Origin of the sequence: Demequina sediminis (genome assembly GCF_039545075.1) — a bacterium.
Classification (GTDB): Bacteria; Actinomycetota; Actinomycetes; order Actinomycetales; family Demequinaceae; genus Demequina; species Demequina sediminis.
Genome location: NZ_BAABRR010000003.1, coordinates 112,343 through 225,775 on the forward strand (window position 1 = coordinate 112,343; position 113,433 = coordinate 225,775).

Here is a 113,433-nt window from a genome sequence, read left to right on the forward strand (position 1 = left end):
TGCCATTCCCACCTCCGATTTTGGCTTCACTCTAGCGGGGCGCCGTCTGAGACACTAACGCCCATGCTTCCCACCACTCGGGCGACCATCGGCGCCGCAGCGGCTGCCGTCGTGGCCGTCGCGGGATTCCTGGGACCGCGGTATCTCGCGGTCGCCGTGTTCGCGATGACCATCCTGCTCGGGCTCGGCTGGCCGCTGCTGCTGCGCGCGTCGAGGCGGCGCGCGTCCTCCGCGGTGCTCATGGCGGGCGGGACACTTGCGCTGGTCGCGGTGGTGCTCGGGCGGACCGCTCCGTACCTGCGCCACATGGTGATCGCCGTCGCGCTCATGGCGATCGCCGCGCTGGTCTCCGAGGTGTTCTTTCCCAGCTCGCGTGGCAGGGCGGTGACATCGGTCGCGGCGACCTCGGCCGGGGCGATCGTCGTCGCGTCCGGCGCCGCGTGGGTCGCGGCGAGTCGCACGCACGGCGCCGAGGACCTCGTGGTCGCCGCGGGCGCCTCGCTCGCCGTCGCGGCGATCGCCTCGGTGTCGACGCGCAACGGCCACGTCAACACCATCATCGCGCTCGCGCTCGCGACCGGCGTCGGCATGGCCGCGGGAGCGCTCTTCCCCGAGCTGCCCTGGTATGCGGGTGGCGGCGTGGGCCTCCTGTGCGGCGTGATCGTGACGCTTCTCCAGGAGCTCGTCCGCCGAGAGCCGAAGGTCCGCGACCCCCTCGCGGGAATGGCATCGGCCCTCGCGCCCGTTCTTGCAGCAGGCGCGCTCGTGTACATCGGTGGCCGCCTGCTCGTCGGCTAGTCCCGGTGCGCCGGTCTCCGGCGCCCCCTCACAAAGGTCCCTCATGCTCATCCGAGTCCTCATCGTGGTCGCGGTCCTCGCGATCGCCTCCGTCGCCGCGCTCTGGTGGCAGCGCCGCCAAGGCGTGGTGCACGAGGTCGAGCGGGCCGGCGCGCTGTCCTCGGCGACGCTGGGCGTCCAGCGCGGTTTCCACGCGACGTTCGTGCAGTTCTCGACGCCCATGTGCGCCAAGTGCCCGCCCACCGCGGCTCTGTTGTCGCGCATCGCGGGCGAGGACCCGCGCGTGGTCCACGTCGAGATCGACGCCGCCGAGCGGCTCGACCTCGCGCGCGAGTTCGAGGTGATGCGCACGCCCACGATCCTCATCCTCGATGGCGACGGGGTGGTCGTGTCCCGCATCTCCGGCGCCCCAAGCGAGGCCCAGGCGCGCGAGGCCCTGGCCGCGGTCCCCCGCACCGGCACCGACTACTCCATCTAGCCCTACACTCGCCGCAGGAGGCCACCGTGAAGGACATTCAGATCGACCCGCGAGGCCCGCGCTTTGGCGCGTTCTTCCAGCTCGCGTTCTCCGTGGCAGCGCTGCTCGCCGGCGCCAACGCGGCGGGCATCGCGATCATGGCCGTGCTGCTGGTGCTGTTCCTCCCCGGCGCGATCGTGGGACCGCAGGCGACGCTGCAGGGCTGGGTGTTCCGCACCGTCGTGCGACCCCGGCTGGCCCCTCCCACGGAGACCGAGTCCTTCCGTCCGCCGCGCTTCGCGCAGCAGATGGGGCTCGGCTTCGCGATCCTCGCCGTCGCCTCCGGTCTCGCCGGGCTCGACGTCGCGTTCTACGTCTTCACGGCCTTCGTGACGTTCGCCTCGTTCCTCAACGGCGTCTTCAACCTGTGCCTCGGCTGCGAGATCTACCTCCTCGTCAAGCGCGCCACGACCCGGCCCGCCTGACCCGTCATAGACTCGAATCATGACTGCACTCGAGGTGACCTTCACCGCTCTCGCGGTCGCAGCCTTCGGCGCGACCGCCTGGATCGCGGGCATCGTCGCGTTCCGCCTGCTCAAGGGGCCCAAGCGGTGACCTTCGTCATTCCGACCGACCTCGCACCCGAGGTCTACCCCCTCGCATGGGTCGTGGGCGTCTGGGAGGGCCACGGCGTCCTGGAGTATCCCGGGATCGACACCGCCGACTTCCGCCAGCGCGTGGTCTTCGATCACGACGGCGGCCCCTACCTGAGCTACACCTCGACGCTCACCCTCATGGGTCCCGATGGCGAGGAGGGCCAGGTCTGGTCCACCGAGTCGGGATTCTGGCGCGTCGCGCCGTCGGCCCCCGAGGGTGTCGAGCTCGAGGACTTCCAGCACCCGCTCGAGGTGGTGCTCGCGGACGCCTCGGGCCTGCTCACCGCGTACTTCGGTGCCGTGGGCAACGGCCGCATCGACCTCGCGACCCGCTTCGCGGCGGCCACCGAGTCCGGACCCGACGTGCGCGGCGCAACCCGCATGTACGGCAATGTGGGCGGCGAACTCATGTGGGCGTGGGACCTCGCGGCCTTCGGTCACGAGCTGCAGTCGTACGCAAGCGCTCGCCTGTCGCGCGTCGACGCGCCTGGCACGGGGGACGATGCCGAGGTTCAGGAATCGTGACCGGTCGCCCGCGCGTTCTCCCGGCATGACCGCCTCACCTCTTCTGTCGCGCCACGGCGCGGTTCCCGGCGACGGCGCCGACGCGGGTATCGCGTGGCACTACGGCGATCCCACGGCCGAACAGCGCGCCCTCGAGGCCGGCCGCGCGGTCGCCGACCAGTCCCACCTGGGCGTCGTGACGGTCACGGGACCCGACCGGCTCACGTGGCTCGACTCGCTGTGCACGCAGGCCGTCGGATCGCTCGCTCCCGGCGAGTCGTCCGAGCTCATGATCCTGTCCCCTCAGGGACGCATCGAGCACGTCGCGGGGCTCGTGGACGACGGCTCGACCGCGTGGCTCCTGTCCGAGACCGCGCCCGCGCTCGCCGCCTTCCTCGACCGCATGCGCTTCATGCTGCGCGTCGAGGTGGCGGACGTCACCGCGGACTGGGCGGCGATCGGCGAGGCGGTGTCGCGACCGGCCGCCGACGGCGAGCCCGTCACGTGGGTGGATCCCTGGCCGGGCGTGACGGCGGGAGGCACCACCTATGCGGCGTCCCCGACCGACCACCCCGGAGCGGCCCGCGCATGGCGGCTCGTGCTCGTCCAGCGCGACACTCTCGATCGCGAGATCCAGTCGCGACTCGACGCCGGCTGGACGCTCGTGGGCACCTGGGCGACCGAGGCGATCAGGATCGCCGCGCATCGTCCCCGCGCGGGACGCGAGATCGACGAGACCTCCCTGCCGCACGAGCTCGACTGGCTGCGGACCGCCGTGCACCTCCACAAGGGTTGCTATCGAGGTCAGGAGACGGTCGCGAAGGTCCACAACGTGGGCCGGCCGCCGCGGCGACTCACCATGCTTCACCTCGACGGGTCTGGCCACGAGCTTCCCGAGCCCGGGGCACCCGTGCACGGCACTGCCACGGCAGGGGCTCCGGCCCCGATCGTGGGCCGCGTGACATCCGTGGCGCGCCACCACGAACTGGGCCCGATCGCGCTCGCCGTGCTCAAGCGGGCGGTCGACCCGTCGACCATCCTCACCGTGCCCACCGAGGGCGGGCCCGTGGCCGCCGCGCAGGAGCTGATCGTGAACGCGGACGGCTTCTCGGCCGACCGGCCGCCCAAGCCGGGCCCCACGATGAAGGGCCTGCTGATGGGCAAGGGGTGCGCCGCCGACGGCGGCGACCTGCCGTAGCCGTTCGCGCGCTCCACGGGTTTGCTCCGCCGCCGGGGTACGGTGGCTCTGTGGAAATCCCCGTGAGCGAACTGGCGGGCCGCCTGGATGCGGCGCTGTCCGCCGCCCGCGACGGCGAGGACGTCATCCTCACCGAGGACGGACTGCCCGTCGCGAAGATCGGCCCCGTCGAGTCGATGTCCCTGCTGTCCCGGCTCGCCGAGGAGGGCGTGCTGGCCCTTCCCGCGGACGACCGCGCGGTACCGCGCCTGCCTCAGGCCGAGGCGGCCAAGGACGCGCTGTCCAGCCTGCTCGGACGCCTGCGTAGGTAGGGCATGTCTCTCGTCTATCTGGACACGTCCGCGCTGCTCAAGTTGTGCGTCCTCGAGACGGGCAGCGATCTCGCGGTCGCGCTGTGGAGCGGCGCCGATGCGCTGGTGACCTCGCGCATCGCGGACGCCGAGGTGCGCTCGGTGTTGGCCTCGGCCGAGCGAATCGGCAGGATCGACGCCGCCCCCGCCGCGCAGGCCCGTGAGCGATGGGCCGAGCTCTGGCCCGGCATCGCCAAGCTCGAGGTGACCGCGCGCATCGCCGAGCGCGCCGCGGACCTGTGCGATCGCCGCCCGCTGCGAGCGGGAGACGCGCTCCACCTCGCGAGCGCTCTCGAATTCGCCGACGCCTCGCCGGTGTTCGTCGCATGGGACCGCCGGCTCGCGACCGCCGGTCGTGCCGAGGGGCTCCAGGTGCTTCCCCCTGCGTTAGCGTAGGTTCCGGTTTCCCCCCACACCGGAGGTGCATGACGTGTTCGGCTTTGGATTCCTGCAGGGCATGGTGATCTTCGCGATCTCGGCCGCGGCGCTCGTGGGCGCGATCTGGGGGCTCATCGACGCGCTGCGTCGCCCCGAGGGCGCCTTCACCGCGGCGGGCAAGTGGTCCAAGACCGCATGGGTCGCGATCCTCGCGGTGGCGAGCGCGATCGCCTTCATCTCGATGCCGTGGCCCATTGGCACCGGCGGCGGCATCGTCGGATTCCTCGGGATCGCAGCGGTGGTCGGCGTGGTCGTGTACTTCGTGGACGTGCGCCCCAAGCTGGGCGGCTTCGGACCCACGCGGGGCTCGGGCAACGCGCAGCGCGGCGGCTGGTAGGTGAAGGCGGTCCTGCAGCGCGCGTCGCGCGCCTCCGTGACCGTCGACGGCACGGTGACGGCATCGTTCACCCGTCAGGGAATCGTGGCACTCGTGGGGGTCACGCACGGCGATGGCCCCGAGCAGGTGCAGACGATCGCGCGCAAGATCGCCGAGCTGCGCATCCTCACGGACGAGCGGTCCGTGGCGGACGTGGGGGCACCCGTCATCGTCGTGTCCCAGTTCACGCTCTACGCGGACACCCGCAAGGGACGCAGGCCGTCGTGGAATGGCGCGGCCCCCGGTCCCGTGGCCGAGCCGCTGGTCGAGTCCGTCGTGGCCGCGCTACGAGAGCGCGGCCTCGACGTCGGGACCGGGGTGTTCGGCGCGCACATGGACGTCGAGCTCGTGAACGACGGCCCCATCACGATCCTGCTCGAGGCCTGACGCCCCGCGGAAGGGCCTAGATGTCCCGCGCCCGCAGCGACACGAGCGCGCCGGCCATCGGCACGACCGCCCACGCGAGCAGGACCACGAGGCCCCACCCGGAGTCCAGGCCGATCTGACCCGCGGCGAGGGGCTCGGTCGCGACGGCCGCCGATGCCGCGGCGGACGGGAGCACCGCGCCCACCCAGTTCGCGATCGTGTTGGGCACGATCGCCAGCACGCCGGGAAGGATGAGCTGCATCGCGACGATGGTGAAGATCGCGCCGACGGAACTGCGCAACAGGACACCGAGCGCGACCGCGAGCATCGCGAACACGACGATGCTGAGCTGGTTGACCAGCAGCGCGCGCATCGTGGCGGTGTCGCCCAGGTCGATGGACACCCCGAGGTCGGCCAGGCCGCCCGCATTGACGGCCCACGCGGTCGCAAGGCCGACGATCCCGATCGCGAGCGCGAACAGCCCCGCGATGGTCGCCTTCGCGGCGAGCACCGTGCCGCGGCCGGGCGTCGCCGTGAAGGTGTTGCGCGCCATCCCCGTGGTGAACTCGGAGGTGGTGAGCAGCGCGCCGAGCACCGCGACGAGCAGGAGCACGAAGTCGAGGCCGAAGTACAGCACCCCCATCACCTCCGCGCTCGAGGAGGAGCCCACGTCGGAGGCGTTCGCGACCACGAGGGTGGGAACACCGACGAACGCCGCGAGCGCAAAGGCGACGAGGATCCAGGTCGACCGCAGGCTGCGCGCCTTGATCCACTCGGAACGGACGGCGCGACGGTAGCCGGCGGGGTGTGCGATGACCTCAACCGCCGCGGCGGAAGGCGCGGGTGCGGTCGTGGCGGATGCGGTGGTCACTTCGCTGCCTCCTTGAGTGCGGCGCCGGTCTCCCCCGGGACGCCCGCGCGGTAGTCGGTCTGGTCTGCGGTGAGCCTCATGTACGCGTCCTCGAGGCTCGTGCTCTCGTCGCGCAACTCCGCGAGCCAGAGGCTGTGGTCGCGGGCGATGCGGCCGATGTCACGGGCATCGAGCCCCGTGACGGAGACGCGTTCGCGGTGATCCAGCTGGGTCACAAGGCCGCCCTCGAGAGTGACGAGCTCGGCGAGGCGCGCCGCGTCCGGCGACGTGACGATCACGCCGGTGCGGGCGTATGCGCCCATGAACTCGTGCAGCGAGGCGTCCGCGAGGATCCTGCCGCGGCCGATCACGATCACGTGGTCGGCGGTCTGCTGAACCTCGCTCATGAGGTGGCTCGAGAGGAACACTGTGCGGCCGTTGTCCGCGAGGCGCCGCGCGAGCTGGCGCACCCACAGCACGCCGTCGGGGTCGAGCCCGTTGACCGGCTCGTCGAACATGACGATGCGCGGGTCGCCGAGGAGCGCGCCCGCGATGCCGAGTCGCTGGCCCATGCCGAGCGAGTAGCCACCCGCCTTCTTCTTGGCGACCGCGGTGAGGCCCGTGAGCTCGAGCACCTCATCGACCCGGCGGTCCGAGATGCCGTGCGTCGCGGCCATCGCGCGCAGGTGGGATCGCGCCGACCGGCGCGGGTGGACGCCCTTGGCGTCGATCAGCGCGCCGATCTCCTTGAACGGCGTGACGAGCTTCGCGTAGGGCTGCCCGTTGACGGTGACCTGTCCGCTGGTCGGCCTGTCGAGGCCGAGGATCATGCGCATCGTGGTCGACTTCCCGGCGCCGTTGGGCCCGAGGAAGCCGGTCACCACGCCTGGCTGCACGGCAAACGTGACGTGGTCGACGGCGGTGGTGCTGCCGAACTTCTTGCTGAGGTTGGTCGCCTCGATCATGCGAGCGGTTCCTTTCGTTCGAGTCGACGCGCGCTCGTGCCGGCCCATCTCGACTGTAGGGATGCCCTTCCTGCCCCCTCTATGAGGTACCTCCCTGATTGGTGGGGTCCGGCATCGGCCGGGGGGACGAAGGGGTCACGCCCGGCTACCCCTCACGGGCTCTCATCAGCAGCTCCCCCACCTCGCAGTCCAGCACGTCGCAGATGGCGGCGAGCGTCGAGTAGCGGATCGCCCTCGCGCGGTCGTTCTTCAGCACCGAGAGATTGACCACCGAGACGCCCACGCGCGCGCTGAGTTCGGTCAGCGTCATGCCGCGGTCCGCGAGCAGCTCGTCGAGACGGCAGTGGATGCCGGTGGGCTCCGCGTCGGCCGGGCTCACACGAGCCCCTCGGTGTCCCGCTGGAGCCGCTCCCCGATCTGCAGCGCGGCCGCGAACGCCCCGACGACGAGGTAGACGAAGAAGGGCAGCAGGCTCACCTCGAAACTGACGGAGTCATACGTGTAGTCGCTCACCGCGGAGAGTGCCCCATGCACGGTCATGTTGGTGAGGATCGAGCCCACAAACCAGCCCGCGAGGAGCACGCCCGCGGCGACGTACACCAGCCGCGACGTGCCGCGTTCAAAGGCGAGGCCGCGCGCGAGACGCAGGAAGAACATCGCGGCAAAGACCACTCCTGCGACCACCATGAGCGCGATCCACACCGGCTCGGCGTAGAGGGCAAAGAGCGTGGCCGGGGCAGGGTCGGGCACGATGACCGTCGCGGTCTCGACGGTCGCCTCGAGCGCGGCGCCGTCGGGTCCAAGAGGCAGTGCCGCGGTTTCGCCGGTGAGTGGCACGGTCACCGGCACATTGGTGCCGTCCCCCACCTCGACGAGCCTGCGCACGGCAGTCACGATGGCGAGCACCGCCGCAAGCGTGACCACAGCAATCGAGAGGTACATCCCTGCCCTGTCGGGCCGGTCAAGGTCGCGTGCATCGGTCATGATCTGCTCCTTATCGATAGTCGTTGCTATCGAGAAACGATATGTATCGATCATCGATATGTCAACCCCCTCCTGCGCCTCGGCCCGACCCGCGCCGTGCCCACCGCCCGCATCGTCCCCTCGCAATCGCTTCACGCCTCTGGCGAACACGGGCATGAGCGGTGGGGGCCCGCGGTTAGCCTGGAAACACCCGCGGTGGCGATCCGCCGCGATCCCGGCTCCGGCCGGACGAAACAAGGGAGGCTGACATGTTCGAACGGTTCACCGATCGAGCCCGTCGCGTGGTCGTGCTGGCGCAGGAAGAGGCGCGCATGCTCAACCACAACTACATCGGCACCGAGCACATCCTGCTCGGCCTGGTGCGCGAGGGCGAAGGCGTGGCCGCGAAGGCCCTCGAGGCGATGGACATCTCCCTCAACGGCGTCCGCGAGCAGGTTCAGGAGATCATCGGCGAGGGCTCGCACGCCCCGTCGGGCCACATCCCCTTCACGCCGCGCGCGAAGAAGGTGCTCGAGCTGTCCCTGCGCGAGGCGCTGCAGCTGGGCCACAACTACATCGGCACCGAGCACATCCTGCTGGGCCTCATCCGCGAGGGTGAGGGCGTGGCGGCACAGGTGCTCGGCAAGCTCGGGGCGGACCTGGGCGGAGTGCGCCAGCAGGTCATCCAGCTGCTGTCGGGCTACGAGGGCAAGGAGCCGGTGACGTCCGGCGGCGGCCCTCAGGAGGGTCAGCCCGCTGGCTCGACCGTGCTCGACCAGTTCGGTCGCAACTTCACGCAGGCCGCGCGCGAGGGCAAGCTCGACCCCGTCGTGGGCCGCGAGCTCATCATGGAGCGCGTGATGCAGGTCCTCAGCCGCCGCACCAAGAACAACCCGGTGCTGATCGGCGAGCCCGGCGTCGGCAAGACCGCCGTGGTCGAGGGACTCGCGCAGGCGATCGTGCGCGGCGACGTGCCCGAGACGCTCAAGGACAAGCACCTCTACACGCTCGACCTGGGCTCTCTCGTGGCCGGCTCGCGCTACCGCGGTGACTTCGAGGAGCGCCTCAAGAAGGTGCTCAAGGAGATCCGCACGCGCGGCGACATCATCCTGTTCATCGACGAGATCCACACGCTCGTGGGTGCGGGTGCCGCCGAGGGCGCGATCGATGCCGCCTCGATCCTCAAGCCCATGCTGGCGCGAGGCGAGCTGCAGACCATCGGCGCGACCACGCTCGACGAGTACCGCAAGCACGTCGAGAAGGACCCCGCCCTCGAGCGCCGCTTCCAGCCCATCCAGGTGCCGGAGCCGGAGCTCAGCCACGCGATCGAGATCCTCAAGGGGCTCCGCGACCGCTACGAGGCGTTCCACCGCGTCACGATCACGGACGATGCGATCGTCGCCGCCGCGACGATGGCCGACCGCTACATCTCGGACCGCTTCCTGCCGGACAAGGCGATCGACCTCATCGACGAGGCGGGCGCGCGACTGCGCATCCGCCGCATGACCTCGCCGCCCGAGCTGCGCGATCTCGACGACAAGATCGCGAACGTGCGTCGCGACAAGGAGTCGGCGATCGACGAGCAGGACTTCGAGAAGGCCGCGTCGCTGCGTGACGTCGAGCGCCGCCTCTCGGAGGAGCGCTCGCGCAAGGAGGAGGCCTGGAAGTCGGGCGACCTCGACGTCGCCGCCGTCGTGGACGAGGACCTGATCGCCGAGGTGCTGTCGATGTCCACCGGCGTGCCCGTCACGCGCGTGTCCTCCGACGAGTCCTCGCGACTGCTGTCGATGGAGTCCGACCTTCACAAGCGGATCATCGGCCAGGAGCAGGCCATCAAGGTGCTCGCGCAGTCGATCCGCCGCACGCGTGCGGGCCTCAAGGACCCCAAGCGTCCGGGCGGCTCGTTCATCTTCGCCGGCCCGACCGGTGTGGGAAAGACCGAGCTCGCCAAGGCGCTCGCCGAGTTCCTCTTTGGGGACGAGGACGCGCTCATCTCGCTCGACATGTCCGAGTACGGCGAGAAGCACACGGTCGCGCGACTCTTCGGAGCGCCCCCCGGCTACGTGGGCTTCGAGGAGGGTGGCCAGCTCACCGAGAAGGTGCGCCGCAAGCCGTTCTCCGTGGTGCTCTTCGACGAGGTCGAGAAGGCCCACCCCGACATCTTCAACTCGCTGCTCCAGATCCTCGAGGACGGCAAGCTCACGGATGCTCAGGGCCGCGAGGTCAACTTCAAGAACACCATCATCATCATGACCACCAACCTGGGTGCGGACGCGATCTCGCGCCGCCAGGCCACCGGATTCTCCGCGATCCGCGAGGGCGGCCACACCTACGAGGACATGGTGAAGCTGGTCAACTCGAAGCTCAAGGAGCACTTCAAGCCCGAGTTCCTCAACCGCGTCGACAACGTGGTGGTCTTCCCGCAGCTCACGCAGCTCGAGATCATCCAGATCGTCGACCTCATGGTCGCCCGCCTCGACGAGCGCATGAAGGACAAGGACATGGGCATCGAGCTCACCACCGCCGCGAAGCAGTTGCTCGCGGAGAAGGGCTACGACCCCGTCCTGGGTGCGCGACCGCTGCGCCGCGCACTCCAGCGCGAGATCGAGGACCCGCTGAGCGAGAAGATCCTCTTCGGCGAGGTCGTCGCGGGCCAGATCATCCGCGTCGACGTCCAGGGCGAGGGCGTGCTTGCGGAGTTCACGTTCGAGGGCATCGACCGCGACGCCGTCGTGGGCGAGCCGCTCGGCACGGACCCCGAGGTCGCGACCAACTCCTCGACGCAGGAGTAGCCGGCACCGGCCGCACGGCTCGGCTTCACCGAGGCCCGTCTCTCCCCAGGGAGAGGCGGGCCTCGTGCCGTGCGGGGAGACGGGCGACCGTAGGCTGAACCCCATGACACAGGACCCGTATGTGGCCGCCGATGCCCGCTACGAGACCATGCCGTATCGCCGCTCCGGACGCTCGGGCCTGCGGCTGCCCGCCGTGAGCCTGGGCCTGTGGCACAACTTCGGCGGACTGCACCCGCTCGACACGCAACGCGAGATCCTGCTCGCGGCCTTCGACCTGGGCATCACGCACATCGACCTCGCGAACAACTACGGACCGCCCCCCGGCAGCGCCGAGTCGAACTTTGGCGGCGTCCTCGCGCGCGACCTCAGGCCGTATCGCGACGAGCTCATCCTGAGCACCAAGGCCGGCTATCACATGTGGCCAGGACCCTACGGGGAGTGGGGCTCGCGCAAGAGCCTGCTCGCGAGCCTCGACCAGTCGCTCGCACGCATGGGCGTCGACTACGTGGACGTGTTCTACCACCACCGCCCCGACCCCGACACTCCCATCGAGGAGTCGATGATGGCCCTCGACCAGGCGGTGCGCTCCGGCAAGGCCCTGTACGCCGGCATCTCGAACTACGGCCCCGAGGACACTCGCACCGCCGCGGCGATCCTGCGGGACCTGGGCACGCCGCTGCTCATCCACCAGTTCAAGTACTCGATGTACGAGCGCACCCCCGAGGACGGGCTGCTGGACGCGCTCGACGAGGTCGGCGCCGGCTCGATCGTGTTCTCGCCGCTCGCGCAGGGCATGCTGACCGACCGCTATCTGGGCGGTGTCCCCGAGGGCTCGCGCATCACACACTCGCAGTTCCTCAGCGAGAAGCAGATCTCCGAGACCTACATCGAGCGCACGCGCGCGCTCAACGAGATCGCTCTCGGCCGCGGCCAGACCCTCGCTCAGCTCGCGCTGCAGTGGGTGCTGCGCCAGGGCCGCGTGACCTCGGCCCTCGTGGGCGCGAGCTCGGTGGCGCAGCTGCGAGCCAACGTCGAGGCGCTCTCCTTCCCCGAGCTCACGGATGCCGAGCTCGCCGCCATCGAGCCGCACGCGGTGCACGGCACGCACCACGCGTAGGCCGCGCGGGCGGGGTCACAGCTCGTACGTGCCCCGCTCGCTCGACACGGCTCGCACCAGCCCGTCCGCGACAAGCCCCTCGAGGCAGCGGTCGAGCTGACCCGGTTCGACGTCCTCGAGCGTGGCGTGTCCGGTGACGTTGACGGGGGACGATGCCACCCGCAAGAGGGCGAGGATCCTCCCCCTGACCTGGCGGTCGGTGCCGTGCCACGGCTGGGTGCGGCGAGGCGCCTCGGCGAGTCCGGGGCGGCCCGCGGCGAGCCACGCGCACGACCGCGCGAGCGGGCACTCGTCGCACCGCGCGACGCGCGCCGTGCACACGAGCGCGCCCAGTTCCATGGATGCGGCCGCCCACTCCGCCGCGGCCGCGTCGCCCTCGGGCACGAGCGCCGCCGCATGCGTGCGTTCGGCGGCGGTCTGATGAGCGGGAGGGAGTGCCTCGCCGCGCCACGCCCGCCCGATGACGCGCCGCACGTTGGTGTCGAGCACCAGCGCCCGGCGACCAAAGGCGAATGCCATCACCGCGCCCGCGGTGTAGTCCCCGACCCCTGGCAGGTCGCGCAACGCGACCGGGTCGGACGGCACCTGCCCGCCGTGACGCTCGGCGATCGCGGCCGCGCACTCCCACAGCCGCTTGGCGCGGCGCGGGTATCCCAGCCGCCCCCACGCGCGCACGGCATCGGCCTGTGAGGCCGCCGCGAGGTCGCCGGGAGTGGGCCAGCGGGCCATCCACTCGCGCCATACGGGCTCGACGCGCACCACCGGAGTCTGCTGCAGCATGATCTCGCTGACCAGCACACCCCAGGGCGTGGTGCCCCCGCGCCACGGCAGGTCGCGGCCGGCGTCACGGAACCACTCGCGGACCGCGGCGACCCGGGCAGTGTCCGTCGCGGGATCGGCACTCGCGAGATTCTGAGCGGCGGTCGGCATGCCGTCCATCATCCCAGCGACGGCGCGCCTACCGTGGAGGCGACAAGGAGGCACGATGAACGGGTTCCTCAGGCCGGTGGGCGACCAGCCCGCCGCGGTCTACTGGGGTCGACGTGCCGTGGTGCTCCTCGCGTTCGCTGCCGTCGTGATCGTCGTGTGGCTCATCACGCGCGCACTCGGATCGGCGGGTGACCCGCAGCCCGGCGCGTCCCCGTCGCCCACGGCCTCGCCCACGAACTCCGCCGCCGCGTCGACGGCGACGGTCGCGTGTGCGGAGGACGGCCTCGCCGTCACCGTCGCCGCGAACCCCGCGACGGTCGCCGCCGGCAGCCCCGCGCGCTTCGACGTCACCGTCGAGAACACGGGCACCGCGCCGTGCGTGCTCGACGCGACGGGCGACGCCACCACCCTCCTCATCACGTCGGGAGAGGACCGCATCTGGTCGTCGGGAGACTGTCCCGCCGAGGCCTCGCTCCTCGACGCCGAGTGGCTCCTCCAGCCGGGCGACACTCAGGACGCCACGGTCGCGTGGCCCGGCATCCGGTCCGCGGAGGGATGCGCAACGGTGGATGCCGCTCCGCGCGCCGGCACGTACCGTGCGGAGCTCACGCTCGCGGGGGTGGCGGCCGAGGCGGCACGCTTCGATCTGCAGTAGAACGATGCCCGGGCCGCCCGGGCGCGGCCCGACCGATAGTCGCGCGGCAGCACGAGTTCTCAGTCGCGCGGAAGCACCAGCTATCAGTCGCGCGGAAGCGCGAGGGCGACGGCCTGTGCGACCGAGGTGACCGGATGCACGCGCACGCCGGCGGGCAGGCGGCCGGTCTCCGTCGAGGCGGGCACGATGACATCCGTGAAGCCGAGCCGCGCGGCCTCCGCGACGCGCTGAGCCGTGGCGGAGACGGGTCGCACCGCGCCCGATAGCGCCACCTCGCCGACCGCGGCCCAGTTCGATCGCACGGGCACATCCGCGCGAGCCGAGGCGAGCGCGAGCGCGAGCGCCACGTCCGCCGCGGGCTCGGTGACGCGCGCGCCGCCGACCGTCGAGACGTAGACGTCGTCCGCCGCGACAGCGAGCCCCACGCGGCGGTGAAGGACCGCGAGAAGCATCGCCACCCTGGGGCCGTCGACACCCGAGGTCGCGCGGCGAGGATTCGCGAGGGCGCTGGGCGCGACGAGGGCCTGGATCTCCGCGGGCAACGGGCGCTTGCCGTCGATCGTGATCGTGGGGCACGTGCCCGGCACGGACTCCGCCTCGCGCGACAGGAACAGCCCCGAGGGGTCCGACACGGACTCGATTCCCGTGTCGACCAGCTGGAAGCAGCCGACCTCGTCGACCGAGCCGAATCGGTTCTTGAGCGCGCGCAGCAGCCGCAGCGGGCTGTGCTGATCGCCCTCGAAGTGGCACACGACGTCGACCAGGTGCTCGACGATCCTGGGCCCGGCGACCGAGCCGTCCTTGGTCACGTGTCCCACGAGAACCATGGGCAGACCACGGGTCTTGGCGGCCTGAATGAGCGCGCTCGACACCTCGCGCACCTGGCCCACGCCGCCGGGGGTGCCCTCGATCTGCGCCGAGGCGATGGTCTGGATCGAGTCGATCATGACGAGCGTGGGCTCGGCATGGTCGAGATGAGCGAGGACGGCCCCCAGGTCCGTCTCGGCGGCGAGTAGCACCTCCTGCTCGAGGGCCCCGATCCGCTCGGCCCGCAGGCGCACCTGACCCGCGCTCTCCTCACCGGTCACGTAGAGGACGCGCCCGCCCGCGCGGGCGGTGCGCGCCGCGACGTCGAGGAGGAGCGTGGACTTGCCCACGCCCGGCTCGCCCGCGAGCAGGATCACCGCGCCCGGCACGAGTCCGCCGCCCAGGACACGGTCGAACTCCCCGACCCCCGTGGCGGAGCGCGAGGCCGCGGCCGCCGACACGTCGGGCAGGGGCGTCGCGGGCGTGGTGACCGAGGTCGCCTTGGTCGCGGGACCCGCGGGGGCCGCGCCCGCCTCCATCACGGTCCCCCATGCCTGGCACTCGCCGCACCGACCGACCCACTTCACCGCGGTCCAGCCGCACTCGGTGCAGCGGTATCCGGGCGATGTCTTGCGGGTGGTGGCGGCCATGCGCTCACGCTACCGGCGTGGTCAGACACCGCCGTCGGACGCCGCCCCTAGGCTGACCCCATGACGGCCGAGCAAGCGGGCGACGCGACATCCGAGCACTCTCCCTCCCTGGGCGCGCCCCGCGAGGCGGTGGCGCCCTCCAAGCCGGCGGCGCCGCGCGCACACCGGGCCGAGCCGCGACCCGAGCCCATCGAGATCGACGTGGACGACGACCTCACCGCCCCCAACCCCGGTCCCCCCGCACACGAGGTGCTGCCCGAGCCACGCTCGCCCTTCGAGGCCGCCTCCCACGATGCGGCCCCCGCGACCCCGAGCGCACCCCTGCGCCCGTTCGACCGGCTGGGCGCGGCGGCGGCGACCAACGCGGCGCTGTCGGCGGCAGGCGCCCCCACTCCGCTCGGCGGCGTGCCACGCGTCGCGTCAAGAGACGCGTCAGATCTGGCCACGGCCGCGCATCTTGGTTTCGCTCTCGAGGACGACGCACCCGCCTTTGTGCCCACGTTCGCCACCGCCCGACCGGCCGCCGAGGCCCCGACCATCACGCGCCTGCCGAGCGGGGACGCGCCGCTGTACCGCCCGCGCGTCGTGCCCACCGCGTTCGCCCCGGTGATGGGGGGAACGGACGATGCCCCCGCGGCATCGCCGGCGGCGTCGCCCTCGCGCCGGGCGACCGCGGCATCGTCCCCCCCGCCCGACGAGCCGACGACGCAGGCCGCTGGCGGCGACTCCGGCTCCGGCGGGCGCGGCGAGGGACCCGTCCCCGGACGCAGGCCAGGACGCGCGTGGCCGCTCATCGTCATCGGGCTGCTGATCCTGGGAGGGATCGCGACCGCGCTGTGGTGGGGGGTGCTGCGCCCCGAGGCGATCACGCTGCCGGAACAGCGCGTCATCTCGGCGCCCGCCGGCACGGCGGTCGAGCCCATCACCCCCGAGGACCCGACCGCGTTCCTTGCGGCGCTGCCGACCACGGCCGGCACATGGGCCCTCGTGGCGGTCGTGACCAACGATCCGCTGCTTGACGATGCCCTGCCCGGCCGCGTCGCGGAACACCACACGCTCACGTACAGCGACGGAGCCTCGGAGGTCACGCTCGAGGCGCGCCAGCTCTATCACGCCGCCGACGCTCACGACGCCCTGGTCCGTGAGGCCGGCCCGGACGCCGAGCTCGCCGAGGCGGTCGTCGCGGGCACGGTCGTGGGCGAGCGCGCCGAGCGCACGGGAGACGGCCAGACGCGCGTGATGTGGACGCACGACGCCGCCTACTTCGAGGCGGTCGGCCCGTCCGATGCCGCGCTCGCGCTGGTCGCCGCGCTCGGCCTATGACCCCGCAGGAGAGGGCGCGCAGCCGCGGTCCGCGCGGAGGTGACTCAGACACGCGCGGAGACATCGTGGCCGCCGCCACCCGGGTCTTCGGAGAGAAGGGCTACGCGGCATCGTCCGTGCGCGAGATCGCCCGCACCGCGGGCGTCGACCCCGCCCTCGTGCGCCACTACTTCCCCGCCAAGTCGGACCTCTTCGTCGAGGTGATGAGGCCGCTCGCCGAGAATGACGAGCGCGTGGTCGCGCTCCTCGCGCTTCCCCGAGAACGCCTGGGCGACGGCCTGCTCCGGCTCGCCCTCGACCTGTGGGAGGACCCCGTCACGGGCGCGCGCATGCGCGCGGTCCTCGCGTCGGCGGTGTCGACCCATGAGGTGGGCGCGGCCATGGCGGGGGTCATGATGCGAGACCTGGTCCTGCGGCTCGTGCGCGAGGACCGCGCACCCGAGCGCGCCGCGGCGTGCGCGACACAGCTCACCGGACTCGCACTCGGACGCTACGTGCTCGAGGTGCCGCCGCTGGCCACCGCGAGCCGCGACACGCTCTCCGCCCTGTACGCCCCCACGCTCCAGCGCTACCTCGACGGGGACCTCTCCGGTTGACAGCGCGCCCGGCCGGGCGCATGATTCATCAAATGGAGAATAAGAGCGCCGAGGCGCCCGTCATCGTGGTCGACCGCCTGCGCGTGGTGCGCGGCGGCAGGGAAGTCCTTCACGACCTCAGCCTCGAGATCCCCCGTGGGTCGATCGTCGGCCTGCTGGGGCCCTCGGGCGCCGGCAAGTCCACGCTGATCCGCGCGATCGTGGGCGCGCAGATCACGCAGGGCGGCACCGTGACCGTCGCGGGCCACGCGGCGGGCAGCGCCCCGGTCCGCGCGCTCGTCGGCTACGTGACCCAGGCGCCATCGATCTATCCCGACCTCACGGTGCGCGAGAACGTCGCGTACTTCGCGTCGCTCGTCGACGCGCCGCCTGAGACGGTCACCCACACGATCCACGCGGTGGGCCTCGCGGATCAGACCGACCAACTCGCGGGCACGCTGTCCGGGGGCCAGCTCACACGCGCCTCGCTCGCCGCGGCCCTCGTGGGACGCCCCGAGGTTCTCATCCTCGACGAGCCGACCGTGGGGCTCGATCCCGCGATCCGCAACGAGCTGTGGGCGCTGTTGAGGCGATTCGCGCACGCGGGCACCACCATCCTGGTGTCGAGCCACGTCATGGACGAGGCCGTGCGCTGCGACCGGCTGGTCTTCATCAGGGACGGGAAAATCCTCGCGGACGGCACGCTCGCCCACATCCTCGCGAGCACGGGAACGGACGATGCCGAGGCGGCCTTCCTCGCCCTCGCCACCCGGAGGGCGTCGTGAACCCCCGGCTCACCGCGACCACCGCGCGCCGCATCCTGCAGCAACTGCGCCGCGACCACCGCACCGTCGCGCTGCTGATCGTCGTGCCGATGCTCCTGCTCACGCTGCTGTGGTGGATGTTCGGCGACACTCCGGATCCCGCGACCGGCCAGCCGCTTTTCGACCCGCTCGGCGCGCGCCTCATGGGGCTGTTTCCCATGATCCTCATGTTCATCATCACGTCGGTATCCACGCTGCGGGAGCGCACGTCCGGCACGATGGAGCGTCTCATGGCCTCGCCGCTGCGCCGCAGCGATGTCGTGCTCGGATACGCGAGCGCCTTCGGACTCGTCGCGATCGTCCAGGGCACGCTGTTGGTCGTCTTCACGGTGTACGCGCTCGACCTTGAGATCGCGGGCGCCACGAGCGCGCTCGTGCTCGTCATCGTGCTCGATGCGCTGCTGGGCACCGCGCTCGGCCTCGCGGCCTCGTCGCTCGCGCGCACCGAGTTCCAGGCCGTGCAGATGATGCCAGCGGTGCTGCTGCCCCAGCTCCTCATCCCGGGGCTCTTCATGCCGCGCGAGGAGATGCCGCGCGCGCTCGAGCTCATCTCCAACGCCCTGCCCATGAGCTACTCGATCGACGCGATCAACGACCTGGTCGCAGGAGATACCGCGGGCATCTGGCCCGAGGTGGCCATCCTGGCGGCCTTCATCGCGGGCGCCCTCGCGCTCGGGGTGGTGACGCTGCGGCGCCGGACGGCGTGACGCCCCCACCCGCCGGGCCCGCGTCGGGAGGCCGCGCTAGGTTGGAACCATGAGCACGCCAGCCTCCCCCCTGTCCGAGCACCCTTCCGTCGCCGTGATTGGCGGCGGAGTGATGGGCGAAACCCTCGTCTCCGCGATGCGTGTCGCGGGGTGGCCGGGCTCGTCGATCACGGTCGTCGACCGCAACGCGGAGCGCCTCGCGACCCTCGCGGACGCGCACGAGGTCGCGACCGCGGGCGCCGCCGCCGAGGCGGCGGCCGGCGCGGGAGTGGTGCTCCTGGCCGTCAAGCCACAGCAGATGGCGGAGGTCCTCGACGAGATCTCCGCCGCCGTCACCCCCGGCACGCTCGTCGTGACGGTCGCCGCGGCGCTGCCGTCGTCCTTCTACGAGCGCCACCTGCCCGCGGGCACGCCCGTCGTGCGCGTCATGCCCAATACCCCCGCGGTCGTGGGTCGCGGCGCGACCTCGGTGTCCGCCGGTGCGGCGGCCACCGACGATCACCTCGCGCTCGTCGAGACGATGCTCCAGGCGACCGGCCTCGTGGTGAGGGTTCCCGAGGAGAACATCGACGCGGTGATCGCCGTCGCCGGGTCGGCCCCGGCCTACTTCTTCGCGGTGGTCGAGGCGCTGACCGAGGCAGGCGTGATGCAGGGCCTCGATCGCGAGCTCGCGAGCACGCTTGCACAGCAGACCTTCACGGGGGCGGCGCAGCTGCTCGCCGAGTCGGGAGACACGCCGCAGGAGCTGCGACGTCGGGTGAGTTCGCCCGGAGGCACCACGCTCGCGGCGCTCGACGCGATGACCCACGCGGGCCTGCAGGGCGTGATTTCGGCGGGCGCCAACGCCGCCGTGTCGCGCTCGAAGGAGCTCGGCGCCGAGCTCGCGGGCTAGGGCCCGGCCTCCCTCTCGCCGTGGTGCGGTGACGCCTCACGCCGCCGCACGGGCCTTGGCGCGCACCGCGTGGACGACCAGGTCGACGTCGCGCTCGTCGTTCGCGACGTGGAAGGCGAAGCGCGCGCGACCGCCGCGTGACGAGGCGCGAATCCCGGCTCCCGCCAGGGCGTCCGCGTCGACACCCTCGACCGCGACGATCGGCGAGGCGCCGCGTGGCATCCCGATGCGCTCGCGGAACGCGTTCGCGAGGCCCACGCTATGCGCCCCGATCTCCGCGACCGCCTGGCTCGCGAGGAGCTCGAGGGAGATCGCGCCCGCCTCGACCAGCTGCCACGGCGGCGACGTGTCGAGGCGGCGCGCGGTCGCGCTGAGCTGCATGCGCGGCCCGTACAGCGAGTCCCACGGCCGGTCCGCTCCGTACCAGCCCGCGTTCACGGGACGCACCCAGGCGGCGTCGGGTCGCACCGCCGCGAGCGCGATCCCGCGCGGAGCGGCGAGCCACTTGTAGGCGCTCGCGACCACCACATCGAAGTCCCTGGCAGACAGCTCCATCCATCCCGCGGCGTGACTCGCGTCCACGAGCGTCTTCGCGCCCGACACGCGCGCCGCAGTGGCCAGCGCGTCGAGATTCGCGACCCGGCCGTCGGACGACTGCACGGCGCTCACCGCCACGAGGTCGGCCGTGGCAGCCGCCGCCACGATCCCGTCGAGCGGCACCACGTCGACCCGCAGGCGCGGGTCCGCAAGGAACGGGAAGCACACCGAGGCGAAGTCGCCCTCGGCAATCGCGACGCGCGCGCCGTCGGGAAGCGAGGCAGCCACCATGCCCACGACCTGAGACGTCGAACCGGCGAGCGTCACATCATCCGCGGCCGCGCCGACGAGCGTCCCGAACGCCGCACGCATGCGCTCCACCGCGGGGTCGAACGCGGCGGGGTCGAGCGTTCCGGCCTGCCACGCGCGCACCGCGTCGCGGACCGCGCGGGCCGCCGCGCGGGAAGGCAACCCGTAGGACGCGGTGTCGAGGTAGCCCGGCACGCGGGTGAAGGCGGAGGCGATCGCAAGCATGCCTCCATGCTCGGGCCGCCTCGCACACCTCCACAAGACGGGCCTTTGTGGGTGGAGACCTCGATGCGATGATGGTGTCATGATCGACGTCGAGCGGCTGCTCATCCTTCGCGAGGTCGCGCGCCACGGCTCGAAGGCGGCCGCCGCGCGCTCGCTGACGCTGAGCGAGCCGACCGTCGCCCATCATCTGCGGGCGCTCGAGCGGCGCGCCGGCGTGCCCCTGACCGCCCGCGCGGGACGCGTCACACGCCTGACCCCCGCGGGCGAGGCCCTGCTTCAGCATGCGGACGCGATCGCCGCGAGCCTCGAGGACGCCGAGCGATGCCTCCACCGCCACGCGGACCTGCGCGTGGGTCGCCTTCGCATCGCGGCCTTCACCTCGTACTGCGCCACCACCCTGCCGCGACCGCTCGCACAGTTCGCCGCGACCTATCCGGGCGTCGAGATCGGCCTCGAGGAGACCGAGACCGACGAGGCCCTCGCGCTGCTCAGGGACGGGAGGGCTGACCTCGTGATCGGCTTCGCCGACTCCGCGACACCCACGCCCGACGACCTCCCGCTGACCCCGCTGGGCCAGGACGAGTACTTCGCGATCCTGCCGGATTCTCATCCGCTCGCGGGTCGCACGCGCCTCGACCTGGGCGCCCTCGCCCACGAGCGGTGGATCTCGGGATGCGCCCGATGCCGCACGCACCTCGTCGCGCACGCCGCCGACTCGGGCTTCGTCCCCCACATCGCCTTCGTCACCGAGGACTACATCGCGGCGCAGCGGCTCATCGCGGAGGGGCTGGGCGTGGCGCTGCTCACGCGCCTGGCCCTCGACGCGAGCCCGGCGATCCCCGGCATCGTCGCGATTCCCACGCAGCCACCCACGTATCGGGAGATCTTCCTCGCCCTGCCGCGAGAGCCCGCGCCCGCCGCGGAGGCCTTCGCGGCGCTCCTGCGCGGCGCGTGAGACGCCGCGAGGCCCCCGGTGTTGGCAGACACCGGGGGCCTCGCTCGTGCGGTCGACGTGGCGGCAGGACCACGATCGAACGGAGGAGCGTCGCCCGGCCCGGGGGGCTCGTGGACCGGGCGACGCACCTCATAGTCAACCGACGCTCCCTGAGAACCGGCTGAGACGGGGACGGGAGTTGGCCGGGAACGGCCTCCTCCGCTCAGTCGGCCGCGAGCGAGCCGAGCTCGTCGCCGCCGGTCGCGCTGCCTCCCACGACGAGTCCGCTCACCTCCTCGCCGTCGACGCTTGCGCCCGTGCTGATCGTGTACTCCTCGCCCGACACCAGGCCGGGGACGGACAACACGACCGCCTGAGAGATCTTCGAGGTCGTGAAGGACGCAACGTGGTCGCCATCCGAGTCCGAGACCGTGATCACGGTGCCCTCGGCGATCGCGGAGGCGAAGCTCACGGTGAGCACTCCCTGGTCGCCGGTCGCGGTGGGCGACACCAGCATCCCGGCCGAGCCTGCCGCCACGAGCGAGCCGCCCGTGATCTCGAATGTGCCGTTGACGTCGATTGCGCCGTTGCCGTTGTTGGTCGGACCACTCACCACCACCGTGCCGCCCGTCATGGTCGCGGTGCCGTTCGAGTCGAGCCCGTCGCCGTCGGCGTCGATCACCCACGTGCCGCCGGTGATCTCGAGGTAGCGTCCCTCCGCGGCCTGCTCCATGCCTCCTCCTGGTCCCATCGCGACGGTGGTGGCGTCGGTGGCGCCGTCTGTCGTCGCGACGGTGGCCGCGTCACTCGTGGCCGCACCGTCTGTCGTCGTGCTGTCGGCGGCCGCGTCCCCGGTGGCCGCATCGTCCTGGGTGCGGCCGGGCCGCGTGCCACCGCCGGGCATCGTTCCTCCGCCGGCTCCCGCCGCGGCGTCCGTGCCGCCATTGACGTTGATGCCGTCGTCGCTCGCGACGATGCTCCCCTCACCTCCCGTGAGGCGGATCACTCCTCCCTCGAGGCCCTCGTAGGACGCCGAGATGTCCACCGTGCCGTCCGACACGTGCAGGACACCCTCGGTGGTGATGCCATCGTCCTCGGCGGCGAGAGCGAGCGCGCCGCCCTCGATCGCGACCTGGCGATACGCGTCGATCGCGTCGACCCCGGCGGTCACGTCGATCGTGCCGCCGTCGATCCACACGACGCCCAGCGCCTCGCCATCCTCGTTGGCCACGTCCTCGTTGTCGGAGCGCAGCCCGTCGCCGCCCGCCTCGACGGTGACGGCCCCTGCCGAGATCACCAGGTGGTCCTTGCCTCGAATGCCGTCGTCCGCGGCGGTGACGGTGAGGTCACCTCCGGCGATGACCAGGCCGTCCTTCGACGTGATGCCGTCCGCGGCCACGCCGTTGACCACGAGCGCTCCGTCGCCCGCGATCCAGAGGTTCGCGGTCGAGTACAGCGTCGCGTTCGGGGTGTCCGTCGACGCGGAGTCCTCGGCGTCCTCCGTGGCCACGGTCGCGTCGGCCGCATCGGAGAGCGTGTTCGTCGACCCGGCGGCGAGCCACACGATCGCCTCGTCGGCGCCCTCGATGTCCAGCGCGGCGGTGTCGGGCGACGTGATGTCGACTCCGTCGAGAATCAGCGTGACGTCCTCGTCGGCGGTCGCGACCACCACGCGCCCCTCGGAGAGGGTGCCCGAGAGCCGATAGACGCCGCCCGCGGTGATGGTGACGGTCGACCCGTCGACGGTCACCCCATCGCCGCCCGTGGAGCCCGAGTCCGACAGCGTGATGTCGACGGCGGCGGATTCGTCGACGGCGAGATCGACCTCCTTGACGCCCAGCTCGGCATACGTGACCTCGGTCAGGACGTCGGTCGACGCGGCGACGGTCGTGGCGGTGTCGCCGGAGTCGGTCGTGTCCGTCGAGACCACGGCCTCGTCCGAGCCGGTGGCCGTGACCTCGGTGGGCTCGGCGGAGGTGCAGCCGGCCAAAAACAGCGTGCCGGTGAGGAGGCCGGCGAACAGGAGGGTGGGCTTGCGCATGACAGGGCCTTTCTTAAGCCGCCGGGGCGGGGGTCGGGGAGAGGTGGCGGCGCATCGTGCGCGCCCACCGGTTCGCGGGGAGCTCACGCTGGAGCGCCGCGAGCGACGTGCAGTACTTGGACACCCGCGCGGGTCGCACGCCACGTGCCCACAGGGCGCGGTCGACGTCGCCCGCGCGGCGGGCGGTCTTGGTTTCGACGATGATCGCGTCGCCGAAGTGCAGGTGCGCGCCGTCCGTGTCGATCGCGGTGACGTCACGATCGATGGTCACGCGCGAGCCGTCGAGCACCAGCGTGGAGCGTCGGTAGTGCGTCGCGAGCACCGCCTCGAGGCGGTCGACCGCGGGAGCGACCTGCGGGAAGCCCGCGACAAACTCCCTGGCGGGGCCGTCGAGCCGCCGGTCGCGCGCCGCCCCCTCGGGGAGCCACTCGCGGTGCTTGACGGTCTCGCCCTTGGCCGAGCGCAGCTTGACCTCGATCGAGCGGCCTCCCGTGTCGAGGTACTCGCGGATGCGCACCTTGTAGCGCGAGGGGCGACGGTGGGCCGCGGCGGCATACGACTCGAGCTCGGGGGTGTCGAAGTAGATCGACGAGTAGCCGAAGTCGCGGGCGCCGTCGATCTCGAGCGCGCGCATCGCCGGTATGGCGGCCATGACGTCCGCCCACACCGCGGGGGCGACGATGTACTTGCGGTCCACGCGCGTGAGCAGCGCGGCCTCGGATTCGAGCTGAGCGAGGGCCACCGAGGGAAGGTCGGCGAGGCGCTCCTCCCAGGCGGTCATCGCGAGGCCTCGGCTGCGGGGGCAACGGTCACGGGCGCCGTGGTGCGCATCGGCACGGGGACCGTCTCGACCGTGGGAGCGTGCGCGGTGACGTGCCCGGCATCGTCCCCCGAGCGCGCGGGGGCGACGAGCGAGTAGCGGACGTCCACCAGCGTGGTCTCCTCGACCATGTCGACCTTGCGCAGCGTGACGCGGTGAATCTCCGCGCCGAGCAAGGCCGCGAGGTGGCGGCGCGCCTCCTCCTCGAGGGGAAGGGCGCGGTCGAGCACCATCTGCTGGTGACGCGTGCGGCGGAACAGGGAAGGGTGATCGCCCACGAGGATCACGGCGAGCAGCACGGCCATGAGCGTGAGGCTCACCGACGGGCTGATCGCGGGGAAGCCGCCCAGCAGGCCCAGCGCGATCGCGGTGAAGTAGTACGCGATCTCCGCATGGTCCATCTCGGTCGAGCGCAGGCGGATGATCGACAGCACCGCGAAGATCCCCAGACCGAAGCCGAGCGAGATCTCCGCGTTGGTCATCGCATACGTGACGCCCATGACGCCCACGTTGATCGACAGCAGCGCCACGATCATGTCGCGACGGCGGTGGCGGGGGAAGTAGAGGCCGAACACAAGGATGGCGATCGCGACCAGGTCGGCGGCGATGAAGGCATAGACGGGCATGGGCACCTCTCGATTTCGGGGGCGCCGGGCGAGACCGCCGGGCCGCTTGTTCACCTCGATGTAACCCGCGCCGGCTGTGAGAGGGCTGGGAGCAGAAGTGGAGTCACCTGGGATCGGAGCCTCGTCCCTCGAGGTCAGCTCGCGCCGCCACCGCGCACCTCCCGAAGATGCCGCCCCGAGCGTGCTCTCCGTGCGCTCCCAGCAAATCGTGAGGATGGCCCGCGATACTGGGGTCATGCCCGAACGCCGAATCCTGGTTGTCGATGACGAGGACAACCTCCGCACCATGCTCTGCGCCGCCCTGCGCTACGAGGGGTACTCGGTCTCCGAGGCCACCGACGGCCACGAGGGGCTGCGCGCGGTGCGCGAGACGCGCCCCGACCTCATCGTGCTCGACGTCATGATGCCCGGTCTCGACGGCTTCGCCGTGTGCCGGCGCCTGCGCGAGTCGGGGGATCGCACCCCCATCATCTTCCTCACCGCGCGTGACAGCGCCAAGGACAAGGTCGAGGGGCTCACGATCGGGGGCGACGACTACCTCCAGAAGCCGTTCAACCTCGACGAGCTCGTGGCACGCGTCGAGGCCGTGTCGCGTCGCGTCGAGCGCGCCCCCAGCGCCTCGGACGTCTACCGCGTCGCGGATCTGGAACTCGACGATGTCGCGCACCGTGTCACGCGCGGCGGCGAGGAGATTCAGCTGTCCCCCACCGAATACAACCTCCTGCGCCACCTCATGCAGCACACCGGGCGGGTGCTCTCGCGCGGCCAGCTGCTCGAGGGCGTGTGGGGATACTCGCGCGATGACGACCCCGGCGTGGTCGAGACCTACATCGGCTACGTGCGCCGCAAGGTCGACGCCACCGAGCCGAAGCTCATCCACACCATCCGCGGCGTGGGCTACACGCTGAGGCTGCCGTGACCCGACCCGAGGGACTCAGTCTGCGGGCACGACTCATGGTGGGGCTGGCGGGCATCGCCGCCGCGGTCATCATGGTGGCCGCGTTCGTCACCGCGGTGACGCACTCATACCTGGTCGAACAGCTCGACGAGCGCCTCGCGTCCTCCTCGGGCCCCGTCGACACGACGCGCCACGAGCCCCGGCTCAGCGACGGCGACACGGACCCCGACGTCTCGCGCCCCTCGGACGTGCTGCGCGGGGTCGTCGACTCGTCGGGCTCGCTGCAGGTGTTCTTCTCCCCGAATGTCGACGGCGCGGATGGCACGGTCCCCGTGCTCACGGCCGGCGACCTGCCCACGTCCGGCTCGGTCTTCCTCACGGTGCCGGCGTCGGACGGCGAGGGCCCCGGCTACCGCGTCCTCGCGAAGGCCACGAGTTTCGGTACGGACATCACCGCCCTCTCGCTCGACTCCGTGGAGGCCACGACGCAGCGCCTCATGCTGATCGAGGCCGTCGGGCTCGTGATCGTGATCGGCGGTCTCGCGGCGGTGGGCGGCTGGGTGATCAGGCTGGGCATCACGCCGATGCGCCGCATGGTCGACGCCTCGGCCCGCATCGCGGGCGGCGACCTCGACGTGCGCCTCGAGGGCGCGGGCCGCGGCTCGGAGTCCGCGGCGCTCGCGACCTCGCTCAACACCATGATCTCGACGCTCACGGACGCCCTCGAGGAACGCGAGCGCTCCGAGGCGCGCCTCCGTGAGTTCGTCGCCGATGCCTCGCACGAGCTGCGCACGCCGCTCACCACGGTGCTCGGCTACGCCGAGCTGTATCGGCGCGGCGCGCTCACGCGTGACGAGGACATCGCGGACGCATGGCGTCGTACCGAGGCGGAGGCTGGCCGCATGCGCCGCCTGGTCGAGGACCTGCTCGAGCTCGCGAAGTACGACGCCGAGCCGCAGATGTCGCCGATCGAGGTGGACCTCAGCGCGTTGTGCGCCGAGGTCCTCGGCGACGCGACCGCGGCGCGCGAGGGCGTGAGCTTTGCGCTCGACGCCGCCGCGCCCATCATCGTCATGGGCGACCCCGACCGCCTGCGGCAGGCGGTCATCAACGTCGTGACCAATGCGGCCGTCCACGGCGGCTCGGCCGTCAGGGTCGCCGTCAGCGGGGACGATGCCGTGGCCAGGATCGCGGTGAGCGACGACGGCCCGGGGATGTCGCCCGAGATGGCGGCGCGCGCGACCGAGAGGTTCGTGCGCGGCGACCACTCGCGCACCCGCGCCACGGGTGGGGCGGGGCTCGGACTTGCGATCACCGCGGCGATCGTGTCGGTCCACGGGGGAACGCTCGACGTCGACTCCGCACAGGGCCGGGGCACGACGGTGACGCTGACGTTCCCGCGTCAGCCCTCGGCGCGCGCGTAGAGCCGCTGCAGCTCCTCGAAGTGGGCGTCCGAGTCGACGCGTGCCGGCTCGTCGCCCGCGATGACCTGAGCAAGGCGATCGAGGTGCCAGTGCCACCCGGCGGCGTAGTCCGGATGGTGCGGGTCAGGTGCGAGGTGATCGAAGGTCAGCCGCGTGCCGTCCCCCGCGGGGGCGAGGGTCATCCGTACCCGCCACGGCATCGTCCCCTCTCCCCACTCGTACGCGAGGGCGACGGGTTCCTCCCAGGCCGTCACGACCCCCGTCGCCGTGCCAGCCTCGCCGTAGTCGAACGTCACCGTGCCGCCCGCCCGCCCGCCCCTCGAAGGTCGCGCGGTACGACCACCGCCCGGTGTCCTCCGGCGAGGTGAGCGCGCTCCACACGCGTGTGGGCGGCGCGGTAAGGTCGCGCTCGAATCGCAACACGTCCCGCCCGTCGATCACGAGTACGCGGCCCTCGTGGGCGGGATCGAGCGACGTTGCGGCATCCATGACTCCCAGTGTGCGCCGGTGAGGCGAGCGCGCAACCGCTAGAGACGTTGCTTGACGTAGTGGACCACGGCGTTCGCGTGCCCATGACCCATGCCGTGCTCGTCCTTGAGGTGGGCGACCGCCTGCATGTGGGTGTCTCCCGCGTCGAGACGCGCCGCGGCGAGGTCCAGCCACTCCTGCATCGGGCGGCCGTACGTGCGCTCGATGCTCGGGAAGTAGGACACCGGACCGGCGAGCTTGCGTCCCGGCTCCAGATGCGGAGCCGGGACGCGGTGCTCGCTCACGCGGCCGCCAACACGGACTCGAGGCGCAGGTAGCTGGACTCCATGCCGTCCGTCATGCCGGTGGCCAGGATCATGTCGCGCAGGTCCTTGTCGGGATAGGTGATGACCAGGCTCATCAGCGTCCCGCCCGCGACGGGCGTGAGAGTGAGCTCGTTGGTGGTGCCCGGCCCGGGCATCCCGATCATGCGCTCGGAGGTGACCTCGCGGTACGGCGGGTCGGAGGCGAGGAGCTCGCCCTCGAAGCCGAAGGCCTCGGCGCCATCCGCCGGCCCTCCCGCGACGGGCGCCCAGCGGTTCGTGTACGAGTCGCCCACGGCGGACGCGACATCGGCAGTGGTCATCTCCCAGCCCTCGGGTCCCAGGAGCCAGCGCTGCATGAGCGCGGGCTCGTGGTGGGCGCGCCACACCTGCTCGACCGTGCCGCGGATGACGCGCGAGACGCGCACCTGGGTGTCGGAGAGCAGCTGCGCCTGCGTCGCGCGGCCAGCGGCGAAGGACTCGAGGTCCGCGAGCACCGCGTCCATCTGCGACATCGCCGAGCGCAGCCCCTCCTCCATCCCCATGTCGACCACGGTCTGCAGGGACTCGATCGAGTCGAAGTAGGTGACCGACGTGAAGCGCGAGCCGTCGGGGGTCGGCTCGAACGTGTAGACCATGCGCATGGCGGGGAGGTCGGTGTTGTCCGAGCCGTCCGCGTTGGCGAAGCCGTCCTCGACCTCGAAGGAGCGAGGGGCATCGACGGAGATCCACCGCCAGTAGCCGCGCGACGTCTCGCCGTCGGGCCCGGTCATGGCGTACTCGGAGCGACCGCCAGGGGCGGCGTCGTGCCTGGTGAAGGTGGCCGGCCATTCCTCGGGGCCCCAGAAGCGCTCGAGCTGACGCGGATCGAGATAGGCCTGGAAGAGCCGCTCGACGGGGACGGCGTATTCGCCGACGACGGTGATGGTGAGGGCCTCCGGGTCGGAGGCGACGGTCGTGAGAGGCATGGGCACTCCTTGGGGACTGTCAGGGACGCGGCGGGGGCGGCGGATCGGCGAGGACCTCGTCGAGCCGGCTGAACCGGGCCCTCCACAGGTCCTCGAGTTGAGTGAGCAGGGCGCGGGCACGGGCGATCTGGGCGGCGTTGCCCCTCACCATGCGCTCGCGTCCGCGGGAGTGCTTGGTCACCAGACCGGCTCCCTCCAGGACTGCCACGTGCTTCTGCACCGCGGCGAAGGACATGTCGTAGGCCCTGGCCAGCTCGCTGACAGAGGACTCGACGGAGAGCGTCCGACGGACAATGTCGCGCCGGGTCGCGTCTGCCAGCGCGTGGAAGATGCGATCCACGTCGGCCTGAGCGAGTTCATCTACAACCATGTGGTTGCACGTTACGCCCCCGCGCGCTCTCCCGCAACCCCTCGCGCGACGCGGGTGGCTCCCGGAGCGACAAAGGCGGGCCGCCGCGCGTTGAGACCTCACGGGCATTCGACGAGGGGGCACCATGACGGACATCCGCTGGCAGGTCGACCGCTATGTCGCGCTGGGGTATCCGCGCCTCGCGGGGCTTACCGACGCGCGGTTCCGCGCGCTCGCCGAGCCGTTGACCGACGCCGCTGAGACGCGCGAGGACGTCACCCTGGTAGTGACGCGTGAGCTCATCGATCCGGAGGAGCGAGTGCCGCTGCTGCGCTTGAGCGACGGCACCAAGCAGGGGATTCTCGACAAGAATCACTTCTCCGATGCCCGCGCAGGCCTCGCGCCCTACGACCCTCGGCCCGAACTCGCCGTGCCCTCCGGCCCGCTGTATCTCCTCGAGGGGTTCGACCGGGGCGACCGCTACCGCGGAGTCGCACCCCGCGACACGCGCGAGCCGATCGCCGCCGCCGGGCGCACCCCGCTCACGATCGACGAGGGCCTCTCGGTGCTCGCGCTCGACCCCGCGGTCCTGGCGAAGAATCACTGCTTCATGCTCGACGGCTCGACGCGCGGCGACAAGCGCGTCCCCGCGCTGTGGATCAGCGCCGGCGCGCCGAAGCTGGGCTGGTGCTTCGACGGCGTGCCGCACGACTGGCTAGGGATGGCGAGCGCGAGCGCCCGCCATCCCTGAGCCCTCCGTCGACCTAGCCGGCGAGGCCGGTCAGGCGGAACAGGAAGGCCGCCATCGCGTCACGCGTGGTCGCGGAGCGCGGCCGGAATTCCGCGGCGTCACCCTCGACCCACCCCGTCGAGATACCCGACTCGGCGAGCCACGCGATCTCCGTGTAGAACTCCGTCGAACCCGGCGCGACGTCCACGAACGCGGACTCGGCGGGGGCCTCGTACCCCGCCGGTGCGGCGAACCGGTAGAGGAACGCCGCGATTGCGTCCCGGGTGATGGGCGCGAGCGGCCGATACTCCTGACCCGCCGCAGTCTCCCACCCGAGCGTGATCTGCTGATCCGCGAGCCACGTGATCTCGGCGTAGAACTCGGTGGTCGACGGCGTCACGTCGATGAAGGGAGAGGCCGCGGGAGCCTCCCACTCGGGCGACCCCGCGAGCCGGTAGAGGAACGCGGCCATGGCGTCACGCGTGATCGTGCCCAGCGGACGGAACTCCCGGCCGCCGTCGGTCTCCCACCCACGAGTGATCCCCTGCTCCGCGAGCCACGAGATCTCGGTAAAGAACTCGGTGTGGCGTGCATCGTCGATCACCGGCGAGATGTCGGTGAGGAGCGTCGCGGGCTCATGCGCGGGAACGTCCGCGAAGGCCACGTTCTCGAGGTAGTCGTGGAGCATCGTGCGCCACACCTGGAAGGTGTGTCCGCCGTCCATCGAGTGCTCGTCGACGCGCAGCCCGAGTTGGCGATACGCGAGCGCGCGCTGCGCGGAGCCCTCGCCGATCCCCGCGAGGTAGTCCTGCTCGCCCGCGCCCACGTGAATGCCGAGCGCGCTGTCGAGGTTGGCCAGCTCGTCGGCCGAGATGTCGCCCAGGCCCAGTTGTGCCCCCGACCAGATCCCGAAGTAGCCGAACAGGTCGGCATCATGCTGAAGCAGGTGCGTCGAGATGCCGCCGCCCATCGACAGTCCGCCGAAGGCGCGATCGGCCCGCTCGGTCGACACGTGATACGCGTCCTCGACCATCGGCAATACCACGGTGCGCAGCGCCTCGGCGTAGGCGGCATAGAGGGTAGTGCCCTCCTCCGTCGAGCCGGAGTCGAAGTTGTAGAAGTTGGTGGTCACCACCACGGTGTCCTCGATCGCGCCGGTGTCGATCGCGTGCTCGACGATGTTCGCCGCGCGCCCCTGGCTGAACCACGACGTCTCGTTGTCGTATGCGCCGTGCGAGAGCACGAGCAGCTGATAGGGCTCGGCCCGCTCGGGGTCGTATCCGGGAGGCAGGTACACGCCCAGCTGGTTGTCGCCCGCGGGCGAGATCTCCCCCGCGTCGGTGAACAGCACGTGTTCCAGGGTGCCGTCGACGGGGTGACCCTGGGCGTCGGCGTCGTAGGTCGGGAACGAGGGGTGAGAGGGGACGAAGACCTGGGACAGCGCCTGGGACGATGCCCCGGTCGCGTCAGCGAAGACCGGAGGGTTGGTGGGGTCGGGCGTCGCGGCGCACGAGAAGCCCATCGTGCACGGCTCGTCGGTGTGCGCGAACCCGTAGCTGAAGGCGCCCGCCGGCAGCGCCATCGTGATCTCGAAGAGCCCCTCGGACACCTCCGTGAGCTCGGCGGGCACGTTGGTGAAGAGCGGATGCGAGATGTCGCCCTCGCGCCACTCGTCGCCGGTGCGACCCTCGTGGCTGAAGAAGGTCTCCGCCCCGCCCAGCATGTCGGGCTGAGTGAAGTAGGTGTCGCCGAGCAGGTACACGTGTGCGGAGTCGGACTCCACGCGGAACGTGACCTCGTATCCCGTCGGGGCGGTGTCGGTCTTGGTGACGGTCGCGCCCAGGGGCGAGGGTACGGGCTCGGCCGACGCCGCGCCCGCTCCGACAAGGGCGGAGGCGAGCGACAGGGTCGCAAGCCACGTGGCGCGGCGGGCAAGGGTGCGGCGGTGGGCCGCGGTGGTCTCCATCAGATTGTTCCTTCCACGGCGTGCGCCTCCGTTGGCGCACACTCACGATCGGGGGCGCGACGGCCCTGGCCTGACTCCATTGGCAGGCCGATGCTCGACCTGACCCCAGCCAACCGACACCCCGTGCCTCGGGGGAGCGCGTCCGCACAACCTGTCGGCGCTCCCGCACAACCTGCACCCCCGCGACCACGACCCCTAGGCGCCGCATACCCCCCTGGGGTATCTTCGATCACACCCCGCACGCCGACGTACGAGGGAGGCAACCATGTCCACGTGGCGAGTCCGAGACGCCCACGCCCACGACCTCGAGGGGATCGTGCGGCTCTGGGAGCGCTCGCGCGCCGCCGGCATCGAGCCGGTCTACGCACTCGCGGAGGTCCTCACCTCCGCGTCGGAGGACATCGCGGTGGTCGCCGCCGTGGGAGACCAGATCGTGGGCGCGGCCGTCGGCAGGCGCGCACACAACCAGGCCTGGGTGGTGTTCCACGGGGTGGACGATTCCTGGCACGGCCAGGGCGTGGGCCCTGCCCTGCTCGCCGCCCTCGAGACGCGGGTCGCCCATGCCGGACCCACCACCCTGTCCGCCCTGGTGCCCACCGCGCAGACCCACCTCGAGGCGTTCCGCGACGCGGGCTTCGCGGAGAAGAAGGCGGTGCGCTACCTTGAGCGCCGCCTGCCCGTGCAGCGCGCGGAGATGGCACTGCTCGCCGAACTGGGCGGCCGCGTGCTCCCGCGCGGGCTGTGGGACGGCGTCGCGGGCATGCGTCGCGAGAAGGACCTCATCGAGAAGCGTCTGGTTCTGCCACTCGCGGAGCCCTCCCTCGCCGAGCGCTATGGGGTCGCCCCGCCGCGCGCGGTCGTCATGTTCGGCCCGCCCGGCACCGGCAAGACCACGTTCGCGAAGGCCATCGCGTCGCGCCTCGAGTGGTCCTTCGTCGAGGTCTTCCCGTCGCGGCTCGCGGCGGACCCGGCCGGACTCGCGGGAGCCCTCAGGGACACGTTCCACCGCATCGCGGAGCTCGAGCACGCGGTTGTCCTCATCGACGAGGTCGAGGAGATCGCCTCGCACCGCCGCGGCGACCCGCCGTCTCCGCTGCAGGGCGTCACCAACGAGCTGCTCAAGATCATCCCCGCGTTCCGCGAGCGCCCCGACCGCCTCCTCGTGTGTGCGACCAACTTCATCCGCTCTCTCGACAGCGCATTCCTGCGCCACGGCCGCTTCGACTACGTCATCCCCATCGGCCTCCCCGACGCCGAGGCTCGCCGCGCGATCTGGACGCGCTTCATCCCTCCTGCCGCCGCATCGGCCGTCGACAGCGACGCGCTGGTCCACGCGAGCGAGGGCTTCACCCCCGCGGACATCGAGTTCGCCGCGCGGAGGGCCAGCCAGGCCGCGCTCGAGGCGGCCGTGCGCACGGGGATTGCCGGGCACGGGGACGATGCGGGTGGCGGCGCGGGCACGGGCCCCACCGCGGGCGTAGGCCCCACCACGGGCGACTACCTGGCCGCGATCGCCGCCACCCGCGCGACGGTGTCCGAGGACGTCGCGGCGGAGTTCGCCGAGGACACCGAGGGATTCGGTCGCGTCTGACCGGCACGCCCGACAGCCGCACACGGCGGCCGTAGCCTGGGGCCATGACCGACCCCACCACGCTCTCCCACCTGCGCCGCGCCATCGACGTCGCGCGGTCCGCGCGCGAGCACGGCAACCATCCCTTCGGCGCCGTGCTGGTCGACGCCAGCGGGCGGATCGTGCTCGAGGCGGAGAACACCGTCACCACGCACCGCGACGCGACGGGCCATGCCGAGACCAACCTGGTGCGCCTCGCGAGCAACCAGCTCGACGCCGACGAGCTCGCCGGCGCGACGCTCGTCACGAGCACCGAGCCGTGCGCGATGTGCTCCGGCGCGATCTACTGGGCGGGGATCGGCGCCGTCGTCTTCGGGCTGTCCGAGTCGGGGCTCCTGGCGATCACCGGCGCGCACCCCGAGAACCCCACGCTCGCGCTGCCGTGCCGCGAGGTCTTCGCGGCGGGCGGGCGCGACATTCGGGTCACGGGCCCGCTGCTCGAGGACGAGGCGGCGACCGTGCACGAGGGCTTCTGGGTCTAGCCCAGCTCCGCCAGCAGCGCGAGCTCGCGCTCGCGCGTGAGCCCCGCCACGCCCCCGCGCTCCACGCCCAGGGCGATCTCCTCGGCAAGGACGTCGCGCATCGTCTCCGCGAGGGGGCGCAGCGTCGCCCCGGTCGCCAGCAGCCGCTCGTCGGAGTGATATCCCGTACGTGCCTCCTCGCCGCGATCGGGAACCCACAGCGGCAGGGACGCCTCGCCCTTCCACCGCCGCACCCCGCGCTCCTCGAGCCAGTCGGCTGGCGCCTCGACGAGGGGGCCGGTGGCTCCGGCCGCCTCGCGCGCGGCGGCCACCATGGTCCCGAACGGGATCTGCGGACCCACCGCGTTGACGGCACCCGTCACCCCCGCCTCGACCGCGCCCAGCATCCACGCGACGAGGTCACGCACGTCGATGAGCTGCAGCGGGTGCGCCGGCTCGGCCGGCGCGAGCATGGGCGCGGCACCGGCCTGCGCCGCGCGTCGCGGCCAGTACGGGAACCGCTCCGTGTTGTCGCCCGGTCCCACGATCACGCCGGCGCGCACGAGCAGCGCCGCGGGATGCACCACGAGCGTGTCGAGCTCGCAGCGCACCTTCGCGGCGTCGTAGCGGCTCGCGTCGACGCGCTCGTCAGGGGCGGCGGGCGCGCGCAAGGGGGCGTCCTCCGGGATGAGGCTGCGCGACGGCGCATACGCCGCCACCGAGGACACGTAGGTCCAGTGCGCCGCGCGGCCCGCGAGCGCCTGCGCGGCCTCGCGCACGTGGCGCGGCTGCCAGCTCACCTCGACCACGGCGTCCCAGTCGTGCCCCGCGACCTCGGCGTAGGCGTCGGGGCTGTCGCGGTCGGCGACCACGTGCCGCGCCCCTGCCGCCACCGCTCCGGACTCGCCGCGCGCGAGACACGTGACCTCCCACCCCCGCGCGAGTGCCTCGCGGGCGGTCTCGCGACCCACCCAGGCCGTGCCTCCAAGAATCAGCAATGCGGGCATGCGGCCAGGCTAGCGGGACGATGCCCCGGGCCACGGTCGCGGTCCCGCCCTGTCATGCTCACCCCGCACGGGCCCGTTGTCCACGCCAGAAGGCTGGGGACTCACGCGAGCGGCTCGTCCGTCACCGGGCCTCCCTCGGCCGCGACGGTCCAGCGCCGTGTCGGATGCAGCGCCTCGACGAACGCGGGATCGTGGCTGATGACGAGGAGTGCCCCCTGGAAGTCCGCCAGCGCCTCGAGCAGGCGCGCCTGCGAGTCGAGGTCGAGGCTGTTGGTCGGCTCGTCGAGCACGAGCAGCTGGGGAGCGGGACGCGCAAGCAGGACGCACGCGAGCGCCGCACGAAAGCGCTCGCCTCCCGAAAGGGTGCTCACCGGCGCGCCGGCGGAGGCGCCGCGGAACTGGAAGCGTCCCAGGCTGTCGCGCACGTCCTGCGGGCTGGCCTCGGGCGCACGGCGCCTCACGTTGTCGATCACCGACAGCGACGGGTCGAGGACATCGAGCCGCTGGCGCAGCACGCCCGCCGACACGGCGACACTCGCCCGACCGGAGGCCGGCGCGATCTCTCCGAGCAGCGTCGCGACCAACGTCGTCTTGCCTGCGCCGTTGCCTCCTGCAACGTGAATGCGCTCGGGCCCTCGCACGAGCGCATCGAGCTCCGCGCCGGTGCGGGTGACCAGGCCGGCGGCCTCCGCCACGAGTCGACGCGAGGGCACCGCGGTCGCGGGGAGGTCGATCCGGATGGCGCGGTCACGGGGGAGCGCGGCCCGGGCCTGGTCGAGGCGCTCGCGCTCGGCGGCCAGGCGCTGCTCGTGGATGGCCCGCACCCGCGCGTCCGTGCGCTCGGCGCGGTTCTTCGCGGCATCGGCCGCCAGCCCCACGACCCTCCGCTGCGCCCGCGCCTTCTCCCCCTGCCTCGACCGCCGCCCTGCCGCCGCCACGTGGGCGTCGAGCTCGCGGCCTCGCCGCGCGACGGCGGACTCGGCCGCCGTGACCGCGCGGGCGGCGGCCTCGCCTTCGGTTGCACGCGCGCTTTCGAACTCGCCGAGCGCGCCCCCGTACCAGTGGAGGTCGGCGGTGCGATCGTCGCGCTCGCGCAACTCCCCGATCCTGTCGACCGTCTCGAGCATTCCGCGGTCGTGGGTGACGACCAGCGTCGCGCCGCGTCGGCTCGAGAGGCTGTCCCGCAGCGCGGCGCGGGCCTCGGCGTCGAGGTTATTGGTCGGCTCGTCGAGGATGAGGAGATCCGGGTCCGCGAGCAGCGCGGCACCCACCCCCAGCAGCACGGCCTCGCCGCCGCTGACGTGCCCCACCCTGCGGTCGAGCCCGACCTCGAGGCCCAGGACCCTCAGCACCGCCAGCGCCCTGTCCTCGACGCCCCAGTCGTCGCCGAGCACCTCGTAGTGCGCGGGGTCGCCGGACCCCGACTCGATGGCCCTCAGGGCGTCGACCCGGGGGGCGACCCCGAGCACGTCGATGACCCGGGCGTCGACCCCAAGGATGAGGTCCTGAGGCACGTACGCGAGACGCCCGGCGGTGGAGATGGTTCCGGCCGTGGGAGTGAGCTCGCCGAGCGCAAGGCGCAACAGCGTGGACTTGCCGATTCCGTTGCGACCCACGAGGGCGCTGAGGCCCTCGGGGACCGCGGTCGTGAGGTCGTCAAAGACCCGCCGGCCGTCGGGCCAGGCGAACGAGACGTGAGAAAAGGAGAGGGTGGGCATGGGTGCTCCGAGGGTCTGGAAGGTGCGATGACCGTGGCCAGACGTGACGTCCGGCGACCCTAAAGCTCCACCCTGCCTCCTCGACGCCAACCCTCGTGGCGCGCTCGGACCAGGGTACGCCAGGCATCGTCCCCTCCCAAGCCCCGCCCGTCGCCCCTCGTAGGATGGCGGCCTGCAGACGCGAATTCCCCTTGCCCTGGTCGGCGCCGTGATCGCCGGCGTCGCGATGTCCTGGGGGCAGACGTACGCGCCTGACGTCCTCGCGCCGCTGTTCAACAGCGCCGCACCCGTGGTCGCACTCTCCGCCGCGGTCGCATGGGCGGGCAGGGGAGCGGTCTCGACCATCGCGTTGGGCGCCGCCGCCGGGCCGCTCGCGATGCTCGGTTACTACGTGACGGCGCAGGTGCGCGGATACGGGATGTCGGCGGAGCTGGTCTTCTGGTCGATGGCGGGAATCGTGATCGGCTCGCTCGTGGGCATCGCGATCGTGCTGATGCGCCGCCGGCTCCACCCGCTCGCGACGGCCGCCGCGGTCGCGTGGATGCCCGGACTCGCGCTGGGTGAGGCGACGCACGGCCTCACGCGCATCGCGGACACCACGCCGGTGGCGTACTGGTGGGCCCAGGCGCTCCTCGCCGTCGGAGTGCTCGTGTGGCTCGCAGTCACGCGGCTCACCACGCTCGCGTCGCGAGCCGCGGCCGTGTTCGCCACCGCGGGCGTGGCCGCGGTGACGTGGGTGGTCTTCGGCATCGCCTGATCCCTCCGCGAGGCACCTCGCCGCGAGCGCAGTCACGATTCAGCCAGTGACGATGCGGCCCGGGCGTACCCTAGAGGTGTCGGATTACTTTGCGTCTCGCAAAGTATGGGAAAGGACGCATGTCACACACCTTCGCCTCGCTCTCCATCCCCAACTTCCGCCTGTGGTTCGCGGGAGCGCTCGTGTCGAACGTGGGCACGTGGATGCAGCGCGTGGCGCAGGACTGGCTAGTCCTGACGGTCCTCACGCAGGAGTCGGGCGTGGCGGTGGGCATTACGACCGCGCTGCAGTTCGCTCCCTTCCTGTTCCTGTCGCCGTGGGCCGGCGTGCTCGCCGACCGCGTCGACCACCGCACGCTGCTGATATGGACCCAGGTGGGTCAGGGACTCCTCGGCCTCGGGCTGGGGCTGCTCGTCGTGCTCGGAGAGGTCGAGCTCTGGCACGTGTACGGCTTCGCGCTGGGGCTCGGAGTGGTGTCCGCGATTGACGGTCCCGCGCGCCAGACCTTCGTCTCCGACCTGGTGCCGACTGCCTCCCTGCCGAATGCCGTGGCCCTCAACAGCGCATCGTTCAACGCCGCCAGGCTGATCGGTCCCGGCGTGGCCGGGCTCCTCATCGCCGCGGTGGGCACCGGATGGGTGTTTCTCATCAACGCGGTGACGTACGGCGCGACCATCGCCGCGTTGATGCTGATGCGCACCGCGGACCTTCACCCTCAGGAGCGCGCGAGCAGGCGGCGCGGGCAGGTGCGCGAGGGCGTGCGCTACGTGCGCAGGCGGCCCGACATCCTGGTCATCATGGTCGTGGTGAGCGTGGTCTCCGCGCTGGGCCTCAACTTCCAGCTCACGAGCGCGATGATGGCGGCAACCGAGTTCGGCAAGGGCGCGGGCGAGTACGGCGTGCTGGGCTCGATCCTCGCGATCGGCTCGGTCACCGGCGCGCTGCTCGCGGCGCGGCGGCGGCGCGTCCGGCTGAGGCTCGTGGTGGGCGCCGCGTTCGGGTTTGGGGCGGCGTCCGGACTCATGGCGCTCGCGCCGACCTACGAGCTCTATGCGGTCAGCGGCATCGCGGTGGGCTTCTTCGCGCTCACCATGATTACCTCGGCGAACGCTGCAGTGCAGACCACCACGACCCCGCTCATGCGAGGGCGCGTGATGGCGCTGTACATGATGGTGTTCCTGGGCGCGACGCCGGTGGGCTCACCCCTCGTCGGGTGGATCGGCGAGCACTGGGGTCCGCGGTGGGCGATCGGAGTCGGGGCCATCGCGTCGATGGCGATCGCACTTGGGGCGGCGGCCTGGGTGGTGCGCGATGCTCGACTGACGGTCTCGTATCAACTCGCGCGGCCGTTCGTGCGCGTGCGCTATCCGCGCGTGGCGCAAGAGGAACGCGAGGCTCGCTCGCGCGCCGCCGAGGACATCCTCGCGCAGCAGATCGTCGACCGCTCGGCTCAGCCCTAGCCGCTGCGTCTGGAGTGCTGCGGCTCCGCCACACGGATTCGCGGCTCCGCCACACGGGTCCCGGCGTGTCGTCGGCGTGTCACGCCCGCGGAGGCCGCTGAGGGCCGATGCCGGGGTGGCTTGTGTGGCGGAGCCGCGAGACAGCGCGGCGCGGGCTCTACGCCAGCCCTTGGCCCTCCGTGAGCGGCGCGAGGAGCATCCACTGAATGCCGTAGCGGTCGAAGAAGTCCGTGTAGAGGTCGCCCCAGAACATGGGAGTCGGCTCGGCGGTGACGACACCACCCTCGGAGAGCTTCGCGAAGATCTCGCGCAGCGCATCCTCGTCGTCGAGGGTAAGGGTCACGTACATCGCGTTGCCGCGCGTCAATGTCATCCCCATCGACGGCACGATGTCCGTCCCCATCAGCTGGTGTCCCCCGGGCAGCGTGAGCGCCATGTGCATCACGCGCCCGCCTTCCTCCTCGGGAAGGGGCGGCTGACCGGGTTCGACCGGCATGTCTCGCATGTACATGGGCGGGCCGTCGAACTCCCCACCCAGGACATCGCGATAGAGGGCAAAGGCCTCCTCGCACGTGCCGTCGAAGTTGAAGTAACTCGCGACCGTCGCCATCGTTTCTCCCTCAAGGTGAGTGAGCCGTGCCTGTCCAACGCGGCCAGGCTACGTCCGTCAGCCTCGCGGCGCGCGTCGAGCGGCCGCGAGGCTGTGGGCGCTATACGTCCGTGCGGCGATCGTCGATGCGGTGCTGGTCGACGTGCTCGTCGCGAATCTCGCGGTGAGTCGTGTTGCTGCGCTGCTGGTTCGCGATGAGCGACACGATGATCGCCACCACACCTGCGGCCATGCAGATGTAGCCGATCATCGTGAGGTCCACCGCGTCGACAGAGTCGCGCACCGCGAAGGCCGCAATCGCGCCGATGACAATCAAGAAGATGCCGGAACCGAGTGCCATGATGCTGTCCCTCCCCTGCTCTCCAGCGGGCCCTGTCGCGGCCGCCGGTACCTCCGGCGGCGGGGCGCCTGAGCGCGGACCCGTCGAAGGGTGCAACGCACCTTGGCAAGGGACGATGCCTCGCGGGCCGCGCATCGTCCCCTTGCCTGCGAGTTCTAGCAGGGATGATGAGACTTCGCGGGAGCGGGAATACCGCCGTCGCGCTAGGCACCCGCGCAGGTGTCGACGAGCGCCTCCAGATCGTCGCGCAGGTCACCCGCCGCGCGTACGGCCGCGGGATGAGGCTCGGCCCCCTCGACGGCGAGGCGGGCCGAGAACACGAAGTCGCTCTCCGTGAGCTCACTCGCCGAGCCAGGGCACTGCACGAGTGAGATCGAGACGGGAACCTCGAGGCGTTCACGGCCCACCACGAGCGTGGCCGGCAGCTCGCCCGGTGAGGGGGTCACGGTGAAGACGTCCGACCCCGTGACGCTCAGCAGCGTCGCGGGCAACGGCGAGATGCTGCGCGTCATCACGATGCTGGTGCCGACCGCGTCCTCGCCCGCGCCATGCGACGCACCCAGGGACACCTCGGCGGCCTGCATCGACGCGGCGAGCGCACACCGCTCCTTGTGGACCCCCGCGAGCACGGCATCGTCGAGCATCACCGCCTGGATCAGTTCCGCGCCCTCGGACTCGAGGACCAACTGAGCGCTCGACGATCCGGTCGAGGCCGGGCAGACGGCGTCACCCAGCGGCAGACGGATACCCACGGTGCCGTCGGGCTCGACCACCTCGCCGACCTCGACGGCGTCGAGCCGCTCGAATAAGGGCGAGAACACGGATCCGCCCTGAACCGTCACGGGCTGGCTCGAGGCCGCCTCGATCTCGACGGTGATCCACTGCAGTACCGAGGATTCCGGCGGCGTCACCGTGGCCGACTCGCCCACGACGGGAAACGTGGGGCTCGACGCGCAGCCCGCCAGGGCGCCCGCGAGCGCGACCACTGCGAGTGTTCCGCCGATCCTCATGCCGACATTGTGGCGCGTCGCGGCGCGACTCGGGACCTCTTGGGACCTGCGGCGTCGCCGGAACCTGCGCATTCGGCCATGATGGTGCCATGCCTGAGATCATCACCATCGAGAACCCGCACTGGCGCGTGGGGCTCGTACCCGCCACCGGTGGGTCCGTCGCCTTCGGCCAGGTCCGCATCGGCGACGACTGGGAGGACGTGCTCCGCCCCACCTCCGCCGCCGACCTCGACGTGGCCACCGAGACCGCGTCCTACCCCTTGGTCCCCTGGTCGAACCGGATCCGTGAGGGACGGCTCGCCTGGGACGGCTCCGCGTACGCGTTGCGCGTCAACTGGCCGGACGGCACCGCGATTCACGGCACCGGGTGGGAGTACCCGTGGGCCGTAGTCGAGAGCGGACCCGAGCACGTGGTCCTCGAGTTCGACTCGCGCGACTTCTTTGGCGTCAACTGGCCGTGGAGCTTCATCGCACGCTTCACGTACGCGCTCGAGGACGACCGCTTCGTGTGGACGTACGCGATCGAGAACGTGGACGAGGAGGCCTTCCCGGCCGGGTTCGGCCACCACCCCTACTTCCTGCGCTCGGTCGCGGGCTCCCCCGAGGGCGAGCTCGAGGTCAACTGCACCCAGGCGTACGCACTCGAGAACCAGATGCCCACCGAGGGCGCCGGCCCGATCCCCGAGCACGCGGACTTCTCGGTGCGCAAGCCGATCGGTCAGACCTTCGTCGACGACTGCTTCGCGGGTCGCACGGGCGAGGTGCTCGCCACGGTCGACTACCCCGGCGCGGTGTCGCTCACGATCACGGCGGATGCCCTGCTCGAGCACGCGGTGCTGTACATCCCGCCGGGCAAGGACTTCTTCGCCTTCGAGCCCGTCTCGAACGCCAACGACGCCTTCACCCTGAAGGCGAACGGCGTCGAGGGCACGGGCCTGTTCGTGATCGAGCCCGGACAGACCGTGTCCGCATCGTTCGCGATTGCCGCAGCTCCGCAACGCTGACGCGTCGCTCACGGCGACGGCCTCGGCGGCGCGCTTCCGCGCGTGCTGTCGAGGCCCTCGCCGTCACCCTCTAGAATGGGTGACGCGCCGCCTCCGAGCGGCGCACGCGGGTGTAGTTCAATGGCAGAACTTCAGCTTCCCAAGTTGACAGTGCGGGTTCGATTCCCGTCACCCGCTCCACTAAAACCCCTGGTAAACAGGCAAATTACGACTCCAAAGCCCCTGATGCATACTCCGGCTCGGGAGTTGTTCTGGGAGTTTAGGGCTTTACCCTATTTTGCGGACTCTTGAGAGTTCCCCGTTCATCACGCGCTCAAGTTGAAGGTCGGGGACCAGAATCTCGCCCCACTAGCGCCCCCGTGGTCCCCCTCTGTCAGGGCGTATTCGCACCTCAAATGTCGCTGTACCCTGCGCGCGTTCTCGGAGGTACCGAGGGCAGAAAGGCAGATATGTACGTCAACACTGGCGACTTGAACTCACTTGACCGCCCCGAAGCGCTCACCGATGACGTGGGCATGTACCTGAACAACGCCGACCTCTACCAGGGTGCGCCGCCCGAACTCACCCACGGCACCACGCACTTCCCGGATGAGTTCTGGATGTGGGCAGAGTGGAACTCCCACCACATGCACGACTGGACCACGGCAGTGTGGGAAGCGTGGACCATGTGCCGCGACCGAACAACTGACGCGGACACCGTGACGGTCAACGGGCGGCTCAAGTTCACGTACCGCGTCACGTTCGAGGGGTACTGGGAAGGCGGAGTCCGAGCGACACGCGTGCACGTGGAGCGCATCTAAGCCGTAAGGGCACGACCACCCACCGCTAGCGTGAACTCATGAGGGCACTCAAGGCGTGGGCGCGCACGTTCGGGCGGACGTTGAAACGGACCTGGGGCTATGTGCTTCTCGTCCTGGTCGAGGCGGCGGTCATCGCCTTCACATTTGCGTACTTCGATGACCCCGCTGACGCCGCGAGTGTGTCAGTTTCAGCGGGCTTCCTCTTGGTCACGGTTCTCTACGTCATTTCCACTCAGCGCATGGCGAAGGCGTCAGAGGAAACCCTGAGGCTTGAGCGGAGTCGGGATGACCGCGTGCGGCTGGCGGCGCTACAAGAGAACCTCAAAGCCGCGAGTACCGGCGCGTTGCGAGCCTGGATTTACTTCGCTGAGGACTTCAGAGTGCTGATTGCGGATGACATCGAAGTCGATGACGACGGAATTTCCAAGGAGGAAGGCTTCTTCCTTGCGGCAGATGGAGTGTCCGTCGTGAGGCGCGCTCACAGCGAGATACTCCGCAACGTTGCCATGCTCAGGAGGTGCGGGCTTGGAAACGAAGCCGCTGATTTTGTTGAGAGTGTGCCACCCTTCTCGGACGCAATCGGCATGTACGCCGCCATGAACCAGCGAAGCGCTCGACCGAACGATAAGGACGAACGGCGCGCGTGGGAGCGGGAATGCTGGCTTCACGAGCGGGAGATGAAGGGGTTGCCGCCTTGGGAGGATGTCGTTGACGGGAAAGTTCACCACTCAGTCCAGCAAGCACTGACCGGGCTTAACTCTGGCATCGACCACTATTGGGCGCGCCAGTAATCCCCGAAGCGGTGATGGCGCATTCACCTCGCTGACACGCCAACGGCAGGCACCTCCCTAGGGGTAGCCCGCCGTTGAAGGCAGTGTCGCTTACTGGCGCTTGGCATCGAGTGGTCGAGTTGTTTTCCAGGCATCCGGCACCACGTCGATGTTCACACCGCTGATGGCATAGATGGGCTTCCCCCACACATACTCAGCGGCTTTCACCAGGCGGTTGTAGATGTTCTCGATTTCCTCGCGTGAGTTGCTTCCCGGGAGGGTCGTGTTGTGCACCAGATAGCGGATATCCACCCCCTTCGCCTTATAAGCGCGGAAGAGGTTCACGTACTCCTGCTCACTCTTGATGCTCGTTTCAATCTCGATGTACTCGTACACGGGGTGCGTCACACCGCCGTTGCCGTCGTCCTCGATACCGAGCATCACCAGGTCCGGCTCGTGAGGCTTTACCGAGCCGTCAACGAGGACCGCTAGTTCGTGTGCTTCTGCCCACGGGTGCATCTCCGGGGACCAGTTAGGGATGAAGTCACTGTCGGGTTGAGCCTTGATGGCGCGCTTGATACTCGACTCATGAATGAAGAGGGCTTCACGTGCGTCGAATCCCGCGATGTAGGACGCGGTGATGAGTAGCCCGCCCATCGAGGTGCCCGTTTTCGATGCGTTGATGGGGAACGGCGTGAGATGCGGTGCGGCGGCAGGGTCCGCAATCTTCTGACCGAGTTTCGTTACCGAGTACACCATCGGAAGCATCTGGGCACCTTGGCTCATGTACCGCGCGTTCACGTAGGGCGTTTTGCCGCGTGAGAGTTCACCGAGGCGACGGCGAATCTTCTCCGGCTCAAGCGGGATGTAGTGCTCGTGGTCCTCCGGCAGGTTCGCGTAACCACTGTTAGAGAGCATCTGGACCACGTGCTGTACGGAGGCGATACGCATACGGCTCAACGCGTGGAGTACTGCGATGTCCGCCTTCGTGGGACTCTTCCGACCGGCTTCCTTCGGGGCGGCAGGCTTCTTTATCGTCGCCTTCTTTGCTGACGTAGTGCGTGCATCTGCGGGCTTCGTAGGCTTCGTAGTAGGCGCGAGGGCGTGGTCCTCACGGCGTGACTGCACGGGCTTCTGCACTGCTTTCGCAGGCTTCACAGGTGTGACTACGACCGGCGCGCTATTCACCTCGGGTGTGGATACAGGGGCAGGTGAGGCGTCCCAGTCGTCCACCTCTTCAGAGATATCGAAGGCGCTCGTGGGTGCACTCTGCTCCTCGCTGTTACCCCCAAGGGTGACATCGGAGGTGTTCACAGAGTCCCAGTCATCCACCTCGTCAGTGAGGTCGAAGTGAGAGGGAGAGGACGCACTCACAGGGGTGACAACACTCACAGGTGAGGCGGGCGAGGACACACCTAGTTCACCGTCAACATCACCCCACTCGTCACCGGGTGAGGTGACCTCACTCACGGGGGTGTGAACCTCACTCTCACCCTGCTCGCGGGTAGGGGTGTACACCTCACTCTCCACCTCCCCTCTCACCTCCATCTCCCCAGTGAGAGGGGAAGAGGGTGAGGTGGGGGTGTCATCTTCAGCGATGAGTCGCCCCGTGAACTCACGGCGAGGTGAGGGTGTCCACGGGGTAGGTGAGCGCTTCGTGACAGGGGTGATGCCAGGACTTCGTTCAGGGGTAAATGCTTGGTTCATAATGCCGTTCCTTCGAGTTGCGGCGCGCCGATTTACGTGCCGATTTACATGAACTATCGGCATTCCGAGCGCGGTCGCCCGACTCAGGCGGTGCTACGCACGGCACTACACCCCCCACCAGTCCGATTTACAGTGCCAGCGCACAACAAAACCCCTGGTAAACATGCATATTGGAACTCTCATTTTTGCAGTCGCGTGGCTCCGGGTTACTCCGTATCCCCTCTCCCGCATTGGTAGGTCGAGCGCCTGTTCGTAGTGGCTTGTACGCATGCCGATGGCGCGACGACTGCGCCACGTGTGTTGTGAGCGTGTTTGCTTCCACGGAGTCGCATGCGAGGTGAGGCGTGCACGTGGACTCTCCCCCTCCTGTTGTGTGCGTGCCCCCAGTGGACTCTCTCCCCGGTGAGGTGCACCCCGCGAGGTGACTGTGAGGTGAGGGCTACGCGGATGTGTACATGTGTGGACGGTGTGAGTGTGTACATATGTGGACAGAGTGAGGTGAGGAGGGTGACGACTGTGAGGTGTACCTCTCCCCGTTGTGAGGTGTGTATCCCGGTGAGGCTCTCCCGGTGAAGTGACATCTCCCCGTGAGGTGTGTACCCGGCGACTGTGAGGGTGACGCGGGTACGGTGACACTCATGAGCGATGACGACATCACACCTGCGGTGACCCCCTCGGTGACGCGTGCGGTGACTCCCGCTGTTACCCCTGCGGTGACACGTGCAGTGCAACCGAACGGTGTGACTCGGAATGTGGTGACGCCGAACAACGTGCGTCCCAACGAGGTGAAGCCGAACGGTGTACGTCCGAACAACGTGAAGCCGTTGGCAGTGAAGCCGAAGGCTGACGACGAGGGGTAGCCCTCTCCTGCTGACGCGCTGGCGTGTCCACAAATGTAGACAGCGTTGGCACGTTGGCGTGGCTGTCGCTGTTGGCATCTAGGGCTTGCGGGTATGGCGTACCGCGTGGGGTAACAGCAACTGCGTCACTGCTGGCGGTAACTGCTCCATGCATCTACGGCGTACAGGCATAGAGGCGTGTGGGCGTGGGTACAGGGTTCACGGTTCTGTGGGCTTGGGGCAGTTCGCGGTACATGTGACGGCTACGGGGTTCTTGCGCGTGACGGTTCTAAGTGCTGGCGAGTTCGGAAGCGGAGCGAGCGCGGAACGCGCGAGGCGAAGCGGGACTACGGACGTGACAGTGGATTTCGGGTGCAGGCGGCTGTCGGAGTGCTCAGGGACCGGGGTCGAGGTGTAGTCGAGGGCTACGGGTCGAGTGAGTGATGACGCCGAAACGGTGCTGTTTGCCGCCGATAGCGGATAGAGGAAGTGAGGGACCGAACGTGTCCCGCTTCTCTTACCCGAAAGGAATCCGCATCATGACCAACACCACCACCACGGTCCACACTCCACTACTCGCCCTACCTGCCTTCAGGAACGGTGACGGGCTGGCTCGCATCCGCGTACGGTTCACTACCTCCGAACTGAGGTGGCTCCGGGCGAATGCACTCGCTAGCGCTAACGCGTTGACTGCCGCGCTGTCCGAATCTGCCATCAACGCTGACGAAGTGCTGGAACGCTTACGCCTCGCCTCTGAGGCGAGGGCTATCGTCCGCGCCGCCCTGTCAGTGCATGGACGCTCACGTTCGGGCGACGTGTTCCGCCCGTTCAGTGACGAAGCCCCGCGTATCGCTCACGCTCGTCGTCGCCTGCTCGACATGGATATGGAGCCTGCTATGCGTGCACGTGTGGAGGGAGTGCTCTCGACTGTTCTCGCCTCCCCTGAATCTCAACGACTCGATGAAGCCATCTACGTCGGTGCGAGCCATGACGCGCATAACGCTATTGCGGCTGTTGCTGAGGACGCCCGTATACCCGCATCGAGGCTCGTACGGCTCTTACTCGCTGAGCGCTTCCACGCGACGCACAACGACTGCCCTCTGCCCCTCTTGGGTGACAACAACTCACACGCTCGTGGGGAACGCGGAGGGAGAACGGTCATGACTCTCGTCGCTGTATGCATGAACGCGCTCCATGACGCGGGAGTGGATACCTCTGAGATGGGCGATGTCATCACACGTGAACCCGTCGATGTGCCGCCGCTCGCAGGCTTCCGAGGCTAAACGGCTCACTGCAATGTGCTCACTGCCGTCATCACGCCGATAGAGATACCTGTAGGAGAAACCACAGATTACGTAGTCGCTTCGAGCGGCTGTCACACACCCCGCTAGCCATTCGACTGTTCCGGTTAGCGGGGTGATTTGTGTGTTGGGGCGGGTTCGCGGGTGAAACGTGCGGATGGACACGAATGGGGCGAGCCGAGCGGTTCCCCTATCGCGGACGGTACACGCTGTAGGGCGTGTTTGTGCTGGTAAACGTGCGGATATTAATAGTTACAAGGGTGAAAAATCTAAGCCCACAACAACAAGGAAGAGAGAGAACATCATGCGAACCGAAGTCATCACGAATCTAGAAGCCGAAGTCGAATCCACCGCCAACTGGCACGAAGCCGCTGTAGCGCGCGAAGAAGCCGCAGAACTGAACTACGCAGAAGCCAAGAAGAGCGGAAACAACAGCCTCATCGAGAAGGCTCGCCTCGCCCACGAAGAGGCTTACTTCAACTACGAAAACGCCTACGACGCCCACGTTGACGCGATGATGCGCCTCGCGTTCGAACGTGAGTCCTTCACAGGGGTCCGCTTCGCCGCGTAACCCTCAACCCGGAACCCCCGGCAAGTGACCTCCTCACCTGCCGGGGGTTCTTGCTGTGTACGGATGGGTGCAGGTGTTGCCCGCACATGAGCGCAGGTTCATGGATACCCAGAAGGACACGGTTCGGGCGAGCGCCCGGCTCTCACCTATCGCGGACGAGGCGCGGCAGTCCGCCGTTCGATTGAAGCCATTCCGATGACTGAAGAGCGAAAACAGCAGATAACACCTGTAGAGGCGTCATCAACCTCCCGAACCGAAAGAAGGAACAACATGCCTGTATCCACCATCCCGGCGACCGTCGCCTATCTGTTAGCCGAGTCGCACAACGTCCACGTGAACCACCCGAACGGCAAGCGGACCACCCTCCGCGTCGCGCTCTCACTCTGGAACCACGGCGAACCCATCCGCGAGTTCACCGAAGCCGACGCCGCCATGTTCGACATTCCAGTGAGCAGGGTGAACGCCACTATTCGCGCCTATAACTTGAGCCGATTTGGTTTGGAGGTGGTCGATTGAGCGATGCCCCCGGACACATACGTACTTCACTCGCGAAGGCTCCTGCACCTCTCTCCGCAGGAGCCTTCGCTCTTCCCCAACTGAAAGGACCAACCAACATGGAGCCAACTGACCACCTACCCGTCGTCATGACCACGTACAAGCACGGAGAACTACGAGGCGCGACTATCGCGACCATCGTGGCGAGGACGTATCCGAGCGGCTGTGTGTTCCGCCGCATCGCTGACAGTTCGAACCCGAATGCTGGGCGAATCATCAACCGGTATCTCTCCATCTCTGGACCTCCACACGTGGAGGACACAGTGCTCGACCTTGTTGACACACGCCCACGCTCCGAGGCTGGGGTGCTCTTGAATTCGAAGGGTGAGGAGGACGTGAACCTACGCGAATAAGGGGGTGCTGACAGCGCTAGGAGCGCCCCTCTGCGGCTCTGGAATCGCTGACTGCTCCGCGTGTGCATCTACGCCCTGCTGGCTCTGCTGGCGGGGCTTTTTGCATGCATGGGTGAGTGCTGTGTCGTGTGGTGTTTGCCGCTCATCTGTTGGCGGTGTGGAGAGGAGTAAAGGACGCGGCTGAGGCGAGGCGCGCTCGGCTTTCACCTATCGCGGACGGTGCGCGCTGTAGGCGCATCGGAATGACGTGTTCCCCCTTCTAAATAGCGGATAGCCCCTGTGAAGGGGGTTACCCGCAATGACGACTCAAGGAACCACATCCGAAGAACATCCATCACATCAACCGGCACCTCGGTGGACGAATCATCTCCATCATCGGCTCGCCGCTGACCTCTACCTCAACAGGCACCTAAGCCCTGACGCGAGAGTGCTGTCGCTTGCTGTCACCACGTTCGGCTTCCGTAGCGTCGTAGCCGCTCACAGGGCACGCTTGCAGTCGCACCTCGGATGGACCAATGAACGCTACGACGGCGCGAAAACTGAAGCCCTACTCGACGGCTGGATTTGGACCTGGGAAGGAAGCCTCACCGCGCTGACGCAGGACGAGGGCTTCTGGGTGTGGCGCGACGGCAGGGATGCCGTTGATTCCACCCTCGCTCGCGCAGAGATGCGTTTCCCCGACCACTGGCACACGTCGCCCGCCGCTCTTGCTGACCGCTCACGTTTGTACGTCGAGGGTGTGGGCATGAAGCGCGCCGCGAGGCTCTTCCCGCAGGATGACGTGGAGGCACGGCTCACCCTCATCGCTCTCTCTACAGTCCTACGTTTTGACCGCCAGGAAGCATGGACTGATTTCAACCCCTACATGCGCGAGGTGTGCAGAGGCATCGACGTTCGCAGGGCGGTACGGAACCTTGAGCGGTACGGATACGTCGAGGTCGCTGAGGACAGGGCTCACGTGCGGTTCACACAGGCGTATGCGGACACGCTGGCGGACTATGCGGCTCACTGGAAAACGCGCGAGAACCGGAACCGCGAAACCGAGTATGAGGAGCGCTGGACAGCCGCTCACAGGCGTCCGCAATGGGTGGGAGCCGAACGTGAAGCCAGGGGTGCTCGCTGGTATATGTACGCCTTGGAAACGACTGCCGACCTCACCATCACCGTGAACGGGGTGACCGAGGAGTTCCCGACAGGCACGCGTTGCTACGTGGGAATTTCGACGCTTCCCGAGATGAGGGCGCTAGAGCATTTCGACGCTTCGGAGTGCGGCTACAACCCTCGCCTACATGCTCTCAAGCAAGCGGCTGAGGCAGTGAACCGTGACCATCCGGCACTCGTGAGTGTGCAGTTGGAGAGTCACAGCGCTGACGAGATGACGTGGCTACAAGCCCAACAGCGTGAACGCTTCCTCGTGCAGTCAGGGCTTGCTCGCGGGCTTCCACTGCTCAACATCCAGTACACGCTGGGTAAGGACTGGATGACTGGCGGCGACCATACGGCTCGACGTTGAGCGGCGAAGCGTTGCTGTCAGCGTTGACCGATATCTGTTGGTGAGGGTTCGCCGCATATCGGCGCTCACCCGGTCGGAGTCGAAAGGACATTGTTCCGGCGAGTTACCTGCTGTGACGGTCGCGGACGTACGCGTGGCATCCGCTTCGCTGAGTCACACCCCTCGCCTATAACTACATTGAGCGCCCCTCTAACCACGAGGCGCTCCCCACCACTACCAGGAAGCCCTTTCACCATGATGCTCATAGTCGCCCCGGCTGACGAAACCCTCGTCGGCGTTTACTGGCGCTGTCATTGGACGTGCCTGGTCGCGGCTGTGGTGTCCACAAATGTGGACATCCCCGAGTTGATGAGTCCGCGTGACGGCATCTACAAGGCTCTCAACATGCTCGTGCTGGGAGAGTCCACCGAGGCACTGTGGGCGGAGGTTGTCAGCGACTGCTACCTCTGCGGTGGCGGTGACACTGAGGCTCCCGTAGAGGCGGCGGACACGGTGACGGACACCCCTGAGGGGGGTGCGTCATGACCGCCGAGATTCGCCGTATTCACCCCGCTCTTTTGCAGATGCGAGCCGCTGATTCAAATCCCATATGTTGGGGCTGGCGGTATCCGAACGCGGACGGCGTTGTGGTCGCCTGGCACAGTTGGTGCCTCGCCTCGTACCTCGAAAACCAGGGCGGCTGGCGCGGCTCGAACCGCGCCCTAGTGGGCGCGCATGAGTCCTGGATTGCCTCCGGTGGTAGCGCCGCTCGCAGTGGCTGGCAGAACGCCGAACAGGAGCGAATGGGCGCGCTATGGATTGCGATGTACGACGCTGGGGCTTTCCCCCTCCCCGAGCGTGTACCGGATGACCTCCCGGCGCTGGTAAGAGGTCCGTCACATTGCCGAGTAAATCCTTGCTGTATCGGCACCTGCGGACACGACGAAGGTCCGCTCGGGGTGTGCCTACGGCGAGGTATGGCTTAGCCCCTCCCTGGTCCTCGGATAGCGGCGCTTCGTGCGCTCACACGCCTCCCGTGGAAGGACACCGCCCCACGCCGAAGTGATGCGCCAGTTCGAATCTGACCGATAGCCCTGTTGACAACGAACTTCGAACGATTGGAACCGAACATCATGGCTAGAACCTCCGCCCCTATCAACCATCGTGATGACGCCTGGACCCGCCGTGTGGCGGTATTCGGAACGCTCGTCGTGGCAGGCGCGAACGGCGTGCTGTCATTCCACTCGCTCGCGTCAGTTGCCGCCGATGAAGGTTTCCCCGAGGGCTGGGGGTGGCTGTTCCCGATTGGGGTTGACTCGATGATGTTGACGATGGCGGTTGTTGCGCTTCACGGTGCGATGCGCGGCATGCGGCTGTGGTTCGCGTACGCCGGTACCTTCCTCGGTGCCGCCGTGTCCGTGTACGGGAATGTGATGTACGCCTATGACGGCTCGATTCTGCGAATAATCCTCCACTCGGTGCCGCCGCTGTTCCTCCTCATGAGCGTCGAAGGCGTGTTCTACATGTACCGAGTGCGCCTCGATGACCGTGCTGTGCAAGAACAAGAGGACGCGCGTGAAGCGGCTCGGGAGGCGAAGGCTGAGGCTCGCCGTCAGTCGCAGATTGCACGTCAGCAGGAGAAGGCTCCGCGTGCCACGGCTCTTGCTTCCACGGCTCTTGCTTCCACGGTTCGGGCGGCGGCGGCGGCTACTCTCGACAAGGCTCGTGTGGCGGCGATTGAGGGTGTGCTTGCGGGCGCTGAGTACAAGGCGCTCGTGGATGCGAACACCGCGAACGTGGACCTCGCGGTGTTCGTCATGGAGCGGGTGCCGGGTACCACCAACCTTGACCTCACACACGCCGGGTTCCTCTCCCTCCCCACGGATGAAGGCAGGGCGCACCGTGACCGCGTTCGGGCGGCGTGGAAGAAGGCGTCCGAGCGGATGGAGGCTGGCGCTTCCAGTGCTGACGGCTCAAGCGACAAGGGTGAGCAGTCCGTTGCGGCTCTCGCTGGTGACTCCGAGGCTGACAGGCGGGTGTTGAGTGCCGCGTAAACCTGAAAACAGAAACGACAAAGGGCTACGGATTGATTTCCGTAGCCCTTTTCTATTACCCCTATCGCGGACGTAAACGTGGCATATAAGCATCATTATGGCGTGAATGCCGATATTATCATACGTAGATGATAAATGCACTTCATCCGGTGCAAACAACAAGTTTTAGGAGAATAACATGAACATCAACATTCTTAGCCGCAAGATTGCCGCAGTTAGTACTGCTGGCGCTCTCGCCCTCGCGCTCTCTGCATGCGGGATGGGAAATGGCGATACGACGGATACTCGTTCGCTCGCCAAGGACGCCCAGCCTGAGGTGACTGCAACCGCCGACGCAACGCCTGAGGCTTCTGCTACGCCTGAAGCGACCGTCACCCCCGACGTCGCGTTCGAGCACGACAACGGCTTCAACTTCGACGCCTCAACCATCGCCATCCCCGAGGATGTCACCGCCGTATTTGGCGACGACGCTTCACGCGCTGTGAACGACGCCCTCATGGTCATCCACGAAGGTTACGTGCAGAACCCTCAACTCGTTGTACCTGGATACTCCGAGGCTGACTACGACATCGCCTGGGAAGGCTTCTCGCAGAAGTGGCTCACGTCGAACGTGAGCGATGAGGACAGCCGTGACTACATCTTCCTGTCCATCGACCCGGACGGCGTTCTCGGCACCATCGACGGCACCGATTTCACGATGCCCGCTGACGGTGGCGTTGAAGCACGACTCTTCACTGAGCCTGTTGCTGTCCTCTCGGACACTGGCGACGCTGTGAGCGTCGGCTTCGATGTTCAGGTGACCTACCTCGCCGCTCCCTCTCACGTGACGCAGGACGCTCACATCACGCTGAAGATGATTCCTGCTGGCGCTGACGGTCAGTGGATGGTGGACGGTTTCACCATCGCCACCGACCCCGCAGAAGTCGTAGAGGGGTAAGCCATGAATAAGGACGCAAACTTAGGCAAACGCATCACTCGTGGCGTCATAGCCCTCATCGGCGGCGTAGCGCTCGCACTCGTCGGCTCCACCGCTTTCGCTGGTACTGAGTTCGGCGGCGGGGTGGGAACCGATGGCGGCGGTGGCGGCACATCCAACCCCGGCACAGGTGGAGGCGGCGGCAACAGTGGTGGTGGCACCACGAACCCACCTCCCACTAACTATGTTTTCGCGACCTTCACACGCGAAGGCAACATCGCCACGAACTGCCCGGCTAGCGCTATCGGCTACCGCATCTCTTACCGCTCCACCACTGATTACTTTGCGTCGAACAACGCCTTGTGGAACTACGTCGCTCACGGGGCAGAACTCGACATCTTGCCCGACTACGTGGAGTTCAGAGGCATCTCCTGCATCTACCCACCATCACACCGTGACGTGACGGTACGTGTGGTGCTGGACGCCAATATTGCCATCCAGCAAGTTCAACCAGAAGAGAAAACTCTTCGCACCGCTAGCGCCACGACTCGCTGGGGTAACGGAGAAAGGACGTTGGCGGCGGCGTACGACTCTGACTCTGCGCAGGCGGCTGTATCGACCTCCATCACGGAATTTGGGCGCTACCAACTCGCCGGAACCGCTCGGGCGCAATACGTGACGATTCGGACCTACTCCTCGAACACCGACCAGTTCGGCAACACCTACGAAGATGAAGTCATCAACACCGGTGCCATCTTCAATGCGTCCGTCACCAACGCGCGAGGACAGTTGGATTGCGCGAACGGGTGGAGCAACGACTGGCTACCCGGCAGTTGGAATTACGAGTACGCCGACTGCGCTCCGACGAGCACAACAAACACACCTGCCTATCAGTGCGTTGCCGACGACGGTCCCGCTGTCACCATCAACGGTGAGGCACGCACCAGCGCCGCGCTTTTCCGCAACGGTGAAGCGAACCCCGTGACCTTCGCGGCTGTACGCCCGTCAGGACTCTCAAACCTCCACGCGGAGCGCACTCGCTGGACACGCAATGAGGACGGCTCCCCGTGGCGCGCTGAGGCTGGTCGAAAACTCTCTGTGGCGAACGCTAACTTCAAACTCTCCCGCCAGGAAAAGGGTCAACAGTTATTCATCAACGACACAGCATCAGCCTGGAATAGCGGCATCATCACGGACCTGTACGTGCACGGAACCTGGGCTAGTGGCAACGGCTTACCCAACGTCGTGACGCCGCACTACTCGTATCAGGGCACCCGACAGGTCGAGTCGGTCACCATCACGGGAGTGAACTCTGACGGGTCGTGGGAAACGACATCGAGCACTCAGAACGTAACCGCGATGGCTCTTTGTGATGGCACCCCGCTCTCCGTCGAGTTCGTCCGCGCTGTTAGCGGTCCTGGGAAGTGATGACATGACTCTGCCTACACACTCAACCGCTCCGCTCTCCTCCGACGACGAGATGGATGCTGAACTCGCCGCTCTCAAGAAACCGCTCGACGCAAGTGTGTTGGAGCGCGAGGAAGCCGAGTTCGCGACGTTCGCGTTCGAGCCGCTCAAAAAGGGTGACTCGAAGTTCCTCCTGGATGACGAGGAGGATGACGGCTCTGGCTACGTCGAACTGCAACGCGAAGCGAAGCGTCAGGCTGACCAGAAGCAACGCGAAGCCGACGAGGAAGCGAAAGCCCTGAAGAAGGCTGAACGTCAACGCAAGCGCGAGGACCGCGAGAACCGCACCCTCTCAAGCCTCTGGACGATTGCGGCGGTATGCGTGGCTGTCACTGCGCTGGTGGTGTTTGCCTTCGTCACCAGGGATGCGGACACCGCTGGGGTCGCCGCCGAGGAAGCCTTCCAGCAGGGCGTGACTGCGGGGGTCGAGGCGGTCGGTAACGCGACGCCGAGTGGCGCAGTCAGTGATGTTCGTGTTCGACCTTCCGAGGTGGCTGAAGAGGCTCCTAAGGGGGCTGACGATGCCGACACGGACGTGGCTGAGGGCATCGTCCTCTTCGGGGATTAAGCGCCCCGCCAAAAGCCGTCCGATAACCATATAGAGATTGCTCGCGACAGTCGCGGATGAGGGAGTGATGACCCCTCGCTACTACCCGTGACGACCGCCGAGTACCCCCGTCAGAGTTGAGCGTTTTTTCTTGTTGTTGCGCTCCTCTGGCGGGGGCTTTTCTATGCCCACAGTGCGGTGTGCAGAGTTATCCGTGCATCTCTACGTGCGGCTCCTAGCCCAAAAGGACACGGTCGAGGCGAGCCTGTTCTAGCCGATTCGCCCGAACCATGTCCTTTTCTGGACCCCCTCGCCGGGGTCGTGTCCTTCCTGCACTGACGCCAAAACGATGCGCGTACCGATAGTCCTAGTGACAAGGAACGGAGCAAACTATGGACAAGCAGGCGGCACTCGACGCGATTGAAGGCGTGCACTGGGCTAGTCCTGCCGCCTACGTTGAAGATTCCCTGTTCTCCGACGCTGACATCAGCCCTGAGATGCACGCTCTTGTGGACGTTCGTACGCTCACGAAAATGGTCGATACTGGCTGGGCTAGCAGTGACGGCTCTACGGCGCTCCTGCGGCTCTCTGAGGGCGTTCTGACGGCTCTCCTGCGCCGTGACCTCGCCTGGTTCACGCATCTGCACCTACGTGCCTCTATGGAACGCCTGCGAGCACGCGGCTACCTGGTTCCTGGCGATGCGGACAGTGGCGTGTGGAGGCTCACAGCGCTAGTCCTGGTTGAGGCTCAGATGGTCGAGTTGGAGGCGCGTGGACAGCACGACGGCGAGCGTCCCTTCGGCTACTTCCGGGCCGAGCGTGGGCACGAGATTATTGAGCGCATGACGACCAGGACCGCGCCCGTGCAGGTGCGCCCACGAGGCGATGTAGAGGCTTCGGGTGACACCAGGACGCTGGCGCGGACTGCGAAGGCAGGAGGCACGAGATTCGTGGACCTCGCTGGGGTCGTACGGAACCCGCTGAAGCCCCACCGGACACAGCAACGGACGGGGCTGGGATACGGCGTGAACCCGTACACGATGCGTGGAGCAGGCGTCGAGGTTCAGATGAAGCGGAGCAGTCGCTAAGCGTGACGCCAGTACTCACAGCCGCAGAGGCGGTCAGTGGGGTCAGGGATACGTAGCCCCTCACGGTCGATGACAGCGCCATCGGAGAGGTTCTTCGCGAGCAGTGCGTACAGGTCAGCGCCGAGGTTCTCTTCCAGGCTCTCGACGGGCGATGAGGTCACGAAGATGATGCGACGACTGGGGTCACCGTCATAGGACGTGAGCAGGTCCGTCAACGCTTCCCTGTGCGCTTCGGAGAGTCCCCCGTAGTAGTCGAAGAACGTGTTGACGTGGACCACGAGGATGTTTGCGGACGGCGGGGCGGTCACGAAGTCGTTCTGCACCAGGTTGCTGGGCTTCACCAGGTCCACGGTCCAGCGCTCTGACTGCATGCGTGTGTTGAGTTCCCCTGTGAGGGCGATAGCGCGGTGCAGGGCGGAGTTTCCGTCGTCAGTACGTACGAGTAGCCACGAGCCATCTACAGCGCGTTCAAGGGCTTGCTTCTCGAACGCGTCGAGGGCGTCCGGGTGACGGTAGCGGTGTGGCAGTGATGACAGCCAGGCTTCGGTGGTTTGTGTGTGCATCTTCATCACCATGCCTGTTCGAGTAGTTCTTCAGCGTCAACGGGCGGTTGAGCCTCTGAGGATTCTGTTTGGTCATCTTCAGGCGCGTTCACGGGCATGTCCTCAGGCGTGTCCGATTCCTCTGTGGACCCTACTGGGGCAGGTGCGAACGTCGGCGCTTCTTCGATGACAGCAGTAGGCGGTGCAACGTCGTCAACAGGTACGCCAGCCGGGTCACCTGGACCCCACACAGGAGCACCCGTGTCAGGCTCCGGGGATACGGAGTCGCCAACAGCCCAGTCAGGTGCAGGCACGGTGTTCTCAAGGGCGGGTGATTCAGCCGTCGCGGCGGGGAACTTACCTTCACCGGGTACGAACTGCGCGACCTCAAGGCGACCGAGTAGCGGGATACCGCCGTGCCCCTCACCGAAACGGTTCTTGGGCATGGACAGCGAGTAGGTGGCGAGTGTGTGGTCCGTCGCGTCATCTGACTCTTCACGGTGGAGGAAGAGGATGGTGGCGGCTTCCTGTTCGATAGCCCCGGATTCACGGAGGTCGGAGAGGCGCGGCTTGTTGCTTCCACCAGTCCCACGCTTCTCCACGTCACGGTTCAACTGAGCGAGGGCGATGACAGGTACCTCAAGGCGTTGAGCAAGGGTGCGTAGCCCGTTGGCGACGTTGCCGACCTGGACGTGGCGCGGAGCCTGAGCGTCATCCTTACCGGGACGCACGAGTTGCAAGTAGTCGAGCACGATGAGGTCCACACCCTCGGTTTGGTGCGCGGCGTACGCCTCACGAGTGATGTCCGCAAGCGTCATAGCGGAGTCGTCAAGGATGCGTAGGGGGGCGTCAGCGATGGACTCGATAGCGGTGCGGACAACGGGTAGGTCGCGGTCAGGCACGTTGTTCCGGGCTATGAGTTTCGACGGGATTTGCGACTGCGCTGACACCAGGCGGACTTGGAGTTCCTTGCGCGTCATCTCTAGAGAGAAAAAGAGCACGCGTAGCCCCTGAGTGACAGCGGCTTCACGAGCGAAGTCACAAGCGAGCATCGACTTACCTACACCAGGGCGAGCGGCAAGGACATTGAGGCTCCGGTCCTTCCAGCCACCGTTGAGCGCTTCCGTGAGGGCGGGGATACCGGTCGAGATGCCTTCATCTGTGCGGGCGTGAGATTCCAGGTCGAGCATCATCTGCATGAGCGCTGAACGGTCATCACCTTCAGCGTTCTGACCTACAGCGAAACGGTTCTGCGCTTCCACGAGGCGGGACTGCGCGTTCGACAGTGCATCTTGCGCGAGGGTGGTGGAGGACACACCCGCGTCACGGATGAGTTCACGTCCCACCCCTTCGAGTGAGCGGCGGAGGCTGTTGTCACGGAGGATTTCCGCGAACACGTCAGCAGGCGCGTCGTATAGCGATGCCTCCTGCGGGTCGATGAGGAGGGCGAGGGCTTCAGTGCCCCCTGCGGCGTTCAAGAGGTTCTGAGCGCGTAGGTGTTGCGCGACGAGGGTGGGGGTGAGGGCTTTCCCGTTGTCAACGACTGCACACATGGCGGCGAAGGTCACCGCGTGACGAGGCTCAAGGAAGTCATCTTCAGTGATGAGGTCACGGACGGCGTTGAGGTCGTCGGGGCTGTTGAAGAGGTTCGCGAGGATGCCTGCTTCCACGTGAGCGTCAACGTCAAACGCTTCAGTACTGGATGAGGTGGCGGGACCACTGTCGTAGGCAGGGTCATACGGGGGCGCGTCGTGTTGTGCAGTAAAAGTCATGATGTTCTTCCTGTTCGTTGTAAATCAAAGTCGCTATTCCTTACTATCGGCATCTTTTCGGCGTCAGCGCGACTGCCCTGGATGAGTGGGTTATCGAGGCTGTCAAGGCAAGAGAAAAGCCCCCTCCCGAAAACGGCAGAAACGGGAGGGGGCGAGCACACCACATCTTCAAATGCGACTTTGACTCCGAACGGAAGCGATGCGGTTGCTACATACATGGTTATCGGCTCATTCCATCAACTACCGCAGGTGACGCGTCGAGGACGGCGTTGTACACGCCCTCACCGAGCGCCTGAACCATTGCGGACAGGGCGGCGGTCACACCGAGCACGAGAGTGATTTGGCGGCGTGAGGACGCGGCGACGAGCAGGTTCAGGGTTTCCCGTAGCGCTTCACCGTCGCGGTAGTCGAGGGATTCGACACCGGACAGGTCAACGATGACGACACCGCCCTTCTCTACGAGAGCCTTCTCCTCCTCTGCACGACGGAAGCCTGACTGTGCGAGTGACACGAGTTCACGTGTGGAGCGCATACGTACTTGCGAGGTGGTGCAGTGCAATCCCGCGATGAGGTCATATGCGGCGAGCAGGTTCATGGTGCGGAGTGAGCCAGCAGGGGCGGCAAACAGGAGCGTCGAGGTGGACTCGGTGAGTACACGTCGGACAGCGCCACGGACATCCTTCGCCTGCGAGTTTGAGAGCGCAGTAGTCGGGACGCCGACCTGGCGAACCCACGCGTCCGCTTCCTTCCGAGCGGCTACAAGGCGACGTTCGTGGATGACACGCGCGGACTCCCTGGCAAGGGCTTCGCGCTCGGGGTTGGATTCAGAGGCACGCTCACGGGCACGTTCGGCGCGAGCGGCTTTCTCCTGGGCGCGTTGCTCCTCAAGGCGGCGGGCTTCAGCGGTGGCACGGATTTGCTCGATTCGTACATCGAGGGCTGGGTGGATGGTTGTCATGACTCTCTCTCCTTAGTTGCTTTGGACGACGAGCGCGGCGAGGCGCGGGTCAACGGTGTCGGGGGCGGACGGTGTGGACGGGGTGACAGCGGCAGGCGCTGAAGAGTGTGAGCGGTTGGCGTTCTTGAAGCCCCAGTGAAGGAGCCATTCGGCGGCACCTTCGCGGTACGAGTCAGCGGAAGTAGTGGAGGCTTTGCGCCCCTGGTTGAGGGCGGCGGCGAGGTTCACGCCCTGGACCTTGAGCGCATGGACGCGCTTGTTCACCTTGTCGATGCCCTCCGTGCCCTTCGGCTCCACGAGAGCGTCACGCTCTACGCCTGTGAGCACGGCACGGAGGTCAGCGTCGATGAGTAACTCCTTGATGCGGCTGACAGTCCAGGATGCGATTTCATGGTTGCGGGGAACGGCGGTGCCAGCGGGTGTACCAGCGGCGGCAATAGCGGCGGCGAGGTGTTCGCGTAGTTCAGCCTGAGGAACTGCGACAGCCTGTGTGACAGTGTTGATGGTGCGAACCGCGTCAGCGCTAAGGGCGTCAACGACGGCGTGCTTGCCAGCCCCTTCGAACGCTTCACGGACACCCGCAGGGACAGCCTGAACAGCAGGCTCCTGGGTCGGTTCTGGGGCGGCTTCGGCTACAGGCTCGGGAGCGGCTTCGACAGGCGCTTCTTCCTCTTCGTCAGCATCTTCAGTGACAGCAGGGGCGGCGTCGAGCGTGTCGAGTTCGATGACTTCGCTGTACGACTTGATGCGTTCCCCGGCTTCACGGAGGTAGTCCTCTTCCTCCTCGCAGAGGCGCTTGGCGCAGTCGAGGAACCACTCAGCGTTGAGGTACCGGACTTCTTCGCGGCGTTGCCCTCTAGCGAGGCGTTCCTTGCGTTCGAGGATGACGCCCGCACTGACGAGCGCCTTGAGTAATGTTCGGGCTTGACGCTCGCTCACGCCGATAAGGGTGCCGAGCATGTTCTGTGTGAAGTGCATGGCGGGCGAGGCATCACGCTTCGTAGGCGCGAAGGCGAGGACAGCGCGGAGTGCTCCACGTTGATGTGAGGGCAGGTCGCTGGCGGCGATTGCCAGGTTGAGATTTGTGGATGAGATGCCGCGAATGGTGCGCATGTCGAGATTCCTTCCGAAAGTAGTCATGCTTTTACTATCGGCAGGATGGAGGAAGTGGACTTCCGGGTAGGCGGAAGCACATTTCCGGTTACTGTGAAGTACAGTTCCGGTACGTACCGGAACTGTACTTCCTGTACGTACCGGAAGCACACTTCCGGTTCTCGCGCGGGCGCGTTCCTTCTTCTTTCAAAGCATTAAACAAAACAACAAACAAACAACAGGATTAACCTCCAACGCCAGCGTGCGCGAGCGGATGCGCGATGTTAGATGAAGGTGACTTATTGAAAGAGTGGGATACCTCTCTTCAGTCAAAAGCAAAGAACTACAAAGGTTCCCCATCTACGGCTTTACCGCATACCGGTATTAACCTCCCCCGGTTCCGCCCCGGCGAGGGACATAAAAGTGTCACCACCCGCCTTTAACAGCGCCACACCCGTCACCGCACCCCGGCGAAACGGGCGCATATGCCACTCAAACGCGCAGGAACACCCCTAGAACGCCCGAGAATGGTCGGAGCGTCCACTTACACCACCCGGCAATTTCTAGGCGCTTAAATGGCGTTTTTTGAATATGCGGCTGGGCATGGCGACCGAGCCTCAGGTGGCGACTGAACGGCACGGAGATTTCTGCCGATAGATGTTAGTGACGCCAACCGCTCCTCTTAGGCGGTCAACGTCGGGCTAACATGGTTAGAAGTTCCTTTAGGTATCACGTCGGCACGAAGCCCCCGGTGACTCGGTTACACCGGGGGCTTCGTGCTGTCCGGGGAGGTTTCGAACCCTTCCATAAAGGACATCACTCTGGCGAGGTAGCCATCGCCCTATCGCGGACGAACTACGCGCCTCCTCCGTTCGATTGAAGCCATTCCGATGCGCCAACAGTGAAACGTCCGATATTCCTTCGTGAACCCGCGCGCAAGCGCATGACAACGAAGGAACATTATGAACACATCTATCGCAAGAAAGGCTCTCGCCATCATCGGTGGCGTCGCGCTCACCGGGCTTGTTTGCTCTCAAGCCGTTGGCTACAGCGTTGACTTGGACGACGCCGCCATCGCATCCATCTCTGAACCCGCTCCCACTCCGACGTGGAGCGTCGGTGAAGCCCACTCCGTTGAAGCGGACGCTCCTGTGGACGTTCCCGCTCACTCGGGACTCATCCCTGCAAGCAGTTCGCCCGCTGATATTCCCGCCGACAGCATCGAAATAGTCCCCGTCACGGAGGACGAGGGCGGAGTCCCCGGTGAAACCCGCGCCATCTACAACTCTGTCACCAACGCTCACGGCTCCGAGGGCGGCAACCTTGACGCCTCCTCGACCGCACAGGACGAACCTGTTGACACCATCTGGCAGTCATCGAAGGACTGGTCCTCGGACGGCAACGCTCACATCAGCGTGGACGACTCTGGCGGCGACATTGTGAACCTTAACGTTAAGGATAGCGGCACCATCAACGGCACAGGCGAAGGACTGCCTTCAGCGGGTGGTCCAAGTGCTGATATCCCCAACATCGAAATCGGGCAAACCGACTCATTCAACGGGGATGAAGCGGATGACGTGCGCGTGGTCATCGAACTCGACAGTGGTGTGACCATCACGATTGACGCTCCTGCTGGCTCCGTTTCAGTAGGCGGTGAGAACTGATGAATACGAAACTAATTCTCCCTGCGACAGGGGCGCTCGCCGCTGTGGTGGCGCTGACAATCGTCGGCACTCTCGCCCTCTCTGGCTCACCTGCCACGGCTACCGACGCCGAACTGGACCTGTCCACGGACACCCCTGAGGGCACCATCGTCAACGCTGAAGCGCTCCTTGTTGAGGCTGAAGAGGCTCTTGAGGAGTTCGCCGCCGCTAACGAACTCGAACTCGCTCCTGCCCCGGCGCAAAGCCTCGCCTTCTACGTACGCGATAGCGAGAACTACGTGACGGACTCGCTCGCGGTCGGTCCCGTTCTCTACCCCGTATCCACGGCTGGAATCTACCTCTCGCTCGATATCGAGTTCACGGACGGCGCTGACGGCGTGACAGCAAGCATCGCCTCCGAGGCTTCCTTCGAGCGTGCGGATTTCACTGGTGCGGGCACCATGTTCCGCCCTGACGGCGTGCAACCGTCACCAGTGAGCGTGTTCGACGCGAAGGGCTTCGACTCCAACGACCTACCTGTTCGCATGTGGAACACCAGCACAGTCGCGCCAATTGGTTCCGAGGTCGAGATTGGCGAGAGTGAACCGCTCCCCGGCTTCGAAGGACCGACGAGTACCGAAGGCGTACGCCTTGCTGACGGTGAACTCCACACGAGCACCGTGAACAACGCCGAGATTGTGCGCAGTGTCATCGACCCGCTCACGGGCACCGAGTACTTCAATTCTGAAGAGGACACGGTTTGGGTACTCCTAGAGATGGAACCCGGCTACTACACAGCCGACCACAGGGCGCTCGGGCTTTGGTATCAAGTGGGCACCTGGGTGAATACCAGCCTCTACGGATGGAACATCCGCGTCACCGAGGACCAGCAGTTCATCCGCGTTCCTGTGGACGCCGAGGGCAACGTTCAGCAACTCGAAATGACGCTGTTCACCGACTCACAGGAGTGGGTCGAGCACGCCTCGCAGAACACTGGCGTATGCGTCGCCCCTGAGTTCCTCGGCTACGGCGTACCCGAAGGCGAACGTGAGTCCTCTGTCGCTATCAACCCCACTGAAGCCGGTGCCCAGATGCGCGCCGCTGAAGAAGAAGCCATCGAGGCGGACATCGAATGAGCGCCATCAACAACACAACATGGAACAGGAGCAACATCATGAACAAGAAACACCTAAAACAACTGGGGGCGGTAGCCCTCGCGTCCACCCTCACCCTGTCACTGTCCGCGTGTAGCGGCGGCGTGGAGGCGTCATCTTTAGGTTATGACACCCCTGAGGCGGCGGCTGAAGCGTCAGTCAAAGCCATCCAGGACGGCGATTGGGACACACTCTGTGGACTCTCAGATATTGAGTCAGCAACGGAAGTCGCTACGTATTGGATAGATGACACGGATACCTGCGCAGGCAACGTCGAGAGCGTCATCTGGTCAGAGTTCTATACCCCGCCCGCCGTGTTCCGTGCAGTACAGGAACAGGGTGCAGAATTCTACTGGGGCACCGCGACCGTCGAAGAGGAGAGCGCTACCGAAGCGAAGGTCGTGGTCCCGTACACCGGTACTGAAGGCGATGACACGCTGAATATCTACCTAGTCAACACACCCGGCATCGGGTGGCAGAGCGAGAGTTCCCTCTAACCGCCGTGAAGGGCACGACCACAGCCGAACATCCATCACCACAGCGAAGAACCCCGTCGAGGTCATAGGACTACGACGGGGTTTCTCGCTGTGCGGGCACGGCTTCGGACCCTCACAAGAACCAGGGGTGATACAGAGATGTCGGCGCTCACAGATACCCTCTTCACCATGCTGACCGACGTGAACAACGCCCACATTTTTACCGGTGACGCCCTCGACGGGTACGCCGAGTTCCCTACTCCGAACTGCATCGTGAGCGACGGCGCGTACGGCGTAGGAGGCTTCCCTGGCGACCCCCGTACCCCGGAGGCGCTCGGTGAGTGGTACGAGCCTCACATCGCTGAGTGGTCGAAGCGTTCGACGCTCGCCACGACGCTGTGGTTCTGGAACACCGAGGTGGGTTGGGCGAACGTTCACCCGGTCCTGGTGAAGCACGGCTGGAAGCACGAGTTCACCGGTATCTGGAACAAGGGCATCGGTCACATCGCGGGCAACGTGAACGGCAAAACTATCCGACGCATGCCGGTCGTCACTGAGGTGTGCGCGTTCTACACGCGTGAGCCGCGCCTCCCTCTCACCCCTGGTGGTGACGACATCGTGCACATGAAGGAGTGGCTCCTCAAGGAGTGGAAGCGGACAGGAATGCCCGCACGCCTCGCGAACGCCGCGTGTGGCGTGAAGGACGCCGCAACGCGCAAGTACTTCGACCAGGGCTGGCTTTGGTACTACCCGCCTGTCGAGGTCATGGAGAAGTTGGTGGCGTACGCCAACGAGCACGGCGACCCCGCTGGACGCCCGTACTACTCGCTGGATGGCAAGGCTCCCCTCACGGCTGACGAGTGGCGCTCACTGCGTTCTGTGTGGAACCACGAGCACGGAGTCACGAACGTGTGGGACCGTCCCGCACTCCGCTCGAAGGAGCGCTACAAGGGTTCAATGGTGCGCTCTGCACCCCGTACGCACACCCCGAGCGCTACCTCTGCCTCGCACCTCAACCAGAAGCCTCTGGACCTCATGCGCCGCATTATCAAGGCGTCAACGAGCGAGGGCGACGTGGTGTGGGAGCCGTTCGGTGGGCTTGCCACCGCGTCCGTAGCGGCGCGTGAGTTGGGACGACTGCCCTACGCCGCCGAGTCCAACCCTCACTTCGCTGAACTCGCCGCTGACCGCCTTGCTGAGGCTGTGAGCGAGCCGCTGTTCGCCTAGAGGGAGTTGTAAACGGCTTCGAGGATACGTGCGGCGTTGTCGGACTTGGGTCCGGTGCTGTTGAGGTCACGGATAATCTGCGTCCACGCCTGCACAGTGCGCCCTGCGTGCTGACTCGCGAGCATCTGAGCCTTGAACTTTTCGATAGCCGCGTTGTCGATACGGTCGATTTTCGCGAAGTTCGTGTCGAGGCGGTACGGGAATCGAGCCATCAGGTCCGTCGCCAGAGCCTGTGCCTCGGGGCTGTGAGGCGGCGCTGAAGCACCCGGCTGACCGATGACGTACGCGGCGGCTTCATCCGCCTTGTCCTGAAGCCTGTAGCCGTTGACGTTCGACTGTTGGAGGTTCCGCGTCCGCAAGGTCGTGTCACCCGGCTCGACGGTGAGGTAGGTGGGCGGGTTCCAGTAGTGGTTATCACGCGCGCTAGCGACATCTACGCCTGGCGTCGTGAGGACGCCGAGAATCTTGGGCGTTCCGTACACGAGGTGGCTCATGGACCACGCGATGACGAGCAGGTTGACGTTGCGCGGTGCCAGCAGGTTCACGGACTCACGGAAGCGTCCGGTGAGTTCAGTGGAGTGGACATACCAAGCCTTGACCTCGAAGCCCGCTTCAGTGCTGACGCCGTACTCATCGAGCAGAATCGCGTCCGGGAAACCTGGGTCCTGGCGCTCCCAGGTGAAGCCGTGCCCCGCTTCGTCATCGAGTTCCTTGATGATGCGCGCTTCGAGCAGGTTGCCAATCATGGGTGACAACTTGGACACTATCTGCCCGAGGAACGGAGCCTCTTCCGCGTCGAGGCTGTTGACCTGGATGGCGTCAATCGACTCGCCCACAAGCCCTTGGAGCACCTGGGATGCCCGTTGAAGTTCTTGCGCTACGAGGTTCGGGTCCGCCGCTGGTGTACTCACGGCAATCATCGAACCAGTGGCTCCGGTGTCAGCCGGGGACATAATCCGGCGTGGCGACGGGTTCGAGCGAACCACGAAAGGGACGCGAAACTGTTCCCTACCAGGCGACGACTCCCGCACTGCGCGCTCCACTCGCCGCCACTGTGCCTCACTCAGCGGCTCGTCACGCGCTCCGTCCTCAACGAAGCGCCCCACAAGGACCACGCCGCCGCGAATCTCCTCGCCAAACATCTCGCTGGCGAGGTCGTTGATGTCGGGGAGGTCGTCACGGAACGTGAAGATGTCGTCGCAGTAGCCGTGGAGCCGGTCATCACTCTCAGGGTCATCCGAGTAGAGCCGTCCGAGGAACCCACCGAGCGAGTCCTGCATCTCCCGCCGGGTCGTGGAGTCGGACAGGTACTCAATCGCGCCGTCAGCGGTGATGAAGGCGAAGGGCATGACTCACACGCTAGTGACCGATGCTCACAGGGAGCCAAAAGGACACGGTTCTGGCGAATCGCTTCCAACCGGCTCGCCACAACCGTGTCCTTTTTCTCGAACCCCTCTCGCCGGGTTCATGTCCCGAGAAATCGGACGTTCACAGCAATAACCCACCTGTAAGTGCCTTATTGGATGCAATGTCAGTGGTCGCTGGCACTATCGCATTTAACCCTCAGTAAGAGGGGATTATGAGCATCTATGAGCCGTGACCGGCTTGGGGGTTGACGTGGAAGCAGAACTACTCGAAATCGCGACGACTGACGCGGACAGCGCCGTGGTCACCTTCGAAACCCTCACTACCGCCGAAGAGGAGCGCGTTGCCGGAGTCACGGCTGACGGCTATGCGACCAACACCATCGCCGCCTACGAATCAAGGCTCCGCACATACCTCTCCTGGCTGAACTCGACAGGTCGCTCCGAGAGCGCAACATTCGAGCCGCGCGTCATCGCGGCATACCTCTCCTACCTATGGAGGGAGGCTCCCCCGCGCGTGGAAGGCGGTAGTCCAGGTCGCTCCGTGGCGACCATCGAGCAAACCCACGCCGCAATCCTCCGCGTCGCACGCTCCCGCAATGAAGATGTCACCGCTATCCGCAACTCGACTGTCATCCAGGACGTGATGCGCGGTATCCGCAGGAGCGCCAACCTCACTACTCGCCCGAAGCAGGCTCACGCATGGAGCGAGCACGAACTGCGACGCATCATCCAGCACCTCAACGCCACCCCTGGCAACACGGCTGTCCGCGACAAGGCGCTGTTCCTGTTGGGTGTCGGCACAGGCTTGCGCGGCGCTGAAATCACGGCTCTTACCTGGTCGGATATTGCTGAGGACGCTCAGAACCGAGGGGTCGCCTTGACTGTTCGGGCGAGCAAAACCAGCACTCTCCCCGTACAGATTCCCGTGGGGCGACTGTCACAGATGCACTCTCACAAGTGCCCGGTCCAGGCGCTTGCTGACTGGCGTGAGGTGCAGATGAAGGCGCTCGACCTCACTGAGGAGCAGATGGGAAACACGAACATCTTCACGCGTGTGCGCAGGGGTGGGCACGTGAAGGCGGAGCCGATTAGTGGTCCCGCTGTCAGCAACATCCTGCGGCGCATCTGCGAAGAGTCCGGCGTCCCATCTGAGGGCGTCAGTTCTCACAGCATGCGGGCGTCGATGGCTACCCGCTCTCTAGCAAACGGCACTGACCTCGGGGCAATCCTGGCGACCGGGCGTTGGAGCAACCCCCAAATCCTCCTCGGAACGTACGACCGTCGAGATGTGTTTGAACGAGGCTCGACTACTGATTTTCTAGGAGGCGTTTGACTGCACTCGTAACCTAGGCGCACGCGGTCCCGCGCCAATCGTGTGACCGCCAGCCCCTCGCCCCAGAGATTCGTAAGGTTGCAAGGCGAGGGGTGACCTCACTCCTGACCCCCAGAGGGACACAAAACAGCAGGCGATGGAGCCGCCCCCTCGACGTCAAGGGGGACACAGTTGTGCACTCGCGTGTTGCGAAAAGAATGCGAACAATTACAACACCCCTGGTATAAGCCCCGCCACAATCTTGAGGGCGTTTGGGAAAATGGATACCAAGCCGTCCGTTGCTGTGTCCGATTCCAGTTCTTCCACCCCGTTAGAGCCGTACTACGACCGCCAACCGGTCGCCTCTAACGACAAGGAGAAGAACATCATGTGTTACCCGAAACCCGGACCCCGCTGTGAGGGTCATCTCAAGCAGAAGGTCGCTACCGCAGAGCGTCGAGCAGAAGCCGCGCAAGCCCGTTTAGCCCTCCTAGAAAGCCTCAAGGAAGCCACCAAACAAGAGCGCCGTGAAGCCCTGGGTCCGAAGTATCGTCCCGCGAAGTTCGACCGTGACCTCGCTAGCGCCCAAGCCGAGCACGACCGCTGGCAAGGGCGGGTGGACGCGTTCGCGAAGGAAGCCGAAGAAGAGCGCCAGATGCGTGCAACGTGGGGTGAATCCCCGCGTCAGATGAACCGTGAACGCTACCTCAAGCAGGTCCAGGCGCAGAAGGCTAAGGAAGCCGCACGTGAGGCGTCACAAGCCCGCAAAGCCGCCGAGCAGGAGCGCGTGAAGGAGGAGCGAAAGGCTAACCCACCCACGAAGTACGCCAACGCCAAACCCAACACCTACGGCGGCAGATGTCCCGAATGCGAGCAGTACGTCGAGCCGGGTGCAGGCATCTTGGTTACCCGTCAAGGGAAGAAGCGCTCCATGCACCGCCCCGGCGAGTGCCCCACCGCAGAGCAGGTCGAGCAGAAGAAGCAGGAAGCCGCCGCATACGCCGCGAAGCCCCACCCGAATAAGTACGCGGGCAAGTGTGGACGCTGTGAAGGCTGGGTGCGCGAACAGGAAGGGCTGACGTTCAAGCGTGACGGCAACTGGTATCTCGTACACGGCGCTGACACATCGGCTTGTGAGGACGCGAGTGAAGCCGCGAACATCTATCAGAAGCCTTGCTCACAGTGCGGAGGCGTCGTCGGACCTCGTGCCGGACGGTCCCGCAAGGTTGCAGGCAAGTGGGTCACATTTCACTCTGACGGCGACTGCATGAGCGAGGAAGAGGTGACGGCAGAGCGTGAACGCATCGCGAAGGAGAAAGCCGCTCAGGAAGAGGAACGCCGCAAGAACTGGACCCCGAAACCCAACCAGTACGCAGGGCGTTGCGTCGGGTGCGGTGGGCGTGTGCCCGCAGGTTTAGGCTTCCTCATTCAAACCGAGGATGGCTACGGCGCGGTCCACAAGTTCGACTCGTGCATGACCGACGCGGACGCAATGACCGGCTGGGCGCAGTACGCCTAACCCACAGCGAAGAACCCCGGCAAGCAATCGCCTGCCGGGGTTCTTTCGTGCTCACAGCCCTGTCATCGGACGCGCTCACGGACGTACTCGCCTACCTCTCGCGCTCGACCCAATCGCCGCCCTCAATCTTCGGCATGAGGTCCAATCGAGCATCGGGGTCCGTGACCGCATAGAGCCAACCCCAGCGCAACATCCCGCCATCACGCGGGTCAGAAAAACGGACCGCCACCCTGTCGTAGTGATTCCATCGCTTCCCGACAACGAAGCCTTCGAGCCTATCGAGGTGTTCCCGCAAGCGCCTGCGAGCAGAGTCGGAAGCAGGAGGTTGCACAATCTCGACGGTGACGGTTCCCGCGCCCTCAGCGACGTAGGGGAATGCGCCGTGTGGAGGCATGTACATATCGAAGCCCTTGAGGTGCGTAGTGCCCACGTAGCGCCCCTGCCCGCGCTCGATAGCCCAACTGTTCCCCTGCCCCTCACGAAGAGTGCCGTACACGAGATATGGGAGCGCTAGTTCCCCATACGCGGACACCACCGGGGTCGCCGCGTCGCGTTCCGGCTGGCGGGTCCGGGCATGCATCTGACTGGTGGAAGCAGGTACGGGCGTGTGTGCGCTGTGGGCGGAGGTCGTCGTCATGGCTGAAGGTTCCCTGCGCCCTCTGACACCAGCGCCGCGAACTTAGTGCATTTCGCGTTGTTTGCATTTCTCTGCGACCACGCCCGCGCGCCTCAGCAACCCGTTTACCTGCGGTTTTACCTATCGCGGACGAGCCGCGGGTGCGCTCAATCCTTACTGGGGCTTTCAGCCGATATTTACAAGCACAACGGCGAAAGCCCTAACTCTAAGGAAGAACATCATGACCAACACAACGAACACCGAAGCCCGGTTCTACGACCTCAACGACACCGACGCACTCGCCGCAGTCCTCCAGGGAATCCGCCGCAACGTCAAGCGCTCCGTCACCCCTGCTGACATCCGCTCCGCAGTCCTCCACGCCGAGCAGGTGTGCATCGACCAGGACATCTACAAGAACGCTCGTGAAGCGCGTGGCGTGCACATCATCGTGAACCCCGAACGCAACCGTCAGCCCAAGGCTCGCTCCTACAACGGCATCGCTCTCGCGGTGAACGTCATCCTCCGCTGGGACACGAAGAAGAATGCCTGGTACATCGACCTCGATGCATCAGGTCGCGAAGCCGCTCTCTATGACACCCGTGCGAACGCCTGGGACCACCAGGTTGTCATCCCTGACGGTGACATCGACGTGGAACGCGTGCTCGCTCAAGCGGGCATCTCCCTTGGCGACCGTCGCATCACTGTAGGGGCGTGATGGGGATGGACACCGAACTAGAACTTGAAGCCCTCGCAGGGCTGTCCATTGCCGACACAGAACCCCTCACCCGTGAGGAGGTCGCCGCTCGTATCGACGCCGCTCATGCACGCGCTTGGGAAGCCGAGGAGAGGCTCTCTGACGCTCGCAGGCTGGTCGAGATTGCCGAAGGGTGGGAGGAAGTCCGACGCTCCGATTTGGACGCCGTAGAGGACGAAATTGACGCCCTTGAGGAACTCCTTGCGAACACTCCGCAGTAGCCCCGTCAACCACTCACCGGGTTAGCCCTCACGCCGCAAAGCGTGGGGGCTTTCTCGTATGCAGGCACTGCCTTCGCGCATCGGAATGGCGTCAGGTGCCAATTATGCAGATAAGAGAGGTAGGACCATTTTCGGCTCCCACACACATGACACCTGAAAGGAATTATTCACATGCTTACACAAGTCCAACAACGCCTACGGGCACGACAGGAGGGCGAGAAGGGCTTCACGCTTATCGAACTCCTCGTGGTCATCATCATCCTCGGCATCCTCGCCGCCATCGCCATCCCACTGTTCATGAACCAGCAGAAAAGCGCTATGCGCTCCACTCTTGAGAGCGACGTACGGAACTCAGTGGCGACCGTACTCGACGCCACGAAGGGTCGCCCCTCCTTCGAGAACGCACCGACGACCTTCACCCCCGGTATCGGGTCACAGGTCATAGCCGGGGACCACCCCGAAGTTGCAGGCGCGTTCATGATTTACGGTTTCAGCGTCGATGCTGGCGACTACGCCTATTGTTACGACTCCTCGAAGGGCAAGGCTGACGAGTCCTACTGCCCCGAAAGCGGCACTCCCGCAGAGGAAGCCGCCGAAGCGGACGCCGAGAACGGCAACGAAGCCTGCTTCAGCGCTGACGGCACCGATTCGGCGTACCTCGCTGGGTTCGACGGTGGTTTTTGGTACGCGGATTGGGATGACTTCTACGCCGACCGCGCTGGCTACTGGGACAGCACATGGGGCGGTGGCTGTGTTGGCGAATGGCAACGCGGTTACAACGACCAAATCTCGGGCAATGAGTACTCACCCTTTGGCGAGTAACACTTGAGGCGCATCCACTCTGCCGCCCCCAAGCCGTAACCCCCTCCGCACCCCTATCAGCGGAGGGGGTTACTTTCTGCCTTCACGTGGCTCGCAGTGTTGACCGGGCATCTCCTTGCATCGGCTCCTAGTCCAGATGGACACGGTTCAGGCGAGCAGGTTCGAAGCCCCTCGCCCGGTTCGTGTCCCGCTTTCGCGCCGCCGCCCGCCCCTCACCTGAAGCCGAAGTGATGCGCCTTCGTGGAAATAGCGGATAGAGGGAGTAACGACTTGAAAGGAACCCTCATGCTTACCCCCACTCACACCCCACGCACCCGCTCCGAATCCGGCTTCACCATGATGGAAGTGCTGACAGCCATCCTCATCGTTGGCTTGCTCGCGAGCATCGCCATCCCCACGTATCTGAGCCAGAAAGAGGTCGTTGCGAGTCAACGCCTCCAAACCGTCATGACCAGCGTCAGCATCGCCGTCGAGCGTGACGGAAAACTCAACACGGGTATCTACCCGAGCGCGCTCCCCTCCGATGTGCCCATCCCGACGAGCATCCAAGTGCAGTACGTGACGACTGGTAGCGAGTGGTGCGCGGAGGCGTTCGACATCGACACGAAGGACAAGGACATATTCCACATCTCCGGTGACGGCGCTGACGTGTCCGACCTCACCGAGGGCGGCTGTCCCGAAGCGAACCTCCCTTTGGACTCTCCGGTACTAGAAGCGGACCTCAATGAAATGAACGCCGCTCTCCTCCGTTGGAGCGCCGTCGAGGGTGCCGACTACTACGAAGTTCTCAATGTGACGACGGGCATGGTGACCACCACTGAAAGCAACGTGACCGCATGGACCTCCGAAGTGCTCGATGACCACCCCACCCAGTTCCGTGTCACAGCCGTCGCACAGGGACGCCCTGCCGGTGTCAGCAACGTCATCGAGGTTCGTCCCGTCCCGCCGCAGGTAGTCGCCCCTGAAATCACCGTCACTTCGTCAGCAGGATTCATAGGCGCGAGCACGGTGGATTTCACATGGACGCCAGTACAGAACGCTGAGGTCGTCCGCTACGAGGTACAGAACAGCCAGGGCGGCATGGTGTACCGCACCTACGCCCCACATGAAGAGTTCTCTTTCGGGGCATGGTTCGAGCGCGATACGTATTTGGTAGTCGTCGCCTATGACGTGGCGGGCGAGGAAGTGGCTCGCTCGACAGCACTCTACGTGCATGTGAACGAGGGCTAAGCCCCTCCTCTGTCATCACCCCCTGAAGCCTCTGCCATCACGGCGGGGGCTTCAGGGTTTTCCGGGGCATCTCCACGCGCCAAGAAGGACACGGTTCGGGCGAGCGCATTTACGGCTATCGCGGACGAGCCACGAGGCTTCCCCGCCGAAATAGCCGATAGATACATATGAATAGGGCGACTGTGCCCGCATCTATAACAACGAAAAGGAACAACAACCATGACACACAAGCAAATTGAGAACCCGCTAGATTTCACTGGCGTCACAGCCGCTGAACTCCGTGCCCGCATGGAAGATTACGAATGGTTCAGGGCGAATCACACCGAACCCGGCACCCTTGAACACGAGGGTGCGGCTGTCGTCCTCGACATCACGCTCGCCGCTCTCCGTACCGCCGAACACAACCCCTCGCTGACCCTTGAGGACGTGCTCGGTGAACGCACCGACCACATCGGGCTGGACCTCCCGAAGGGCTTCACTGCTGACACCGCCACCATCGACGCTCTCGTGACCGCGTAAGGGGGTGGGCTATGTGTTACAAGAAACCAGGTCCACGATGCTCCCCTCACGCGTACGCGAACCTCGAAACGAAGCGGCTCAAGTTGCGCATGTGGAGGGCACGTACATCCGCCCCAGTCGCTGACACCGCCGCCGCTGAGGTACGAATGGCTGAGGCTGAAGCACGCCGCGAGAACGCGACCACCGCTGAGGCTCGCCACCACGCGTGGTACGAGGCTGAGATTGCTAGGGCTGAGGCTGGACTCAGAAGTCGTACGACGTGGCGCAAGAGGGACTCTCAGAGGCTCGCCGCCGCTATCGAGGAGCAACGTGCCGCCATGCAGGGATGGATTGAAACCCCTGAGGGCTTGACCGCTCTAGGGAAGCGTTACGAAGGCGTGCAGGACGGGCTACGCCAGTTCCAGTTCGCTACGGAGCGGAGGAACGCGAAACTCCGTGCCGCCAATGTTGACCGCCGCTTTGAGTACATGGTCAGTCAGGAGGGCGTGGACACTCTCCGCTTCCGCCTCCGTGACACTGACAATCCGCTCACACCTTCACAGCGCGCATACATAGAGGGGCGCATCGTTCGCCTTGAATCGCCGCCTGCTGACGGTGGAAGCAACGGGTTCAAAGAGGTCCGTGAGTGGGATGAGCGCTACACGTACCGTAAGGAGTTGGAGGGCAAGAAGGCTCCCGAACTCCATGCCCTCGCCGTGTCCACGCTCAAGGGTGAAACGGACGCCTCGGAGCACTTGCTCACATGCATCGCGGAAAAGCGCACGACGAACAGCGCAACCCTCCGCATGATTTCTCGTGGAAGCAAGAACCTCCGCGTACGTGACAAGGCTCTCGCCCGCCTCGTGGAGAGGGATATGCAGGTGAAGAACATCCCTGACCGTAACCGCCCTGCGCCGCTCGGTTCGGACGTGGAGCAGGTCGAGCCGGTCGTCAGTGATGAGGACTACATGACGGCTGTGGAAGCGGCATCCAAGAGAGTTCTCATGGCTAAGCGTTACCGCGATGTGGATGACCTCTCTGCACGCGTCCAGATGGCTCTACAGCGGGAACGCACCGCCGTTGCACGTGGCTCTGTCACTGAGGAGGAGGCAGTTCTTGCGCAACCATCACGGGCGTAACCACTCCACCTACTGAACCCCCTGTCGGCTTGCTGGCAGGGGGTTCATCTATGTCCGGGCATGCGTGTTCGCAGAGGTCGCAGTGAAGGACACAGTTCGGGCGAGCGCATCTCTACCTATCGCGGACGAGTCACGTGAGTTGAGTCATCGTTTCGGCGTCCGATTATCGGATAGCCGTTAGTAAGCACGTGAGGTCACATCACCCTCACCAAACAACAAGGAGAACATCATGGAAGCCACTATTTACAAGGCACTCGCCTTCGTCATCGTCGCCATCCTCGCCGTCAGCGTGGTCATGCACATCACATCCGAAACGGACCGCGTGCTCGACAACGCGGGCACCCAATTTGAGAACACCCTCAACAGGGCGATGAGCGACATCCTTGCCGACCAGCCGTAAAAGCCCGAACCCCGTCCATCCACCCCTACAAACCCGCCGAGCCGGTGGGGAGCGTGAGCCACAGAGCCGCTCCTCATCGGCTCGCTTCAATTCCTGCCGATATAGATAGCGTGAGTGATTGATGTTCACGTCGTTTCGTTGTTACACGTAGCCCGCCCCGTCGAGAGATGAGGCGGGTTTCGTGTTTCTGCGGACAGCGCGGCGGTCACTTTGCTCCCACGTCGCTCCCGCGAGCCACGCACTGCTCACGCTGATGTCAGTGGCTGGTGAGAGCCTGCATCTTGGATATCTACGCCAGGAGGAGAACATGACCACCCACCACGTACGTCCGCCCGACGCGGACACCACTGACAGCACCCCGTCCGATGCATTCGCCGCGATGCTCGAAACCTGGAACGCTCGCGCCTTTCAGGAGGAGCGGCTCGATGAGGTCATCACTTTCGTCGTCAACGGTTCGGGTGACAATTTCCCTGACGTGGATTGCATGCTCACCACGGGTGGTTGCCCCACGTGTAATGCGCTCACGTTGGCTCATGAGCGCTTGGAAGCCCTCGCTACGGCTGAGGCGATGATTGCCGCCGCTTTCCTCTCCGAGGGTGCTGACGACGCCTCTACGGACACAGCAACGGACAGCGAGCCTGAGGAGTGTGTCGTGTGCGAGGACGAGGCGCTTGAGCGTGCGCTCGGAGGCACCGACGCGGCGTGCATCTGCGACCCCGCTGAAACGGCTCCATGTGACCCCGCATGTCCAGTGTGCTGACATACGAAAGAACCCCGGCTCAGAGTGACGGAGCCGGGGTTCTTTGCGTTCCGGGCTTACTGCCCAGGGCGAGGCAACTGACCGCCGCCTGACGGCTTTCGTTGAGCCTGAGGCTTCACCTGCTCGCCCTTGTTCATCTGCGGCTGAGGAAGTCCACCCTGAGGAGGCTTCACGGGGTTGCCGCGTTGCTTGCGTCCTGCCTCTGAACCGCCTGCGTTTCCGCCGTTCTGAGGGGCTGAACCGGTGCCACCCTTACCCGTGAGCGCGGGGTTGTTTACAGGACGCTGAGGGGCGTTCTGCGGGCTGTTCGAGGGGCGTTCAGTGGGTGCTCCTGCGCTCTTGCTTCCAGCCTGAGGGGTGTTACCACCTGTGAGCCAGGCTTCGCGCTGTTCACCGACTGCGGGCGGGGCGACTCTGGTCGAGTCAATTGCTTTGTCAGCACCGTGGAGGCGTGCAGGAGCATCCCCCGCCTTCCACTCCGACTTGGGCTTTCCGTAGCCGTTGAAGGACTGCTCGAACGGGTTCGGAACCTCGCTCAAGCCGTACCTCTCTGTGACGGCGCGACGCCACTCTGGGTTCTGGCGGTTCTTCTCCCATTCCTTCATGTAGCGCTGGTGATTGGGCGACATGTTCTTCTTCCAGTCAGCCATAGCCCGCTGGTGCTCGACGGCTTGCGCCTGCTCCTGCTGACGAGCGTCCCGTTCTTGCTGGTGAGCCTGTTTCTCGTTGAACTTGGACTCAACTTTTCCAGCGGACTGACGCCCGGCGACCTGTCCATGTTGACCGGACATCACAAGGGCGGCTCCACCTGTGCTGGACTGCGCGACACCGGCACGAGCGGCTGTTTTCACGGCTCCACGCCCTGCGCCTGCCACCGTGGCTTTCCCCGCCGCGATGGCACGTTGTGTGACGCTTCCAGTACCGGACTTCATGATGCCTGCGCCGACCTTGCCGCCAGAGAGAGCGCCAGCGCCGAGTCCGACGACAGCGCCGCCTGCGATACCGCCCATGACCGCGCCAGCCTTACTTGCAGGCTGGTCGGAGAGGATGCCACCACTACCGAAGTTCACAGAGGAGGTGACCGCCTTCGTGAGTTCCTTACGGTATATAAGGGTTGCCACAGAAATCCCAATTACCGCGAGGACGGATGTGCCCCAATTAGAGGACGCGTTGGGGAGTATTGCGGCGTAGAAGGCTAGGAGCATAGCCAGGAGCACACACGCCAGGATTTGCTTCAGTAGCGCGTTCACAAGCATCTCGCCCCAGCGAGCCATGAGCCGACGACCCATGCCTGGATGGACGCCCAGCAGGAGGAAGAAGGGGCTTACGAAAACGAGGATGGCGACAGCGATTTGAGCGACAAGCATGGTGCCCGCAAGGATGATGACGAGCAGGCTCATCATCACACTCACGATGAGGGCGACGGTGGCGATTGAAACGCGTTGCTCCGATGCTTCGCCACTCCATGTAGTGAGCGAAGTAGGCACTGACGCTTCAGGGCTTGCCACTTCATCGACAGTGGCGAAGAACATGTTGTTTTTCGAGTCCAGGACGGCGCTTCCAGCGCCTCTGTCAGCGGGCGTGAGGGACTGCGCGCTGAGTTGATAGAGCGCGAGATTGTTCACGTTCTCGTCCCCGATGCGGATGTCATCGGGAGCCTGACCGTTGAGTTCATCGAGCGAGGTTCCGTATTGCCCCATGACCCACGGTTGTAGGACAGCAGTACTCCACATGGAGCACGTGATTTGACGGGTGATGACCTCATCCTCCTTGCCGGGGAGGGCACAAATATCCACGTCGTTGCCGCTGACATCCATGACCTTGCCAGCGGTCCCGGTGAGGATGACATCCGCGAAACTCGAAGTCACATCTGAGGTGATAGTGGGTACCAATGTCGGGTTGTAAACGAGGAGGCTTCCTCCGATGACGCTTGCTAGCATCCAAACGGCTCCCGACGCCGCTTCGGTGGTTTTGCGCTTCACCACCCCGGTCCAGAAGAACCATAGGGCGGCGAAGAAGATAATGAGATTGATGAACTCTAGGTAGAGAGAATCTTTAAGTCCGTCGCCTACCTTCGCACCTGTTTCAGGGTCCACACCAGTGATTGCGCGCCCAGCCGTATCAATGAGTCCCTGTACCCACGTGGGGTGGTAAGCCTGCTCAAGCACGAAGCCGGAGATGCTGGTGAGGACTTTGACGCCACCCATCACAGAGTTCGCGGTGTAAGTCATCACGATAGAGGTGACCGGGACACACTCGCCGTTCTCGAACATATCTACGCGCTTGTCCTCGTCGGCGCTCTTCGCATCCACACGATTCGAGCCGTTCTTCGACGGGTCCTCTTCGCCGTTGTAAACGGTCCAGTTAACGCCCGAGGAGAGGATTTCCTCTGCCGTTCTCGGTACCTCTAGGAACGCGGCGGCGTCCTTGTCATTCGTGATGAGTGAGGACACGGACCCCTGCGACGGAGAATTATTATAGGCGGGCGTACTGCAAAAAATACTTCTAATGCCTTCTGTCAACCAATTTGCTTGGGCTTGTCGCTCGGTAGCGACGGCGGTGCCAGCCACGACCCCTAGGAAGATGACGACGTTCAATACTGCCGCGAGGACGCGCTGATACCAACGGCGACTACCGCCCCTCCCTGAGATATAGCGGGCGTGTGAATGCTGTGAGCGCTTGAGCGGCTTGCCGTCCGATGCAGGCGTGACGACGCGCGCCACAAAACTGTCGGTTCCGGTGAGGGCGAGGCTTGAGGTCATGATGTTCTCCAAATCGTTGTCATAAGGAGTTATCGGTGTTTTCGCCCGTGCTGACGCCGAAACGGTGCGCCAAGGTGACCGGCTCCCTCTTTGGTCCTAACGGGGTAAGCGCATCGGATTGGCGCTAGATGTAGGCGCGCGCGGGCGACGTTGACAGCACCACGCTCCTGTTTTGTCCTTCCCGCTCCCGTGGACTACGCCAGAAGCCCCAGAAGATGCCCTCAGGACGCCCGTGAGCGGTCCTCTAAGGGGGCGCTGACACGCCGCCGACACGCTGAATAGCGGCACCGATTTGCGCGCCTTATTCGGGCTTAAAAGTGAATTACTACCAGGCATTTTGCGCCAGGAAAGGACACTCAATGCGGGAAGTGCGGCGGACTATAACACACCAAGAATTGCATTTCAAGCGGATAAATGATAAACTTTAGGCATTGGAGGGACAAGAACCTGTCATTCCAAGCCTATAAAACAACAAACACAGGAGCGGCACATCAAACCCGTAGCCTAGAAAAGGAAGAACATCATGACCGCAACAATTACAGAACTACGACCTGCCAAGGGTGTCCGGGCTGACAAACTACGGACCCATATCGAACCCCTCAAGGACTGCATTGAAGGTGTCGCCAAGCGGCTCGACACACTTCCCGAGCGTCCAGGGTTCTACAACGCAACGACGCCTGCGAACCCTGACGAGTTGACTCTCTTCGCAGAGCCGGGAGTCACCGCTGACATCTCTATCAACGTCAGTGAAGCGCTTGAGCGTGATGCCCTCATCGCGGACATCATCAAGGTCATTAACGATGTCCCCCGTAACCAACGCACTCGCACCCTAGTCATTACCCCAGGCTCGCGAGCGGAAGTGCAACGAGTTGAAGCGAGCCTTCACGAGCACCACCGGGATAACGTTGCCGACGCCATCTTCGACATGCACGAGGTCCGAGCATCTCTCGGCGTCACTAACTGGCGAACCCTCACCACTCGCGAGCACGTCCGTCGCGCGTACTTCAGTGAGCAGATGTCCTGGTACCGCCACGACGCGAACCGGATGCCCGAGAAGAACAATCTAAACGTCGTCGTCCTCGACGCTGATAGGCAGTACCAAGCGGAAGGCGCACAGGAGTTCCTGAAGGAACTCGGCAACTACGCGAACGTGACCCTGACCGTCGTCACCGCAAAGAGTGGTGTGACCTTGAGCGCCACGAACAAGTTCACCGTGCAGGTTGGCACCGGCACGTGGATGAACCACTGCTCCACACCCCGCGTTGAACTGTTCGAATTATGGGAAGAGGGCGACTACGGCAAGCGCCTGACCTTCCCTGACGTCCCCACTAGCACGGACAGCAACGCGAACCTCAACAACCGCCTCCATAACGCAATCATGCGCGCGGCAGAGGGGCACGTTAACCCGGAACTGTTGAACCTCTCCAGAGTCGCGATGACTCTCCAAGGCGCTCTCATGATACGAACATTCCGGGAAGCCCCGAAGCACGGCTACGACTCAAAATCTATGGACTGGCGCGTGGTCATACTGGCGAACCTCGACATTGTGAGCGAACTCGTGCGGGCTACCGTCACGTTGCCCGAAGTACAGGCGCTAGAGGTTCAGTGCACCACGCAGTTCCTCAGTCGAGCCGCCTAGCCCCGCACACTTTCCCTTCCCACGCCTGCCCAGTCGGGGGCTGTACTCGGTGCACCCAAAAACAGGGTCGCGGAGCGGCTTGGCTATCGCGGACGAGGCACGGCTATAGCGCCGTTCCGCACCCCCAAACATCCGATTTAACAGTTAGAGGTGAACGCCTCAATACGACGACTACGACAAGGAAACCGAACATGACCAACACATCCATCAGCACCGCCGACCTAGCCGCAGATGAACGCCTCAGCGCGCTACGCCAACTCTGTGACATCACCGCACGGGTCGCTAACCCTGGACCCGACGACTACGCCGAGCCGGTGAAGTTCCCTTACTTCTTCCACGAGGCGGCGATGCACGGCGTGACGCTAGAGCACGTCCCCGCCAAAGAGCGCGGCTTCATCTATGAGGACGCTGACGGCGAACCTGTTAGCGAGGACCACATCAACGCCCTCATCCGCCACAAGAACGCCGCCGAGTCCCTCTGTGACTTCGTACCGCTTGGACCGCTCGAACTACTGGATGAAGTCAGCGAAGCGGCAGGTTACCGGCTCCGCGCAAGCGAGTTCGCCAAGGTGGATTGCGGTACCGACGGCAGGCACGAGTTCCTCGTGGACAGCCCTTTCGGATTCCAGGCGACTGTGTACGCGACACTCGAAGGTCACATCGTCGTCGGTGTTGGCGTCCCGGAGAAGTAAGCCATGACGACGACACTCACAGCCCCTGACTACACGACCACCAGCCTCATCACGCAGTCCACCGTCATCGAGCGCGGTTGGACGAAGGCGGCTATCGACCGGTTCCTCGGTGACTGCGACGTGGAGCGTGCGAACCCTCACTACCGGTCAGCCGCTCCTATGCGCCTCTACTACGAGGGGCGTGTGGAAGCCGCAGAGTCCACGGAAGCCTTCCAGGAGTGGAAGCAGAAACTGGAAGCACGGCGCGCTAACCCGAACCGCAAGGTGACGGGTGCCGCCAAAGCCGCGCAGGAGCGCAAGCAACGCGAGCAGGACCGCCTCAACGCCCTGGTCGAGGAGTTCCGTGCCCTCAGTACACAAGAGGGCTTTGTGGACCGCTTCACGAGCCTCCGCGAGATTCACGCGGAGGCGGTCGAGCACTACAACGACCACCAGTTCGCTGTCGCCATGTCACGCGGGTGGGAAGTTCCTACTCCTGTCACTCGGAAGAACATCCAGGATGCGGACTTCCTGAGTCGTATCAGCATGAACTTCCTCCGTCATGTGTGCACCCCATACGACGAGTTCGTGGAGCAGGTCGGTCGCAACGAGTGGCGTGACGAGTACGCCTCGCGCTTGCAGGAGATTGCCAACGACGCCATCCGAGCGCGCTACGCGGGTGTGTGAGCAGTTGACCGGACAACCCGTTAGAACCCCAAAAGGACGCTCGCCGGGCGCGTGTCCATCACACCCCAACAACGAAAGGAACCCATCATGTGCAAGTCGATACCAGAGGGCGGTCAGAGATGCCGCCGCCATTTGAAGGACCGCATAGCGCGCCTAGAGGAGGAGCAGGAGGTGGAAGCGAAGCGGCTCTACATCCTGAACCTCCTGAAGAAGTTCGTGGAGGAGTTCAGCGGACCATACGGCAAGGCTGTAGCCGCGTTCCGGGAGAAGTACACGGACCTCGGTGGCTTCCAACTCCCGAACTCCATGAGCAAACTCAAGCGGGACATCGACCAGGCGGCACGGAAGTCCGAATGGTGCCGCGTTGAAGCCGGTGTGGAGAACATCAAACTTGAGCGCCGCACCGAGCAAATCGAGTCCAAGCGCCGCAAGCCTCTCGCGGACGCTCCCGAGGTCATCGAGCCAGATGACAGTGACCTGGTGGGCGACGAAGCCATCGAACACTTCCTCGCACACTCGAAGGCGGACCTAGAGCGAGCACGTCGCTAACCGCCTGACAGCAACTCAAAACGCCCCGGCTCAAACACTCAGAGCCGGGGCGTTGCTGTGTCCCCTCAATTTTCGGAACCGCCTCGCCGGGAACGTGTCCTTTTGGACTGGGAGGCGTCACCACAGATGAGCGCAGAACCGTGTGAACACCCCTATACGCGACGAGAGCCGGGTGACCCAACAGTGGGGTAACCCGGCTCTTTCCATGCCCACACGCGGCGGCTAGCGACGCCTAGTAGTCCGCAGGCGTGAGGATGCAAGTGCTAGCCCTAACCCCCTCATGTACCGCCTCGGTGATGACCCAAATCTTGAAACCGTCAGCGCCGTCAGCCTGGCTACCCGTCCACACGTGCGAGGTCAGCACTCTCGCGCCAGTCGTCAGCGCGTCACGGTTCACTTCCTGGTCGTGCTCATCGTTGTCGGTGAGTTCCCACCGTCCCAGAGCGTGAATGCGTACGCACTCTGCGACCCATACGCCACGAGCCTGTGTGCCCTCAGCGGTGTCAGCATCGGCAATCCAAGCGGCTACAGCGGGCGTGTGTACGAGGAGCCTGCCCAGTACTGGAAGCCCAGCCCTGCCGTCAGCCATCAACGTGAGCGCATTGCGGGTGCCCGTATCCACGTGGGCGTCATCGCGTGCGGGCGTTGCTGTCCGGTCATCCTTAGAAGTAGTCATGTGGAGAATGGTGACGGTCGGGTGTGACACGGGAACAACTCCCACACTTTCAACTTTGGGGCGGTCGTAGCGCGTGTAGGGTCGTTGTATGGCTCCCGCAACTTCAACTTCAGCGCAACGGCGTCCACGCGGGACGGGTAGCGTATACAAGTACCGCGACGGGTACAGGGCAGAACTTCCCCCACATGGTGCAGAGCCGCGTCAGAAGGAGAGTTTTCCTACTGAGGAAGCCGCTATCGCATGGCTAGATGAAGCCGTGGTGCGACGCTTCGGCGGTGACTCCGCTATCGCCAAGCGGGTAGTGCGGGACACGTCCCCCACTGGCTCGATGCTCGTCATGGACTACGCCCGTAGGCACATCAACCTGAAGTACGCCGCTGGAAAGTTGAGCGACGGAACCCTGCGCAACTACGAGAGCGCGTTGTCGAAGTACTGGGGGACCATCGGGGCACTGCGCCTCGACCAACTCAGCAGTGAGAACGTCACTCAATTCATCACTTCGCTCAACGTCATCGACGCTGACAACAAGGCGTCGGCGTACAACACCCAGCACGGGCACTTCCGTTTTCTATCTACGGTATTGAACGCCGCGTCAAGGGCGGGACTCATCGACTCCCGTGTGATTACAACGGTTGAGTTCCCCACTGAGGAGGCATGGGGGAGGACAGCCACACAGCGTCGGAACCCGGCACCGATTCGGCGTCACGCCCGTACTAACAGGGCGGACAGGGTGATACCCAAAACTCAGTTCCTGCGGCTGTCAGCGGCTCTCGCGAAGCAACTCGTCAACGAGTGCTCTCCGCTCGTCCATGCTGAAGGCTGGTGCGCCCCAGAGGCGTATCTGGCTGTAGTGACCGGTATGCGTCAGGGAGAGCGCCTAGCAATCCGTCGCCGCAACATCGCCTTTGAACATGATGACAAGGGCAAGATTCGCGGTGCCCTGTTGTCACTCGACTCTCACGCGCTACCAGCCGAATGGTTCCACGGATGCGGTGATATATCCGCGTCAGGGAAGTTCCCCTGCGGCGAAGTGACTGCCAAGGCTTGCCCGCAAACGGCTAACAATAAGCAAGGCTCTTCGATGATGCGCCTCGCGCCGGGCACGAAGTCGAAGAAGCCTGGCTCCGTTCACTATCTACCGCTCACCGTTGCCCCCGCAATCGTCCTCCGTCACCACCTCCGCTACATGGAACGTGTAGAGGGTTTGAGCGGCAGGGATGACCTTGTGTTCGGTGGCGCTATCAACGCCCGCAAGCCTGCACGGCACCGCGCTGACACCGAAGAGTCCTACGCGAAGCGACTCGACGCATGGGAGGAAGCGCGTCACAACGTGAAGCGTGACGGCGTGACGATTCGGACGCCCGAGAGGGACCGTGCGGCATGGCAGGCGTTACAGGAGGCGTTCTTTTATGAGTCAGAGGAGAAGGGATTCTCTGTCCACGATATTCGTCACAGTGTGCTGACCCGCCTGGCGCTCGACACAAACCTCAACGCTATGCAGTTGATGGCGCTGGCTAACCACTCCAATATCTCCACAACGATGCGCTATGTGGAATTGAGAGGTTCTGATGCGGCGAGGGAAGCGCTCAGTGCGACCGCAGGCATGGGTCAGGAGTATGCAGAGTCCATCGGTGTGGATTTCATGAAGGAAGTGATGAGGGTAAGCCTGCGGGCGCTTGACGGCACCCCTAACCCTCGCAAGCGGTCGGCGTAACCTACTCTCCCCATCTGGACGGCGTTCGGGACGGCTGTCATCACCTGGTTCTGTCACGCTCACGTGTTGCCCGCCGTGGGAGTTGTTCTGGGAGTTGATAGAAGCCTCGTACGTGTCCGTAATATCCGATATTCGCGGGAGTTGATGTGGGAGTTTACGCCTTTACCTTTGCCCTGGACCCCTGTAAACGTGCAGGTAGAGCATAAATCCTCTGCATGGAGTGCATACTCACACAGGACGACACGCCTGCGGATGTATGGTTATGCAGGAATATTGCACTTTCAAGTTCCCAAGCTGATAGCGCGGGTTCGATTCCCGTCACCCGCTCCACTGGAACCGCGTATCGGCCTCGATGGCGCCAACTGTGAGGTGCGCGGCACAAGACGACCCGGATCTCTGCCGGAATCCTCACTCCTGACTCGAGCCGAGACCGTCGTAGCCGCCCTCGAACGCGAGACCCGCGGCACGCGGATGCAGAAATCCGCCGGGTCGAACATCACGCCTGGTCACAGTATGGTTGCAAGTCCGCAACCAACCCTTCTTCGCCACCGAGCGTCTCCCTAGCATGAGCAACATGGGCACACACGCTGGCACGGCACGTCATTCCTTCCGCCGGGGCGTGGTCACTGCCTCGATCATCGCGATCGCCTGGGGCCTCTCCGCGTGCAGTTCCGGCGCCTCCGAGGCCGACTACGGCGGCACCGATGCCGGCGGCGAGCCGGGCGTCGAGGCGGAGGCAGGCACCGACCTGCAGTCGTCCGCCGAGCAGCCCACCCAGGATCGCTCGCTCATCATCACCGGCGAGATGTACATGACCGTCGAGGATCCCCTCCAGGCCGCCGACCGTGCCGAGAGCATCGTCCAGGGCGCCGGAGGGCGCGTCGACGCACGCAGCGAGACCGCTGCCACCGAGTACGGCGGCGGCTCCGCACACCTCACGCTGCGCATCCCCGGCAGCGCGCTTGACCGCGCGGTGGACGACCTCCGCGCACTGGGCACGGTCGACGAGTTCTCGACCCACTCCTCGGATGTGACTGTCGAGGTGACGGACCTCGCCGCCCGAATCTCCACGCTGCGCGCGTCGACCCTGCGCATCGAGGGCCTGCTCGCGGAGGCGCAGGGCATCAAGGACATCATCGCGCTCGAGGACGAGCTCGCGAGCCGCCAGGCCGAGCTCGAGGGCCTCGAGGCGCGCCAGCGCGGTCTCGAGGACCAGGTTGCGATGTCCGCCATCGACCTCTCCCTCACCACCGAACCCGTCGTGATCGTCGAGGACGACTCCCCGCGGACGTTCTGGACCGGCCTCGAGTCGGGATGGGACGGACTCGTGACGTTCGTCACCGGCGCGCTGGTGGTGCTGGGTGTGCTGCTGCCGTGGCTCGCGGCCGCGGCGGTGGTGGGCGGCGTGGTGGTGGTCGCGGTCCGCGTGGCACGCTCGCGGAGGACGCCGGAGGCGTCGGGGGCGTCGGGGGCGTCGGACGCATCAGCGGCATCAGAGACGCCCGTCCCGGACGATGCCCCGCGCGCCTAAGAGGGGCGAGTCACCCGGATGCGGCGAATGCGGCGCCGCTCGACCGCGGTGACGATCAGCTCCGCCGGGTCGATGGTCACGGCATCGCCCTCGACGGCGAGCCGGCCGAGCCGGTGGAGCACCAGTCCCGCGACGGTCTCGTACGGCCCGGCAGGAAGGGCGATCCCCGTGAGTTCGGTGAACTCCTCGACGGTCGAGCGCGCGTCGACCTCGATGCTGCCGTCGGCCGCGACCCACGCATGCGGCTCGGGCACGTCGAACTCGTCGTGAATGTCCCCCACGAGCTCCTCGACCAGGTCCTCGAGCGTGACGATCCCGTCGGTGCCGCCGTACTCGTCGACCACGATCGCGATGTGGACGCCCTCCGCACGCAGTTGCGACAGCGATGGCAACACCGTCGTGGTCGAGGGCAGGAAGGGAATCGGGCGCACGAGCTCCCTGACCCGCTGCTCTCGCGGCGCGACCAGCAGGTCCCGCACGTGCAGGAAGCCGCGCACGTCATCGGCATCCCTGCCCATCACCGGGAAGCGTGAGTACGGACTCGCTCCCGCGAGCGCCGCCGCCTCGGCCACCGTGAGCGAGTCCTTGACGAACATCACCTCTCCGCGCGGACGCATGACCGACTCGAGGGTCCTGTCGCTCGCCGCGAAGACATCGGTCAGAATGCGTCGCTCGTCCTCCGCAAGCGCCTCATGGCCAGCAACCAGGTCGCGCAGTTCCTCCTCCGACATCGCCTCCGAGGTCGCGCGGGGGTCGCCTCCCACGAGCCGCACCACCGCATCGGTCGACACGGAGAGCAGCCACACGACCGGGCGCATCGCGGTGGCGAAGCGGTCGAGCGGGGGCCCGACGAGGAGTGACACCGTGGTCGCGCGCTGCAACGCGAGGCGCTTGGGCACCAACTCGCCCAGCACGAGCGACAGGTACGCAATGAGCAGCGTCATCGCCACGAGGGCGACGGTGTGCGCGGCGCTCTCGCTAAGACCCACGCCCTCGAACAGCGGCGCAACATCGGGCGCGAGGGTCGAGGCGCCGTACGCGGCGGAGAAGAATCCCGCGACGGTCACGCCGATCTGCACGGCGGCCAGGAAGCGGTTGGGATCGCGTGCGACCGATGCCACGCGGGCACCGCGCTTGCCCTGCCTGGAGAGTTGCTCGACCTGGCTCTCGCGCAGGGACACCAGCGCGAGCTCCGTGCCAGCGAAGACTCCGCCAATCACCACGAAGACCAGCACGAGGCCGATGTTGATGATCGTGTCCTGATCCATCTAAGGCCTCCCGCCCCGAGGTGTCTCCTACGCGGCGGCGTCCGTCGCCGACTCGGGTTCCCTGGCGGGGGCGCCGAGGCGGCGGGTGCCGCTCCACGCGGCGATCGCCACGCCCGCGACGATCAGCACGTCACCCACGCTGAACGTGTTCGACAGCGGCAGGGGGTCGGGCCACGCGAACACGTCGCCGAGCCACGGGAGCACGGCATCGTCCATCACCGCCGTGTTCTCGAACGCGTGATCGGGATCGATCCCCGCGGCCTCGGTCGCGGCGCGGCTCGCGGGCAGCACCCCTCCGTTGAGGGCGATCGTCAGCCCGTTGGTGAAGGCGCCGGCACCGACGACGAGCGCCCCCGCCGCGCGCCGGTTGAGCCACAAGAACGTCAGCGCGATCGCGTAGGTCGCGACGTGGGCGACCGGCGCGAGGTCGTTCGGGAGGCCGAACTCGATGATGAGGATCTGCGCCCCCAGCGCGATCCAGATGAGCACGGGCCATCGCCACCGCTGGAGGGCGAGGCCGGCCGGCCACCGGCCCACAAGCAGAGGGGACAGCACCGCGAGGACGCAGGCGGCAAGAACGAGCATGTCAGGTACTCCTCGTCGTGGGCGTCGGGGTGGGGGTGGTCTCCGCGGTCCGCTCACGCGCGAGCCGCGCGCTGATCTCCTCCGGCGCGCCGGGCCGGCCCAGGTGGTAGCCCTGCCCGATCACCCTGCCGAGCCCGCGCAGGGTCTCGACCGTTGCATCGTCCTCGATACCCTCCGCGACGACGCGGAGGCCGAGCGCGAGCGCGAGCGCCACGGTGGAGCGCACGATGATGAGGTCGTGGCGGTCGTCGCCGATGCTGCTGACGAACGAGCGGTCCACCTTGAGTTCGTCGATCTCGAGGCGCTTGAGGTAGCTGAGGGACGCGTTGCCCGTGCCGTAGTCGTCGATCGCGATCTCGACGCCCAGCTCACGGACTTCGCGGATCACGAGGTCGGCGCGAGCGGGATCGGACAGGATGCCGGTCTCCGTGACCTCAAGTACGAGCGCGGAGGAGGGGACGTCGTGACGCGCGAGTGCGGCGGCGACCTGGCTCGGCAGCGCGGAGTCGGAGAGGTGACGTGCGGAGAGGTTGACCGCGAGGCGGATCTCGTCGCCCGCGGCGCGCCACCGCGCGAGCTCCTCAAGCGCGGTGTCGAGCACGAGCGCGGTGAGCGGGAAGATGAGGCCGGAGTTCTCCGCGAGCGGAATGAACTCGTCGGGCGGGACCAGGCCGCGCTCCGGGTGCTCCCACCGCACGAGCGCCTCGACACCCACCGTGTGCAGGTCGTGGAGGTCGACCTGAGGCTGGTAGACCACGTGCAACTGGTCGGAATCCAGGGCCGTGCGGAGGTCAGCGAGGAGTCGCAGGCGCTCGACCGTATTGATGTCGAACTCGGGGGCGTAGGTGCTGATACGGTCGCGCTCGAGCTTGGCGTGGTAGAGCGCGATGTCCGCGTTCTTCATGAGCGTCTCGCCGTCCGCGCCGTGGTCGGGTGCGATGGCGACGCCCGCGCTCGCGCGGACCAGGAGCTCGAGATTGCCGATGCGCACGGGCGTGTCGAGCGCTGCCAGCAGGGCCTGCGCGGCCTCACGGACGTCTTGCGAGGGGTCGCGAATGACCACGGCGAACTCGTCGCCTCCCAAGCGATGAACCGACGCGTCATCCGGGGCCGCCCCGGAGAGCCGGTCGGCCACCTGACGCAGGATCTCGTCACCCACGGGGTGACCCAGTGTGTCGTTGAAGTCCTTGAAGTGATCGAGGTCAAAGAGGACCAGTCCGGGGCCCGCGGCGCGCGAAGAGTGCGCGGCGGAGAGCGTGCGCGCGAGTTCGTCGTAGAGCTGCCCACGGTTGCGCAGGCCGGTGAGGGAGTCATGCGCGGCGGCGTGCGCGTGCCGCGCGGCGGCTGCCGCGAAGAGGTGTGCGGCGATGACGGGGGCGACGAGCATCGTGAGCGCGCCCACACCGTCGGCAGCGATTTCCGCGGCCACGCCACCGATGCTCAGCAGCACCACGTTGGTGACGAAGACGTCGCGGGCGTCGGCACGGAGCACCCTCCACAGTGGCTGAGCGACGGACAGCGAGATCGCCACGGCGACCAAGAGCCAGTTGACCAGAATCATCGCGGCGCCCGCCGCGAGCAAGGGACCGAGGTGCTCCGGCTCCATGGACATGGGCCCACGGAAGAACGGAACCCCGGCGAGCCACGAGAACACCACGCCTGCCGCGAGGACACTCAACGCATACTGCGCGGTGTTAAACAACGACTTGCGGAGCTCGCGACGGTGCAGGGCATCGTCAATAAGGCTCGCGGTCGCCTGCACGAGCACGGCAATGCCCACACTCGCAAAGGGCAACAACGCAAGAATGAATGGTGCTGACGTTGACAACGTGCGACCGTCGCCGTCCCCACCGATGAGCCGAATGGGCTTCACCTCGCCCGTGATCGCCGCGACGGCGAGGAAGATCACGGGGAGGATCGCGAGCGCGTCGAGGGTCTCTCGCCACGGGCTGGCCACGATTACGAAGCCGATTCCGGCGAAGCCTAGAAGCGATACGACCGCCACATAGGCAGCAAGAAGTGAGGGCGGCGCGAAGAGCCTGCTCCGCGCGCCGCCCTCACCGGTGGGTGAACTCAGACCCACTTAAACCCGGCGCCGACGACCACGGCGACGGCCACGAAGGTGCCGGCGCTCGCGGAAATGCGGACGACCGTGTTGTCACGGAATGCGTTCCACTTGCTCATGAGATCTCCTCTTTTCCTGACGATGACGGCGGCACACGCCGCCCCCGCTGGAGCTCTCGAGTACTGAGGGGACCGAGAGCAGTGGATTGCGGCCATCGTCAAGAGTGTTATCGGGCGAAGGGGCGCAACCCTCAACCATCTTCGCGCGTCCGGGGTCGCAAGGGGAAGAAGTACGAGGTCCGGTATGCGATGAATCACGCCGGGGGGCATGCGGCAACCAACCCGGCACTCGCCGAATAGCCCACCTCGGCCATCCCGTCGGTGGTCTCGAACTCCAAGGCGACGCACCAGTCGTACGCGGTGGTGCCCCGCAGCTGCGGCGTCCAGGACCCCTCGAGTTCGGCGGGAACGGATGTTCCCGCCACCTCGTACCCGTCCGGTGTCGCCGTCACCGCGGGCGCCGGGCCGTTCGGGTGGGCCACGGAATAGTCCACGACCGCGTTGCCGATCGCGATGACATCAAGCTCGGCCCGCGCCGTCACCGCGGCCGGCGCGGTCACGGACAGCGCGGCCGCCGCCGCAAGACCGGTCGCCACGAGCGTGGCCACCACCCCCAGCACCAGGCCGGCGAGCGGCCAGCTGCGCCGTGACGCCCGTCCCGAGCGCCAGCGCGCGAGCCCCACGATGCCGAGCACGATCGCCACGGGCCCGAGGCCCAGGCATGCGGTCACGAACGAGGCGATGCCGACCCCATTGCCGCCACGCTCGCGGGGCGCGACGTGGGCGGCCGGCGCCGCATGCGTGTCCGTCATCAGTCCTCCAGAGGTGTGACTGAAAGTCTGGCACGCGCGCACCCCGGGCATCGTCCCCGCGCACGCGTGTCGCTCCCACGCCCGCGTCGCGCCCGTCCTTACCCTCGACCACGTCGCCTGACATGGCGAAGACCCCCCGGAATTCGGGTCCGGGGGGCCTTGCCGTGTCGCACGAGAGTCCGGGTCCGGCGCGAAGCCGGGCCACGGCGACGATCTCTCGGCCGACTCCCCGGGCCCGTCGCGCCCAGCGCCGTCACCCGCTGATCGCGCCGGCTCGCAGTGCGTGCCAGCGGACATGGACCGCCGTTGTCCGAGGAATCCGATCCGGCGCGCCACCACCCATCCCGCCCCCGGGGGCCGCGTCCGCGCTGCGGAAGCGACCCGGGTCCGGGCGTTCGGGGAAGCGCTCTCTTGCCCCCCGATGGTGCGTGGCGCACCTTCTCGCTAGAGGCGTTTCTACTCGTGTCACCGGGTGCACGCAAGCGCTACGGAGGCCAGTTTCGGGGGCCGATGCGCGCCCACACCGTCATCCACATGTCGCGTGCGGAGCCGGCTGGGTTTACACACACCTGTGGACAAAATCTGTGGAGAGGACCCACTCCGCGACGGCCTAGGCTCGACCCATGAGCATCGCACCGGGACTCATCGCAGCACAGTCCAAGATGGCGGCGGCCGGGGTCGACCAGACGGCCATCGACGTCTTCTCCCACTACTTCGCGGAGCTGGAGGCCGGCGCGACCGGGCTCATTCGCGAGGACACGATCGAGCCGCTCACGAGCCCGCCGGGCCTCGACGGCCTCGAGGTGGATCCGGAGGCGGCGCGCGAGGCACTCGCCCGCACCGCGATCATCAAGCTCAACGGCGGGCTGGGCACGTCGATGGGCATGGACCGCGCCAAGTCGCTCCTGCCGGTGCGCGACGGCGCGACGTTCCTCGACGTGATCGTTGACCAGGTGCGCAAGGCCCGCGAGGCCACGGGGGCGCGGCTGCCGCTTGTGCTGATGAACAGCTTCCGCACGCAGGACGACTCCCTTGCTGCGCTCGCGGCGCACGCCGACCTCGCTGTCGACGGCCTCCCCCTCGACTTCCTCCAGAACGCCGAGCCCAAGCTGCTGGTCGACGGACTCATGCCGGTGGAGTGGCCCAAGGACCCCACCTTGGAGTGGTGCCCGCCCGGCCACGGCGACATCTACACGGCCATCCTGGCATCCGGTGTGCTCAAGGCGCTGCTCGACCAGGGCTTCCGCTACGCGTCCGTGTCGAACTCGGACAACCTGGGCGCGGTGCCGAGCGCCGCGATCGCCGGCTGGTTCGCCGCGTCAGGGGCGCCGTACGCCGCCGAGCTGTGCCGCCGCACCGCCGCCGACCGCAAGGGCGGCCACCTCGCGATTCGCAAGTCAGACGGCAGGCTGATTCTGCGCGACACCGCGCAGACCGCGCCCGAGGAGATGCACTTCTTCACCGACGAGCACCATCACCCGTTCTTCCACACCAACAACCTGTGGTTCGACCTCGAGCGCCTGCACTCGGCCCTGGTCGAGCGGGGCGCCGTGCTGGGGCTGCCACTCATCCGCAACGTCAAGACCGTCGACCCGACCGACCCTTCCTCACCTGAGGTGTTCCAGATCGAGACCGCGATGGGCGCCGCGATCGAGGTGTTTGAGGGGGCGACGGCGATCGTGGTGGGCCGCGACAGGTTCCTGCCCGTGAAGACCACCAACGATCTCCTGCTGCTGCGCTCCGACGCGTACACGCTCGAGGACGACGGCGCGCTGCGGGTGGCCGTCACCCCCGCGCCGCTCGTGGACCTCGACCCGCGCTTCTACAAGACGATGTCGGGCTTCGATGCGCGCTTCCCGCACGGGGCGCCGTCGCTCAGGGACGCGGTGTCGCTGACGGTGCGCGGCGACTGGACCTTCGGCGCCGGCGTGGTGTGTCGCGGTGCGGTCACGCTCGAGGACACCGGCAAGCCGGAGACGATCCCGGACGGGACGGTTCTCGAGGGGTAGCGGTGCTGATGCGCTGTCCTGTGCGGCCCGAAACGCGGGCCTGATCCGCAACGGCACGCGATCTGGGCGCCCGCGACTCGATCAGCGGGCGGATTCCCGATCGACCCGCGAATGAGGTCGGGCCGGCCAAGGTGCCGCCAGCCGGCCTACCGCTCCGGCCCGATCACCGCGCCGGCCCGATCACCGCTCCAGGTCCGCATCCCTGGCCGCGGTCTTCGCGAGCATCGCGTTGTAGGCGGCGAGTTCGGACTCCCCGTCGCGGTCGGCCTGACGATCGCGCCTGCGTCCCTCGCGTGTATCCGCATTGCGCCACGCGACGATGATCCCGATCGCGAGCAGCACCACCGGCAGCTCACCGATGCCCCACGCGATCTGGCCGCCGTACTGCTGGTCCGTGATCGCATCGGGCCCCCAATCGCGACCCATGAGCCCGAACCAGCGCGGCGCAAGCAGCACGGTCGACATCATGATCGCGACTCCAAAGAACGCGTGGAACGCCATGGTCGCGAACAGCAGCACGATCCTGAGCGCATAGCCGGGGCGGCTCGGGCCCGGGTCCACGCCCACGAGCGCGTTGACAAAGAGGTAGCCCACGATCGTGAAGTGGAGCACCATCCACAGGTGTCCCACGTGATTGCGCAGCGCGAACTCGAACAGCGGCGTGTAGTAGAACACCACGAGGAATCCCGCGAAACTCACGGCGGCCACGATGGGGTTGGCCCAGAAACGCATCCACCCCGACTCCACGATCGCGCGAATCCACTCTCGCGGCCCCCGCGAACCGTCCTTGCGGGGCGGGAGCGCCCGTAGCGCCAGCGTCACCGGCGCGCCGAACGTCAGCGCGACCGGCACCACCATCACCAGCAGCATGTGCTCGAGCATGTGCGCGCTGAACGTCACCATGCCGTAGATCGTGGGTCCCGACTGGGTCACCCACACCAGTAGCGCGAGCCCCGCGAGCCAGCTCGCGGTGCGATGCCACGGCCACGCATCCCCACGTCGGCGCAGCCTCACCACCCACACCACATAGACCAGCGCGGCCGCGGCGATCGCCGTCGCGGTGATGATCTCCAAGCGCCATAGCGAAATCCACGTCAGGGCGGTGGGAGCCGGCGGGAGGGGGTATCCGGTGAGGAACTCGGCGGGGGTGGGCTCCTTGAGGGGGACGATGTCCACGGGAGGGGCGGTGGTCCCGAGGACGGCGGCGACGCCCATGACCGCGACGAGTGCGGCGACATCCACGGCCATGAGTCGCCAGAAGCGCTCGCGCACGGCGGCCTCGCTGAGACGAGGGAGGTACACACGGCGGTGCAGGGCCGCGAGCGCGATCGCGACCGTCATCAGCGAGATCTTGAGCACGAGCAGGCGCCCGTACGGGGTGGTCCACAACTCCGACACCGCGGTGAGCCGCAGCCAGCCGCTCACCGCTCCCGAGATCACCACCAGGCCCGCGGCCCACAGCGCGAGGCGAGACGCGCGGGCCATTGCCTCGCGCGTGAGCGAGCCCAGGGGGGAACGCAACACGAGCATCGTCCCGATCACGCCCGTCCACACGGTCGCGCCGGCCAGGTGGAGCGCCATCGCGGAGACGGCCAGGTGGTGGTCGGCGGCACCGGCCGCATGGCCGGTCTGCGCGAGCCAGCCCAGCGCCCACACCACCGGCACCAGCGACCACATCGCGAGCCGTGGAGTCTGGACGAGCGTCGCGAGCACCGAGACCACCAGCCCCGCGCCCAGCACCTGCAGGTACGCCTCGAGGAGGTCGACGGAGAGCGAGTAGCTCCACCACTCCTCGATGAAGCGTGACGCGTCGGGGAGCTCGCCGCGGATCGAGGCGTACGAGGCCATCGAGTGCGCGAGCGCCGCGATCACCCACGCGATGGACCCGGCCCGCGCCACCAGACCCGCCCGAGCGGCGGCGGCGTGGCCCGCCGGCAACACCACGGCAATGACCAGCAACGCGCCGGCGGTCGCCGCAATCGACAGGTCGCGCACCCCGGCCGCGAGCGTCACGAAGGCCTCGACAGTCATGAGGTCAAGCGTAGGGCGGTCTCATCCCTCGCGGCTCCGCCACACGGCCGCCCTCTCGCGGCTCCGCCACACGGCCGCCCTCTCGCGGCTCCGCCACACGAGGCACCCCGAACTGGCTCCGATCGCCGCACTGAGACCGAGACACGCCGCCGACACGCCGACGCGTGTGTGGCGGAGCCGCGAATCCGTGTGGCGGAGCCGCGAGGAGCAGCGAAGCAGGACCGCGTCAGCCCCAGACGAGGCCCTGCGCGGGATCGTTCATCACGCGACCGATGTCCGCGAGCACGCGCGCGCCCAGCTCTCCGTCCACGAAGCGATGATCGAAGCTCAGCGCGAGCTGCGTGACCCAGCGGATGGTGATCTCGCCCTGGTGCACCCACGGCTGCTCGCGGATCGCGCCAAAGGCCAGGATCGCGGCCTCACCCGGGTTGAGGATGGGCGTGCCCGTGTCGATGCCCAGTGGCCCCACGTTGGTGATGGTGATCGTGCCACCCGCGAGCGCGCCCGGCGTGGTCTTGCCCGCGCGCGCCGCCGCGGTGAGCTCGCCCAGCTCGAGGGCGAGCTCGTGCAGCGGGAGCCGGTGCGCGTCCTTGATGTTGGGCACCAGCAGCCCGCGCGGCGTCGAGGCCGCGATGCCGAGGTTCACGAAGTGCTTGTAGACGATCTCCTGAGCCTGGTCGTCCCACGACGCGTTGATCTCGGGATGACGACGCACCGCGAGCAGCAGCGCCTTCGCCACGATGAGCAGCGGCGTGACGCGCACGTCCTGGAAGTCGCGATCGGCCTTGAGCCGCTGCACGAGGTTCATGGTCTCGGTCACGTCGACCGTGTGGAACACGGACACGTGCGGCGCGGTGAAGGCGGACTTCACCATCGCCTCGGCGGTGCGCTTGCGCACGGACTTCACCGGCACGCGCGTCGAACGCCCGCCATCAGACGAGTAGCCCGACTGCAGCCACGGCTGGTCGTCGCCGGGGTACGTCGCGAGCGTGCGCACCTCGCGCGACTTCGCGGCCTGCTCGACGTCCTCGCGCGTCACGAGCCCGCCCGGCCCGGACGGCGACACGGTCGTGAGGTCCACGCCCATCTCGCGCGCAAGCTTGCGCACGGGCGGCTTCGCGAGCACGGGGTAGTCGCTCGCCTCGCCGGCACCGCCGATCGGGTCGAGCGCACCTTCCTTGCGGGCGCGCCGATGCGCGGATCCCGCCTTCACCCCGTAGCCCACGAGGACGGCGCCGCCGTCCTCCTGAGGGGACGATGCCGGGGCGGACTGGGTGGGGGAAGGCTGGGTGGCGGCCGGCTGAGTGTGAGCGGGCTCGACGCGGGCAGCCTCCGCCTGCGCGGCCGGCGCGGCCTGCGCGACCGCCGCCACGGGCGACTCTGACGCCTCGGCCACCGGAGCATCGTCCCCCGCGACCCCGCCGGGATCCACGTCGAACTCGATGATGGGGGCACCCACCTCGACGGTCTCGCCCTCGGCGACCAGGATGCGCGTCACGACGCCGTCGACCGGGCAGGGCAGCTCGACCAGGGACTTCGCGGTCTCGATCTCGAGCAGCGGCTGGTTGACCTCGACGGTGTCGCCGGGGGCGACGCGCCACGAGACGACATCGGCCTCGGTCAGTCCCTCGCCGGCGTCCGGCATGTGGAAGATCTCGAAGGTAGGCATGTGCGGCCTCTCAGTGCGTCATCACGCGATCGACGGCATCGAGCACGCGATCGAGGTTGGGGAGGTACTCGTGCTCGAACTTGCTCCCAGGGTAGGGCGTGTGGAAGCCGCCGACCCGGAGCACGGGCGCGTGAAGGAGGAAGAAGGCCTGCTCGGTGACGCGGGCCGAGAGCTCCGCGCCGGGGCCGTAGGTGCTGGGCGCCTCGTGCACGATCACGACGCGACCCGTGCGCTTGGCCGACCTCACCACGGTGTCCGAGTCGAGCGGGGAGATCGAGCGCAGGTCGATCACCTCGATGCTGGTTCCCTCCGCCGCGGCCACGTCGGCGGCTTGCAGCGCGAGGCGCACCGTGGGCCCGTAGGCGACGAGCGTCACGTCCTTGCCCTGGCGCGCGACGCGGCCGCGCGACATGTCGGCGGTGGCGGCCGACGCCCCGCCCGGGGCGTCGAGCTGGGCCTTCACCCGCGACTCGCTCACCTCACCCTTGTCCCAGTAGCGGGCCTTGGGCTCGAGGAACAGCACCGGATCGGGAGAGGCGATCGCCTGCTGAATCATGTCGAACGCGTCCTGCGGGGTCGCGGGCGAGATCACGCGCAGGCCCGCGGTGTGGGCGAATAGCGCCTCGGGGCTCTCGGAGTGGTGCTCGACCGCGCCGATGTGTCCGGCGAAGGGCACGCGAATCACGACCGGCAGCTGGATGCGGCCCTGCGAGCGGTAGTGCATCTTCGCGAGCTGCGTGGTGATCTGGTCGTACGCGGGAAAGATGAAGCCGTCGAACTGGATCTCGATGACCGGCCGGTAGCCGCGCATCGCCATGCCGATCGCGGTGCCCACGATCCCCGACTCCGCGAGGGGCGTGTCCATGACGCGGTCGGGGCCGAAGTCCTTCCACAGCCCCTCGGTGACGCGGAAGACGCCGCCGAGCTGGCCGATGTCCTCTCCCATGAGCAGCACCTTGGGGTCGCGCTCCATCGCGGCGCGCAGGCCGCGGTTGATCGCGCCTGCCATCGTCATGGTGGCGGGTGACGTCGCGGTCATGCGTGGGCCTCCTCGTCGACGAACGATCCCTGGAAGCGGGCGAACCATGCGCGCTCCGCCTCGACGGTCGCGTGGGGCTCGGCGTACACGTGGTCGAACATCGTCGACGCGGGGGGCCGCTCCCACGACTTGACGGTCTCGCGCGTGCGTCGCCCGAGCTCCTTGATCTCGGCGCGGGCGGCCTCCACGGCATCGTCCCCCAACTCCCCGAGCCCGCGCAGGTAGGTCTCGAGACGCGCGATGGGGTCGCGCTCGGCCCAGTACGCCTCGTCGGCGCGCGTGCGGTACTTGGTCGGGTCGTCCGAGGTCGTGTGCGCGCCCATGCGATATGTGAAGGCCTCGATGAGCACGGGGCCGCCGCCCGACCGCGCCTTCTCGAGCGCCCAGCGGGTCACGGCGTACGACGCGATGACGTCGTTGCCGTCGACGCGCACTGCGGGGATGCCGAACCCGGCGCCGCGCTGCGCGAGGGGCACGCGCGACTGCCGGGTCGTGGGCTCGGAGATCGCGAACTGGTTGTTCTGGACGAAGAAGACGATGGGGGCGTGGTGGACCGATGCGAAGACCATGGCCTCGCTCACGTCACCCTGGCTCGTGGCGCCGTCGCCGAAGTAGCAGACCACCGCGCCGTCGCGCTCGGGGTCGCCGGTGCCCACGAGCCCGTCGCGGTCCATCGCCATCGCGTATCCGGTCGCGTGGAGCGAGTGGGCGCCAATCACCAGCGTGTAAAGGTGGAAGCCGTGGGCCGCCGCGTCCCACGCGCCGTGCTGGAGGCCGCGGAACAGGCGCAGGATCTCGGGCAGGTCGACGCCGCGCATGAGCGCCACGCCGTGCTCGCGGTAGGACGGGAAAACGAAGTCGGTGGGACGCAGCGCGTGGCCCGAGCCGATCTGTGCGGCCTCCTGACCCAGCGACTGCACCCACAGGCCCAGCTCGCCCTGACGCTGCAGGCTGGTGGCCTCGAGGTCGAAGCCGCGCAGCACCGTCATGTGGTGCCACATCGCGCGCAGGGCCTTGGGGTCGAGGTCCGCGGCGTACGCGGAGAAGTCGGGGTGCTCGACGCGCTCACCCGTGTGGGTGAGTAGCGTCACGAGTCCCTCGTCGGAGAGCGGGCCCAGTGCGTCCACGCCGTGTCCTTCCGTCCTGAGTGCCGTCAGGGGTCCGGACACGCAGGAGCGGCTCCGGCCTAACCTACGCAATCGTAGGTTACGCCTCCGTAGGTTGGCAAACGGTGGGGAGGGGCGTCGCCGCTACTCCTCGCCACGCATGCGCCGCACCACGGCATGCGGCTCGGCATCCATGACCACCACGCCGTGCTCGAGCAGGATCCCTCGGTCGCACAGGTCAGCGACCATGTTGAGGTCGTGACTCACGATCACGAGCGTCTTGCCCTGGGAACGCAGCAGGCGAATCCGGTCGAGGCACTTGCGCTGGAACGGCTCGTCACCCACGGCGAGGATCTCGTCGACCAGAAAGACGTCGGGATCCGTGTGGACCGCGACGGCGAACGCGAGCCGTAGAAACATGCCGGACGAGTAGAACTTCACCTCGGTATCGATGAAGTCCTCGATCTCGGAGAACGCGACGATCTCGGCGAACTTCTCCTCGATCTGAGCCTCGGTCATGCCCAGGATCGCCCCGTTGAGGTAGACGTTTTCCCGACCCGTGAGGTCGGGGTGGAAGCCCGCCCCCACCTCGATGAGCCCCGCGATGCGGCCACGCACGCCGATCTGCCCCTCGTCGGGAGTGAGGACACCAGAGATGCACTTCAGGAGGGTCGACTTGCCCGAACCGTTGAAGCCCAGCAGCGCGACCGTCTCGCCCTCATTGATCGTGATCGAGACGTCGTTGAGTGCCGCGAAGGAGTCGACGGTCTCCGAGCGGCGTCGCACCGCGCGCGCGGCCATTTCCTTGAGGGACCGTACGTGACGAATCGTGAAGCGCTTGCTGACGCGGTCGACGACGATGCTCTGGTTCATGGTCACAGCTCCTGCGCGAACTTGCGCGACATGCGCGTGAAGACCCGGTCGCCCACGACGAGCAGCACGAGGCACGCCGCCAGGGCGATGCCGCCGCGTGCCATGAGGTCGGGCACGAGCGCCTCCTCGCGGAGCGTGACGTCGGCCGCGGGATACCAGAACGCGCGGTGAAAGAGCTCGACGGCGATCGTGAGGGGGTTGGCCATGTACAGGTGGGTGAGCCATGAGTCGGGCCCAAAGTGGTCGCGCACCAAGGACACCGAGTAGAGCACCGGCGAGAACCAGACGGCCACCATCGCGATGAGGTCGACGGTGTTCTCGATGTCGCGGAACGCGACGTTGACCGCGGCGAAGATGAGCCCGAGGCCCAGGGCGAGCGCGATCGTCACCAGGATGCCGAGGAGGGCGGCACCCACCGCGACAAGGTCCGGCCTCCATCCGGTCGCCAGCGCACCGATGACCAGGATCACGAGCTGTGGGAGGAAGTGCACCAGCGCCACGAGCACTGACGACACCGGGAACAGCTGCCGGGGCAGGAAGATCTTGCGCACCAGCGGCCCGTTCTGCACGATCGACCGCGTCGCGTTCGTCAGGATCTCGGTGAAGAGATTGATGATGACGATGCCCGAGAACAGGAAGATCGCGAAGGGGGGAAGCGCCCGGGAGAGGTTGAGGAACCCTCCCATGACGAAGTAGAACACCGCGAACTGCGCGCCCGGCTTGACGTAGCTCCACGCGAGTCCCAGCACCGAGGCCTGGTAGCGCACGCGCAACTCCTTGCGCACCAGGAGAGTGAGGAGATATCGATGCGCAAGGATGCTCGAGAGTCCGCGCGCGATTCCAGGCCGCTCCATCCCCTCGGGCAGGGGGCGGAGAGCCGCCTCAGTCATCCGCGTCCACGGCGTTCGCCGCGAACGTTTCCCGCCACTGCTCGGGAGACGTGAACTGGCCCAGCGCAGCCTGGTATTCGCGCTGCATCTGGCTCCACCGGGCGACTGCCTTGCGGTGCAGACGCAGGCTGCGACGCAGGTACGAGCGGAACCGCTTGGGATCGCGGATGTACATCGACGTGCCGGTGCCGTCGGCACTGGTAACCACCGCGGAGTCGAGGTGTGACAGGCGCCACCACTTCGCGGCGGCGGCCGCCACGCGCTCCTCGGGGATGTCCAGCGCCTCGGGACGCACGGGTCGCAGTTGGCGCAGCGCACCGGTCGCCGCGGACGCCGCGAACGCGAGCGGGTTCGAGGGACGATGCGGCAGGCGGCCCTTCGCGACCGGCCGGTGGCGACGCGTGATGGGGTACGCGGCGGGGTCCTTGGTCACCACGGCATCGGGGTGCTCGGCGCGCATGCGCCGCACCTCGCCGAGATTGGTGCCGATGGTCGCGTGGAGGTGACCGGGGCCCTCAAGGAGGTCCTCGAGGGCCTTGAGGCGCAGCTCCACCGCGGAGTACTGCAACGACAACAGGTGCTTGACGTCCGCGGCAAAGCTCATGCGCGGCAGTCCACCACCCTTGCGATACGGGGAGTGCAGCAGCGCCGCGAGCCAGCGGTTGCGCTGGTGGTAGTACGCCTGCCAGTCGATCGAGTCGTCCTTGTCGACCCACGGCACGTGCCACACCGCGGCGCCGGGCAGCGACACGGTAGGAATGCCCACCTCGCCTGCGCGCAGGCAGAACTCGGAGTCGTCCCACTTGATGAAGACCGGGAGCGACAGCCCCACCTCGCGCAGGGCCTCGACGGGGATGAGGCACATCCACCAGCCGTTGTAGTCGACGTCGATGCGTCGGTGGAGCCACGGGGTCGCGCGCAGGGGCCGGTGCCCGAAGTCGTGCTCGGTCTTGGTCCCCGGCATCTCCGCCCACCAGAAGGTGTACGGGTTGATGCGCTCACCCGCCGCGTGCAGCGCGGCCTTGTCGTGCATCGAGAACATGTGGCCGCCCACGATCGTGGGGCGCCGGCAGAAGTCGCCGAACATCACGGCACGGTAGATGCCCTCCGGCTCGTCCTGGACGTCGTCGTCGAGCAGCAGCACGTACTGCGAGTCGCCCGCCTCGAGGGTCTCGGCCATGCCACGCGAGAACCCGCCGGACCCGCCCAGATTGCCCTGACGGATCAGTTCGAGGCGCCCGCCCAGTCCGGCCTCCGCCTCCGCGAAGTCGGGCTGATCCGCCACGAGCTGGTTGCCCTGGTCGATCACGTAGACGCGGTCGATGACGTCCTTAAGGATCTCGTCGCCACCCAGCTGATGCAGCTGTGCGACGCAATAGTCGGGGCGGTTGAAGGTGGTGATCGCGATCGATGCGGTTCCGCGCTGTCGCGCGAACGACTCCGGGACGCTCCACTGTGCGGCAATGAGCTCGACGTCCCCTGCGGTGGCGTAGATGTCGAACCAGTACCAACCACCGTCACCGAAGGGTGACAGGGGGAGGTCGAAGGCCTGGTGGCCACCCTCGGAGGCCACGAGTTCGACGCGCTGGGTGCGACCGCGAGCGTTGGACTTGTAGATCACCAGGGTCGCCGGGCCCGACAGCTCGATGTCGAGACGCACGGCGTCGACGTCGGTCCAGCGGCGCCAGTAGGCGGCGGGGAACGCGTTGAAATAGGTCGCGAACGACACATGCGCACGCTCGTGAAGGAGCACCGACCGGCGCCCCGTCACCTTGACGTCGGAGTCCGCGAGCGAGATCACGGGCGCCTGGTCGAGAGTGACGACGGTCGTGGCCTTCGAGGACTCGGCCTCCTCCTCGCGCGGGGCGCGCGCATTCGAGAGGTCGAGGTAAAGCGGGAGCGTGTCTGGATCCGAGTCGGTCGGCAGCACCACCCTGCCCACCACGCGCATCGGCGTCACGGAGTTCTCCTCGACCGGGCTCGTGGGTGCGACCGCCGTCATCGCGAACCCTCGGCGCCGAACATGGGGGCGAGCTTGTTGTCGACCATCGAGAGCGCGGACCCGATCGCCATGTGCATGTCCAGGTACTGATACGTGCCGAGGCGACCGCCGAAGAAGACATCCTTTTCCCCGGTCATCAGGTCGCGATACGTCGCGAGCCGTTCACGGTCGGCGGCGGTGTTGACCGGGTAGTACGGCTCGTCGTCGCGCGTCGCGAACCGCGAGTATTCCTTGACGACCACCGTCTTGTCCTTGGGATAGTCGCGCTCGGGGTGGAGGTGACGGAACTCGAGAATGCGCGTGTAGGGGATGTCCGGATCCGCGTAGTTCATGACCGACGTGCCCTGGAAGTCGCCCACGGGGAGGACCTCCTGCTCGAAGTCGATGGTCCGCCACGACAGGTCGCCCTCGGAATAGTCGAAGTAGCGATCCACCGCGCCGGTGTAAATGACGGGCACCTGGCCCACCACGGCCGCCTTGCTGAACGGCTGCGAGGCGTCGAAGAAGTCGGTGTCGAGGCGCACCTCGATGTTCTTGTGGTCCGCCATGCGCGTGAGCCACGCCGCGTAGCCATCGACGGGCAGGCCCTCATAGGTGTCGTTGAAGTAGCGGTTGTCGTAGGTGTAGCGCACGGGAAGCCTGGAGATGACCGATGCCGGGAGGTCCTTGGGATCCGTCTGCCACTGCTTCTGGGTGTAGCCCTTGATGAAGGCCTCGTACAGCGGGCGGCCGATGAGGTTGACGCCCTGCTCGTCGAGGTTGGCGGGCTCCTTGCCGCCAAGCTCCGCCGCCTGCTCCTTGATCAGTGCGCGCGCGGCCTCTGGCCCGTATGCACTGCGGAAGAACTGGTTGATGGTGCCCAGGTTGATGGGCATCGGGAAGACCTCACCCTGGTGCGTCGTGTAGACGCGGTGCACGTAGTTGGTGAAGGCCGTGAAGCGGTTGACGTACTCCCACACGCGCTCGTTCGACGTGTGGAAGAGGTGTGTGCCGTACGTGTGCACCTCGATGCCCGTCTCCGGCTCCGGCTCCGAGTACGCGTTGCCGCCGATGTGAGGGCGGCGGTCGATCAGCATCACCTTCACCCCATACCGGGAGGCCAGCTGCTCCGCCACCGTCAGGCCGAAAAAGCCCGAGCCCACCACCACGACATCCGCCATGTGCCTGTCTCCCAAGGTCTGGTCGAGCGCACACGGACGTGCGCACAGATACGCGTCAGGGTACCTGCGCCTCGAAACGACGCGCAAAACGACCCGCAGTGGTCACGAGAGGCCGCGCGCCGGTCGCCACCTAGAATTGTCCTCGGTCCCCGCCCCCGCCTGCACTGGAGTACCCATGATCTCCGAGCCCGTCTCGCTTCCTCCGCTCTCGCTGTCGCGCGCCGACGCACGAGACGCCGAGCTGGAGCGCGTGCACGGGGACACACATCGCCGCTGGTGGTGGGGCCTCGCGGTGGTGTCGATCGTCTCGGCGGTCGTGGTGCGCGTGGTCGTGTCGCGCTCCGCGGTCGCACCCCGCACCCCGTGGGACGAGAACGGCCTGTTGCAGATGGCTCGAGTCATCGCCGGCCAGAACGATGTGCCACCGATGTCGGGTGCCGGCTACTTCCCCGGGTTCTCCTTCTTCATCGCCCCCGTGTGGTGGTTCACCGATCACGCACCAACCGTCTACACCGCCTCACTGTGGATCGCGATCGCGTTCGGACTCGGCGCCTATGTGCCGCTCACGCTGCTGGCACGAAGGATGGGAGTGTCGACACCCCAGGCGATTGTCGCCGCTGGCGTGGTGATGCTGCTTCCGGCGCTCACCGCGAACGCCGACTACGTGCTGAGCGAGTCCGCGCTCATGTTCTGGGTCGCGTGGGCCGCCGTCGCCGTCTTCGCGGTGTGGGACAAGCCGGGCTGGGGCCGCATGGTGCTCACGGTCGCGGCGGTCCTGATGGCCTTCCTCACACATGCGCGAGCCCTACTGCTCGTGATCGTGCTAGTGATCTGGCTCCTCGGCTTCCTCCGTCGCAGTGCGCGACATGCACTCCTCGGACTCGCGCTGCTCCTTCCCGGCGCGTTGGCGGTCCAGACGATCGCCAAGACTCTCACCGACGCCGTCCTGATCGGGGAGTTCCGTCAGAACGAGCTCGTGCTGAACACACTTGCCTCGACGAACCCGTCGCTCCTGCTCCAGGTCACCCTCACACAGACATGGGCGCAGCTCGTCGGGTCACTGGGCCTGATCGCTGTCGGTGGCGTCGTGCTGACCGCGTGGACGTTTCGGGACCTTGCGCGCTGGCGCACCCTCGGCCCATCCGCCTACGTGTTTGGCGCGGGGCTCGCGGCCGCCCTGCTGTCCTTCGCGGCATGGTCGGGTCCGGCCGCCCACTTCCGCGGCACGTGGCCGCGCTTCGACTCCTGGGTCTACACGCGCTACATCGACCCCTTCGTGGCGCTCGTCGTGCTCGTGGCGGTCACCGCTCTCATCCGGAAGCTCAGCGGGAGGGTGATCGCCATTGCGATCGCGGCCTCGACCGCCGTCGTGCTCGCGACGGTCTACTGGGCCGCGCGCCCCATCGCCACCTGGGGCAGCATGGACGGACCCGTCAACGCCTCGGGCGTGCTGGCATTCACACGTTTTCTGCCCCGCGAGCCCTTCCCTCTGCCGCATATCCCCACACTCACGAACGGCGGCCGGTTCTGGGTGATCGCCTCGATTGTCGTCCTCGCTTCACTGGTCGTCATGCTCGTGCTGCGGGGGCGACCGCGGGCGCTCGCTGCCGCACTCGTGATCGGCATGTCGGCGCACTCGCTGGCCGCCAATCCCGACCAGGCGCGCGAGACGCCCGACAATCTGCAGTACGGGGTTGAACGGGCGGAGTCGGTCGCGGGCAATGAGGTGGCCATCGACTTCGCTCTCGGATGCGACTCGGTCTCCGGCTTCCAACGCGCGCAGGCGCTCAACTGGATCGGCTTCTGGTTCTCTCCGCGTGACGTCAATGCGGTCGACCCCGCGACCGACGATTTCACCGCAGAGGTCGTCGTGGCGTGCATGGGGTGGGACGACGAGGCGGAGCAGCGTGACGCACGACTCCTCGAAGGCTCCGAGAACTACGGCTACGGCGTGTGGATCCTGCCGGGCGAGATCCAGGACGCCCTGGCCGCGGAGGGAGCGTTCCGCGACTAGGCGCCGCGGGCCGACCGGCTAAGCGCGGGGCGTTGCCGCCGTTGTGCGGACCGTCGGCCCGTACTGCTGCTCCTTGAGACGCTCGAGCGCCTGCTCCTGGAGGATCCTGTTGGTCTTCGACAGGTCTGACAGCACGCCCAGTGCGATCGAGAGCAGTGCCCCGATCAGCAACAGCGTTCCCAGCATGAGCGACTGGAAGTGGTTGCCCTGATCGCCCGCGGCGAGCAGCACCGCGTAGCGGGCGAACGGGAAAAGCCCGATCAATCCGAACACCGTGGCAAGCGTCGCGAAGATGGTCCACGGCTTGAACATGATGTAGGAGCGCAGGATGGCCTGGCCGGACTTGAGCATGTGCTCAAACATGTTGCTGAAGAGTCGCGACTCGCGCGTCTTGGGGTTGGTGTCGATCGCGACGGAGGAAATCGCGAGACGCTTGTTGCCCGCCTGAATGATGGTCTCCATGCAGTAGCTGAACTGGGTGACCACGTTGAGCGCGTAGAGCGAGGAACGCGAGTAGGCGCGAAAGCCCGAGGCCGCATCGGGGAGGTCGGTGCCCGCAGCCTTGTTGACCACCCACGAGCCGAACCTCTGCATGACCTTCTTGAAGCCCGAGAAGTGCTCGATCGTGTGGGTCTGTCGGTCGCCGATGACGATGTCCGCTTCGCCGGCCAGCACGGGTGCGACCAGGTCGCCGATGCGTTCCTGGGGATACTGGTTGTCGCCATCGGTGTTGACCACGATGTCGGCTCCGTGCGACAACGCGTAGTCGACGCCATCGCGGAACGACTGCGCGAGACCCATCGGACGTGGGTGGCGCAGCACGTGCGCACCAAACTCACGGGCGATCTCACCGGTGCGGTCCGTCGAGCCGTCGTCGATGACCAGCAGCTCGATCTCATCGATGCCGGGAATCTCCTTCGGGATGCCCGCGAGGACGATCGGAAGGGTCGCTTCCTCGTTGAGACACGGAACCTGAACGATGAGTTTCACGGAGAAAGCGTAACGTAGCGGGGCTCGTGTGCGTCTTACGACGACGATTGCTGGTCGAAGCGGTAGAGGAACGATGCCATGGCGTCGCGGGTGACGGGGTTCAGGGGCCGGTACTCGCGGCCCCGAGAGGTCTCCCAGCCGGTGGACAGGCCTGACTCGTACATCCACGAGATCTCGGCATAGAACTCCGAGTTCGTGGGCGTCACGTCGACGAAGTAGCTGGTGGCGGGCGGCACATAGCCCTCGGGAGCGGCGAACCGGTAGAGGAACGCGGCCATCGCGTCGCGACCGATCGAGCGCAGCGGCCTGTACTCGGGGCCCGCCGGCGTCTCCCAGCCCTGTGCAAGCCCGTTCGCGGCGAGCCACTCGATCGGGACGTAGAACTCGGACGAGTCCGCGGTGACGTCGATGAAGGTGGGCGTCGCGGGCGTGGCGTGGGTCGCGCCCGCGTACCTGTAGAGGAACGCCGCCATCGCGTCGCGACCCACCTTCTGGAGCGGACGATATTCGGCGCCGAGCGCCCCCTCCCAGCCGAGCGAGATACCCTCGCGCGCCATCCAGAAGATCGCCTCCGCGTGCTCGCTGTAGTCGTATGAGGCCGTCCGCGCCGACACGTCCGCGAACGGATGACCCGTGACGACCTCGCCCCCGACGAGCGCGACCCTCACCTTCTGGAATTCGACCACCTGAATCCCGGCCTCGGACACCGAATCGGTGATGGGCCATCCCCATGCGCCCGACGGCCCGCCCGCGGCGTCATAGGCGGTCGAGATCGCCCATCCATTGCCGCGGTACGTGACGATTCCGGACGACGTCCGGTACATGGTGCCCTTCGCGAAACGCTGGACGATCCCGCCTCCGTTGGCGGACACCGACGTTGCCGGCGCGAGCGCCTCGCCGACCACAGAGAGGCCGCCGTAGGACTCATACGCGGACGTCAGGTTCGCGTGGACGGGATATCCCGTCGTGGGGCCGAACCAGTCCGAGTAGTAGAGGAAGAAGTTGCGGTTGCCGTACGAGCTACACGAGTTGCCCGTGCCATACCCCGCGTTGAGAGCAGCACCGTTGGGGCGGTACGGCGTGTAGATATACAGGCCTGCGGTGGCCTGGTTGCGGATGGTCACGCTCGAGCTTCCGCAAGCCGTGTTGGGGTGGTACTGGATCGAGTTGGCGCGCCCCGCACGGTAGTTATACCCAGACGGATTCGCCTGGTAACGCTTGAACTGCAGCGAGGCGTTGTACACCTGATTTGAGAACCCGTAGTAGAGGGAGTCGCAGGGGGCGGTGTCCGGGCAGCCATAGCCCATGGCGCTGCGGTATCTGAAGGAGCTGGGGTAGGTATTCGTGACGAGCCCCTGCTCCTTCTGCAGCGTCACCAACAGCACCTTCTGGCTGACCCCGCACGCGCGCGCCACGATGTCGATCACCTGCGCGGCGGTCACGTTGGTCCGCGCGGAGATCGCCTTGCACAGCACGGCTCCTGAGGAGGTCTTCACCTCCGCCCTTGCAGCGAAGCTCGTGCGATAGTCCTTCAAGCACGTGATGTCGTCGGGATCCGAGTCCCGCCAGGGCTCGCACGTCGGCACCTTCCCATTGAGGAAGGTCTGGATCTCGGCAGCCGTCATCGCGCTCGAGTCGTAGAACAGCGCGTCCGTGATGATCATGCCGGGGTCGAAGTCGTTGGCGTCAACGGCCGCGGTGGCGGAAGCCGCGGGCACCGCGACACCCACGGCAGCCAGGCACAGGCCGGTCAGGCCCGTGAGGACGCGGCGCAGGCTCACGGCAGGCTCACCTTCTGCGACTCGGACACACCCTCGTAACCGGGCGCCTCGTAGCGGATGCTAAACGTCCACTCGCCGGCGGAGAGGTCGGCCACGCGCACGCGCAGGCCCTCCGCGCAGGCTGACGAACTCGCGGAGCGATTCGCGGACCCGGTGACCGTGACGCGGTCGCCACCCTTGGTCATCACCATGACGCACCGGGCATCGTCGACCACGACGCCCTGGACGAGGGCGGCCGCGTCAAACCAGGTGCCGTCGCTTCCCCAACTCGTGAGATGCACGTCGACGCGGGCCACGTTCGACCCACCCGTGGGGGTGGGCGCGACCACGGGATCGTCGGTGCCCACGCCATCTCCGGGATCATTCGAGGGCACGTCGGCGGTCGCGGTGGGCTCCGGCGTGGCGGACGGCTGCGGCGTCGCGGTCACGGCAACGGAGGGGGTGGTGCTCGGTCCCTCGACGGTGACCGAGGCGCTCGGCGACGGCTCGACCGTGGCCGGCGTGCACGCCGCCAGGAGCATGGCGGCGACGGCCGCAAGCGCCCCACCCAGAAGGGGGCGGCGGTGGGTCGGCGTCATGGTGTCTCCTCGGGATGCGTGCCGGACCGGCGGCACCCATGCTAAACATCCCGCGGGCCCTCCCCTGAGCCATCGGACGCGTGTCGGGGAACCCGGCCGCGGCATCGTTCCCGCGCGCGGGCTACCCTGTGGGCGTGAATCCACCCGCCGGCACGGTCGTCATCGCGATCGTCACCTTCAACCGATCCGCGCTCCTCGACGACCTCCTGCGCAGCGCGGCGGCCATGACCACGCCCGCCGACCGCATCGTGATCGTGGACAACGCGAGCACCGACGACACGCAGGACGTGATCGCGCAGTGGACGCCTCGCTTTCCCGACGGCGTGGTGGTCAACAGGAGGCTCGAGACCAACACGGGCGGCGCGGGCGGCTTCAGCGAAGGCACCCGTGTCGCGCTCGAGTTGGGCGCCGACTGGGTATGGCTCATGGACGACGACGTTGAGATCCTGCCGGACGCCCTCGAGCTCTTTGCCCCGTGGATGGCTCGCTTCCAGGTCATTCACGGTCGTCGCTACGACGTCGACGGCACTCCCTTCTATTGGCAGGCGAAGTTCAACGAGTTCCTGGGCGTGCCCCTGCCGTACTCGGTGAAGACCTTCAACACCGAGGGCTACGCGGTCACCAACTCGGGCACGTTCGAGGGCATGCTCATCCACGCCGACGTGGTCGAGCGGATCGGCCTGCCCGACCCCCGCTTCTTCATCTCGTGGGACGACGCCGTGTACGCGTGGCTCGCCTCCCTCGAGACCGAGGTGGTCTACGTCGACGAGTTCGTGTTGCAGAAGAAGCGCGAGCAGCGCCAGGTCAACCTGGGGGTGCGCCACCTCAACGACTCGAGCCCGCTCGCGAAGTACCACGTGATGCGCAACCGCGCGTATGTGGGCCGCTACTTCGCGGAACACGGGCGCCTCAACCGGGTCGGTTTCGGTCTCGGCACGGGCCTCACCTACGCGAAGGAGGTCGTGCGGCTCGTGGTGGTCGAGCACGGCCTCAAGGGCCTGGGCGAGCTCACCCGTGGGTGGCGCGACGGGCGCAAGATCTGGGCGGACCGGTCCTGGGAGCCGATGCCCGCGCTGGCTCCGCGCACCCCCTCCGAGTAGGCGGGCCGGCCTACCGCTTCCTACCCTGTGCGGCCCTGCCACCGCGCGAGCGCGGCGAGCAGGGCATCGTTCTCCCGCGGTGAGCCGACCGTGACCCGCACGCCCTCGCCCGCGAACGGGCGCACCAGAATGGAGGGCTGCTGCCCGCCCAGGTGAGCGACCAGCGCGCCCGTGTCCTCGCCCACCGCGAGCCACACGAAGTTGCCCTGCGAGTCGGGAATGCTCCACCCGTCCGCGCGCAGCGCGGCGAGCACGCGCTCGCGCTCGGCGACCACGGTGTGCGCCCGCTCCACGAGCTCGTCGCCGGCCTCGAGCGAGGCGATCGCGGCCGACTGCGCCGGCCCGGACACCGAGAACGGCGTCACGCACGCACGCACGGGAGCGATCAGGGCCTCGGGACCCACCGCGTAGCCCACGCGCAGGCTCGCGAGGCCGTACGCCTTCGAGAACGTGCGCAGCAGCACCAGGTTGGGGTGGCGGTCGAGCGCCGCGGGTCCATCGACCACGTCCGGGTCGGTGACGTACTCAAGGTAGGCCTCGTCGAGGATGACCAGCACGCGCGTGGGGACCGCGGCCATGAACGCCTCGAACTCCGCCGTGGTCAGCGCGGGCCCGGTGGGGTTGTTGGGCGAGCACAGCATCGCGACGCGCGTGCGGTCCGTGACCGCGGCGGCCATCGCCTCGACATCGTGACGCGCATCCGCCGTCAGCGGCACCGTCACGGGAGTCGCGCCCGCGATCCGCGTGAGGATCGGATAGGCCTCGAAGCTGCGCCACGCGAACAGGACCTCGTCGCCCTCGCCCGCGTAGGCCTGCAGCAGGTGTGCGAGCACCGCGACGGATCCCGCGCCCGCGACCACGTGCGCGGGCTCGCGCCCTATGTGCGCGGCGATGCGCGCCGTGAGTTCCGAGGCCGCCATGTCCGGATAGCGGTGGATCAGTCCGCCCGCGTCCGCGAGCGCGGCGGTCACCGAGGGCAAGGGACCGTCGGGGCTCTCATTCGAGGACAGTTTGATGGGCGGCACCGCCGCGTCGCCCCGCGCGCCGGGCACGTACGCCGGCAGGGCGGCGATCGCGGGCAGCGGAGTGGGCAGGGAGGGCCCTGGCAGGGACGATGCTGGAGGGGTCTGGCCCGACGGCTCGCTTGGCATGGGCACCAGCATGGCACCCCGTGGAACAATGACGGCCATGCGCTTCGTCATCGTCTCCGCCATCACCGCCGTCGCGGTCTGGATCGTCACGCTGCTCCCGCTCGACGTGGTGGTCGACGGCGGCGAGACCGACACGTGGACCAGGATCGGGGTGTTCCTGCTCATCGGCGCGGTCATCACCGCCGCCAACTTCCTGGTCAAGCCGGTGATCGACCTCCTCGCGCTGCCCTTCAAGATCCTCACGCTGGGCCTGTTCTCGCTGGTCGTGAGCTGGTTCATGCTGTGGCTGAGCGCCTGGCTCACCACGCTCGTGCCCTGGGCGGAGCTCACGATTGGCGGCTTCTGGATCACGCTCCTCGCGGCGCTCATCATCAGCATCATCACCGCGATCCTGTCCGCCGTGGTGCCGGGCGCGCGCCGCGACTAGCGCCGCCCGAGCCTCCGTGTCCCTCCCCTACTTGGGGACCGTCAGCGGGCGGTAGGTGGTCACTTGCGTGGGCCCTCCCTCGAGGAATCCGCTCGCGCCGCCCACCCATGCGCGCGTCGAGGCGCTCAGCCCTCGGTCCACCGTGCGCGCCGTTGCCGCGTAGCCCGGGAGCCCGTGAGACTGTGCGAGGGTCCGCGAGCCGTCGGGGCGTCCGGGTCCCTGGGCGCGCCTGCGGTCCTGCGAGACGGTGACGCGGTGGGGCACGTCCGGGTTCGCGCGCGCATCGAGGCCGGGGACCGGATCGCGCGTGTTCTCGAGGTGAAGGGCCTCGACCGTGCGCGGCAGCGTGAGGCGCCCCGTGGGCGCACCCGCGGTCACCACGTGGGTGATCGCGTACCGGTCCGCGAGCGCGGTCGCGGCCACCACCGCGATCATGCCGCCCTGGCTGTGCCCGGCGATGAGGACGGGCTCGTCCGGCGCGATCCCGTGAGAGTGCATCGCGCTCGCCACGGAGCGCGCCGCGTCGGAGGCGTCGCCCGTGATGGAGGCGAGGTTGGCCTGGAGGTCGGCGGGGTTCGGATCCGTGACGCCCCAGTCCTGCGTGCCCGGAACGTAGACCAGGTGGCGCCGACCCTGCGCGGTCTCGACGGTCTCGATCGCGACCGTGCCGCCGCCCTGCGCATTAAGCCACGACAGCCGCGCGATGAGATCCGCGACGCCCTCGGGAGACTCGCCCTCCCACCGCCCGGTGATGCGTGCCACCGCGAAGCGCTCCTCGGTCGCCTCGGCCTCCGCCAGGGCCGCCGCGAGGGTGCGCGCGACGGCGTCGAAGCGCTCACCCACGGCCCGCGTGGCGGCCTCTGCGGAGTCGCGATTGACCCATGCGGACACCGGCGGGGTCCCTTGTCCGGTCACCAGGTCGAGCGGATTGCGCCCCATCACGATCATGCCCAACCCCGCCGGACCGACTGCCTGGGCAACTCCGTTCGCCACGCGGTGGGCCCACGTAACGGTACCGACGTAGTCCGCCGCCGCCTCTCCCACTCGCGTGGTCCACGCAAGACCGTCGCGCGCGGTGCACTCGGCGGTGAGGTAGGCCGCGGCGGCGACGCGCAGCGCGGTCGACAGCTGCCGCAGGCGGTCCGCCTCGGTCGCGGTGCCAGCGGCGTCGCGTGCGAGGTCACCCGCGAGGGGTGCGGTCTCGGACTGCCATGCCGCCACGTGAGCGGCGACCGCGAGCGCCCGCGCCGCCTGGTCCACCTCCGCGGCGGCGGCTGACAGCACTCCCGTGGCGCGATCGAGGTCCTCGAGCACCGCGGTCGTGCCGCCCCGGCCGCCGTGCGACCAGGCGTAGTCCTCGGTCACCGGGGAGGCCAGCCTTCCCCGCCGGGCACCCGCGCGGGAGTCGCCCTCGCGAGATGGGCGAGCGACTCCGCCTCCCGCTCGAGCGTCGCGACGCGCGCGGCGCACTCCGCCAGGCCAGCGCGGTAGCCCTCGGCAGCAAGCCCGGTCCAGTCCGCGCGACGCGCCGCCGTGAGCCGAGCCTGCGCGACACGCAGGGACTCGCTCGCCTGCTCGATCAGCGCCGTGACGTGCTCCATGCGTCGACGCTAGGCGCGGGGCCGCGACGCGCGAGGGCGAGGGGCGGCGCCTGGGGAGGGCGGGCATCGTCCCGCGGCCTGGGGATAACGGCCGTGGAAGAATGTGCGCGTGAACTGGACGACACTCGCCTCCCTCGAGCCCGCGATCGCGCTCGGCCCCCTCGACGGCCGCTACCGAGGCGCCGTGGCGCCGCTGGTCGACCACCTGTCCGAGCCCGCGCTCA

General features: G+C 67.0%; 110 protein-coding genes, 1 tRNA gene and 1 pseudogene (2 of these 112 only partly in view). 65 read left to right on the plus strand and 47 right to left on the minus strand.

The genetic code is table 11. From position 1 onward, the window contains the following. On the minus strand, positions 1-6 hold the beginning of the coding sequence (locus ABEA62_RS03880; protein WP_286214667.1) for a response regulator transcription factor. It extends 705 nt beyond the left edge of the window; 6 of the gene's 711 nt are visible here — the first part of the coding sequence; it begins with the start codon at positions 4-6; its stop codon lies beyond the left edge, outside the window. A 57-nt stretch (positions 7-63) separates the two neighbouring features. On the opposite strand from ABEA62_RS03880, the gene ABEA62_RS03885 reads away from it, so the two are divergent. The 9 genes from ABEA62_RS03885 to dtd all read left to right on the plus strand — a co-directional run bounded on the left by ABEA62_RS03885 (position 64) and on the right by dtd (position 5,164). Next, a complete protein-coding gene (locus ABEA62_RS03885) occupies positions 64-798 on the plus strand; it encodes a hypothetical protein (protein ID WP_286214665.1) in 735 nt (244 codons plus the stop codon). A gap of 43 nt (positions 799-841) precedes the next feature. Beyond that, positions 842-1,276, plus strand: coding sequence for a thioredoxin family protein (locus ABEA62_RS03890; RefSeq protein WP_286214664.1), 435 nt, complete (start codon positions 842-844; stop codon positions 1,274-1,276). A 26-nt stretch (positions 1,277-1,302) separates the two neighbouring features. Further along, positions 1,303-1,740, plus strand: coding sequence for a DUF4395 domain-containing protein (locus tag ABEA62_RS03895; RefSeq protein ID WP_286214662.1), 438 nt, complete (start codon positions 1,303-1,305; stop codon positions 1,738-1,740). A 126-nt stretch (positions 1,741-1,866) separates the two neighbouring features. After that, complete coding sequence (locus ABEA62_RS03900) at positions 1,867-2,436, plus strand: heme-binding beta-barrel domain-containing protein (RefSeq protein ID WP_345378676.1); 570 nt, start codon at positions 1,867-1,869, stop codon at positions 2,434-2,436. Positions 2,437-2,461: 25 nt separating this feature from the next. After that, on the plus strand, positions 2,462-3,613 hold the full coding sequence (gene ygfZ, locus ABEA62_RS03905) for a CAF17-like 4Fe-4S cluster assembly/insertion protein YgfZ (protein WP_286214660.1): 1,152 nt from the start codon (positions 2,462-2,464) through the stop codon (positions 3,611-3,613). Between the two features lie 50 nt (positions 3,614-3,663). Then, entirely contained in the window at positions 3,664-3,924 is a 261-nt protein-coding gene (locus ABEA62_RS03910; protein WP_286214658.1) for a type II toxin-antitoxin system Phd/YefM family antitoxin, read from the plus strand. A gap of 3 nt (positions 3,925-3,927) precedes the next feature. Then, positions 3,928-4,359 carry a type II toxin-antitoxin system VapC family toxin gene (locus ABEA62_RS03915; RefSeq protein ID WP_345378679.1) on the plus strand — a complete coding sequence of 144 codons (432 nt, stop codon included), beginning with the start codon at positions 3,928-3,930 and terminating at the stop codon, positions 4,357-4,359. Positions 4,360-4,393: 34 nt separating this feature from the next. Continuing rightward, on the plus strand, positions 4,394-4,738 hold the full coding sequence (locus ABEA62_RS03920; RefSeq protein WP_286214655.1) for a DUF2516 family protein: 345 nt from the start codon (positions 4,394-4,396) through the stop codon (positions 4,736-4,738). Next, positions 4,739-5,164, plus strand: a complete 426-nt coding sequence (gene dtd, locus ABEA62_RS03925; protein ID WP_286214653.1) for a D-aminoacyl-tRNA deacylase — start codon at positions 4,739-4,741, stop codon at positions 5,162-5,164. It begins immediately after the preceding gene. A gap of 16 nt (positions 5,165-5,180) precedes the next feature. Here dtd and ABEA62_RS03930 read toward each other — a convergent pair whose 3' ends face one another. The 4 genes from ABEA62_RS03930 to ABEA62_RS03945 form a co-directional block, all read right to left on the minus strand. After that, positions 5,181-6,014: an ABC transporter permease gene (locus ABEA62_RS03930; RefSeq protein ID WP_286214652.1), complete on the minus strand. Its 834-nt coding sequence runs from the start codon at positions 6,012-6,014 to the stop codon at positions 5,181-5,183. Further along, positions 6,011-6,958 carry an ABC transporter ATP-binding protein gene (locus ABEA62_RS03935; protein WP_345378684.1) on the minus strand — a complete coding sequence of 316 codons (948 nt, stop codon included), beginning with the start codon at positions 6,956-6,958 and terminating at the stop codon, positions 6,011-6,013. The genes ABEA62_RS03930 and ABEA62_RS03935 overlap by 4 nt, the downstream gene beginning before the upstream one ends. 145 nt (positions 6,959-7,103) lie before the next feature. Next, complete coding sequence (locus ABEA62_RS03940; RefSeq protein ID WP_286214649.1) at positions 7,104-7,337, minus strand: helix-turn-helix domain-containing protein; 234 nt, start codon at positions 7,335-7,337, stop codon at positions 7,104-7,106. Next, complete coding sequence (locus tag ABEA62_RS03945) at positions 7,334-7,942, minus strand: hypothetical protein (RefSeq protein ID WP_286214648.1); 609 nt, start codon at positions 7,940-7,942, stop codon at positions 7,334-7,336. Before ABEA62_RS03945 ends, ABEA62_RS03940 begins: the two co-directional genes overlap by 4 nt. A 248-nt stretch (positions 7,943-8,190) precedes the next feature. Between ABEA62_RS03945 and ABEA62_RS03950 the strand changes: the two genes are divergently transcribed. Further along, on the plus strand, positions 8,191-10,713 hold the full coding sequence (locus ABEA62_RS03950; RefSeq protein WP_345378687.1) for an ATP-dependent Clp protease ATP-binding subunit: 2,523 nt from the start codon (positions 8,191-8,193) through the stop codon (positions 10,711-10,713). Positions 10,714-10,816: 103 nt separating this feature from the next. Continuing rightward, positions 10,817-11,830 carry an aldo/keto reductase gene (locus ABEA62_RS03955; RefSeq protein WP_345378689.1) on the plus strand — a complete coding sequence of 338 codons (1,014 nt, stop codon included), beginning with the start codon at positions 10,817-10,819 and terminating at the stop codon, positions 11,828-11,830. Positions 11,831-11,845: 15 nt separating this feature from the next. On the opposite strand, the gene ABEA62_RS03960 is transcribed toward ABEA62_RS03955, so the two are convergent. After that, positions 11,846-12,760, minus strand: coding sequence for an HhH-GPD family protein (locus ABEA62_RS03960; protein WP_345378691.1), 915 nt, complete (start codon positions 12,758-12,760; stop codon positions 11,846-11,848). Positions 12,761-12,815: 55 nt separating this feature from the next. Between ABEA62_RS03960 and ABEA62_RS03965 the strand changes: the two genes are divergently transcribed. Next, the gene (locus ABEA62_RS03965; RefSeq protein ID WP_286214647.1) at positions 12,816-13,415 is read left to right on the plus strand and encodes a hypothetical protein; all 600 of its coding nucleotides are present in this window, start codon (positions 12,816-12,818) and stop codon (positions 13,413-13,415) included. An 83-nt stretch (positions 13,416-13,498) separates the two neighbouring features. Here the strand turns inward: ABEA62_RS03965 and radA are convergent, their stop codons facing one another. Beyond that, entirely contained in the window at positions 13,499-14,872 is a 1,374-nt protein-coding gene (radA, locus tag ABEA62_RS03970) for a DNA repair protein RadA (protein WP_286214646.1), read from the minus strand. A gap of 60 nt (positions 14,873-14,932) precedes the next feature. On the opposite strand from radA, the gene ABEA62_RS03975 reads away from it, so the two are divergent. From ABEA62_RS03975 to proC, 5 genes are all read left to right on the plus strand, one after another. Then, positions 14,933-16,195 carry a hypothetical protein gene (locus ABEA62_RS03975; protein WP_345378694.1) on the plus strand — a complete coding sequence of 421 codons (1,263 nt, stop codon included), beginning with the start codon at positions 14,933-14,935 and terminating at the stop codon, positions 16,193-16,195. Between the two features lie 65 nt (positions 16,196-16,260). After that, complete coding sequence (locus tag ABEA62_RS03980; protein ID WP_286214643.1) at positions 16,261-16,791, plus strand: TetR/AcrR family transcriptional regulator; 531 nt, start codon at positions 16,261-16,263, stop codon at positions 16,789-16,791. A gap of 32 nt (positions 16,792-16,823) precedes the next feature. Beyond that, positions 16,824-17,555 carry an ABC transporter ATP-binding protein gene (locus tag ABEA62_RS03985; protein ID WP_286214642.1) on the plus strand — a complete coding sequence of 244 codons (732 nt, stop codon included), beginning with the start codon at positions 16,824-16,826 and terminating at the stop codon, positions 17,553-17,555. After that, positions 17,552-18,301, plus strand: a complete 750-nt coding sequence (locus tag ABEA62_RS03990; protein ID WP_286214641.1) for an ABC transporter permease — start codon at positions 17,552-17,554, stop codon at positions 18,299-18,301. The genes ABEA62_RS03985 and ABEA62_RS03990 overlap by 4 nt, the downstream gene beginning before the upstream one ends. A gap of 49 nt (positions 18,302-18,350) precedes the next feature. Beyond that, positions 18,351-19,193: a pyrroline-5-carboxylate reductase gene (gene proC / locus ABEA62_RS03995; RefSeq protein WP_345378697.1), complete on the plus strand. Its 843-nt coding sequence runs from the start codon at positions 18,351-18,353 to the stop codon at positions 19,191-19,193. Positions 19,194-19,229: 36 nt separating this feature from the next. Here proC and ABEA62_RS04000 read toward each other — a convergent pair whose 3' ends face one another. Beyond that, positions 19,230-20,264, minus strand: a complete 1,035-nt coding sequence (locus ABEA62_RS04000) for an aminotransferase class V-fold PLP-dependent enzyme (protein WP_345378699.1) — start codon at positions 20,262-20,264, stop codon at positions 19,230-19,232. A 79-nt stretch (positions 20,265-20,343) separates the two neighbouring features. Here ABEA62_RS04000 and ABEA62_RS04005 point away from each other — a divergent pair, with 79 nt between their 5' ends. After that, the gene (locus tag ABEA62_RS04005; protein WP_286214636.1) at positions 20,344-21,219 is read left to right on the plus strand and encodes a LysR family transcriptional regulator; all 876 of its coding nucleotides are present in this window, start codon (positions 20,344-20,346) and stop codon (positions 21,217-21,219) included. Positions 21,220-21,421: 202 nt separating this feature from the next. Here the strand turns inward: ABEA62_RS04005 and ABEA62_RS04010 are convergent, their stop codons facing one another. The 3 genes from ABEA62_RS04010 to ABEA62_RS04020 are packed head-to-tail and all read right to left on the minus strand — an operon-like array spanning position 21,422 to position 24,685. After that, entirely contained in the window at positions 21,422-23,239 is a 1,818-nt protein-coding gene (locus ABEA62_RS04010; protein WP_286214635.1) for a carbohydrate-binding domain-containing protein, read from the minus strand. Between the two features lie 13 nt (positions 23,240-23,252). After that, positions 23,253-24,020: a polyphosphate polymerase domain-containing protein gene (locus ABEA62_RS04015; RefSeq protein ID WP_345378702.1), complete on the minus strand. Its 768-nt coding sequence runs from the start codon at positions 24,018-24,020 to the stop codon at positions 23,253-23,255. Further along, positions 24,017-24,685, minus strand: coding sequence for a DUF4956 domain-containing protein (locus ABEA62_RS04020; protein ID WP_286214631.1), 669 nt, complete (start codon positions 24,683-24,685; stop codon positions 24,017-24,019). Before ABEA62_RS04020 ends, ABEA62_RS04015 begins: the two co-directional genes overlap by 4 nt. A 235-nt stretch (positions 24,686-24,920) precedes the next feature. Here ABEA62_RS04020 and ABEA62_RS04025 point away from each other — a divergent pair, with 235 nt between their 5' ends. Both ABEA62_RS04025 and ABEA62_RS04030 read left to right on the plus strand, forming a co-directional pair. Further along, positions 24,921-25,604, plus strand: a complete 684-nt coding sequence (locus tag ABEA62_RS04025; protein WP_286214630.1) for a response regulator transcription factor — start codon at positions 24,921-24,923, stop codon at positions 25,602-25,604. Continuing rightward, positions 25,601-27,007: a sensor histidine kinase gene (locus ABEA62_RS04030; RefSeq protein ID WP_286214629.1), complete on the plus strand. Its 1,407-nt coding sequence runs from the start codon at positions 25,601-25,603 to the stop codon at positions 27,005-27,007. The genes ABEA62_RS04025 and ABEA62_RS04030 overlap by 4 nt, the downstream gene beginning before the upstream one ends. On the opposite strand, the pseudogene ABEA62_RS04035 reads toward ABEA62_RS04030, so the two are convergent. The 4 genes and pseudogenes from ABEA62_RS04035 to ABEA62_RS04050 form a co-directional block, all read right to left on the minus strand. Then, positions 26,986-27,306, minus strand: a pseudogene (locus ABEA62_RS04035) (SRPBCC domain-containing protein); the annotation flags it as partial. The gene ABEA62_RS04030 and the pseudogene ABEA62_RS04035 sit on opposite strands and share 22 nt — an antisense overlap. A gap of 228 nt (positions 27,307-27,534) precedes the next feature. Beyond that, positions 27,535-27,780 carry a DUF4287 domain-containing protein gene (locus ABEA62_RS04040; protein ID WP_286214627.1) on the minus strand — a complete coding sequence of 82 codons (246 nt, stop codon included), beginning with the start codon at positions 27,778-27,780 and terminating at the stop codon, positions 27,535-27,537. Continuing rightward, entirely contained in the window at positions 27,777-28,766 is a 990-nt protein-coding gene (locus ABEA62_RS04045) for an SRPBCC family protein (protein ID WP_286214625.1), read from the minus strand. Before ABEA62_RS04045 ends, ABEA62_RS04040 begins: the two co-directional genes overlap by 4 nt. A 19-nt stretch (positions 28,767-28,785) precedes the next feature. Beyond that, positions 28,786-29,136: an ArsR/SmtB family transcription factor gene (locus tag ABEA62_RS04050; RefSeq protein ID WP_286214624.1), complete on the minus strand. Its 351-nt coding sequence runs from the start codon at positions 29,134-29,136 to the stop codon at positions 28,786-28,788. 124 nt (positions 29,137-29,260) lie between these two features. Here ABEA62_RS04050 and ABEA62_RS04055 point away from each other — a divergent pair, with 124 nt between their 5' ends. Continuing rightward, entirely contained in the window at positions 29,261-29,866 is a 606-nt protein-coding gene (locus ABEA62_RS04055) for a DUF5701 family protein (protein ID WP_286214623.1), read from the plus strand. A gap of 13 nt (positions 29,867-29,879) precedes the next feature. Here ABEA62_RS04055 and ABEA62_RS04060 read toward each other — a convergent pair whose 3' ends face one another. Continuing rightward, a complete protein-coding gene (locus ABEA62_RS04060) occupies positions 29,880-31,811 on the minus strand; it encodes an alpha/beta hydrolase (RefSeq protein WP_286214622.1) in 1,932 nt (643 codons plus the stop codon). A 265-nt stretch (positions 31,812-32,076) separates the two neighbouring features. Here ABEA62_RS04060 and ABEA62_RS04065 point away from each other — a divergent pair, with 265 nt between their 5' ends. Next, complete coding sequence (locus ABEA62_RS04065; RefSeq protein ID WP_286214621.1) at positions 32,077-33,402, plus strand: ATP-binding protein; 1,326 nt, start codon at positions 32,077-32,079, stop codon at positions 33,400-33,402. A gap of 44 nt (positions 33,403-33,446) precedes the next feature. After that, on the plus strand, positions 33,447-33,923 hold the full coding sequence (locus tag ABEA62_RS04070) for a nucleoside deaminase (RefSeq protein WP_286214620.1): 477 nt from the start codon (positions 33,447-33,449) through the stop codon (positions 33,921-33,923). On the opposite strand, the gene ABEA62_RS04075 is transcribed toward ABEA62_RS04070, so the two are convergent. Together ABEA62_RS04075 and ABEA62_RS04080 are read right to left on the minus strand one after the other, a co-directional pair. After that, positions 33,920-34,909, minus strand: coding sequence for an NAD-dependent epimerase/dehydratase family protein (locus ABEA62_RS04075; RefSeq protein ID WP_286214619.1), 990 nt, complete (start codon positions 34,907-34,909; stop codon positions 33,920-33,922). The two genes, ABEA62_RS04070 and ABEA62_RS04075, sit on opposite strands and share 4 nt — an antisense overlap. Before the next feature lie 101 nt (positions 34,910-35,010). Further along, a complete protein-coding gene (locus tag ABEA62_RS04080; RefSeq protein WP_345378714.1) occupies positions 35,011-36,627 on the minus strand; it encodes an ABC-F family ATP-binding cassette domain-containing protein in 1,617 nt (538 codons plus the stop codon). Between the two features lie 184 nt (positions 36,628-36,811). Between ABEA62_RS04080 and ABEA62_RS04085 the strand changes: the two genes are divergently transcribed. Both ABEA62_RS04085 and ABEA62_RS04090 read left to right on the plus strand, forming a co-directional pair. After that, positions 36,812-37,384, plus strand: coding sequence for a DUF6518 family protein (locus ABEA62_RS04085; protein WP_286216759.1), 573 nt, complete (start codon positions 36,812-36,814; stop codon positions 37,382-37,384). Positions 37,385-37,503: 119 nt separating this feature from the next. Continuing rightward, positions 37,504-38,844 (plus strand): MFS transporter, encoded by a 1,341-nt coding sequence (locus ABEA62_RS04090; RefSeq protein ID WP_286214615.1) that lies wholly within the window; start codon positions 37,504-37,506, stop codon positions 38,842-38,844. Positions 38,845-39,001: 157 nt separating this feature from the next. Here the strand turns inward: ABEA62_RS04090 and ABEA62_RS04095 are convergent, their stop codons facing one another. The 3 genes from ABEA62_RS04095 to ABEA62_RS04105 all read right to left on the minus strand — a co-directional run bounded on the left by ABEA62_RS04095 (position 39,002) and on the right by ABEA62_RS04105 (position 40,804). Next, positions 39,002-39,454, minus strand: a complete 453-nt coding sequence (locus ABEA62_RS04095) for a VOC family protein (RefSeq protein WP_286214613.1) — start codon at positions 39,452-39,454, stop codon at positions 39,002-39,004. Between the two features lie 100 nt (positions 39,455-39,554). Continuing rightward, positions 39,555-39,794 (minus strand): DUF6458 family protein, encoded by a 240-nt coding sequence (locus ABEA62_RS04100; protein WP_286214612.1) that lies wholly within the window; start codon positions 39,792-39,794, stop codon positions 39,555-39,557. Positions 39,795-39,997: 203 nt separating this feature from the next. Continuing rightward, positions 39,998-40,804, minus strand: a complete 807-nt coding sequence (locus tag ABEA62_RS04105) for a hypothetical protein (protein ID WP_286214610.1) — start codon at positions 40,802-40,804, stop codon at positions 39,998-40,000. Between the two features lie 89 nt (positions 40,805-40,893). Between ABEA62_RS04105 and ABEA62_RS04110 the strand changes: the two genes are divergently transcribed. From ABEA62_RS04110 to ABEA62_RS04125, 4 genes are all read left to right on the plus strand, one after another. Beyond that, positions 40,894-41,808, plus strand: a complete 915-nt coding sequence (locus ABEA62_RS04110) for an aldose epimerase family protein (protein ID WP_286214609.1) — start codon at positions 40,894-40,896, stop codon at positions 41,806-41,808. A 106-nt stretch (positions 41,809-41,914) separates the two neighbouring features. Beyond that, positions 41,915-41,988, plus strand: a tRNA-Gly gene (locus ABEA62_RS04115). Between the two features lie 290 nt (positions 41,989-42,278). Continuing rightward, positions 42,279-42,608, plus strand: a complete 330-nt coding sequence (locus ABEA62_RS04120; RefSeq protein ID WP_286214608.1) for a hypothetical protein — start codon at positions 42,279-42,281, stop codon at positions 42,606-42,608. Positions 42,609-42,646: 38 nt separating this feature from the next. Continuing rightward, the gene (locus tag ABEA62_RS04125) at positions 42,647-43,399 is read left to right on the plus strand and encodes a hypothetical protein (RefSeq protein WP_286214606.1); all 753 of its coding nucleotides are present in this window, start codon (positions 42,647-42,649) and stop codon (positions 43,397-43,399) included. Between the two features lie 90 nt (positions 43,400-43,489). On the opposite strand, the gene ABEA62_RS04130 is transcribed toward ABEA62_RS04125, so the two are convergent. Continuing rightward, positions 43,490-44,926 (minus strand): hypothetical protein, encoded by a 1,437-nt coding sequence (locus ABEA62_RS04130; protein WP_345378718.1) that lies wholly within the window; start codon positions 44,924-44,926, stop codon positions 43,490-43,492. 797 nt (positions 44,927-45,723) lie between these two features. On the opposite strand from ABEA62_RS04130, the gene ABEA62_RS04135 reads away from it, so the two are divergent. The 11 genes from ABEA62_RS04135 (at position 45,724) to ABEA62_RS04185 (ending at position 56,268) form a co-directional block, all read left to right on the plus strand. Then, complete coding sequence (locus ABEA62_RS04135; RefSeq protein WP_286214602.1) at positions 45,724-45,945, plus strand: hypothetical protein; 222 nt, start codon at positions 45,724-45,726, stop codon at positions 45,943-45,945. 518 nt (positions 45,946-46,463) lie between these two features. After that, positions 46,464-47,207, plus strand: coding sequence for a hypothetical protein (locus ABEA62_RS04140; protein WP_286214600.1), 744 nt, complete (start codon positions 46,464-46,466; stop codon positions 47,205-47,207). Between the two features lie 322 nt (positions 47,208-47,529). Further along, on the plus strand, positions 47,530-47,796 hold the full coding sequence (locus tag ABEA62_RS04145) for a hypothetical protein (RefSeq protein WP_286214598.1): 267 nt from the start codon (positions 47,530-47,532) through the stop codon (positions 47,794-47,796). 270 nt (positions 47,797-48,066) lie between these two features. Continuing rightward, positions 48,067-48,312, plus strand: a complete 246-nt coding sequence (locus ABEA62_RS04150) for a hypothetical protein (RefSeq protein WP_286214597.1) — start codon at positions 48,067-48,069, stop codon at positions 48,310-48,312. Positions 48,313-49,194: 882 nt separating this feature from the next. Next, positions 49,195-50,217: a hypothetical protein gene (locus tag ABEA62_RS04155; protein WP_286214595.1), complete on the plus strand. Its 1,023-nt coding sequence runs from the start codon at positions 49,195-49,197 to the stop codon at positions 50,215-50,217. 234 nt (positions 50,218-50,451) lie between these two features. Further along, positions 50,452-50,742 carry a hypothetical protein gene (locus ABEA62_RS04160; RefSeq protein WP_345378722.1) on the plus strand — a complete coding sequence of 97 codons (291 nt, stop codon included), beginning with the start codon at positions 50,452-50,454 and terminating at the stop codon, positions 50,740-50,742. Positions 50,743-51,293: 551 nt separating this feature from the next. Next, a complete protein-coding gene (locus ABEA62_RS04165; RefSeq protein WP_286214593.1) occupies positions 51,294-52,250 on the plus strand; it encodes a DUF2637 domain-containing protein in 957 nt (318 codons plus the stop codon). Between the two features lie 178 nt (positions 52,251-52,428). Beyond that, the gene (locus ABEA62_RS04170) at positions 52,429-53,187 is read left to right on the plus strand and encodes a hypothetical protein (protein WP_286214592.1); all 759 of its coding nucleotides are present in this window, start codon (positions 52,429-52,431) and stop codon (positions 53,185-53,187) included. Between the two features lie 3 nt (positions 53,188-53,190). Then, positions 53,191-54,594 (plus strand): hypothetical protein, encoded by a 1,404-nt coding sequence (locus tag ABEA62_RS04175; protein ID WP_286214590.1) that lies wholly within the window; start codon positions 53,191-53,193, stop codon positions 54,592-54,594. Positions 54,595-54,598: 4 nt separating this feature from the next. Further along, positions 54,599-55,201, plus strand: coding sequence for a hypothetical protein (locus ABEA62_RS04180; protein WP_345378726.1), 603 nt, complete (start codon positions 54,599-54,601; stop codon positions 55,199-55,201). A gap of 371 nt (positions 55,202-55,572) precedes the next feature. Next, entirely contained in the window at positions 55,573-56,268 is a 696-nt protein-coding gene (locus tag ABEA62_RS04185) for a hypothetical protein (RefSeq protein WP_286214586.1), read from the plus strand. Here ABEA62_RS04185 and ABEA62_RS04190 read toward each other — a convergent pair. The 4 genes from ABEA62_RS04190 to ABEA62_RS04205 form a co-directional block, all read right to left on the minus strand. After that, on the minus strand, positions 56,265-56,843 hold the full coding sequence (locus ABEA62_RS04190) for a hypothetical protein (protein WP_286214584.1): 579 nt from the start codon (positions 56,841-56,843) through the stop codon (positions 56,265-56,267). The genes ABEA62_RS04185 and ABEA62_RS04190 overlap by 4 nt on opposite strands. Beyond that, positions 56,837-58,582 (minus strand): replicative DNA helicase, encoded by a 1,746-nt coding sequence (locus ABEA62_RS04195; RefSeq protein ID WP_345378729.1) that lies wholly within the window; start codon positions 58,580-58,582, stop codon positions 56,837-56,839. Before ABEA62_RS04195 ends, ABEA62_RS04190 begins: the two co-directional genes overlap by 7 nt. 220 nt (positions 58,583-58,802) lie before the next feature. Continuing rightward, positions 58,803-59,540, minus strand: coding sequence for a hypothetical protein (locus ABEA62_RS04200; protein ID WP_286214583.1), 738 nt, complete (start codon positions 59,538-59,540; stop codon positions 58,803-58,805). A gap of 12 nt (positions 59,541-59,552) precedes the next feature. Next, positions 59,553-60,653, minus strand: coding sequence for a hypothetical protein (locus ABEA62_RS04205; protein WP_286214582.1), 1,101 nt, complete (start codon positions 60,651-60,653; stop codon positions 59,553-59,555). Positions 60,654-61,594: 941 nt separating this feature from the next. Here ABEA62_RS04205 and ABEA62_RS04210 point away from each other — a divergent pair. From ABEA62_RS04210 to ABEA62_RS04225, 4 genes are all read left to right on the plus strand, one after another. After that, positions 61,595-62,296 (plus strand): hypothetical protein, encoded by a 702-nt coding sequence (locus tag ABEA62_RS04210; protein ID WP_286214581.1) that lies wholly within the window; start codon positions 61,595-61,597, stop codon positions 62,294-62,296. Then, positions 62,296-63,411, plus strand: a complete 1,116-nt coding sequence (locus ABEA62_RS04215; protein WP_286214580.1) for a hypothetical protein — start codon at positions 62,296-62,298, stop codon at positions 63,409-63,411. The genes ABEA62_RS04210 and ABEA62_RS04215 overlap by 1 nt, the downstream gene beginning before the upstream one ends. Further along, positions 63,408-63,926 carry a hypothetical protein gene (locus ABEA62_RS04220; RefSeq protein ID WP_286214579.1) on the plus strand — a complete coding sequence of 173 codons (519 nt, stop codon included), beginning with the start codon at positions 63,408-63,410 and terminating at the stop codon, positions 63,924-63,926. Before ABEA62_RS04215 ends, ABEA62_RS04220 begins: the two co-directional genes overlap by 4 nt. A gap of 168 nt (positions 63,927-64,094) precedes the next feature. Further along, positions 64,095-65,132, plus strand: a complete 1,038-nt coding sequence (locus ABEA62_RS04225) for a DNA methyltransferase (protein ID WP_286214577.1) — start codon at positions 64,095-64,097, stop codon at positions 65,130-65,132. Here the strand turns inward: ABEA62_RS04225 and ABEA62_RS04230 are convergent. Beyond that, positions 65,129-66,481, minus strand: coding sequence for a hypothetical protein (locus ABEA62_RS04230; RefSeq protein WP_286214575.1), 1,353 nt, complete (start codon positions 66,479-66,481; stop codon positions 65,129-65,131). The two genes, ABEA62_RS04225 and ABEA62_RS04230, sit on opposite strands and share 4 nt — an antisense overlap. 247 nt (positions 66,482-66,728) lie before the next feature. On the opposite strand from ABEA62_RS04230, the gene ABEA62_RS04235 reads away from it, so the two are divergent. Together ABEA62_RS04235 and ABEA62_RS04240 are read left to right on the plus strand one after the other, a co-directional pair. Then, a complete protein-coding gene (locus ABEA62_RS04235; protein WP_286214573.1) occupies positions 66,729-67,832 on the plus strand; it encodes a tyrosine-type recombinase/integrase in 1,104 nt (367 codons plus the stop codon). Positions 67,833-68,091: 259 nt separating this feature from the next. Beyond that, positions 68,092-69,330, plus strand: a complete 1,239-nt coding sequence (locus ABEA62_RS04240) for a hypothetical protein (protein WP_286214572.1) — start codon at positions 68,092-68,094, stop codon at positions 69,328-69,330. 91 nt (positions 69,331-69,421) lie between these two features. On the opposite strand, the gene ABEA62_RS04245 is transcribed toward ABEA62_RS04240, so the two are convergent. Further along, a complete protein-coding gene (locus ABEA62_RS04245) occupies positions 69,422-69,967 on the minus strand; it encodes a gamma-glutamylcyclotransferase family protein (RefSeq protein ID WP_286214570.1) in 546 nt (181 codons plus the stop codon). Between the two features lie 220 nt (positions 69,968-70,187). On the opposite strand from ABEA62_RS04245, the gene ABEA62_RS04250 reads away from it, so the two are divergent. The 8 genes from ABEA62_RS04250 (at position 70,188) to ABEA62_RS04285 (ending at position 75,770) form a co-directional block, all read left to right on the plus strand. After that, a complete protein-coding gene (locus ABEA62_RS04250) occupies positions 70,188-70,661 on the plus strand; it encodes a hypothetical protein (RefSeq protein ID WP_286214569.1) in 474 nt (157 codons plus the stop codon). Continuing rightward, positions 70,658-70,921, plus strand: coding sequence for a hypothetical protein (locus tag ABEA62_RS04255; RefSeq protein ID WP_345378738.1), 264 nt, complete (start codon positions 70,658-70,660; stop codon positions 70,919-70,921). The genes ABEA62_RS04250 and ABEA62_RS04255 overlap by 4 nt, the downstream gene beginning before the upstream one ends. Before the next feature lie 171 nt (positions 70,922-71,092). Further along, entirely contained in the window at positions 71,093-71,743 is a 651-nt protein-coding gene (locus ABEA62_RS04260) for a prepilin-type N-terminal cleavage/methylation domain-containing protein (protein WP_345378740.1), read from the plus strand. A gap of 285 nt (positions 71,744-72,028) precedes the next feature. After that, a complete protein-coding gene (locus tag ABEA62_RS04265; RefSeq protein ID WP_286214566.1) occupies positions 72,029-72,973 on the plus strand; it encodes a type II secretion system protein in 945 nt (314 codons plus the stop codon). A gap of 219 nt (positions 72,974-73,192) precedes the next feature. Beyond that, positions 73,193-73,492: a hypothetical protein gene (locus ABEA62_RS04270; protein WP_286214565.1), complete on the plus strand. Its 300-nt coding sequence runs from the start codon at positions 73,193-73,195 to the stop codon at positions 73,490-73,492. A 146-nt stretch (positions 73,493-73,638) separates the two neighbouring features. After that, positions 73,639-74,610 (plus strand): hypothetical protein, encoded by a 972-nt coding sequence (locus tag ABEA62_RS04275; RefSeq protein ID WP_286214564.1) that lies wholly within the window; start codon positions 73,639-73,641, stop codon positions 74,608-74,610. A 229-nt stretch (positions 74,611-74,839) separates the two neighbouring features. Beyond that, positions 74,840-75,010: a hypothetical protein gene (locus ABEA62_RS04280; RefSeq protein WP_286214563.1), complete on the plus strand. Its 171-nt coding sequence runs from the start codon at positions 74,840-74,842 to the stop codon at positions 75,008-75,010. 307 nt (positions 75,011-75,317) lie between these two features. After that, a complete protein-coding gene (locus ABEA62_RS04285) occupies positions 75,318-75,770 on the plus strand; it encodes a hypothetical protein (RefSeq protein ID WP_286214562.1) in 453 nt (150 codons plus the stop codon). A 56-nt stretch (positions 75,771-75,826) separates the two neighbouring features. Here the strand turns inward: ABEA62_RS04285 and ABEA62_RS04290 are convergent, their stop codons facing one another. Then, on the minus strand, positions 75,827-78,532 hold the full coding sequence (locus tag ABEA62_RS04290) for a type IV secretion system protein (RefSeq protein ID WP_286214561.1): 2,706 nt from the start codon (positions 78,530-78,532) through the stop codon (positions 75,827-75,829). A 523-nt stretch (positions 78,533-79,055) separates the two neighbouring features. Here ABEA62_RS04290 and ABEA62_RS04295 point away from each other — a divergent pair. The 6 genes from ABEA62_RS04295 to ABEA62_RS04320 all read left to right on the plus strand — a co-directional run bounded on the left by ABEA62_RS04295 (position 79,056) and on the right by ABEA62_RS04320 (position 85,999). Next, positions 79,056-80,171, plus strand: coding sequence for a hypothetical protein (locus ABEA62_RS04295; RefSeq protein ID WP_286214560.1), 1,116 nt, complete (start codon positions 79,056-79,058; stop codon positions 80,169-80,171). A gap of 191 nt (positions 80,172-80,362) precedes the next feature. After that, the gene (locus ABEA62_RS04300) at positions 80,363-80,863 is read left to right on the plus strand and encodes a hypothetical protein (RefSeq protein WP_286214559.1); all 501 of its coding nucleotides are present in this window, start codon (positions 80,363-80,365) and stop codon (positions 80,861-80,863) included. 3 nt (positions 80,864-80,866) lie between these two features. Continuing rightward, entirely contained in the window at positions 80,867-81,529 is a 663-nt protein-coding gene (locus tag ABEA62_RS04305) for a hypothetical protein (protein ID WP_286214558.1), read from the plus strand. Positions 81,530-81,616: 87 nt separating this feature from the next. Continuing rightward, on the plus strand, positions 81,617-82,078 hold the full coding sequence (locus tag ABEA62_RS04310; protein WP_286214557.1) for a hypothetical protein: 462 nt from the start codon (positions 81,617-81,619) through the stop codon (positions 82,076-82,078). Positions 82,079-83,082: 1,004 nt separating this feature from the next. Further along, complete coding sequence (locus ABEA62_RS04315; protein ID WP_286214556.1) at positions 83,083-84,468, plus strand: tyrosine-type recombinase/integrase; 1,386 nt, start codon at positions 83,083-83,085, stop codon at positions 84,466-84,468. Positions 84,469-85,042: 574 nt separating this feature from the next. Further along, entirely contained in the window at positions 85,043-85,999 is a 957-nt protein-coding gene (locus ABEA62_RS04320) for a DUF4349 domain-containing protein (RefSeq protein WP_286214555.1), read from the plus strand. On the opposite strand, the gene ABEA62_RS04325 is transcribed toward ABEA62_RS04320, so the two are convergent. The 4 genes from ABEA62_RS04325 to ABEA62_RS04340 all read right to left on the minus strand — a co-directional run bounded on the left by ABEA62_RS04325 (position 85,996) and on the right by ABEA62_RS04340 (position 90,788). Beyond that, a complete protein-coding gene (locus ABEA62_RS04325) occupies positions 85,996-87,267 on the minus strand; it encodes a hemolysin family protein (protein WP_345378747.1) in 1,272 nt (423 codons plus the stop codon). The two genes, ABEA62_RS04320 and ABEA62_RS04325, sit on opposite strands and share 4 nt — an antisense overlap. Before the next feature lie 27 nt (positions 87,268-87,294). Next, positions 87,295-87,852 (minus strand): DUF5317 domain-containing protein, encoded by a 558-nt coding sequence (locus ABEA62_RS04330; protein WP_286214554.1) that lies wholly within the window; start codon positions 87,850-87,852, stop codon positions 87,295-87,297. A gap of 1 nt (position 87,853) precedes the next feature. Further along, the gene (locus ABEA62_RS04335) at positions 87,854-89,857 is read right to left on the minus strand and encodes a putative bifunctional diguanylate cyclase/phosphodiesterase (RefSeq protein ID WP_286214553.1); all 2,004 of its coding nucleotides are present in this window, start codon (positions 89,855-89,857) and stop codon (positions 87,854-87,856) included. A gap of 373 nt (positions 89,858-90,230) precedes the next feature. Continuing rightward, on the minus strand, positions 90,231-90,788 hold the full coding sequence (locus tag ABEA62_RS04340) for a DUF4190 domain-containing protein (RefSeq protein WP_286214552.1): 558 nt from the start codon (positions 90,786-90,788) through the stop codon (positions 90,231-90,233). A 623-nt stretch (positions 90,789-91,411) separates the two neighbouring features. Here ABEA62_RS04340 and ABEA62_RS04345 point away from each other — a divergent pair. Beyond that, a complete protein-coding gene (locus ABEA62_RS04345; RefSeq protein WP_286214551.1) occupies positions 91,412-92,797 on the plus strand; it encodes a UTP--glucose-1-phosphate uridylyltransferase in 1,386 nt (461 codons plus the stop codon). A 180-nt stretch (positions 92,798-92,977) separates the two neighbouring features. On the opposite strand, the gene ABEA62_RS04350 is transcribed toward ABEA62_RS04345, so the two are convergent. From ABEA62_RS04350 to glf, 8 genes are all read right to left on the minus strand, one after another. Next, positions 92,978-94,828, minus strand: a complete 1,851-nt coding sequence (locus tag ABEA62_RS04350) for a bifunctional copper resistance protein CopD/cytochrome c oxidase assembly protein (RefSeq protein WP_345378752.1) — start codon at positions 94,826-94,828, stop codon at positions 92,978-92,980. Positions 94,829-95,054: 226 nt separating this feature from the next. Further along, on the minus strand, positions 95,055-96,497 hold the full coding sequence (locus ABEA62_RS04355; protein ID WP_286214548.1) for a dihydrolipoamide acetyltransferase family protein: 1,443 nt from the start codon (positions 96,495-96,497) through the stop codon (positions 95,055-95,057). A 10-nt stretch (positions 96,498-96,507) separates the two neighbouring features. After that, a complete protein-coding gene (locus ABEA62_RS04360) occupies positions 96,508-97,536 on the minus strand; it encodes an alpha-ketoacid dehydrogenase subunit beta (RefSeq protein WP_286214547.1) in 1,029 nt (342 codons plus the stop codon). After that, complete coding sequence (gene pdhA, locus ABEA62_RS04365; protein WP_345378756.1) at positions 97,533-98,663, minus strand: pyruvate dehydrogenase (acetyl-transferring) E1 component subunit alpha; 1,131 nt, start codon at positions 98,661-98,663, stop codon at positions 97,533-97,535. Before pdhA ends, ABEA62_RS04360 begins: the two co-directional genes overlap by 4 nt. A 123-nt stretch (positions 98,664-98,786) precedes the next feature. Then, on the minus strand, positions 98,787-99,515 hold the full coding sequence (locus ABEA62_RS04370; RefSeq protein ID WP_286214546.1) for an ABC transporter ATP-binding protein: 729 nt from the start codon (positions 99,513-99,515) through the stop codon (positions 98,787-98,789). 2 nt (positions 99,516-99,517) lie between these two features. Then, entirely contained in the window at positions 99,518-100,405 is an 888-nt protein-coding gene (locus tag ABEA62_RS04375) for an ABC transporter permease (protein ID WP_345378758.1), read from the minus strand. After that, complete coding sequence (locus ABEA62_RS04380) at positions 100,398-102,407, minus strand: glycosyltransferase (protein ID WP_345378760.1); 2,010 nt, start codon at positions 102,405-102,407, stop codon at positions 100,398-100,400. Before ABEA62_RS04380 ends, ABEA62_RS04375 begins: the two co-directional genes overlap by 8 nt. Further along, on the minus strand, positions 102,404-103,567 hold the full coding sequence (gene glf, locus ABEA62_RS04385; RefSeq protein ID WP_286214545.1) for a UDP-galactopyranose mutase: 1,164 nt from the start codon (positions 103,565-103,567) through the stop codon (positions 102,404-102,406). The genes ABEA62_RS04380 and glf overlap by 4 nt, the downstream gene beginning before the upstream one ends. A gap of 175 nt (positions 103,568-103,742) precedes the next feature. Here glf and ABEA62_RS04390 point away from each other — a divergent pair, with 175 nt between their 5' ends. Beyond that, positions 103,743-105,581: a hypothetical protein gene (locus ABEA62_RS04390; RefSeq protein ID WP_286214544.1), complete on the plus strand. Its 1,839-nt coding sequence runs from the start codon at positions 103,743-103,745 to the stop codon at positions 105,579-105,581. Positions 105,582-105,599: 18 nt separating this feature from the next. Here ABEA62_RS04390 and ABEA62_RS04395 read toward each other — a convergent pair whose 3' ends face one another. The 3 genes from ABEA62_RS04395 to ABEA62_RS04405 are packed head-to-tail and all read right to left on the minus strand — an operon-like array spanning position 105,600 to position 108,930. Next, positions 105,600-106,571: a glycosyltransferase family 2 protein gene (locus ABEA62_RS04395; RefSeq protein ID WP_286214543.1), complete on the minus strand. Its 972-nt coding sequence runs from the start codon at positions 106,569-106,571 to the stop codon at positions 105,600-105,602. Between the two features lie 35 nt (positions 106,572-106,606). Next, entirely contained in the window at positions 106,607-108,352 is a 1,746-nt protein-coding gene (locus ABEA62_RS04400; protein ID WP_286214542.1) for an LGFP repeat-containing protein, read from the minus strand. Further along, positions 108,349-108,930 carry a hypothetical protein gene (locus ABEA62_RS04405; protein WP_286214541.1) on the minus strand — a complete coding sequence of 194 codons (582 nt, stop codon included), beginning with the start codon at positions 108,928-108,930 and terminating at the stop codon, positions 108,349-108,351. The genes ABEA62_RS04400 and ABEA62_RS04405 overlap by 4 nt, the downstream gene beginning before the upstream one ends. A 134-nt stretch (positions 108,931-109,064) precedes the next feature. Here ABEA62_RS04405 and ABEA62_RS04410 point away from each other — a divergent pair, with 134 nt between their 5' ends. Beyond that, entirely contained in the window at positions 109,065-110,030 is a 966-nt protein-coding gene (locus ABEA62_RS04410; RefSeq protein ID WP_286214540.1) for a glycosyltransferase, read from the plus strand. Between the two features lie 20 nt (positions 110,031-110,050). Here ABEA62_RS04410 and ABEA62_RS04415 read toward each other — a convergent pair whose 3' ends face one another. Continuing rightward, positions 110,051-111,181, minus strand: a complete 1,131-nt coding sequence (locus tag ABEA62_RS04415; RefSeq protein WP_286214539.1) for a histidinol-phosphate transaminase — start codon at positions 111,179-111,181, stop codon at positions 110,051-110,053. A 37-nt stretch (positions 111,182-111,218) separates the two neighbouring features. Between ABEA62_RS04415 and ABEA62_RS04420 the strand changes: the two genes are divergently transcribed. Next, positions 111,219-111,608, plus strand: a complete 390-nt coding sequence (locus tag ABEA62_RS04420; protein ID WP_286214537.1) for a phage holin family protein — start codon at positions 111,219-111,221, stop codon at positions 111,606-111,608. A gap of 27 nt (positions 111,609-111,635) precedes the next feature. Here the strand turns inward: ABEA62_RS04420 and ABEA62_RS04425 are convergent, their stop codons facing one another. Both ABEA62_RS04425 and ABEA62_RS04430 read right to left on the minus strand, forming a co-directional pair. Further along, complete coding sequence (locus ABEA62_RS04425; RefSeq protein WP_286214536.1) at positions 111,636-112,973, minus strand: lipase family protein; 1,338 nt, start codon at positions 112,971-112,973, stop codon at positions 111,636-111,638. Beyond that, the gene (locus ABEA62_RS04430; RefSeq protein ID WP_286214535.1) at positions 112,970-113,209 is read right to left on the minus strand and encodes a hypothetical protein; all 240 of its coding nucleotides are present in this window, start codon (positions 113,207-113,209) and stop codon (positions 112,970-112,972) included. The genes ABEA62_RS04425 and ABEA62_RS04430 overlap by 4 nt, the downstream gene beginning before the upstream one ends. Positions 113,210-113,318: 109 nt before the next feature. On the opposite strand from ABEA62_RS04430, the gene purB reads away from it, so the two are divergent. Continuing rightward, a protein-coding gene (gene purB / locus ABEA62_RS04435) for an adenylosuccinate lyase (RefSeq protein ID WP_286214534.1) crosses the window boundary here: on the plus strand, positions 113,319-113,433 show its 5' end (the start). The gene runs 1,292 nt beyond the window's last position; only the first 115 of its 1,407 coding nucleotides appear in the window; it begins with the start codon at positions 113,319-113,321; its stop codon lies off the right edge, out of view.

Bases quoted from the DNA above. Each gene is read 5' to 3' on its own strand.
- ABEA62_RS03885 (WP_286214665.1), top strand. From the start codon at position 64: ATGCTTCCCACCACTCGGGCGACCATCGGCGCCGCAGCGGCTGCCGTC.
- ABEA62_RS03890 (WP_286214664.1), top strand. From the start codon at position 842: ATGCTCATCCGAGTCCTCATCGTGGTCGCGGTCCTCGCGATCGCCTCC.
- ygfZ (WP_286214660.1), top strand. From the start codon at position 2,462: ATGACCGCCTCACCTCTTCTGTCGCGCCACGGCGCGGTTCCCGGCGAC.
- ABEA62_RS03915 (WP_345378679.1), top strand. From the start codon at position 3,928: ATGTCTCTCGTCTATCTGGACACGTCCGCGCTGCTCAAGTTGTGCGTC.
- ABEA62_RS03935 (WP_345378684.1), bottom strand. From the start codon at position 6,958: ATGATCGAGGCGACCAACCTCAGCAAGAAGTTCGGCAGCACCACCGCC.
- ABEA62_RS03945 (WP_286214648.1), bottom strand. From the start codon at position 7,942: ATGACCGATGCACGCGACCTTGACCGGCCCGACAGGGCAGGGATGTAC.
- ABEA62_RS03950 (WP_345378687.1), top strand. From the start codon at position 8,191: ATGTTCGAACGGTTCACCGATCGAGCCCGTCGCGTGGTCGTGCTGGCG.
- ABEA62_RS03955 (WP_345378689.1), top strand. From the start codon at position 10,817: ATGACACAGGACCCGTATGTGGCCGCCGATGCCCGCTACGAGACCATG.
- ABEA62_RS03960 (WP_345378691.1), bottom strand. From the start codon at position 12,760: ATGCCGACCGCCGCTCAGAATCTCGCGAGTGCCGATCCCGCGACGGAC.
- ABEA62_RS03965 (WP_286214647.1), top strand. From the start codon at position 12,816: ATGAACGGGTTCCTCAGGCCGGTGGGCGACCAGCCCGCCGCGGTCTAC.
- radA (WP_286214646.1), bottom strand. From the start codon at position 14,872: ATGGCCGCCACCACCCGCAAGACATCGCCCGGATACCGCTGCACCGAG.
- ABEA62_RS03975 (WP_345378694.1), top strand. From the start codon at position 14,933: ATGACGGCCGAGCAAGCGGGCGACGCGACATCCGAGCACTCTCCCTCC.
- ABEA62_RS03985 (WP_286214642.1), top strand. From the start codon at position 16,824: ATGGAGAATAAGAGCGCCGAGGCGCCCGTCATCGTGGTCGACCGCCTG.
- proC (WP_345378697.1), top strand. From the start codon at position 18,351: ATGAGCACGCCAGCCTCCCCCCTGTCCGAGCACCCTTCCGTCGCCGTG.
- ABEA62_RS04000 (WP_345378699.1), bottom strand. From the start codon at position 20,264: ATGCTTGCGATCGCCTCCGCCTTCACCCGCGTGCCGGGCTACCTCGAC.
- ABEA62_RS04005 (WP_286214636.1), top strand. From the start codon at position 20,344: ATGATCGACGTCGAGCGGCTGCTCATCCTTCGCGAGGTCGCGCGCCAC.
- ABEA62_RS04010 (WP_286214635.1), bottom strand. From the start codon at position 23,239: ATGCGCAAGCCCACCCTCCTGTTCGCCGGCCTCCTCACCGGCACGCTG.
- ABEA62_RS04015 (WP_345378702.1), bottom strand. From the start codon at position 24,020: ATGACCGCCTGGGAGGAGCGCCTCGCCGACCTTCCCTCGGTGGCCCTC.
- ABEA62_RS04020 (WP_286214631.1), bottom strand. From the start codon at position 24,685: ATGCCCGTCTATGCCTTCATCGCCGCCGACCTGGTCGCGATCGCCATC.
- ABEA62_RS04025 (WP_286214630.1), top strand. From the start codon at position 24,921: ATGCCCGAACGCCGAATCCTGGTTGTCGATGACGAGGACAACCTCCGC.
- ABEA62_RS04045 (WP_286214625.1), bottom strand. From the start codon at position 28,766: ATGCCTCTCACGACCGTCGCCTCCGACCCGGAGGCCCTCACCATCACC.
- ABEA62_RS04050 (WP_286214624.1), bottom strand. From the start codon at position 29,136: ATGGTTGTAGATGAACTCGCTCAGGCCGACGTGGATCGCATCTTCCAC.
- ABEA62_RS04055 (WP_286214623.1), top strand. From the start codon at position 29,261: ATGACGGACATCCGCTGGCAGGTCGACCGCTATGTCGCGCTGGGGTAT.
- ABEA62_RS04060 (WP_286214622.1), bottom strand. From the start codon at position 31,811: ATGGAGACCACCGCGGCCCACCGCCGCACCCTTGCCCGCCGCGCCACG.
- ABEA62_RS04065 (WP_286214621.1), top strand. From the start codon at position 32,077: ATGTCCACGTGGCGAGTCCGAGACGCCCACGCCCACGACCTCGAGGGG.
- ABEA62_RS04070 (WP_286214620.1), top strand. From the start codon at position 33,447: ATGACCGACCCCACCACGCTCTCCCACCTGCGCCGCGCCATCGACGTC.
- ABEA62_RS04075 (WP_286214619.1), bottom strand. From the start codon at position 34,909: ATGCCCGCATTGCTGATTCTTGGAGGCACGGCCTGGGTGGGTCGCGAG.
- ABEA62_RS04080 (WP_345378714.1), bottom strand. From the start codon at position 36,627: ATGCCCACCCTCTCCTTTTCTCACGTCTCGTTCGCCTGGCCCGACGGC.
- ABEA62_RS04090 (WP_286214615.1), top strand. From the start codon at position 37,504: ATGTCACACACCTTCGCCTCGCTCTCCATCCCCAACTTCCGCCTGTGG.
- ABEA62_RS04095 (WP_286214613.1), bottom strand. From the start codon at position 39,454: ATGGCGACGGTCGCGAGTTACTTCAACTTCGACGGCACGTGCGAGGAG.
- ABEA62_RS04100 (WP_286214612.1), bottom strand. From the start codon at position 39,794: ATGGCACTCGGTTCCGGCATCTTCTTGATTGTCATCGGCGCGATTGCG.
- ABEA62_RS04105 (WP_286214610.1), bottom strand. From the start codon at position 40,804: ATGAGGATCGGCGGAACACTCGCAGTGGTCGCGCTCGCGGGCGCCCTG.
- ABEA62_RS04110 (WP_286214609.1), top strand. From the start codon at position 40,894: ATGCCTGAGATCATCACCATCGAGAACCCGCACTGGCGCGTGGGGCTC.
- ABEA62_RS04125 (WP_286214606.1), top strand. From the start codon at position 42,647: ATGAGGGCACTCAAGGCGTGGGCGCGCACGTTCGGGCGGACGTTGAAA.
- ABEA62_RS04130 (WP_345378718.1), bottom strand. From the start codon at position 44,926: ATGGAGGTGAGAGGGGAGGTGGAGAGTGAGGTGTACACCCCTACCCGC.
- ABEA62_RS04135 (WP_286214602.1), top strand. From the start codon at position 45,724: ATGAGCGATGACGACATCACACCTGCGGTGACCCCCTCGGTGACGCGT.
- ABEA62_RS04140 (WP_286214600.1), top strand. From the start codon at position 46,464: ATGACCAACACCACCACCACGGTCCACACTCCACTACTCGCCCTACCT.
- ABEA62_RS04145 (WP_286214598.1), top strand. From the start codon at position 47,530: ATGCGAACCGAAGTCATCACGAATCTAGAAGCCGAAGTCGAATCCACC.
- ABEA62_RS04150 (WP_286214597.1), top strand. From the start codon at position 48,067: ATGCCTGTATCCACCATCCCGGCGACCGTCGCCTATCTGTTAGCCGAG.
- ABEA62_RS04160 (WP_345378722.1), top strand. From the start codon at position 50,452: ATGATGCTCATAGTCGCCCCGGCTGACGAAACCCTCGTCGGCGTTTAC.
- ABEA62_RS04170 (WP_286214592.1), top strand. From the start codon at position 52,429: ATGAACATCAACATTCTTAGCCGCAAGATTGCCGCAGTTAGTACTGCT.
- ABEA62_RS04175 (WP_286214590.1), top strand. From the start codon at position 53,191: ATGAATAAGGACGCAAACTTAGGCAAACGCATCACTCGTGGCGTCATA.
- ABEA62_RS04180 (WP_345378726.1), top strand. From the start codon at position 54,599: ATGACTCTGCCTACACACTCAACCGCTCCGCTCTCCTCCGACGACGAG.
- ABEA62_RS04185 (WP_286214586.1), top strand. From the start codon at position 55,573: ATGGACAAGCAGGCGGCACTCGACGCGATTGAAGGCGTGCACTGGGCT.
- ABEA62_RS04190 (WP_286214584.1), bottom strand. From the start codon at position 56,843: ATGGTGATGAAGATGCACACACAAACCACCGAAGCCTGGCTGTCATCA.
- ABEA62_RS04195 (WP_345378729.1), bottom strand. From the start codon at position 58,582: ATGACTTTTACTGCACAACACGACGCGCCCCCGTATGACCCTGCCTAC.
- ABEA62_RS04200 (WP_286214583.1), bottom strand. From the start codon at position 59,540: ATGACAACCATCCACCCAGCCCTCGATGTACGAATCGAGCAAATCCGT.
- ABEA62_RS04205 (WP_286214582.1), bottom strand. From the start codon at position 60,653: ATGCGCACCATTCGCGGCATCTCATCCACAAATCTCAACCTGGCAATC.
- ABEA62_RS04210 (WP_286214581.1), top strand. From the start codon at position 61,595: ATGAACACATCTATCGCAAGAAAGGCTCTCGCCATCATCGGTGGCGTC.
- ABEA62_RS04215 (WP_286214580.1), top strand. From the start codon at position 62,296: ATGAATACGAAACTAATTCTCCCTGCGACAGGGGCGCTCGCCGCTGTG.
- ABEA62_RS04220 (WP_286214579.1), top strand. From the start codon at position 63,408: ATGAGCGCCATCAACAACACAACATGGAACAGGAGCAACATCATGAAC.
- ABEA62_RS04225 (WP_286214577.1), top strand. From the start codon at position 64,095: ATGCTGACCGACGTGAACAACGCCCACATTTTTACCGGTGACGCCCTC.
- ABEA62_RS04230 (WP_286214575.1), bottom strand. From the start codon at position 66,481: ATGCCCTTCGCCTTCATCACCGCTGACGGCGCGATTGAGTACCTGTCC.
- ABEA62_RS04240 (WP_286214572.1), top strand. From the start codon at position 68,092: ATGGATACCAAGCCGTCCGTTGCTGTGTCCGATTCCAGTTCTTCCACC.
- ABEA62_RS04245 (WP_286214570.1), bottom strand. From the start codon at position 69,967: ATGACGACGACCTCCGCCCACAGCGCACACACGCCCGTACCTGCTTCC.
- ABEA62_RS04250 (WP_286214569.1), top strand. From the start codon at position 70,188: ATGACCAACACAACGAACACCGAAGCCCGGTTCTACGACCTCAACGAC.
- ABEA62_RS04260 (WP_345378740.1), top strand. From the start codon at position 71,093: ATGCTTACACAAGTCCAACAACGCCTACGGGCACGACAGGAGGGCGAG.
- ABEA62_RS04265 (WP_286214566.1), top strand. From the start codon at position 72,029: ATGCTTACCCCCACTCACACCCCACGCACCCGCTCCGAATCCGGCTTC.
- ABEA62_RS04270 (WP_286214565.1), top strand. From the start codon at position 73,193: ATGACACACAAGCAAATTGAGAACCCGCTAGATTTCACTGGCGTCACA.
- ABEA62_RS04275 (WP_286214564.1), top strand. From the start codon at position 73,639: ATGGCTGAGGCTGAAGCACGCCGCGAGAACGCGACCACCGCTGAGGCT.
- ABEA62_RS04280 (WP_286214563.1), top strand. From the start codon at position 74,840: ATGGAAGCCACTATTTACAAGGCACTCGCCTTCGTCATCGTCGCCATC.
- ABEA62_RS04285 (WP_286214562.1), top strand. From the start codon at position 75,318: ATGACCACCCACCACGTACGTCCGCCCGACGCGGACACCACTGACAGC.
- ABEA62_RS04290 (WP_286214561.1), bottom strand. From the start codon at position 78,532: ATGACCTCAAGCCTCGCCCTCACCGGAACCGACAGTTTTGTGGCGCGC.
- ABEA62_RS04295 (WP_286214560.1), top strand. From the start codon at position 79,056: ATGACCGCAACAATTACAGAACTACGACCTGCCAAGGGTGTCCGGGCT.
- ABEA62_RS04300 (WP_286214559.1), top strand. From the start codon at position 80,363: ATGACCAACACATCCATCAGCACCGCCGACCTAGCCGCAGATGAACGC.
- ABEA62_RS04305 (WP_286214558.1), top strand. From the start codon at position 80,867: ATGACGACGACACTCACAGCCCCTGACTACACGACCACCAGCCTCATC.
- ABEA62_RS04310 (WP_286214557.1), top strand. From the start codon at position 81,617: ATGTGCAAGTCGATACCAGAGGGCGGTCAGAGATGCCGCCGCCATTTG.
- ABEA62_RS04315 (WP_286214556.1), top strand. From the start codon at position 83,083: ATGCTCGTCATGGACTACGCCCGTAGGCACATCAACCTGAAGTACGCC.
- ABEA62_RS04320 (WP_286214555.1), top strand. From the start codon at position 85,043: ATGGGCACACACGCTGGCACGGCACGTCATTCCTTCCGCCGGGGCGTG.
- ABEA62_RS04325 (WP_345378747.1), bottom strand. From the start codon at position 87,267: ATGGATCAGGACACGATCATCAACATCGGCCTCGTGCTGGTCTTCGTG.
- ABEA62_RS04330 (WP_286214554.1), bottom strand. From the start codon at position 87,852: ATGCTCGTTCTTGCCGCCTGCGTCCTCGCGGTGCTGTCCCCTCTGCTT.
- ABEA62_RS04340 (WP_286214552.1), bottom strand. From the start codon at position 90,788: ATGACGGACACGCATGCGGCGCCGGCCGCCCACGTCGCGCCCCGCGAG.
- ABEA62_RS04345 (WP_286214551.1), top strand. From the start codon at position 91,412: ATGAGCATCGCACCGGGACTCATCGCAGCACAGTCCAAGATGGCGGCG.
- ABEA62_RS04350 (WP_345378752.1), bottom strand. From the start codon at position 94,828: ATGACTGTCGAGGCCTTCGTGACGCTCGCGGCCGGGGTGCGCGACCTG.
- ABEA62_RS04355 (WP_286214548.1), bottom strand. From the start codon at position 96,497: ATGCCTACCTTCGAGATCTTCCACATGCCGGACGCCGGCGAGGGACTG.
- ABEA62_RS04360 (WP_286214547.1), bottom strand. From the start codon at position 97,536: ATGACCGCGACGTCACCCGCCACCATGACGATGGCAGGCGCGATCAAC.
- ABEA62_RS04370 (WP_286214546.1), bottom strand. From the start codon at position 99,515: ATGAACCAGAGCATCGTCGTCGACCGCGTCAGCAAGCGCTTCACGATT.
- ABEA62_RS04375 (WP_345378758.1), bottom strand. From the start codon at position 100,405: ATGACTGAGGCGGCTCTCCGCCCCCTGCCCGAGGGGATGGAGCGGCCT.
- ABEA62_RS04380 (WP_345378760.1), bottom strand. From the start codon at position 102,407: ATGACGGCGGTCGCACCCACGAGCCCGGTCGAGGAGAACTCCGTGACG.
- glf (WP_286214545.1), bottom strand. From the start codon at position 103,567: ATGGCGGATGTCGTGGTGGTGGGCTCGGGCTTTTTCGGCCTGACGGTG.
- ABEA62_RS04390 (WP_286214544.1), top strand. From the start codon at position 103,743: ATGATCTCCGAGCCCGTCTCGCTTCCTCCGCTCTCGCTGTCGCGCGCC.
- ABEA62_RS04405 (WP_286214541.1), bottom strand. From the start codon at position 108,930: ATGACGCCGACCCACCGCCGCCCCCTTCTGGGTGGGGCGCTTGCGGCC.
- ABEA62_RS04415 (WP_286214539.1), bottom strand. From the start codon at position 111,181: ATGCCAAGCGAGCCGTCGGGCCAGACCCCTCCAGCATCGTCCCTGCCA.
- ABEA62_RS04420 (WP_286214537.1), top strand. From the start codon at position 111,219: ATGCGCTTCGTCATCGTCTCCGCCATCACCGCCGTCGCGGTCTGGATC.
- ABEA62_RS04430 (WP_286214535.1), bottom strand. From the start codon at position 113,209: ATGGAGCACGTCACGGCGCTGATCGAGCAGGCGAGCGAGTCCCTGCGT.